91 protein-coding genes and 2 tRNA genes (2 of these 93 running past the window's edge) are annotated in these 115,343 nt (G+C 68.0%); 53 read left to right on the top strand and 40 right to left on the bottom strand.

All coding sequences use genetic code 11. The features are described from left to right. On the top strand, positions 1-815 hold the final stretch of the coding sequence (locus BBX35_RS19740; RefSeq protein WP_067223751.1) for a glycoside hydrolase family 2 protein. The gene continues 1,663 nt to the left of window position 1, outside the view; 815 of the gene's 2,478 nt are visible here — the last part of the coding sequence; the start codon falls outside the window, past its left edge; the stop codon is at positions 813-815. On the opposite strand, the gene BBX35_RS19735 is transcribed toward BBX35_RS19740, so the two are convergent. The 4 genes from BBX35_RS19735 to BBX35_RS19720 are packed head-to-tail and all read right to left on the bottom strand — an operon-like array spanning position 800 to position 6,216. Then, positions 800-2,602, bottom strand: coding sequence for a serine aminopeptidase domain-containing protein (locus BBX35_RS19735; protein ID WP_067223748.1), 1,803 nt, complete (start codon positions 2,600-2,602; stop codon positions 800-802). The genes BBX35_RS19740 and BBX35_RS19735 overlap by 16 nt on opposite strands. Further along, the gene (locus BBX35_RS19730; protein WP_067223745.1) at positions 2,599-3,651 is read right to left on the bottom strand and encodes a glycoside hydrolase family 5 protein; all 1,053 of its coding nucleotides are present in this window, start codon (positions 3,649-3,651) and stop codon (positions 2,599-2,601) included. Before BBX35_RS19730 ends, BBX35_RS19735 begins: the two co-directional genes overlap by 4 nt. After that, a complete protein-coding gene (locus BBX35_RS19725; RefSeq protein ID WP_067223744.1) occupies positions 3,638-5,026 on the bottom strand; it encodes a lipopolysaccharide biosynthesis protein in 1,389 nt (462 codons plus the stop codon). The genes BBX35_RS19730 and BBX35_RS19725 overlap by 14 nt, the downstream gene beginning before the upstream one ends. Continuing rightward, positions 5,023-6,216: a glycosyltransferase gene (locus BBX35_RS19720; RefSeq protein WP_279626394.1), complete on the bottom strand. Its 1,194-nt coding sequence runs from the start codon at positions 6,214-6,216 to the stop codon at positions 5,023-5,025. The genes BBX35_RS19725 and BBX35_RS19720 overlap by 4 nt, the downstream gene beginning before the upstream one ends. 354 nt (positions 6,217-6,570) lie before the next feature. Here BBX35_RS19720 and BBX35_RS19715 point away from each other — a divergent pair, with 354 nt between their 5' ends. Together BBX35_RS19715 and BBX35_RS19710 are read left to right on the top strand one after the other, a co-directional pair. Continuing rightward, the gene (locus BBX35_RS19715) at positions 6,571-7,680 is read left to right on the top strand and encodes a polysaccharide deacetylase family protein (protein ID WP_083206455.1); all 1,110 of its coding nucleotides are present in this window, start codon (positions 6,571-6,573) and stop codon (positions 7,678-7,680) included. After that, positions 7,677-8,822, top strand: coding sequence for a glycosyltransferase family 4 protein (locus BBX35_RS19710; protein WP_067223738.1), 1,146 nt, complete (start codon positions 7,677-7,679; stop codon positions 8,820-8,822). Before BBX35_RS19715 ends, BBX35_RS19710 begins: the two co-directional genes overlap by 4 nt. Here the strand turns inward: BBX35_RS19710 and BBX35_RS19705 are convergent. Both BBX35_RS19705 and BBX35_RS19700 read right to left on the bottom strand, forming a co-directional pair. After that, on the bottom strand, positions 8,789-10,078 hold the full coding sequence (locus BBX35_RS19705; RefSeq protein ID WP_067223736.1) for a UDP-phosphate alpha N-acetylglucosaminyltransferase: 1,290 nt from the start codon (positions 10,076-10,078) through the stop codon (positions 8,789-8,791). The two genes, BBX35_RS19710 and BBX35_RS19705, sit on opposite strands and share 34 nt — an antisense overlap. Continuing rightward, positions 10,059-12,071 carry a GumC family protein gene (locus BBX35_RS19700; protein WP_067224058.1) on the bottom strand — a complete coding sequence of 671 codons (2,013 nt, stop codon included), beginning with the start codon at positions 12,069-12,071 and terminating at the stop codon, positions 10,059-10,061. Before BBX35_RS19700 ends, BBX35_RS19705 begins: the two co-directional genes overlap by 20 nt. Before the next feature lie 271 nt (positions 12,072-12,342). Between BBX35_RS19700 and BBX35_RS19695 the strand changes: the two genes are divergently transcribed. Then, a complete protein-coding gene (locus BBX35_RS19695; protein ID WP_083206479.1) occupies positions 12,343-13,098 on the top strand; it encodes a WecB/TagA/CpsF family glycosyltransferase in 756 nt (251 codons plus the stop codon). Positions 13,099-13,102: 4 nt separating this feature from the next. On the opposite strand, the gene BBX35_RS19690 is transcribed toward BBX35_RS19695, so the two are convergent. Together BBX35_RS19690 and BBX35_RS19685 are read right to left on the bottom strand one after the other, a co-directional pair. Further along, positions 13,103-13,849: a cobalt-precorrin-6A reductase gene (locus BBX35_RS19690; RefSeq protein WP_067223731.1), complete on the bottom strand. Its 747-nt coding sequence runs from the start codon at positions 13,847-13,849 to the stop codon at positions 13,103-13,105. Next, positions 13,846-14,952: a cobalt-precorrin-5B (C(1))-methyltransferase gene (locus tag BBX35_RS19685; RefSeq protein WP_067223729.1), complete on the bottom strand. Its 1,107-nt coding sequence runs from the start codon at positions 14,950-14,952 to the stop codon at positions 13,846-13,848. Before BBX35_RS19685 ends, BBX35_RS19690 begins: the two co-directional genes overlap by 4 nt. Before the next feature lie 102 nt (positions 14,953-15,054). Between BBX35_RS19685 and cobA the strand changes: the two genes are divergently transcribed. Then, positions 15,055-15,993 (top strand): uroporphyrinogen-III C-methyltransferase, encoded by a 939-nt coding sequence (cobA, locus tag BBX35_RS19680; RefSeq protein WP_083206453.1) that lies wholly within the window; start codon positions 15,055-15,057, stop codon positions 15,991-15,993. 1 nt (position 15,994) lies between these two features. Further along, entirely contained in the window at positions 15,995-17,308 is a 1,314-nt protein-coding gene (locus BBX35_RS19675) for a cobyrinic acid a,c-diamide synthase CobB (protein ID WP_067223726.1), read from the top strand. 22 nt (positions 17,309-17,330) lie between these two features. On the opposite strand, the gene BBX35_RS19670 is transcribed toward BBX35_RS19675, so the two are convergent. The 7 genes from BBX35_RS19670 to BBX35_RS19640 all read right to left on the bottom strand — a co-directional run bounded on the left by BBX35_RS19670 (position 17,331) and on the right by BBX35_RS19640 (position 24,413). Then, entirely contained in the window at positions 17,331-17,957 is a 627-nt protein-coding gene (locus BBX35_RS19670) for a class I SAM-dependent DNA methyltransferase (protein WP_067223723.1), read from the bottom strand. 84 nt (positions 17,958-18,041) lie between these two features. Further along, positions 18,042-18,827: a precorrin-4 C(11)-methyltransferase gene (gene cobM, locus BBX35_RS19665; protein WP_067223720.1), complete on the bottom strand. Its 786-nt coding sequence runs from the start codon at positions 18,825-18,827 to the stop codon at positions 18,042-18,044. Beyond that, positions 18,824-20,644: a precorrin-3B C(17)-methyltransferase gene (gene cobJ, locus BBX35_RS19660; RefSeq protein WP_067223719.1), complete on the bottom strand. Its 1,821-nt coding sequence runs from the start codon at positions 20,642-20,644 to the stop codon at positions 18,824-18,826. Before cobJ ends, cobM begins: the two co-directional genes overlap by 4 nt. After that, positions 20,614-21,342, bottom strand: a complete 729-nt coding sequence (cobI, locus tag BBX35_RS19655) for a precorrin-2 C(20)-methyltransferase (protein ID WP_067223716.1) — start codon at positions 21,340-21,342, stop codon at positions 20,614-20,616. The genes cobJ and cobI overlap by 31 nt, the downstream gene beginning before the upstream one ends. After that, positions 21,339-22,565, bottom strand: a complete 1,227-nt coding sequence (locus tag BBX35_RS19650) for a bifunctional cobalt-precorrin-7 (C(5))-methyltransferase/cobalt-precorrin-6B (C(15))-methyltransferase (RefSeq protein WP_067223714.1) — start codon at positions 22,563-22,565, stop codon at positions 21,339-21,341. The genes cobI and BBX35_RS19650 overlap by 4 nt, the downstream gene beginning before the upstream one ends. Then, a complete protein-coding gene (locus BBX35_RS19645) occupies positions 22,562-23,215 on the bottom strand; it encodes a precorrin-8X methylmutase (protein ID WP_208979885.1) in 654 nt (217 codons plus the stop codon). The genes BBX35_RS19650 and BBX35_RS19645 overlap by 4 nt, the downstream gene beginning before the upstream one ends. Before the next feature lie 10 nt (positions 23,216-23,225). Then, positions 23,226-24,413, bottom strand: coding sequence for a sirohydrochlorin chelatase (locus tag BBX35_RS19640; RefSeq protein WP_244271671.1), 1,188 nt, complete (start codon positions 24,411-24,413; stop codon positions 23,226-23,228). Between the two features lie 449 nt (positions 24,414-24,862). On the opposite strand from BBX35_RS19640, the gene BBX35_RS19635 reads away from it, so the two are divergent. Further along, positions 24,863-25,387, top strand: coding sequence for a cupin domain-containing protein (locus BBX35_RS19635; RefSeq protein WP_067223710.1), 525 nt, complete (start codon positions 24,863-24,865; stop codon positions 25,385-25,387). An 89-nt stretch (positions 25,388-25,476) separates the two neighbouring features. Beyond that, positions 25,477-26,001 carry a glycine cleavage system transcriptional repressor gene (locus tag BBX35_RS19630; RefSeq protein ID WP_208979884.1) on the top strand — a complete coding sequence of 175 codons (525 nt, stop codon included), beginning with the start codon at positions 25,477-25,479 and terminating at the stop codon, positions 25,999-26,001. Between the two features lie 23 nt (positions 26,002-26,024). On the opposite strand, the gene BBX35_RS19625 is transcribed toward BBX35_RS19630, so the two are convergent. The 11 genes from BBX35_RS19625 to BBX35_RS19575 form a co-directional block, all read right to left on the bottom strand. Then, positions 26,025-27,167: a DUF1513 domain-containing protein gene (locus BBX35_RS19625; protein WP_067223707.1), complete on the bottom strand. Its 1,143-nt coding sequence runs from the start codon at positions 27,165-27,167 to the stop codon at positions 26,025-26,027. Then, complete coding sequence (locus BBX35_RS19620; RefSeq protein WP_067223705.1) at positions 27,148-28,176, bottom strand: imelysin family protein; 1,029 nt, start codon at positions 28,174-28,176, stop codon at positions 27,148-27,150. The genes BBX35_RS19625 and BBX35_RS19620 overlap by 20 nt, the downstream gene beginning before the upstream one ends. A 164-nt stretch (positions 28,177-28,340) precedes the next feature. Further along, a complete protein-coding gene (locus BBX35_RS19615) occupies positions 28,341-29,843 on the bottom strand; it encodes a di-heme oxidoreductase family protein (protein ID WP_067223704.1) in 1,503 nt (500 codons plus the stop codon). Positions 29,844-29,949: 106 nt separating this feature from the next. Next, complete coding sequence (locus BBX35_RS19610) at positions 29,950-31,221, bottom strand: imelysin family protein (RefSeq protein WP_067223701.1); 1,272 nt, start codon at positions 31,219-31,221, stop codon at positions 29,950-29,952. Between the two features lie 54 nt (positions 31,222-31,275). Continuing rightward, positions 31,276-31,761: a hypothetical protein gene (locus tag BBX35_RS19605; RefSeq protein ID WP_067223698.1), complete on the bottom strand. Its 486-nt coding sequence runs from the start codon at positions 31,759-31,761 to the stop codon at positions 31,276-31,278. A gap of 255 nt (positions 31,762-32,016) precedes the next feature. Beyond that, positions 32,017-34,104 carry a putative bifunctional diguanylate cyclase/phosphodiesterase gene (locus BBX35_RS19600; RefSeq protein WP_067223696.1) on the bottom strand — a complete coding sequence of 696 codons (2,088 nt, stop codon included), beginning with the start codon at positions 34,102-34,104 and terminating at the stop codon, positions 32,017-32,019. 155 nt (positions 34,105-34,259) lie between these two features. Continuing rightward, on the bottom strand, positions 34,260-34,736 hold the full coding sequence (locus BBX35_RS19595) for a MarR family winged helix-turn-helix transcriptional regulator (protein ID WP_067223693.1): 477 nt from the start codon (positions 34,734-34,736) through the stop codon (positions 34,260-34,262). Positions 34,737-34,738: 2 nt separating this feature from the next. After that, a complete protein-coding gene (locus BBX35_RS19590) occupies positions 34,739-36,007 on the bottom strand; it encodes a flavin-dependent oxidoreductase (RefSeq protein ID WP_067223691.1) in 1,269 nt (422 codons plus the stop codon). A gap of 63 nt (positions 36,008-36,070) precedes the next feature. After that, positions 36,071-37,105 (bottom strand): TRAP transporter substrate-binding protein, encoded by a 1,035-nt coding sequence (locus BBX35_RS19585; protein ID WP_067223688.1) that lies wholly within the window; start codon positions 37,103-37,105, stop codon positions 36,071-36,073. Positions 37,106-37,306: 201 nt separating this feature from the next. Further along, positions 37,307-38,053 (bottom strand): GntR family transcriptional regulator, encoded by a 747-nt coding sequence (locus BBX35_RS19580; RefSeq protein WP_083202280.1) that lies wholly within the window; start codon positions 38,051-38,053, stop codon positions 37,307-37,309. After that, a complete protein-coding gene (locus BBX35_RS19575) occupies positions 38,053-39,426 on the bottom strand; it encodes a formimidoylglutamate deiminase (protein ID WP_067223685.1) in 1,374 nt (457 codons plus the stop codon). Before BBX35_RS19575 ends, BBX35_RS19580 begins: the two co-directional genes overlap by 1 nt. A 113-nt stretch (positions 39,427-39,539) precedes the next feature. Here BBX35_RS19575 and hutI point away from each other — a divergent pair, with 113 nt between their 5' ends. The 7 genes from hutI (at position 39,540) to BBX35_RS19540 (ending at position 48,205) form a co-directional block, all read left to right on the top strand. Further along, positions 39,540-40,772, top strand: coding sequence for an imidazolonepropionase (hutI, locus tag BBX35_RS19570; RefSeq protein ID WP_083206450.1), 1,233 nt, complete (start codon positions 39,540-39,542; stop codon positions 40,770-40,772). Beyond that, positions 40,772-42,319 (top strand): histidine ammonia-lyase, encoded by a 1,548-nt coding sequence (gene hutH / locus BBX35_RS19565; RefSeq protein WP_067223682.1) that lies wholly within the window; start codon positions 40,772-40,774, stop codon positions 42,317-42,319. The genes hutI and hutH overlap by 1 nt, the downstream gene beginning before the upstream one ends. After that, the gene (hutG, locus tag BBX35_RS19560) at positions 42,316-43,134 is read left to right on the top strand and encodes an N-formylglutamate deformylase (RefSeq protein WP_067223680.1); all 819 of its coding nucleotides are present in this window, start codon (positions 42,316-42,318) and stop codon (positions 43,132-43,134) included. The genes hutH and hutG overlap by 4 nt, the downstream gene beginning before the upstream one ends. Beyond that, a complete protein-coding gene (gene hutU, locus BBX35_RS19555; protein ID WP_067223677.1) occupies positions 43,131-44,804 on the top strand; it encodes a urocanate hydratase in 1,674 nt (557 codons plus the stop codon). Before hutG ends, hutU begins: the two co-directional genes overlap by 4 nt. 82 nt (positions 44,805-44,886) lie before the next feature. Further along, positions 44,887-45,984, top strand: coding sequence for a TRAP transporter substrate-binding protein (locus tag BBX35_RS19550; RefSeq protein ID WP_067223675.1), 1,098 nt, complete (start codon positions 44,887-44,889; stop codon positions 45,982-45,984). 131 nt (positions 45,985-46,115) lie between these two features. Further along, positions 46,116-46,655 (top strand): TRAP transporter small permease subunit, encoded by a 540-nt coding sequence (locus BBX35_RS19545; RefSeq protein WP_067223672.1) that lies wholly within the window; start codon positions 46,116-46,118, stop codon positions 46,653-46,655. Next, positions 46,655-48,205 (top strand): TRAP transporter large permease, encoded by a 1,551-nt coding sequence (locus tag BBX35_RS19540; RefSeq protein ID WP_067223669.1) that lies wholly within the window; start codon positions 46,655-46,657, stop codon positions 48,203-48,205. Before BBX35_RS19545 ends, BBX35_RS19540 begins: the two co-directional genes overlap by 1 nt. Before the next feature lie 18 nt (positions 48,206-48,223). Here the strand turns inward: BBX35_RS19540 and BBX35_RS19535 are convergent, their stop codons facing one another. Then, positions 48,224-48,715 (bottom strand): ureidoglycolate lyase, encoded by a 492-nt coding sequence (locus tag BBX35_RS19535; RefSeq protein WP_067223666.1) that lies wholly within the window; start codon positions 48,713-48,715, stop codon positions 48,224-48,226. A gap of 474 nt (positions 48,716-49,189) precedes the next feature. Between BBX35_RS19535 and BBX35_RS19530 the strand changes: the two genes are divergently transcribed. The 5 genes from BBX35_RS19530 to BBX35_RS19510 all read left to right on the top strand — a co-directional run bounded on the left by BBX35_RS19530 (position 49,190) and on the right by BBX35_RS19510 (position 65,734). Further along, positions 49,190-63,196 carry an S-layer family protein gene (locus tag BBX35_RS19530; RefSeq protein WP_067223664.1) on the top strand — a complete coding sequence of 4,669 codons (14,007 nt, stop codon included), beginning with the start codon at positions 49,190-49,192 and terminating at the stop codon, positions 63,194-63,196. A gap of 321 nt (positions 63,197-63,517) precedes the next feature. After that, positions 63,518-64,018 (top strand): phage tail protein, encoded by a 501-nt coding sequence (locus tag BBX35_RS19525; RefSeq protein WP_067223661.1) that lies wholly within the window; start codon positions 63,518-63,520, stop codon positions 64,016-64,018. Between the two features lie 34 nt (positions 64,019-64,052). Then, positions 64,053-64,580 (top strand): phage tail protein, encoded by a 528-nt coding sequence (locus BBX35_RS19520; RefSeq protein ID WP_067223659.1) that lies wholly within the window; start codon positions 64,053-64,055, stop codon positions 64,578-64,580. Positions 64,581-64,590: 10 nt separating this feature from the next. After that, on the top strand, positions 64,591-65,121 hold the full coding sequence (locus BBX35_RS19515; protein WP_067223656.1) for a phage tail protein: 531 nt from the start codon (positions 64,591-64,593) through the stop codon (positions 65,119-65,121). Between the two features lie 34 nt (positions 65,122-65,155). Continuing rightward, positions 65,156-65,734 carry a GNAT family N-acetyltransferase gene (locus BBX35_RS19510; protein ID WP_083206449.1) on the top strand — a complete coding sequence of 193 codons (579 nt, stop codon included), beginning with the start codon at positions 65,156-65,158 and terminating at the stop codon, positions 65,732-65,734. Positions 65,735-65,785: 51 nt separating this feature from the next. Here the strand turns inward: BBX35_RS19510 and BBX35_RS19505 are convergent, their stop codons facing one another. Then, positions 65,786-66,109: a DUF6916 family protein gene (locus tag BBX35_RS19505; protein WP_083206448.1), complete on the bottom strand. Its 324-nt coding sequence runs from the start codon at positions 66,107-66,109 to the stop codon at positions 65,786-65,788. Next, a complete protein-coding gene (locus BBX35_RS19500; protein WP_141687898.1) occupies positions 66,106-66,525 on the bottom strand; it encodes a hypothetical protein in 420 nt (139 codons plus the stop codon). Before BBX35_RS19500 ends, BBX35_RS19505 begins: the two co-directional genes overlap by 4 nt. A 172-nt stretch (positions 66,526-66,697) precedes the next feature. On the opposite strand from BBX35_RS19500, the gene BBX35_RS19495 reads away from it, so the two are divergent. Further along, positions 66,698-67,465, top strand: a complete 768-nt coding sequence (locus tag BBX35_RS19495) for a SapC family protein (RefSeq protein ID WP_067223650.1) — start codon at positions 66,698-66,700, stop codon at positions 67,463-67,465. Between the two features lie 101 nt (positions 67,466-67,566). Here BBX35_RS19495 and BBX35_RS19490 read toward each other — a convergent pair whose 3' ends face one another. Continuing rightward, positions 67,567-68,109, bottom strand: coding sequence for an invasion associated locus B family protein (locus tag BBX35_RS19490; protein ID WP_067223648.1), 543 nt, complete (start codon positions 68,107-68,109; stop codon positions 67,567-67,569). A 423-nt stretch (positions 68,110-68,532) separates the two neighbouring features. Between BBX35_RS19490 and amt the strand changes: the two genes are divergently transcribed. From amt to BBX35_RS19465, 5 genes are all read left to right on the top strand, one after another. Then, positions 68,533-71,781, top strand: coding sequence for an ammonium transporter (amt, locus tag BBX35_RS19485; RefSeq protein WP_208979883.1), 3,249 nt, complete (start codon positions 68,533-68,535; stop codon positions 71,779-71,781). Between the two features lie 103 nt (positions 71,782-71,884). After that, positions 71,885-72,493, top strand: coding sequence for a TetR/AcrR family transcriptional regulator (locus BBX35_RS19480; protein ID WP_067223642.1), 609 nt, complete (start codon positions 71,885-71,887; stop codon positions 72,491-72,493). Continuing rightward, positions 72,490-73,656 (top strand): efflux RND transporter periplasmic adaptor subunit, encoded by a 1,167-nt coding sequence (locus BBX35_RS19475; RefSeq protein WP_067223640.1) that lies wholly within the window; start codon positions 72,490-72,492, stop codon positions 73,654-73,656. Before BBX35_RS19480 ends, BBX35_RS19475 begins: the two co-directional genes overlap by 4 nt. Before the next feature lie 118 nt (positions 73,657-73,774). Continuing rightward, positions 73,775-76,963: a multidrug efflux RND transporter permease subunit gene (locus BBX35_RS19470; RefSeq protein ID WP_083206447.1), complete on the top strand. Its 3,189-nt coding sequence runs from the start codon at positions 73,775-73,777 to the stop codon at positions 76,961-76,963. 467 nt (positions 76,964-77,430) lie between these two features. Beyond that, a complete protein-coding gene (locus BBX35_RS19465) occupies positions 77,431-78,063 on the top strand; it encodes a LysE family translocator (protein WP_067223637.1) in 633 nt (210 codons plus the stop codon). Positions 78,064-78,070: 7 nt separating this feature from the next. Here the strand turns inward: BBX35_RS19465 and BBX35_RS19460 are convergent, their stop codons facing one another. From BBX35_RS19460 to BBX35_RS19445, 4 genes are all read right to left on the bottom strand, one after another. Beyond that, positions 78,071-78,679 carry a TetR/AcrR family transcriptional regulator gene (locus BBX35_RS19460; RefSeq protein WP_067223634.1) on the bottom strand — a complete coding sequence of 203 codons (609 nt, stop codon included), beginning with the start codon at positions 78,677-78,679 and terminating at the stop codon, positions 78,071-78,073. Next, positions 78,676-79,704: a zinc-dependent alcohol dehydrogenase family protein gene (locus tag BBX35_RS19455; RefSeq protein WP_067223631.1), complete on the bottom strand. Its 1,029-nt coding sequence runs from the start codon at positions 79,702-79,704 to the stop codon at positions 78,676-78,678. The genes BBX35_RS19460 and BBX35_RS19455 overlap by 4 nt, the downstream gene beginning before the upstream one ends. A 5-nt stretch (positions 79,705-79,709) precedes the next feature. Further along, positions 79,710-80,882 carry an acyl-CoA dehydrogenase family protein gene (locus BBX35_RS19450; RefSeq protein WP_067223629.1) on the bottom strand — a complete coding sequence of 391 codons (1,173 nt, stop codon included), beginning with the start codon at positions 80,880-80,882 and terminating at the stop codon, positions 79,710-79,712. An 84-nt stretch (positions 80,883-80,966) separates the two neighbouring features. Beyond that, on the bottom strand, positions 80,967-81,842 hold the full coding sequence (locus tag BBX35_RS19445) for an enoyl-CoA hydratase-related protein (RefSeq protein WP_083206444.1): 876 nt from the start codon (positions 81,840-81,842) through the stop codon (positions 80,967-80,969). A gap of 160 nt (positions 81,843-82,002) precedes the next feature. Here BBX35_RS19445 and BBX35_RS19440 point away from each other — a divergent pair, with 160 nt between their 5' ends. From BBX35_RS19440 to BBX35_RS19430, 3 genes are all read left to right on the top strand, one after another. After that, complete coding sequence (locus tag BBX35_RS19440) at positions 82,003-83,538, top strand: acyl-CoA carboxylase subunit beta (RefSeq protein ID WP_067223623.1); 1,536 nt, start codon at positions 82,003-82,005, stop codon at positions 83,536-83,538. A gap of 8 nt (positions 83,539-83,546) precedes the next feature. Continuing rightward, positions 83,547-85,529, top strand: coding sequence for an acetyl/propionyl/methylcrotonyl-CoA carboxylase subunit alpha (locus BBX35_RS19435; RefSeq protein ID WP_067223621.1), 1,983 nt, complete (start codon positions 83,547-83,549; stop codon positions 85,527-85,529). A 256-nt stretch (positions 85,530-85,785) separates the two neighbouring features. Beyond that, a complete protein-coding gene (locus tag BBX35_RS19430) occupies positions 85,786-86,886 on the top strand; it encodes an NADH:flavin oxidoreductase/NADH oxidase (protein ID WP_067223618.1) in 1,101 nt (366 codons plus the stop codon). A gap of 45 nt (positions 86,887-86,931) precedes the next feature. Here BBX35_RS19430 and BBX35_RS19425 read toward each other — a convergent pair whose 3' ends face one another. Together BBX35_RS19425 and BBX35_RS19420 are read right to left on the bottom strand one after the other, a co-directional pair. Then, complete coding sequence (locus BBX35_RS19425; protein ID WP_067223615.1) at positions 86,932-89,346, bottom strand: bifunctional diguanylate cyclase/phosphodiesterase; 2,415 nt, start codon at positions 89,344-89,346, stop codon at positions 86,932-86,934. A 437-nt stretch (positions 89,347-89,783) separates the two neighbouring features. Further along, positions 89,784-89,873 (bottom strand) — tRNA-Ser (locus BBX35_RS19420). Positions 89,874-90,426: 553 nt separating this feature from the next. Here BBX35_RS19420 and BBX35_RS19415 point away from each other — a divergent pair. From BBX35_RS19415 to BBX35_RS19340, 16 genes are all read left to right on the top strand, one after another. Beyond that, on the top strand, positions 90,427-91,047 hold the full coding sequence (locus tag BBX35_RS19415) for a 50S ribosomal protein L21 (RefSeq protein WP_067223612.1): 621 nt from the start codon (positions 90,427-90,429) through the stop codon (positions 91,045-91,047). A 48-nt stretch (positions 91,048-91,095) separates the two neighbouring features. Beyond that, entirely contained in the window at positions 91,096-91,365 is a 270-nt protein-coding gene (gene rpmA, locus BBX35_RS19410) for a 50S ribosomal protein L27 (protein ID WP_067223610.1), read from the top strand. Positions 91,366-91,501: 136 nt separating this feature from the next. Beyond that, positions 91,502-92,122: a GNAT family N-acetyltransferase gene (locus BBX35_RS19405; RefSeq protein WP_067223607.1), complete on the top strand. Its 621-nt coding sequence runs from the start codon at positions 91,502-91,504 to the stop codon at positions 92,120-92,122. After that, positions 92,104-92,709, top strand: a complete 606-nt coding sequence (locus tag BBX35_RS19400) for a GNAT family N-acetyltransferase (protein ID WP_067223605.1) — start codon at positions 92,104-92,106, stop codon at positions 92,707-92,709. The genes BBX35_RS19405 and BBX35_RS19400 overlap by 19 nt, the downstream gene beginning before the upstream one ends. Next, the gene (locus BBX35_RS19395) at positions 92,706-93,266 is read left to right on the top strand and encodes a GNAT family N-acetyltransferase (protein WP_067223602.1); all 561 of its coding nucleotides are present in this window, start codon (positions 92,706-92,708) and stop codon (positions 93,264-93,266) included. The genes BBX35_RS19400 and BBX35_RS19395 overlap by 4 nt, the downstream gene beginning before the upstream one ends. Positions 93,267-93,302: 36 nt before the next feature. Further along, on the top strand, positions 93,303-94,346 hold the full coding sequence (gene obgE / locus BBX35_RS19390) for a GTPase ObgE (protein ID WP_067223599.1): 1,044 nt from the start codon (positions 93,303-93,305) through the stop codon (positions 94,344-94,346). 235 nt (positions 94,347-94,581) lie between these two features. Then, positions 94,582-95,787: a glutamate 5-kinase gene (gene proB, locus BBX35_RS19385; RefSeq protein ID WP_067223596.1), complete on the top strand. Its 1,206-nt coding sequence runs from the start codon at positions 94,582-94,584 to the stop codon at positions 95,785-95,787. Continuing rightward, positions 95,780-97,060 (top strand): glutamate-5-semialdehyde dehydrogenase, encoded by a 1,281-nt coding sequence (locus BBX35_RS19380; protein WP_067223595.1) that lies wholly within the window; start codon positions 95,780-95,782, stop codon positions 97,058-97,060. Before proB ends, BBX35_RS19380 begins: the two co-directional genes overlap by 8 nt. Continuing rightward, the gene (locus BBX35_RS19375; protein WP_067223592.1) at positions 97,061-97,669 is read left to right on the top strand and encodes a nicotinate-nucleotide adenylyltransferase; all 609 of its coding nucleotides are present in this window, start codon (positions 97,061-97,063) and stop codon (positions 97,667-97,669) included. 314 nt (positions 97,670-97,983) lie between these two features. Then, positions 97,984-98,322, top strand: coding sequence for a ribosome silencing factor (gene rsfS, locus BBX35_RS19370; protein WP_425274609.1), 339 nt, complete (start codon positions 97,984-97,986; stop codon positions 98,320-98,322). Positions 98,323-98,496: 174 nt separating this feature from the next. Next, complete coding sequence (rlmH, locus tag BBX35_RS19365; RefSeq protein WP_067223588.1) at positions 98,497-98,982, top strand: 23S rRNA (pseudouridine(1915)-N(3))-methyltransferase RlmH; 486 nt, start codon at positions 98,497-98,499, stop codon at positions 98,980-98,982. A 295-nt stretch (positions 98,983-99,277) separates the two neighbouring features. Then, positions 99,278-100,630, top strand: coding sequence for a murein hydrolase activator EnvC family protein (locus BBX35_RS19360; RefSeq protein WP_208979881.1), 1,353 nt, complete (start codon positions 99,278-99,280; stop codon positions 100,628-100,630). Then, complete coding sequence (locus BBX35_RS19355; RefSeq protein WP_067223586.1) at positions 100,627-101,961, top strand: S41 family peptidase; 1,335 nt, start codon at positions 100,627-100,629, stop codon at positions 101,959-101,961. Before BBX35_RS19360 ends, BBX35_RS19355 begins: the two co-directional genes overlap by 4 nt. Before the next feature lie 73 nt (positions 101,962-102,034). After that, positions 102,035-103,219, top strand: a complete 1,185-nt coding sequence (locus BBX35_RS19350; RefSeq protein WP_067223583.1) for a divergent polysaccharide deacetylase family protein — start codon at positions 102,035-102,037, stop codon at positions 103,217-103,219. Positions 103,220-103,283: 64 nt separating this feature from the next. Beyond that, positions 103,284-103,784, top strand: a complete 501-nt coding sequence (locus BBX35_RS19345) for an RNA pyrophosphohydrolase (protein ID WP_067223580.1) — start codon at positions 103,284-103,286, stop codon at positions 103,782-103,784. Between the two features lie 203 nt (positions 103,785-103,987). Continuing rightward, a complete protein-coding gene (locus tag BBX35_RS19340) occupies positions 103,988-104,752 on the top strand; it encodes an SDR family NAD(P)-dependent oxidoreductase (RefSeq protein WP_067223579.1) in 765 nt (254 codons plus the stop codon). 2 nt (positions 104,753-104,754) lie between these two features. On the opposite strand, the gene queG is transcribed toward BBX35_RS19340, so the two are convergent. Both queG and BBX35_RS19330 read right to left on the bottom strand, forming a co-directional pair. Then, complete coding sequence (gene queG, locus BBX35_RS19335; RefSeq protein WP_279626388.1) at positions 104,755-106,035, bottom strand: tRNA epoxyqueuosine(34) reductase QueG; 1,281 nt, start codon at positions 106,033-106,035, stop codon at positions 104,755-104,757. Beyond that, positions 105,933-106,625, bottom strand: a complete 693-nt coding sequence (locus BBX35_RS19330) for a glutathione S-transferase family protein (RefSeq protein ID WP_067223576.1) — start codon at positions 106,623-106,625, stop codon at positions 105,933-105,935. Before BBX35_RS19330 ends, queG begins: the two co-directional genes overlap by 103 nt. A 147-nt stretch (positions 106,626-106,772) precedes the next feature. Here BBX35_RS19330 and BBX35_RS19325 point away from each other — a divergent pair, with 147 nt between their 5' ends. Further along, entirely contained in the window at positions 106,773-107,579 is an 807-nt protein-coding gene (locus BBX35_RS19325; protein ID WP_067223573.1) for an undecaprenyl-diphosphate phosphatase, read from the top strand. Here BBX35_RS19325 and BBX35_RS19320 read toward each other — a convergent pair. Further along, positions 107,562-108,587 (bottom strand): helix-turn-helix transcriptional regulator, encoded by a 1,026-nt coding sequence (locus BBX35_RS19320; RefSeq protein WP_067223571.1) that lies wholly within the window; start codon positions 108,585-108,587, stop codon positions 107,562-107,564. The two genes, BBX35_RS19325 and BBX35_RS19320, sit on opposite strands and share 18 nt — an antisense overlap. Positions 108,588-108,753: 166 nt before the next feature. On the opposite strand from BBX35_RS19320, the gene BBX35_RS19315 reads away from it, so the two are divergent. Beyond that, positions 108,754-109,128, top strand: a complete 375-nt coding sequence (locus BBX35_RS19315; RefSeq protein ID WP_067223569.1) for a YjiS-like domain-containing protein — start codon at positions 108,754-108,756, stop codon at positions 109,126-109,128. 93 nt (positions 109,129-109,221) lie between these two features. On the opposite strand, the gene BBX35_RS19310 is transcribed toward BBX35_RS19315, so the two are convergent. Continuing rightward, entirely contained in the window at positions 109,222-110,226 is a 1,005-nt protein-coding gene (locus BBX35_RS19310; protein ID WP_067223567.1) for a complex I NDUFA9 subunit family protein, read from the bottom strand. Between the two features lie 315 nt (positions 110,227-110,541). Here BBX35_RS19310 and BBX35_RS19305 point away from each other — a divergent pair. The 6 genes from BBX35_RS19305 to rpoN form a co-directional block, all read left to right on the top strand. Next, positions 110,542-110,628, top strand: a tRNA-Leu gene (locus BBX35_RS19305). Between the two features lie 249 nt (positions 110,629-110,877). Beyond that, positions 110,878-111,513: a ribonuclease D gene (locus BBX35_RS19300; RefSeq protein ID WP_067223564.1), complete on the top strand. Its 636-nt coding sequence runs from the start codon at positions 110,878-110,880 to the stop codon at positions 111,511-111,513. A 157-nt stretch (positions 111,514-111,670) separates the two neighbouring features. Then, entirely contained in the window at positions 111,671-112,381 is a 711-nt protein-coding gene (lptC, locus tag BBX35_RS19295) for an LPS export ABC transporter periplasmic protein LptC (RefSeq protein ID WP_208979880.1), read from the top strand. After that, positions 112,378-112,959 carry a lipopolysaccharide transport periplasmic protein LptA gene (gene lptA, locus BBX35_RS19290; protein ID WP_083206441.1) on the top strand — a complete coding sequence of 194 codons (582 nt, stop codon included), beginning with the start codon at positions 112,378-112,380 and terminating at the stop codon, positions 112,957-112,959. The genes lptC and lptA overlap by 4 nt, the downstream gene beginning before the upstream one ends. Positions 112,960-113,142: 183 nt before the next feature. After that, entirely contained in the window at positions 113,143-113,946 is an 804-nt protein-coding gene (gene lptB / locus BBX35_RS19285) for an LPS export ABC transporter ATP-binding protein (protein ID WP_208979879.1), read from the top strand. A gap of 221 nt (positions 113,947-114,167) precedes the next feature. Beyond that, a protein-coding gene (gene rpoN, locus BBX35_RS19280) for an RNA polymerase factor sigma-54 (RefSeq protein ID WP_067223563.1) crosses the window boundary here: on the top strand, positions 114,168-115,343 show its 5' portion. The gene runs 414 nt beyond the window's last position; the window shows 1,176 of its 1,590 coding nt (coding positions 1-1,176); it begins with the start codon at positions 114,168-114,170; its stop codon lies beyond the right edge, outside the window.

The raw sequence follows: 115,343 nt of genomic DNA, 5'->3' as shown, positions 1-115,343 counted from the left end.
ACCTGCGCTACGGCGATCCGGCTTCCTATCTCGACCAGGGCCGGGCGGCCGTGGCCGAGGTGATGGAGACAACCTTCGCGGAATGGCGGCGCAAGGGATCGGGCTGCGGCGGCGCGCTTGTGTGGACCTTCCAGGACCTGATTCCGGGCGCCGGCTGGGGCGTGGTCGGCAGCGACGGCACGCCGAAATCCGCCTGGCACGGGTTGCGCCGGGCGTTTGCGCCGCTGCGCCTGACGGTGACCGACGAAGGCACCAACGGGCTGGATATCCACCTGCAGAACGATACGCCCGTCGCGCGGGCGCTGCGGATCGAGATCGCGTGCTTGCGCGAAGGGCAGATGCCGGTGGCGAGCGGCGCGAAGGTGATGGAGATGCCCGCCCATGGCAGCGAAAGCCTGCCGGCAACGGAGCTGATCGGCGCCTTTTTCGACACGACCTATGCCTTCCGCTTCGGCCCGCCCTCGCATGACTGCGTGCATGTGCGGGTGCTCGATCCCGAAACGGGTGCGGTGCTGGATGAGGCCTTTCATTTTCCGCTCGGGCGCAAGGCGTCGGCGCGCGGGGCGAAGATCGTCGCCGAGACGGTGCCACTGCCGGACGGAAGCTGGTGCCTGCAGCTTTCAAGCGACCGGATCGCGCAGAGCGTATCGATCCGCGACGAGGCGTTTCTGCCGCTCGACAACTGGTTCCACCTGGCGCCGGGGCATGTGAAGACAGTGACGCTGCGCCGGAGGCCGGGTGCGGCCGCCGATGCCAGGCCGCAGGGCGTCGTACTGCCGCTCGGCGGGCAGCCGGTACCTTACGCGGCGGGCTGAGCGCCCGGCGCTTCGCTCGAGGTTTCGGCGAGGGCCGCGCCGATCACCTGCTCGCGCAGCGCGAGACGAGCAGCCTCGGGCGTGAGGTTGTGGTCGGCATCGGGGATCATGACGACGTCGACATTCGGATAGGCGGCAAGGCGCTTCCAGCCTTCGCCGAAGAACGTGTCGAGCTGCGCCAGGCCCGGGTCGCCCTCGCTGAAGACCAGGACGATGGCAACGCCGCGCAGCGCCAGCGCCGCCAGATTGGCGTGCACCTGACGATAGAGCCGCGAGAACGGCGCCAGGCCGAAGAGCCAGGGCGCAAGACGCCGCTCGCCCTGCCGCCAGGCCCGCACCGCAAGGCTGCGCAGGATGCCGAACGGGTCGGACTTGCCCGCCAGAACCCGCTTCCACTTGCTGGGGTCAAACAGCTTGCGGCCGTATTCGCTCGCCGAGCTGTGGCCGAAGCGGAGCACCTCGGCAACGTCGTCGCGCGGATCCCACAGGAAGCGCTGAAGATTGACCGCGACCACATGGGCAATGCGCGTGTCGGCAAGCGCCCCGTTGAGCGCGAGATAGGCGCCGCCGCAATTGCCCGTGACCACGACGCGGCTGCCGCCGCCCATCGCCTCGCAGAGATCGATGGCGGAGGAGAGCTGCGCCGGCAGGCCCGCATGATAGTGGACCACCTCCGGCCCGTCGGGGAGTGGCCGGCTGTCGCCGATATCGGCAATGTCGAAGCGGAAGGAGGCGATGCCCGCTGCAGCAAGTGCGCGCGCAAGCTCCACGCCGCCGCGCGCCCAGCCAGCGCGCGGATTGCCGCCGGCATTGAGCAGGATCACCGGAAGCGCCTGCGGATCGGGCCGAGACGGCGCACACCAGACGCCGGCCATCGCATCCTGCGGGCCGAAGAGGCAGAGGGTTTCCGCAAAAGCGGGACCGGCGAGCCGGGCGGCAGGCAGCACTGCCGCACCATCGGCGGCAGCGGTGGCGACAGCAGCGGTGGCGGCACCAGCCTGCGGCAACAGGCGCTGCACCCAGGACAGGATGCGGGCGAAATCCGCCTCCGGCACGAGAGAGCCGGTCGGGTCGGTCATCAGTTCGTCGTAGCCGGCCATGATGCCGGCTTCCCCCCCGGTGGCGGCGGCAAGCACCTCGCACAAGGTCCCTTCCGCGGCGCGCCCCTCGCGCGCCAGTGCCAGCACCGGACAGGCGGGCATGTGATCGAGCACGGTCAGGTCGAGCGCGCGCAGCTCGGCAGCTAGCGCTTCGGACATCGGCAGGCCGGCGATGCGCAGCGCTTCGCCGGGCCCGGGCGCAGGCGCCGAGCCGGTGACTTCGCCGATCATCACGGCGCGGGCCTGCAACTCCCGCAGCCAGACGCGCCCCTTTGCCGGGGGCGCCAGCAGCACGAGGCCGGCCACGGTGTCGGGATGGGCGACCGCATGGCGCAGGCACAGGGCCGCACCGAGACCAAGGCCGACCAGCACGACGCGGGTGGCGCGGGTGCCGCGCAGCAGGGTCTCGCAGGCAGCGGCCAGCGCGGCGTCGAACGGGGCGAGCCCGCCAATATCGGCACCGGCGGCGAGTGCATCGCCCGAGCCGGGCTGGTCGTAGCGCAGCACCGGGCAGCCCAGCGCCGACAGGCGGTCGGACAAGACCCGCAGGGCACGGCGGGCGCATTGCGCCTCGTAGCCCCAGGGCTCGCAGATCACCACGCCGACATCGCCGCCGGCCAGATCCAGCAGGCCGACCGTCCCGGCGAAGGCCACCGGAATGCGCGCAGAGAGGGCCGGCCCTGTCATCGACGGCGCAGCGCCTCGCACGAGCGCTCCTCCGGTGTCTTGCGGGCGATGAACGGCTCGATCGCCACCATCTGCGGCCGGTCGAGGCCGTCTTCCAGCGGCTGGACCGAGAGCGGGTAGTCGCCCCACCAATCGCCGGCGGCCCAGATCGTCCAGCCGGTCCAGATGTCGGGGCGCGAGTTCAGCAGGCTGACGACACGGGCAAGGCCGCGGTAGCAATCCGGGCGGGCATGGCCGCCGAACTCGCCGAGGAAAGCGCGGTTGCCGGTTTCCTCCATCCAGGCGGTAACCCGCTCCAGCCCGGCAATCGCCTCGTCCACCTTGTTGCAGGCGGTCTTGGTGCCGGAATAGTCGTCGTCGAGATACTGGTGGATGTCGAAACCGTAGTGGTTCATCGGGTCGACCACGCCGCGCATCACCTCGGCGTTGGAGCCGCCTTCCTGATCCGCGTACCAGTGCACGGCGGCCGTCCAGATCGTGCCGGGCACGAGAAGGAAGTTGTCCGCGCCGGCCTTGCGCACTTCGGCGATGGCCGCATTCGCCGCCGGCAACCACTGCTGCGCCGTCACGAAGGCGGGCTCGTTCATGATCAGGTAAATGATGTCGTCGCGCCCGGCGAAGAGCGGCGCGAGCCGGCGCCAGAAGTCGGCGAAGGCCTCGATGGGCACATCCTCGCTGCCGATGTTCTTCTGGTAGTACATGGCGAAATTGCTCGGATCGAGCACCACCGTCATGCCGAGGCCGGTGGCGGTGGCGACCGTTTCCTGCAAGCGCTTGAGCTCGACCTGGTCGAACTCGGCGAACTGCTTCTTCTGCAGCCGCTCCCAGCGGAACGGCAGGCGGATGACGTTCATGCCCTTGGAGCGCAGATAGCGCAGGGTCTCGGCCGAGGGGTAGATGTAGTGGCGGCCGAACTCGCCGGGCAGGACCTCGCCGAACTCGGCGCCGGCCGCATTGGCCCCGCGCAGGCACTCGGCCGCGGCAGCCGGCGAAGACGCCAGCAGCAGCGAGGCGACCACGCCGCCGGCGATGACCCTACGACCGGCCATTGTCGCCTGCCTCCAGCGCCCGATCGCGCATCTGTGCTGCCTGCGCCCGTCTGGCGCGCCACCGCAACATGAGGAAGGAGGTTGCGGCATTGTCGACCTTCCACTGGCGCAGGACCCAGCGCCGCGAGATCAGATGCAGCGTCACCAGCTCGATCACGCCCGCCATGGCAACGCCTTCCGGCCCGAACTGGCTGGCCAGCACGAAGAGCAGGCCGAGATAGACGACGAAGACCACGCTGCGCGCCTTGAGCAGATAGGCCTCGCCGCCGCCGATCATCATCAGCCAGGTGCCGGGCCCGAAGAAGGCATGGGCGATCGCCCCGATCGACAGCAGCACCAGCACCGGGAAATGCTCGACGAAGGACGGGTCGAAGAGATGCAGCACGAAGGGGCCGATCACGAACAGCACCACGCCGCCGATGAGGGCGAGGGCGAAGCTGCCGGCCGACAGCATGGAGACGAGCTTTTGCGCGCCTTCATGATCCCGCTCCTGGAAGCGGGCCGAGATCAGCGGCACGCCGACCGTGTCGATCGCCAGCACCGGCAGAATCAACAGGGAGGCGATGCGGGTGGCGACGAAATAGAAGGCCGCCACGTCGAGGCCGATGGCGATGCCGATCAGGATGGTCTCGAAGTAGAGCGCTGCGGAGGAAAAGAACCCGTTGGCTGTAAAGGTCAGCGTCTCGCGCCGCCATTCGCGCGAGGGCACCTCGGCGCGGGCAGTGGGGGCATGCAGGAAGCCGAGCCCTTCATGGGCAACGAAACGGACGAACTGGTAGCCGACCATCAGCGCGAGCAGGCCGGTGACGATCTCGATGGCGACCGCACCCGTCTGCAGCAGGCCGGCCCAGGCCAGCAGGCCCAGAGCCGCACAGGACAGAAGGCGCCAGAGGTTTTCGCGCGGCACGAGGGCCAGCACGATCCGCGCATGCACGATGAAGTAGCTCTGCATGTATTCGCTGAGCGTGAAGATCGCGCCGAACAGCAAGGCGATGGGCAGGTGGTCGTACGGATAGGGAATCCGGTCGGACAACAGCCAGATCACAAGAGCGGCGAGCAGCTGGCCGCCGCAGCCGATGCCCAGCCACAGAGCGTTGTAATAGAGGAGCGACTGGTTGGTTTCCCCCCGCGCATGGGTCGCCAGACGGAAGTGCTTCACCAGCAGGACCTGCTGGCCGAACACCGCGATCAGGCCCAGCGAGGAGCCGACCGAAAAGAGGAAGATGTAGAGGCCGTACTCGTTCGTATCGAGCACATGGCTGGCGACGAACAGCAGGGCGAAGCTCAGCACCGTGCTGCTGCCCCGGCTGACCAGGGACCAGAAGATCTTCTGAAAGCCCTTGCCGGCGGCGATCGCGCGGATCCGCTCGATCATGAAGCCACCTGCTCCCGCACACCGCCGGCGCGCGCTGCCGCATGTTCCACTGCAGTCTCCAGAAACTGGGTATAGGCCGCCGCGATCTGCGGCCGGTAGTAAGGCTCGGCGGAGGCGAGCGCTCCTTGCGAAAGTCGTTCGAACAAGGCGCCGTCGCCAGCGACCTGCTCGATCAGCCCGGCAAGCGATGCAGCATCGCCGGCCGGGAACACGAAGCCGTTATGGTTCGGAATGACGGTTTCGGCAATGCCGCCAAGGTCGGAGCCGAGCACCGGCACCCCGTGGGCGAAAGCCTCGATGGCGACACGGCCGAACGCCTCGCGCCCGATGGACGGGAAAACGAGAAGATCGATCTGAGGAAAGAAGGCCGCCGGGTCCGTCCAGCCGAGAAACCTGGTCCTGTCCGGTGGAAAGCCCTGCGTCAGTGCGCTCGCGTCGCTGCCGTCCGGCGAGGTGCCGGCGACGACATACTCCACCGGGCAGTCGGGTGCGATCTGCGCCGCCGCGGCGGCCAGCACCTGCAGTCCCTTGAAAGGGGTGTGGACGCTGATGAAGCCGACGCGCAGCGGCCGGTCCTGCGGAAAGTGCCGCGCGGTCGCGCCGGGCACCGGATCGATGGCGCCGGGAATGCGCCGCGACACCGCGTTGGGGAAGTAGCCGGCGGAAACATGTCGCTCGATGACCTCGCGGCTTTCGCCGCACAGCCCGTCGACATAGCGGGTGAAGTGCCGCTTGCCGAGCGAAGTGAGCCAGCAACTGGTGCACTGGCCGTCGCAATTGCGCCCGTCGGCCTTCTGCATGACGCCGCGCCAGCACATGAGGAAGGCGCTGCGCAGCGTATGCGCCACCGGCACGCCGAGCGAGCGGGCTGCCGCCCAGGAGGCGACGTTGATGTTCTCGATGCTGTCGGTCAGCAGGACATCGGGGCGGAAATCCGCAATCTCGCGGCGCATGGCCGTAAAGGCGCGCGGATTGCCGTTTTCCAGCAGGTGCCAGGCGATCTTCTTCCAGGTCGGGCGGGGCCGGCGGTAGTTCCAGTAGACGTTGGGCGGGCGAATGCGCCGGACCTCGAACCCGTCGGCCTGCTCCAGCGCCTCTTCGTCCGCCACATTGACGACGCGCAGCACATGTCCCTCGCCCGCAAGCATGCGGGCCAGCATCAGGGCTGAAATGGGCCCTCCGCCGTCCATGAAAGGGGGAAAGGCGGCGCAAGCCATCAATATTCGCATCGGCCTGGGCGTTTCCGTGGGTCTGGTATCTGCCGGTGTCAACTCACCACCTGACTAGCCGAAACATGTTAATCGGCCGTGTTCGCGGCAATTTCGCCCGTCTTCCGGAGGGGTTTCCGGCCATTGGCGTTAACCGGAGCTTGCCGCAACACTAGAGGCGCCCGTCGGCGCCCGCCTTCAATTTTGCTTTACCATGGCAATCGAAACGCGAACGATCCGCGCGGGTCCGCAACCTGCCGTTCATGGTCTGCGGCTAGCCTTTAGGCAGACGGGACACGAAAGAGAAGACTTCCTGCACGACAGGATGGCCACAACATGACGGCAAGAACCCACAGCCTGCTGCAAGCCGTACCGAGCGTTACGCCGTACCTGACGACCGGGGAACGGACGCGCCGGCGGATCAAGACGTTCGGGCTGCGGATGCTGGCGAAAAGCCGCCTCACCCGGCTGATCGGGTATCGCTATGGCGGATCCGGCGTCATCCTGATGTTCCACCATTTCACCCGAAACACCCGCGCACATCTCGACCAGGGATGCCTGATCGGCGACTTCGACCGCATTCTCGCCGGGCTGCGCGACCGTGGCCGGGAAGTGGTGACGCTCGACGAAGCGACCCGGCGCATCGCCGAGAACGATCCCCGCCCCTTCGCGGTCCTCACCTTCGACGACGGTTACCGCTCCAATATCAATCTCGCCCTGCCGGTGCTGGAGAAATATGCCGCGCCGGCGACGATCTACGTGCCGACGGAGATGATGACCCGCACCATCAATGCCTGGTGGCTGGGCCTGACCGAACTGTTCCGGTCGCGCGAGCGGATCGAGATCGAACCGATGGAGCAGCGGTTCACCTGCCCGGACACAAACAGCAAGATCGCCGGGCTGCGGCGTGCCGTCGCCTGGGTCTGGGAAGACTTCCACCGGGCCGAGATGCTGGGCCCGACATTCCGAAACCACGGGATCTGCGTCGCCGACATCGTCGCCCGCCACGTGCTGGACGATGACGGGGTGAAAGCCGCGGACCGCCATCCCCTGATCGAGATCGGCGCCCATACCACGACACACCGCGCTCTTGCCCTGCTGAGCGAGGACGAGTTGCGGGCCGACATCGCCGACAACAAGGCCTATCTGGAGGCGCTGCTCGGCCGCGAGGTGCCGCATTTCGCCTATCCCTACGGCCCGCCGTCGCTCTCCGGCGAGCGCGAACCGAGGGTGGTGCGCGAGGTCGGCTTCCGCACCGCGGTGACGACGACGCCCGGCTGCCTGTTCCCGGCCCATGCCGATCACATGTTCACCCTGCCCCGGCAGAATGCCGAATTTACCGCGGATTCCGCCTCCTACACCGAATGCGGCATCGACGGGCTGTTCCGGGCGCTTGCCACGCGCGGCGGCAATCCGCTGGCCGGCGTGACGGCTCCTGCCGCATGACACGGCAGGACAGCGACCTGCATCTGGTGCATGTGGTGCGCCAGTACCGGCCAAGCATCGGCGGCCTGGAGGATTTCGTCGCGAGCCTCGCCGCCCGCCAGAAGGACCGGTTCGCCAGCGTCAGGATCGTCACCTGCGACCGCGTGTTTCGCGGGGGAACCGGCGAGACGCTGCCGGCGCGCGAGAGCATCGACGGCATCGAGGTGATCCGCCTGCCCTGGCACGGCTCGACGCGCTATCCGGTGACGCCCGGCATCTTCAAGGCGATTGCCGGCGCAGGGCTGGTGCATGTCCATGCCATCGACTTCTTCTTCGACGCGCTCGCCCTTGCCTCGCCGTTCCACCGCAGGCCGCTGGTCGCCACCACCCATGGCGGCTTCTTCCACTCCGGCACGGCCGGCGGGCTGAAGACCGTCTGGTTCAACACGCTGACGCGGCTGTCGGCGACCGCCTATCGCGGCATCGCCTGCTGCAGCCAGAGCGACTACGAGCGCTTCGCCGCCATCGCGCCCAGCAAGGTGCGCTTGATCGAGAACGGCGTCGACCTCTCCAAGCTCGGCGATGCGGGCGCCAAGGCCCCGGTGAAAGGCATCGTCAGCATCGGCCGGCTGTCGCAGAACAAGCGGATCGACCGGGTGCTCGACGCCTTCGCGGTCCTTGCCCGGCGCGATCCCGAGTGGACGCTCGACATCGTCGGTGCGCCGTTCGACTGGAGCTCCAAGGACGTCGAGGCGATGATCGCCGAACGCGGGCTCGCCGGACGGGCCCGGCTGCATGTCGGGTTGAACGATACGGCCATGCGGGACATCGCCGGCCACGCGAGCCTCTTTGCCAGCGCCTCCGTCTATGAGGGCTTCGGCATCGCCCTGATCGAGGCAATGAGCGCGGGCCTGGTGCCGGTGGTCGAACCCAATGCCGCCTTCACCGCCTTCGCGCAGCGCCATCCCGGGATCGCGCTGACGGACTTTTCCGATGCCGAGCAGGCAGCTGGCGCCCTTGCGGCGGCGCATGCCAGGCTCAGCGAAAACCCGCAAGGCCTGCGCGAGGAGGTCATGGCGGTGGCGCAGACCTATTCCTGGGAAAGCACGGCCGAGCGGTACGCGACGTTCTACCGCGAGGCGCTGGGGTCTTCGCCGCGCTGACGGCCGGCAGCAAAGCCGCGCCATACGTCGACGGCGCCGGCGCAGAACCACAGCAGGCCGGCGGTCTTGATCGAATAGAACGAGGCCGAGACCACCATCAGCAGGCAGATATAGGTCACCAAGGGCGCGCGGAAGCGCCAGGCATCGGGCGAGCGCACCGGCGCGAAGATGTAAAGCGCCCACAAGCCGGCAATGCCGATCAGGCCAAGCTGGTGGAGCGAATAGGCGTAGCCGTTGTCCTCCAGAAAGCCGCCATAGCTCGAGATCCCGAACACGCCCTGCGTGTCGAGCTTGAGCAGCAGCCAGGACGCATGCAGCCAGCGTCCCGCCAGATCGTCCTCCCAGCGCAGCGCATCGGTCGACATGCCGTAGACGGCCATCGCCAGCGTGATGAAAGCAGGGATGAGGAGCCAGATCAGCCGCGGCACGACGCGGTAGACGACCATCACCGCGATCATGGCGAAACAGACCATCATGCCGAAGCGCGCATCACCCAGGACGATGACGATACAGGCCGCGGCGAACAGCAGGCCGCGATAGGCCATGTCCTTGCGAAAGGCCGCCCACAGGACCAGGAAGGCGCCGTAATTGCCCATCGCCACCGGCTCGAGGAAAACCGACGACACGCGGTGGGTGCCGAGGAACGGCAGCAGGTTGCGGCCCTGCATGCGGGTGCCGCTGATGAAGAGCGAGGAATCCTCGATGAGGTTGTCGCCAACCTCCAGCGTGCCGCGGGAGATGTAGTATTTCAGCACGTTGACATTGGCGACGAAGAGATCGAGCAGGAAATACTCGAAGAAGCCGATGGCCACGACGATGCCGGCCGAAAGCAGCACGACGCGATCGACGCTTTCGATATCGCGGACCCGCCGGCCGAGGAAATAGAACGCGATGGGGATCAGGCCGTCGCGTATCGCCTTCAGATCGAGCTCCGGCCGCACCGCGAGGATCAGGGCGACATAGGCGAGATAGACCGCCAGCAACGCGTAGAGCCCGGCGCGCCGGTCGGCGGCCAGGATCATGGCGCCGGCGATCAGCACCAGCTCCGCCAGCATGACGATGTTCTGCGACACCCCCATCACGCGGGTGTTCAGGAAGGCCAGCACGAAGTTGAAGACGATAGCCCCGATGACCAGCAGGCCGGCGGCCCGGATCCACAGATCATAGGTGTCCGGCCGTTGGACGGCCGTCGGACGCGCGGCGGGAAGCCTGCTCCAGGCGGGGCCGCCCGTGGTTTCAGGCCGCCAGCGCGACATTGCCGATCATCCGCTCTTCCCACGGCTTCAGCAGGGCGAGCGTGCGGTCGAGATCGGAGCGGGCGGTGTCGCCGACCCGGGTGACCAGCAGGATCGCGTCGCTGTAGTCGAGAAGCATCGGGAGGTGAGGATTGGAAAGGGCCGTCCCGCCGTCGATGATCAGGAACTCGTCGCCCATCGTGTCGAACGCGTTCACACCGGACTGGCTGCCACGCCCATCGAGCCGCTCGACGGTGAAGGGACCGGCGGGCGCCGGTGCAGGTGCGGCCGCTTCCGCCTGGCGGCGGCGGGCGGACAGGCGCGAGCGACCACCGGCCTGCGCGACCTCCGTCCCTTGCGACGGAGCGGCCAGGCGCTCCGCGCCATTGCCCGGCCGGGCGAGCAGCACGTCCTCGCCCATGTCGTAGAGGCTTTCCGCAATCGCGCGCGACAGCGGCGCGATGTCGGTGCCAGTGCCGGTCGCCAGCACCAGCACATGCGCAGGGCGCTCGTTCTCGAAGGCATGGCGCAGCGCGAAGGCGATCCGGGTGACAGCGAGCTGGCGTTCCGCCGCGCCGTCATCGCCGCGCTTGCGCAGGCCACGGCGGGCAACAGGCACCGTCAGGCTGGCGATGAGCGGCACGCCGGTGATGTCGACCAGCTCGCGCTCGGAGCCGAGCTTGCCGTTGAGGATCTCCCAGCCGACGGCGCAGCCCGCCGCCATGATGGTGCCGAAGACGCCGGCGGCCAGCAGGACGATGAGGCCGGACGGTCCCATCGAGCGAAGCGGCGCCACCGCCGGCGAGATGACGCGGGAATTGCTGGTGTCGATGCTGCTCTGCTCGTCCAGCTCCTTCGCCCGGCTGAGGAAGGCGCGATAGACGGTGGCGAGCGAGTCCGCCTCGCTCTCGAGCTGGCGCAGCTGGATCTCGGCCCTGCTCTGGTCGACGCTGGTGGAGGTCACACCCTGAAGCTGGGTTTCCAGTGCAGCCACATTGGCTTCCGCGCGCTGCAGGTCGGCATTGGCAGAGCGGCGAACCCGGCTGAGCTCGTCGTCGATCATCTCGCGCGTGTTGGTCAGCTGCGAGCGCAACTCGCGCAGCTGCGGGTGGTTCGCCCCGAGCGTCGTTGCCGCCTGCGCCTCGCGCTCGGCGATACGGGCATACTGGACACGCAGGGAGCCGAGCGTCGAGGTCTGCAGGCGCACCGGCAGGGCGCCGCCCTCGATGGCATCGGCGGTGAGGCCGGCAAGAAGGTCGGCATTGGCGCGCGCGCCCTCCAGCTCCACCCGCGCCTGGGTGAGCTGCGAGTTCAGCTCCTGCAGCCGCTGCCCCACGACAAGCCCGCGCTCGCTGGTACGGATCAGGCCGTTCTCGGCGCGGAAGGCCTCGACCTTCGCCTCGGCATCCTCGACGCGCTTGCGCAAGCCGTCCGCCTGGGCCTGCAGTTCGACCGAGGCGCGCAAGGTGGACTCGGTGCGCCGGGTGCGCTGTTCGTCGAGATAGATGCGGGCCGCCTCGTTGGCGATCTCGGCCGCGCGGAAACGGTCCGGGTGCTGCATGAAGATGTTGAAGACGAAGGAATTCTCGATCCGCATCACCTGCAGGCGCTCGCGCAGCGAGCTGATCGTCGCCGCACGCCGGTCCTCCACCGAGGGCTCCTTGCCGCCGCCGAGAAGCGTCGACAGGAGGCCGCCGGACTTCGGCCCGATGGCCGGGTCGTTTTCGAGATCGAGCTTGTCGATCACCTCGTTGAGGACGCCGTTCGACAGGATGACGTAGGTCTCGCTGTCGATGGCCAGGCGCTGGACACTGTCGCCGCCCTGGCGCGACACGATCTCGTTGCCGACGATCTGCAGCGCCTGCGGCTCGATCAGCAATTCGACCACCGCCCGGTAGTTCGGGGTGCGCATGGTCAGATAGACAAGGGCAAGCGTGACGAAGAGCAATGGCAGGATGATCAGCCAGATCATGCGCTTCTTCAGAATGCCTGGGATCTGGTAGATGTCGATCATGCTCGGGAAGCCATCGCTGTTCACACGCGCCGGGGACCCGGCCTACCGCAACGCCAAACGGCGCGCATACTCGCCACTTTCGGCTCTCATGGTTAACATTTTCCCAAGGAGGCCGATGCAAACGGCGATACAAGGCGCAGGATTAACGGGCTGTTCATGCTCGGCCGAATCCTGCGGAGTATCTTCAGACTGCTGTTGATCGGCACACCCCATACCTGTGACAGTGCCGGGCGAAGGCAATGGACGGAAGCGGATGACGCGCGAGAGTGCCATGACAAACCAGGAGAGCGTGCAGATCGGCCCGGTGGCCATCGCACGCCTCGGCCGCGAGGCCGCCATCCATCGCCTGCTCGCCGTTCCCGGCTCCGGCAGCCGCCTTGCCGTTGCCTTCGCCAATGCGCATGGCCTGCTGCTGGCGATGGACGATCCGGCCTTCGCCAAAACGCTCTCCCGCTTCCTCGTGCTCAATGACGGGATCGGCGCGGAAATCGGCGCAAGGGTCCTGTCCGGTACGGGTTTCGAGGACAATCTCAACGGCACCGACTTCGTGCCGGCCCTGCTGGAGGCTGCGCCTCACGGCACGCGCGTCTTCCTGTTCGGCGCCCGGCCGGAGGTGGTGGAGAAGGCCGCCAGCATCTTCGCCGCCCGGCACCCCGCGGTCTGCATTTGCGGCTGGCGCAGCGGGTATTTCGGCGAGGACGAGATCCCGCAGATCGTTGCCGACATCAACGCCGCCCGCCCGGACATCCTGCTGGTGGCCATGGGCAATCCGCGGCAGGAGTTCCTCATCGAGCGGCTCTGGGCCGATCTGACCGTACCGCTGGCGCTCGGCGTCGGCGCGCTGTTCGACTTCACGGCCGGCGAGGTGACCCGCGCGCCCTCGGTCCTGCGGCACAACGGGCTGGAATGGGTCTATCGCCTGTGGCAGGAGCCCAGACGCCTCGGCCAGCGCTACACGACGGGCATCATCCGCTATCTGTGGAAGATCCTGTGCCTCAAGCTGTCGGGAAAGTCCGCCCGCGCCTGAGCCTTCAGCACCGTGCGTCGAGCCAGGCGAGCGCGGAGGCGACATCCGGAGCCGTCTCGCCGCCGGTAACAGCCGGCCGGCGCACCACCACCACCGGCAGGCCGAGACGACGAGCGGCAAGCAGCTTCGCCTCGCCGAAGGGACCGCCGCTGTTCTTCGTCACAACATGGGTTGCGCCGTGCTCCTGAAGCAAGGCGACTTCCGCCTCCACATCCCTGGAAGGACGGGCCAGCACCAACCGCCCCGGAGGTAGCCGGGTTCCAGCCTCCGGCGGATCGATCATCCGCATCAAACAGTCGAGATCGCGGCGCTCGGCGAAGCGCGAGATTTCCTTGCGGCCGACCGCGAGGAAGGGCCTTGCGCGCAACGGCAGAATTGCGGCCGCCTCGTCCAGATCGGCCACGTCCTGCCAGTCGTCGCCCGGCCCGGCCTGCCAGGCCGGGCGCTCCAACCGCAACAGGGGAATGCCGGCGATACGCGCGGCTGCAACGGCATTGGCCGAGATACGCGCGGCGAAAGGATGGGTGGCATCGATCACCGCGGCGATGCCCGCGCCCTGCAGCCACGCGCCCAGCCCCTCCGCCCCGCCGAAGCCGCCGATGCGAACAGGAACGGGGTAGGCCTCGGGCCGTTCGACAATGCCGGCCAGCGACGCGGTGACCGCAAAACGCGGATCGTCGGCAAGCCGGCCGGCAAGGGCCCGCGCCTCGCCGGTGCCGGCCAACAGAAGGACGGGGATCGGCACGCTCATGCGGCGCCTTCCGCATCGAACGGACGGTGCGCAACGACGGCCCCGGCCCGGTCCACCACCAGCACCTCGACATCGACCGGCGCATCGCGCAGCACGGCCCGCGCTGCAGCCTGGGCGCCGCGCGCGACCTCGGCGGCAACATCGATGCCGGCAGCCGCAGCGCGGTCGAGCACCTCCTTGGCGGTGTTAGCCTCCTGCGACGCCGCAACGATCTCCGCCGAGGCGCCGGCCCGCTCCAGCAGCAAGGCGAGCGCGGCGAAATCCACCTGGCTGCGCGCCGAATGCAGGTCCAGCGCGCCCTGCGCCAGCTTGACGAACTTGGCAAAGCCCCCGGCCAGCGTCAGCCGCGGCACGGGATGGGCCCGCAGATACTTCAGCAGGCCGCCGGCGAAATCGCCCATGTCGAGATAGGCCATCTCGGGAAGATCATAGCGGGCCTTCACCGCGTCCTCCGAGGTCGAGCCGGTGGCGCCGACCACATGCGGCAGGCCGGCTGCACGCGCCACATCGACCCCGCGATGGATCGAGGCGATCCACGCGGCGCAGGAGAACGGGCGCACGATGCCCGTGGTACCGAGGACCGAAAGGCCGCCGAGAATGCCGAGACGCGGGTTCATGGTGCGCTGCGCCAGCGCCTCGCCGCCAGGGATCGAGATCTCCACCTCGACATCGCCGGTCGCACCGAACAGGGCTGCCACCTCGGCAATGACGCCGCGGATCATGTCGCGCGGCACCGGATTGATTGCCGGCTCACCCGGCGGGATCGGCAGGCCGGCGCGCGTCACCGTGCCGACCCCCTCGCCGGCACGGAACAGGACACCGGACCCGGCCGGCGCAATGCGCACGCTGGCGATCACCGTCGCGCCGTGGGTCACGTCGGGATCGTCGCCCGCATCCTTGACGATGCCGGCACGGGCAAAGCCCTGCCCCAGTTCCTCCAGCGCAAGGGCGAAGGCAGGCCGCTCGCCCTTCGGCAGGGTCACCTCGACGGGATCGGGAAACGTGCCTGTCAGCAAGGCTTGATAGGCGGCCTTGGTTGCGGCGGTCGCGCAGGTGCCGGTGGTCCAGCCCCGGCGCAATGCGGTTGTTTCCTTGCGGTTCATGCGCCGGACTATAGGGGCGCGCATGGCAAGGTCGCAATTGCTATGGAAGCCGACGTCAACCGACCTTGGCGCGGCGGGCGGAGCGGCGTAAAAACGATCAGGATGTCAAATGAGAAGCACCAAGATCAGCCCGCCCCGACCGTGGCGCCCAATTCCTGCCCGCCGCTCGGTGACGTGCTCGACGGGCTGGCCCGGCGCGGCTTTCCGCTGCCGGACTTCCTGCCCGGCTGGGTATGGCTGGCCGGCGCAGGACCGGGCGACCCCGGCCTGTTGACGCTGCATGTCCTCAACGGGCTCACCCAGGCAGACGTCATCGTGCACGACGCGCTGGTCGATGCCTCGATCCTCGGCCTCGCCCGGCCGGACGCGATCATCGACTATGCCGGCAAGCGCGGCGGCAAGCCGAGCCCCAAGCAGCGCGACATTTCGCTGAAGCTCGTCGACTACGCACGAGCCGGAAAACGGGTGCTGCGCCTGAAGGGCGGCGATCCGTTCGTCTTCGGACGCGGCGGCGAGGAAGCCCTGACGCTGGTCTCGCACGGCGTGCCGTTCCGCATCATTCCCGGCGTCACCGCCGGCATCGGCGGCCTCGCCTATGCGGGCATTCCGGCGACCCATCGCGACACCAACCAGGCCGTCACCTTCCTGACCGGCCACGACCAGACCGGCCTGACGCCCTCGGCCATCGACTGGGACGCGGTGGCGCGCGGGTCTCCGGTGATCGTCATGTACATGGCGATGAAGCATCTCGACCTGATCGTCTCAAAGTTGCTGGCCGGCGGACGCCGGCGCGAGGAACCCGTCGCCATCGTCTGCAATGCCTCGCTGCCCGACCAGAAGGTGCTGGAGACGATGCTGGCCAGCGCCTCCACCGATGCGGAAGCCGCCGGGCTGGAACCTCCGGCCATCGTCGTCGTGGGCGAAGTGGTGCGGCTGCGTGCCGGGCTCGACTGGCTCGGCGCGTTGGCAGGACGGGAGCTCGACCCCGACCCGCTGGACCTGCGCGAGACGACCACCGCGCGGCCGGCGAGCGGCGGCTGACATGAACACCAGATCCGGGCCAGCCAGTGGCCTCGTCATTGCCGCACCTGCTTCCGGCAGCGGCAAGACCACGCTCACGCTCGCCCTGCTCAAAGCCTATCGCAAGACCGGGATCCGGGTCGCCAGCGCCAAGACCGGGCCCGACTATATCGACCCCGCCTTCCATGCGGCCGCCAGCGGCCGGCCTTGCGTCAATCTCGACCCCTTCGCCATGCGCGGCGTGCTCATCGACAGGCTGGCCTCGGCCCAGGCGGAGACTGCCGACCTGTTGCTGGTCGAAGGCGTCATGGGCCTTTTCGACGGCGCCGCCGACGGCAGCGGCTCGACCGCCGATCTTGCCGCACGTCTAAGCCTGCCGGTCGTTCTGGTGGTGGATGCGGGAAAGCAGTCGCAGTCGGTCGCCGCGCTGGTGCGGGGCTTTCGCGATCACCGCGCGGATGTGACCGTCGCAGGCGTGATCCTCAACCGGGTCGGCAGCCCCCGCCACGAGGAGATGCTGCGTGCAGCGCTTGCCGGCATCGCCATGCCGGTCCTCGGCGCGGTGCCGCGCGATGCCGGGCTCGATCTGCCCGAGCGCCATCTCGGTCTGGTGCAGGCGGGAGAACACGGCGATCTCGCAGGGTTCCTGGAGCATGCGGCCGCGCGCGTCGCCGAGAGCTGCGATCTGGATGCGCTCCGCGCACTGGCATCTCCGCTGGCGCGCAGTGGATCGACCGCGGCCGCGACGCTGCAGCCGCCCGGCCAGCATGTCGCGATTGCCCGCGATACCGCCTTCGCCTTTGCCTATCCGCATCTGCTGTCGGGCTGGCAGGCGCAGGGCGCCGAGCTGTCGTTCTTCTCGCCTCTCGCCAATGAGGCTCCCGACGCCCGGTGCGATGCTGTCTATCTGCCCGGCGGCTACCCGGAGCTGCATGCGGAACGAATCGCGGCGGCCGGCCGGTTCCGGCAGGGCATGCAGGCAGCAGAGGCGCGCGGCGCGCTGATCTACGGCGAATGCGGCGGCTACATGGTGCTCGGCGAGCATCTGACGGACGCCGAGGGGGCGCGGCACGCGATGCTCGGACTGCTGCCTTTGGAAACGAGCTTTGCGACCCGCAAGCGGCATCTCGGCTACCGGCGGCTCAAGGCCCTTCCCGGTGCGCCGTGGCAGGGCGAGCTGACGGGCCACGAATTCCACTACGCGACCATCCTGCGCGAGGGGCAGGCGGAGCGGCTGTTCCAGGCGGAAGACGCGCTTGGAGCGCCGGTCGGCGAGGTCGGACTGCGCGTCGGCCGCGTGTCGGGCTCGTTCATTCACCTGATCGACCGGGTGTGACCCCGGCCGACCAGGCGAAAAGTCAGGCGGCCTCGAGCAGGCAGAGCTTGCAGCGATAGCCTTCCTTTTCGTGATAGGCCGAATCGCGGATGGCACGGATGCGGGCGATGCCCCGGTCCTCCATCGTCTTGAGATGCGCCGGATAGCCGTCGCTCTCCCAGACCTTCTCGTGCACGGTGACGACGAGCGGCGCGCCGGGACGCGCGACACGCGCGAGTTCATCGATGGCCTGCGGCCCGACATGACCGCTGGTGAAGACGCCGACGCTCACCACTCCGTCATAGGCATTGTCGGGCAGATCCAGCGGGCGGGTCAGATCCGCCTCCGCGAGCTGCCGGTAGACGCCCTTCTCCGAGGCCTGCTCCAGCATGCCGGGACTGAGATCGACGCCGTCGATATCCGCTTTCGTACGCCGGCTCAGTTCCAGGCCGACAAGGCCGGTACCGCACCCGGCATCGAGCACGGCGCCAGCCCTCTCGCCGATCTCGCGCGCCAGCGCTTCGGCGGCAAGCGCCGGGGCGACATAGCCCATGCCGCCGACCGTGTCCGCGTCGTAGCTGCCGGCCCAATCGGCATAGAGATCGCGGATACGCTCCCTGTCGCCATCCAGGGCATAGGCACGTTGCAAGAGCGGGTTGTCCGTCTCCATGGCGGGTCTCTCCTTTGGCTATTGGGATGGCCCAAGCCTAAGGAGAGGCGCCGCGAGATGCAAATGACGGTCCGGCGCGCTGCTTCAGGCCCCGGTTTTGGCCGTTTTCTTCTTTTTCGGCCGCAGCACATGGACATGGTCGGCGTGATAAAGCGCGCTGTCGCGGAAATCCGCCTGCGGCTGCAGCGCCCGGCCGACGAAGATCAGCGCCGTGCGGGTGATCTTCGCCTCGCGCACCTTCTCGCGAATGTCGGTGAGCGTGCCGTGGATGAAGCTCTGGTCCGGCCAGCCGACCCGGTAGGCGACCACCACCGGACAGTCGGCACCGTAGAGCGGGACGAGCTGGCGCTCGATCTCGCGCAGGTTCCGGATGGACAGGTGGATCGCCAGCGTCGCGCCGCTCTTGCCGAGCGTTTCCAGGTCCTCGCCCTTCGGCATGTCGGAGGACTTCATCGTCGTACGGGTGAGAATCACCGTCTGCGCGATTTCCGGCACGGTGAGTTCCTGGCCAAGGGCGGCGGCGGCAGCGGCAAAGGCCGGCACGCCGGGCGTCACGTCGAAGGGAATGTCCTTCTCCTTCAACCGGCGGATCTGCTCGGCAATCGCGCCGTAGAGCGAAGGATCGCCGGAATGGACGCGCGCCACATCCTCGCCGCGCGCATGAGCCGCCTCGATCTCCGCCATGATCTCGTCGAGGGTCATCGGCGCGGTGTCGATGACGCGCGCGCCTTCGGGCGCCGCTGCGACAATCGCTTCGGGCACCAGCGAGCCGGCATAGAGACAGACGGGGCAAGCCTCGATCAGCTTCAGCCCGCGGACGGTGATGAGGTCGGGATCGCCGGGCCCGGCGCCGATGAAATGGACGGTCACAGCTTTTCCTCGATGCGCTTGGCGTAGCCGCGGGGGGTGTAGACGAAGGGCCGGCCCGAGCCGGTCATGACGGCGCGCGAGGCGGACGAGCCGACCAGCACGGTGGTCAGCATGTCGACATCGTCGACGCGCAGCTCGCCGAGCGTCGTCACGGTCAGCGTCTCGCCCTCGCGGCCGAGATTGTAGCCGAGCACCACCGGCGTATCGGCAGGCCGGCCGCCAAGCAGGATCTCGCGGGCGGCCGCCAGCTGGGTGCGCCGGCGCTTCGACACGGGATTGTAGAAAGCAACGACGAAATCGCCGGCGGCGGCGGCCCTCAGCCGCTGCTCGATCGCCTCCCACGGGGTCAGGAGATCCGACAGGGAGATGGTGCAGAAATCGTGGCCGAGCACCGCGCCGATGCGCGCGGACGCCGCCTGCAATGCCGAGATGCCGGGAGCGTTGACGACCTCGACGCGCTTTGCCGCATCCGAAACGCCGCCCTCGGCAGTCTCGCGGTGCAGCAGCTCGTAGACCAGCGCGCCCATGGCATAGATGCCGGCATCGCCCGAGGACACCAGCGCCACCGAACGCCCCTCGCCGGCACGTTCCAGCGCGAACCGGACGCGCTCCTCCTCCGCGCCAAGCGGGAAGGCATGACGCTGCTTGCCCTGGATCAGCGGCGCAACGATGTCGAGATAGAGCGAATAGCCGACCGCCTCGTCCGCATCGGCAAGCAGGCGCGAGGCTTCCGGCGTGCGCCAGTCGTCGCGGCCCGGGCCGATGCCGATCACCGAGAGACGGCCGCGCGGGCGGCCGACCTCGGCCGGGTCGACCGGTCCGGGCGCAAGCGCGACGGCGACGGTGGCATTGACGGTCTTGCGCTTTTCGACCAGCAGCGAACCGTCCGCTCCGGTCGCGGCAAGCGCCGCGCCTTCGGACACGCCGTGGCAACCGACCTCGGCGAAGACGACGTCCGAGGGATTGGCGAGACGCGGTGCTTCCTGCTCCAGCCGGGCGGCGGTAAAGACGCGCAGCGGCACGCCGAGCTGGCCGGCGAGCGCGTTGACCGCTGCCTCGTCCGCCTTGAGATCGAGGGTCGCGACAAGCGCCACCGCCCCTTCGGCAAGGCCGGCGCCGGCAAGCGTCTCGCGCACCAGCGCAGAGAGCTCTTCCGCCGGACAGCCGCGCGCGCAGCCGACGCCGACGACCAGGCGGCGCGGGTGATAGACGAGCCGGTCGGCACCGGGCGCGACAGCCTCGACGCTGGCGACGATTTCCATCTCCGCCTTGTCCGCAAGCGGCAGGCGCGAGCGGCTGATCCAGGGGGCATCGCCCTTGAGGCTGACGGGCTCGCCGGCCAGGAGGCGCGCCATGATGCCCTTGGCATCCTGCGGATTGGCGAGCCACCAGCCTTTGGGCGGCGAATCGAGCGCAACGCCCAGCGCGGTGTCGCCCTGCGTCGTCACCGCCGCATGGCCGTCCAGCGCGTCCGCCACCTGGCGGGCGAGCGAGTTGGCGCCGCGATGGCCGCCGAGCAGCGGCACGACGCTCGCTCCGTCCTCGGAAACGGCGAGAACCGGCGGCTCGGACCGCTTGTCCTCGATCACGGCGGCCAGCGCGCGGATCAGGATGCCGGAGGCGCAGACGCCGACGATGGGCGTGCCGGCCTGATAGAGCGCGCGGATATGGTTCAGCGTCTCGGCGAAGGACACGTCGAGGCCGGGCACCCGGTGGGCGAGCCCGTGCAGCGTGGCACCCGGCAGGGCGGCCGCGATGCGGCGCGCGACAGGCTCCGCCGCCGGCGTCAGGACGAGGATTGCGGCGGTAGCATCCACGCTTCGTCTCCCTTGTAGATCAGGATCATCGAGAAATAGGGGGCGGCGGCTTCCGTCACATCGGCAAGAGGCATGGCCTTTTCCGCTGGCAGCGTCGCCCGCTCCACATAGCCTGCATGATCGATGAGGCCCAGCCCCTCGATCAGCCGGCGCAGGCGCGGCAGGTGGCGCCCGACCTTCATGATGGCGATGGCGCCCGCCGCCTCGATCCGCGCGGCGATCTCCTCGTCCGGCAGCGGCCCGGGAATGACCGTCAGCACATCGTTGCGTGCGGTCAGCGGCCGGGCAAGCCGGGCGGCACAGGCGGTGAGCGAGGTCACACCCGGCACGATCTCGCAGGGAAAGCGGCGCGACAGCCGCTCGAACAGATACATGAAGGAGCCGTAGAAGAACGGGTCCCCCTCGCACAGCGTCACAACATCGGTGCCGGAGGCGAGGACTTCGCCGATCTCCTCGGCCGCGCGGGTATAGACGGCCTGCGCCGGAAACCGCTCGACGCGCATCGGCACGACGATCGGAATCTCGCGCGCCGCAGGCGGGATGATCGTCGCGGCGATGGAGCGGGCAAAGCTCTCGCCGTCGTCGGGCGCGGGATAGGCGACGACCTGCGCGCCCGAGATCAGCCGGTGCGCCTTCACCGTCATCAGGTCCGGGTCGCCGGGGCCGAGGCCGACGCCGTAAAGGGTTCCAGCAGTCATGGGACGATCAGGCTCCACTGGGTCACCGGCATGAGCGGACGCCATCCGGTCATGCCGCCGACGGCACCGGCCCGCGACACCGCGATACGCACCAGCTCGCCGCCGTGGCGGGCATGGGCGGCAAGAAGGATCGCCTCGCTTTCCAGCGTCACCGCATTGGCGACGAGCCGGCCGCCGGGCCGCAACGCCGCGAGTGCCGCCTCCAGCGTGCCGGGTGCGGTCAGGCCGCCGCCGAGGAAGATCGCATCGGGTGGCGGCAGGCCCTCAAGACCATCCGGCGCCGCGTCGGGGCGAAGGTCGAGATGCGGCACGCCGAGAGCCGCCGCATTCGCCCGCGCGGTGGCGCGGCGGGTGTCGTCCGGCTCCAGTGCGATGGCGCGGCTGCGAGGCGCCGCGCGCAACCACTCGATGGCAACAGCCCCCGAGCCTGCGCCGATATCCCACAGCAAGGCGCCGGGCATGGGCATCAGGCGGGCGAGCGTCACCGAGCGGACCTCGCGTTTCGTGATCTTGCCGTCATGGCGGAAGGCATCGTCCGGCAGGCCGGGCAGGCGCGGGCGCAGCGGCGTGTCGCGCACCGCGACCGCTTCAACCGCCACGACATTGAGGGCCGCGACCTCGCCGTGCCAGCCTTCGGCGCTTCCCGACAGGATCCGCTCGGCCGGTCCGCCGAGATGCTCCAGCACGGTCAGCCGGCTTGCGCCATAGCCCTCGTCGACCAGCAGGTCGGCGATCTCTTCCGCCGCCCGGGCGCCCGAGGTGAGGCAGAGGACTTTGGCTCCGGGATGAAGAACGGCGCGCAGAAGGTCAACCGGACGGCCATGCAGCGACAGGGTCTCGACATCCTGCAACGGCCAGCCGAGCCGTGCGGCGGAGAGCGACAGGGACGAGGGTGCCGGCAGCACCAGCATTTCCTCCACCGGCACGGAGCGCGCGAGCGTCGAGCCGATGCCGAACCACATGGGATCGCCGCTTGCCAGCACCGCAACGGGTTCGCCGCGCGCGGCGAGCAGCGCTTCCAGCCCCTTGTGGAACGGGCTCGGCCAGGTCTCGACCTCGATTCCGAGCGGGGCGACAAGCTCGCCATGACGGGCCCCGCCAAAGACGCGTTTCGCATCGGAAAGCGCCTGCCGGGCAATCGGGGACAGCCCGTCGACACCCTCCTCGCCGAGGCCGATCACGGTGAGCCAGGGGGCGGGTCGCGCCGTGTCGCCGGGGCTCATGCCGGGTCCTCCTCCGGCACCCCGGCAGCCAACGCATTGATCGCAGCGGCAGCGATGGCGGAGCCGCCGCGACGGCCGCGCAGCACCAGGCAGGGGATATCGAGCGGGCTCTCCAGCAGCGCCTCCTTCGATTCCGCCGCACCGACGAAGCCGACCGGGAAGCCGAGGATCGCGGCCGGGCGCGGAAAGCCCTCGCCGATCCGCTCCAGCAGATGAAACAGCGCGGTCGGGGCATTGCCGACGACCACGACAGCTCCCTCCAGCCGGTCGCGCCACAGATCGACGGCTGCGGCCGAACGGGTGGTGCCGAGGCGCCGGGCAAGACCGGGCACGGGAGGCTCGTTGAGCGTGCAGACGAGATCGTTGCAGGCCGGCAGACGGCTGCGGATCACACCTTCGCAGACCATGCGCACATCGGCGAAGACAGGAGCGCCGGCAGCCAGGGCGCTACCGACCGCCGCCGCGACATCGCCGCGCCAGGCCAGATCCGCCACCACCTCGGGCATGCCGCAGGCATGAACGATGCGGATCGCGGCCGGATGCAGCGCCTCGGGCAGGCCGGAGAGATCCGCCTCCTCGCGCACGATGGAAAAGGAGCGGCGATAGATCTGCGCGGGATCGCGCTCGTAGTCGTAACGGCCGCCGCTCACGCCCCACACCTCATGTGGACCGCTTCTTCATCGACTTCGGCCCCAGCGGATGGTCCGCATGGGGATAGGGCGGATGGTGATGATCGTGCCCATGATCGTGACTGTGGCCATGGTCATGACTGTGACCGTGGTGATGGTGCCCGTGATCATGATCGTGGTCATGAGCATGATGATGGTCGTGGTCGTGGCCGTGATGATGATGGCCGTGCGAATGGCCATGGTCATGATGGTGGTGGTGGCCCGCTGCCTGTTCCTCGCAGGCCCCGGTGCACACATCGTCGCACAGCTTGCACTCGGCGTCGGCGCCGAGGCCCTCGACATGGTGATGGTGGCTTTCCTGCGGCCGCCCGACATCCGCCTCGAAGCCGAGAACCTGCTCGCGGTACTTGCACATCTGGCAGTTCATAAGGTTGGCGCCCTGCAGGATCTCGGTGACCCGGTCCGCCATGGTGTCGATCACCTGCGGATGGTCGTTGAGATAGCCGGCCTTGACGAACTCGATGTCCGGATGGCGCTCCGCCACCTCGTCCGTGTTGTTGTAGATGCGGCTGACGAGGACGCCGGAGAACAGGAAATACGGGAAGACGACGATGCGGCGATAGCCGAGCTTGGCCGCGTGCTCAAGCCCGGGCTCGACCAGCGGGAAGGTGACGCCGGAATAGCACGTCTCGGCCCAGCCGAAGCCGAAGCCTTCCCACAGCATGCGGGTGATCTTGGCGACGTTGGAATTGGCATCGGGATCGGACGCGCCGCGTCCCACGACCATCAGCAGTGTCTCGTGCAGCGGCACGTCGCTGCCGGCCTTTTCCAGCGCTTCGCGAATGCGGTCGCCGGCGGCGCGGATCATCCTGGTGTCGACGGCAAGTTCCCGGCCATAGGTGATCGTCAGGCCTTCGTGCTGCGCCTGGTAGGTGTTCAGCACGGACGGGATGTCGTTCTTGGCGTGTCCGGCGGCAAACAGCATGCCCGGCACGGCGAGAATGCGGGTGCAGCCCTGCTCGCGCAGCCGGTCGAGACCGTCCTTGATCACCGGATTGGCAAACTCGAGATAGCCGTATTCCACAGGCCAACCGGGAAAGCGGGTCTTCAGCCGTTCGGCGAGCTGCGCGAATTCGCGGACCGCTCCGCGGTTGCGGCTGCCATGGCCGCAGATCATCAGGCCCAGCTTTTCGCCCGTCTCAGTCATCACGTCGGCCATCATGCCCCTCCCCGGTCGCAACGGACGGGACGCTCGGCCAAAACGGCGGCGAAGACAAATTCTGGTTTCATCTCAAAAGCTCCCTCTTGGCCACGCGCCCGCGTGAACAGCCGGACAGGTCCGGCGCAACGCCGCCAGGAGGGAATGAAACCGGCCGGATACAGGACAGGGTTCCCGCGAGACCATGTCGTCGCGCCGGACCGAATACCGCTCGGACAGCTCCGGACTGGACCCCCGGGTTGGGTCGGTCGCCACCGGACTCGCTTTCAGTCCCTCCAGGGACGCCGTCATTGGCCGGGCACGCTAGTGGAGCCTCGCGCCCCTCGCAAGGGCCAAATGCGGCAGCTGCTGTCCGCCACGCGGCGGGCAAATCCCACCCTTTCCGGAAACCGCTTCTTCACCGCTTGATGATAAAGCGGGAGAAACGACAAGAAGGGAGACGACCGACCATGACCGACACCGCGTCCGCCAGTGCGCTGGGAGCTGCCATGGCCGCGGCCGACCGCACGCCGGCCGGCCTGACATTGGCGCGACTGGAGGGGCTGGAACTGATGCCGGCGCCGATCAATCCGGACTGGGTGCTGGAGGGCGCCCCGCAGGCGCGAGCCGTGCAGCTGGCGAGCGGACAGGACCGCTATGCCAACATGTCGGTCTGGGACTGCACGGACGGCCGCTTCAACTGGTATTTCGGCTGCGACGAAGCGGTCTATATCCTGGAAGGATCGGTCACGGTCACCGGGCCGGACGGCGAAGTGCGCAAGCTCACGGCCGGCGACACCGCCTATTTCCCTGCCTTCACCTGGTTCGAATGGCAGGTGCACGGCTATGTCCGCAAGGTCGCCTTCTGCCATGACGTCGTGCCGCCGCTGGCGCGCCTGCCGCTGCGGATCTATGCGCGCCTGTCGCGGATCAAGGCACGGCTCTATACGGCTGCTTTCGGCTCTCCCGCAGATCGTCGCCGCCGCGCCTCCTGAGCGCGGCGAGCGGGCGCGGCGCGTGCCGGTTTCCATCGCCCCTGCTATGGTCTAGCCTGCCGGAAAACCTCCGGGAGGCACGCAAGCCCATGTCCATGATTTCGCTGGTTCTGACCGCAATCGCCGACGATCGTCCGGGCCTCGTCGAGCGGCTGTCCGATGTGATCGCCGCCCATGACGGCAACTGGATCGAAAGCTCCATGTCGCGGCTTGCCGGCACCTTTGCCGGCCTGGTGCGGGTCGAGGTACCGCAGGAGCGTGTCGAAGCGCTGGAGGCCGCGCTGTCGCAGCTGTCGGCCAACGGCATCGCCACGACGCTGAAACGCAGCGAGACGAGCCACGAAACCCATGGGCAAGTCGCCCGTATGACGGTGATCTGCCAGGACCATCCGGGCATCGTGCATGCGGTCGCAGCGGTGCTTGCGGCCAAGGGTGTCAGCATCACCGAACTGGAGACGGAGGTCGCCGCCGGCTCGATGAGCGGCGAGCGGATGTTCCGCGCCCAGGTGGACGTCGTTCTGCCTGTGGATCTGTCAGCCGGCGACCTGTCCGCTGCCCTCGAAACCCTGGCAGGCGACCTGATGGCCGATATCGACTTCAGCGACACGGTCTGAGGCGACCGGCAGCTTCGCCTCTCTCAGGCCGGGTCGACCGCCACCATGTGATTGTCCCAGGAGATGCCGGCGCTGGACGCCAGCAGCATCGGCGCGCCGGCCCGGTCGCCGCTTTCGCTGAGCGCCCCCTGCCCGTCGGAGATCAGAAAGCCGCCCTGGTCGAGCGGGGCGAGGCCGCAGGCGTCCGCGCGCTGCTGGCTCGACAGGAAGACACCGTTCGCGGCCGAGAAATAGAGGACGCGGCCGGCACGCGGGCAGGAGGCGGCGACCACCTCGCCATCACGGCTCATGGTGACCGACCCCACATAGTTCGCGAGACGACCGCGCAGATCGTCCGGCACGTCGTGCAGCAGAAGACGTCCGTCAACCGTATCGAGCGAGGCCATCAGCGGCGGCGTCTCCTCAATGCTGCCCTCGTACTGGCCGCCGATCCAGACCTTGCCGCCATCGGTCACTGCCATGTGACGCAGCGACAGCTTGTGCAGACCGGACGGCAGGTCGGCAACGCCGCGCACCGTCCCGCTCTCGCGGTCGATCACGGTCACGTTCGGCTGCATCGTCTCGATGTTCAGCTTTTCGCGGCCCTTGTCCGGATGGGTCTCGATGCCGCCATTGGCAACGACGAGGCTGCGCCCGTCGGGCAGCGGCAGGATGTCGTGCGGGCCGATGCCGCCGGACCAGAACTCGCCGACGCGCTCCGGCCGCTCGCCGCTGAGGTCGTAGACGCCGATCACGCCGCGGTTGGCGATGTAGTCGTTTTCCGTCGCATAGGCCAAGCGGCCATCGGGCGAAAAGGCGCCATGGCCGTAGAAGTGCCGCCCCGGCACTGCCTCGAACACGACCGGCGGGCGCTCACCTTTCACATCGAAGCTGACGGCGAAGGTGCCGGGGCGACGGGCAAAGGCGAGGCAGCGCCCGCTGAGCGGGCAGACCGCAACGTCATGGCCGCGGCCGGGAAGCGGGATCACCTGGCGGTCGATGCCATCGAGGCCGGTTATGACGATGCTGTGGCTGCCGTCGGCCTCGCGCCGCGCGGCGGCGAAGAGCGGGTCGTCCGAGATGCCGGTTTCGCCGGCACGCAGCCGCTCCGGCCCGAGGGCCAGTGCCGCCAGCGCGGCACCGCCGCCGACAAGCAAGGACCGCCGGTCAATCGCCGTCCAGAGCATTGAAGCCTCCGCGGAAATCGAGATAGGCGGCAAGCTCTCCGCCAAGCGTGGTGCGCAGACCCGTCAGGATCGTGAGGACATAGGCAAGACGCTCGCTTGCCTCCTTGTCGGCCAGCGCCGCTTGCAGGTCCGCCGGCACCGCCTCCAGCGCCTTCAGCGCGTTGCTGCGCTCGAAGCCCAGCGTGTTGCCGATCCATGCGGCATCTTCGGAGGCCTGCGCAAAACCGGCGGCAGAGAAGGCCTGTGAGAGCCCGTCGATCGCGCCGGACAGATAGGCCGTGCCATTGTGCGAGCGGGAGAAGGGCACGCGCGCCACGCGCGACGCCGGCGCCCCCTCGCCGACCAGCGGCGCCAGCATCTGGTCGCGGACCAACTCCAGCGACGTCATCAGCGCGTTGAAGACGAAGCCTGCCGCCTCCTTGTGCGTCTTGGCGAGCCCGTTCTCAGGTGCGGGCGACAGCAGCAACGCGGTCTGGCCGGACGGCGCGGCAAAGGCGTCGCGAATCTCCCTCGCCGTGTCGCCGAGGCGTGCGGCCAGCGCCGCCGCATAGGCGCAGCGATAGGCGCCCTCCTCGCCGCTGTCGGCGAGCAGCACCTTGCCGTCCTTGTCGAAGGCCACCCATTCGAGCGCCGTCAGCCCCTGCAGCGCGACGCTCTTGTCGCGCAGTCGGGCCGCCTCCAGAGCCGTCTGGTCGCGATCCGCGATCAGGCGCGTCACCTGCCGGCGCACGACGCCGCGCCCGTCGGGAATGAAGGCGATGCGCTCCAGCCGGTTCTCGTCGGCGAGAGCACCGACACGCAGCATGGAAAGACGCGCCACCGCACCGACGGCCTCCGTGAAGGCGGCAGCGAACGGCTCGGTCGCGCCTCCGGTGCAGGCCGTCTCGATGCCGGTGGCAAGCGGTAGAGCGGCCTCTGCGAGAGCATCGCTGGCAGGCAGTACGAAACCCGACACAGTGGCCGGCCAGAAGCGGGAATAGTCGACCTCCGCGACGGCCGGCTTCGACATGGCAACGGTTCCCGCCGCCATCAGGACACCGGCGAGAACCAGAGATTTGGCAACACGCGCCAGCCGTCGCACGGGCGGGGGCGCATCGCACCAATGTCGCTCCCGACGTCCTGCATGCATCATGGTCGTGCTCCCGTTCTCAGTTTTCGCGCCGCGCCGCCCGGTCAGAGCGACTTGAGGAAACGTAGCAACGCCTCGCGATCCGCGCGGTCGAGTGCCGCATAGCCGTCGCGGGCAGCCTGCCCCTCGCCGCCGTGCCAGAGGATCGCCTCCTCCAGCGTGCGGGCGCGGCCGTCGTGCAGATAGCTCTCCTGCCCCGACACCAGCTCCGTCAGTCCGATACCCCAAAGCGGCGCGGTGCGCCATTCCCGGCCGGATGCATTGGCCAGCGGCCGATTGTCCGCAAGCCCCTCCCCCATGTCGTGAAGCAGCATGTCGGAATAAGGCCAGATCAGCTGGAAACGGTGAGCCTCCAGCTCCGCCTTGCGCGAGGTCACGAATTTCGGACGATGACAGCTGGCGCAGCCGAGTTCGTGAAACTGCTCCTTGCCGGCAAGCACCTGAGGGTCATCGACATCCCGTCGGCGCGGAACCGCAAGGTTGCGCGAGTAGAAATCGACGAGTTCCAGCACCGGATCGGGCGCCTCCGTCGGCCCGAGATTGGCCTGCTCGCCCGTCGGCATGGCAAGGCATGCGGTCTGCGCCGGCATGCAGTCGCCCCACGGATGCGGTTCGTCCGGCGTCGAAATGCCGATATCGCCGGCAAAGGCGCCGGCCGACTGCGCACGCACGGTTGGCGCCTCGCCCTTCCAGCCAAACCGGCCGAGCACCTTGCCGCCGGTGACAGGATCGGGAAGCCAGCTCGGACGCCCGGAGATGCCATCGCCGTCGCTGTCGTCCGGGTCGGCGCCGGCAAGGATGTCACCGGCGTGGATCGCCTCGAGCAGGCCGAGGCCGATCATCTGCGGCGCAACGCGGGGCGAGGTTAGGACATCCGGCGCCATGGGACCGTAGCCGAGATCGGTCATCCGGTAGTCCGGCACGCGCAGGCTGACAACCGTGCCGTCGCCCATGGTCACAGGGGTCTCGCTGTAGCGAACCTCCAGCCGGCCTTCCGACTGCAGGCCGGGAACGGCGTAATTCTGGAACTGGGTACCGTAGGTCGGCTCCGGACGCAGGATCTTGCCGGCTTCAGGCTCGCCAGGCACCGACAGGCGCAAGAACAAGGCAACCGGCTCCTCGCCCTCGCGCGGCGGATGGCCGCGCCCGTCCTTCAGATGGCAGCCCTGGCAGGAGCGGGCGTTGAACAGCGGGCCGAGCCCGTCGGACGCATTGGTCGAGGACGGCGAGGACACCCACAGCTTGCGGAACAAACCGTTGCCGAGCGCGAAGCGCTGCTGGTCCTCGAAGGAGATGTTGGCGGAGGGGAAGGAAAACGCGTTGACGTTGATGCGCTTGATGTAGGTCGCAGCTCCGCCGGGCATCGCCTCGAAGGCCTCCGCTGCGGAAAAATCCGTGGGATCGGCGACCACCTTGGCGACCCTGGCGCGATCGCGCGGACTGAGGTCGTCCCGGTGCGGAAGCGCGGCCTCGCCAGCGGCGGCGGGCAAGGCAAGGCTCGCAGCCATGCACAGGCTGGCGGCGGCGGAAAGATAGGCTGACGGCATGAAACGATCGCATTGCCTGAGTGCCCGGCGCCCCGGCCGCCGGCACATGGGTGGAGGCAGCGGCGGGCCCGTGTCCCCCGCCGCTGCCGGTTCGTCTGGTCGGTGCTTACTGGAACACGGCGCCCGGATTGTCGAGGCTGTCCGAGCCCTCGAAGGCGATCTGGTCGAGACCGAGCGTCGCAACCGCGCGCTCGATCGAGCGGGTCTGGTCGATGAGCGTATCGATGGCGGCCTGGACCACCGCATTGCCCTCGTCGTTGCCCTCGCCGATCATCTGGTCGTAGGCCTCGACCGTCTCGGCGCGCTCGCGCAGCGCCTCGAAGGCCGCCAGCGTCGCGTCGAGCTTGGCCGTCACCTCCTCGGCGACTGCCGCATCCTTGGCGGCGACGAGATCTCGCAGCGATGCCCCCTCGACCGACTTGCCGGCAAAGCCCTCATAGCGGCCGAACCACACGTTGCGGATGCCCATCACGTCGTCGTAGTGCGACATGTGGGTGTTGTCGGAGAAGCAGTCGTGCTCTTCCTCCGGATCGTGCAGCATGAGGCCGAGCTTCATGCGCTCGCCCGCCAGTTCGCCGTAGGACAGCGAGCCCATGCCGGTCAGGATCGTGGCAAGACCGCCGGCCTCGCCCTTCTCCGCCAGCTCGGCGCGGGCGGCGCCGCCGTCCTTCCAGGCATCCGCCATTTCCTTCAGGTCCGACAGCAGCAGCTCGGTCGCGGCCTTCAGATAGGCGGCGCGACGCTCGCAGTTCCCGCCGGTGCAATTGGCCGTGTCGAAGTCGGTCGCCGGACGGTTGCCCGCGCCCTTGTCCGTACCGTTGAGGTCCTGTCCCCAGAGCAGGAACTCGACCGCATGGTAGCCGGTCGCCACATTGGCCTCGATCTCGCCGGCTTCCTGCAGCTCTTCCGACAGAAGCGCGGGAGTGATCTCCGTCGCGTCGATCTCGCGGCCGCCGGCCATGATCTTCGGATTGGCGATGACGTTGGCGGTGTAGAAGGCGTTCTCCGGGTTGTCGCTGCCATAGCCGGCGTCGACATAGTCGATGAGCCCCTCGTCCAGCGGCCAGGCGTTCACCTTGCCTTCCCAGTCGTCGACGATGGCATTGCCGAAGCGGTAGACCTCGGTCTGCTGGTAAGGCCGGCGAGCGGCGAGCCACGCCTTGCGGGCAGCGGCCAGCGTCTCGTCGGACGGCTTTGCGATCAGCGCGTCGACGGCAGCGGAGAGGTCTTCTGCGGTCGCCACGGATTCGGCAAAGGCAGCCTCGGCAATGTCGCCATAGGTATCGAGAACGGCGGCAGCATCGGCCGCCCGTGCCAGGCCGGCGGGCAGCAGGGCGATGCCAGCCAGCGTCGTCGCCAGCAACAGGGTCTTCTTCATCTCGGGAAACTCCTTCCTTGTCGTTCGATATTCGCGCGGAGCGCGCAGCTGAAGTCAGTGCCGGGTCTCGGCTGCCGCATGCGTTGCGACCGGAACGGACCGGCGGCAGGCAAGGCACGCGGCATCCGGCAGGACCAGATCGAGGCGGCGGAGCGTGTCGGCGAAGTTTGCGGCCGCCTCCAGGGTGAAGGGCAAGCCGCCGGAAATCACCAGTTCCTCGGCGATATTGGCGGCAGCCTCCCGGTCGCCGCGCTGCCAGGACGCCACCAGCGCAACGGCGAGGCATTCATGGGCGCAGCGATGCGGGCAGTCGTAGGGGAGAAGGGACAGGCCGCACTTGGCCCAGCCGTTGAGCGCCCGGGCAAAGCAGGACAATCCGGTGACCGCATGGCGCGCCCGGTTGACGCCCAGCCGCCCCGTATAGAGCGTCCAGGCCATTTCCCAACATTCGATGCTGCCCGTCTGATATCCGGCGAGCCAGCGCCGCAGCCCCTCGACGACAAGCGTCTCGACCTCGTCGCCGGGCGCAGAGGCCGGCAAGCGGTCTTGCAATCTTCCAGTCACGTCAGCCCCCAATCGCCGGGGGTAAAGGCCCCGGCATCAAAGGTCCCGGCCAGCCGGGCATGGCAGAACTAACGCTATTCTGAGTTTTACAGTCAAGATAATATTCCAATAAAATCAATATATTAGAAAAATTCTAAACTGAATCCAGCAGCCATCCGCGCCGCACCTGGCAGCGCGCAGCGGGGATTCTTCCTTGCAAAACAGGGATGTCGGGTACGCTGGAGGCGTGCCTCAGCCGTTGACGACCTGCGGCAAATTCACAGGTACGGCGCGGCGGGGAACTCCGAGCAGGCCTGAGGCGGGCGGAGCGAGCATGACGCGCTGCAACTCGCCGGCAGGAACCGGGCGCGAATAGAGGAAGCCCTGGATCGCGCGGCAGCCTGCAGCACGCAGGAATGCCAGTTGCTCGTCCGTCTCCACACCCTCCGCCAGCACGGGCGTGCCCAGCGACTGGCCCAGCATCAGCACCGAGTGCACGATGGCGCGCGCTTCGTCGGACACGGCAAGATCGGACGTGAACCCGCGGTCGAGCTTGATCTGGTTGAACGGAAAGACCCGCAGGCTGGCGAGAGCCGAATAGCCGGTACCGAAATCGTCCAGCGCCACCGATACGCCGAGCGCCTGGATCTCGCGCAGCATCTGCAGGCTGAGGTCGAGATCCGCCATGAACGAGGATTCGGTGACTTCGATCTCCAGGCGGGCCGGATCGAGGCCGGTCTCGCGCAGGATCTCGCCGATGCGCTCCGCCAGACCGCGCTGGCGCAACTGGATGGCAGAGAGGTTGACCGCGACCTTTACGGGTCGGACCCAGGTCACGGCCTGGCGGCAGGACTGCTCCAGCACCCAGTCGCCGATGGTGATGATCTGGCCGTTTTCTTCCGCGATCGGAATGAAGACTGCCGGCGACACCGACCCGTATTCGGGGTGGCTCCAGCGCACCAGCGCTTCGGCACCCGAGAAGGCTCCCGTCTCCAGATCCATCTGCGGCTGGAAGTAGAGCGAGAACTCGCCGCGTTCGACAGCGCCGCGCAGGGCGAAAGAGAGCTCCCGGCGCCGACGCTCCGCCTGATCCATGACGCTGTCGCAAAAGCAGGTGCGCTCGATGGTGTCGACCTTGGCGCGTGCAAGCGCCAAACCGGCATTGGCGAGCAGATCGGAGGCGGACAACCCGTGATCGGGATAGATGGCGACACCCATGCCGGAGGCACAGGGCAGGACCATGCCCGACGCCTTCAACGGGCGGCGGAACAAGGCATCCAGACGCTCCAGGAACCCGTCGACAGTTTCGGACGGAGACAGCCGGCGCATCACCGCGAACTCGTCGCCGCCGATGCGCATGGCGACTTCCCCACCCTTCAGCCCCTGCGCGATGCGGGCGCCCAGCGCCGCCAGCATGGCATCGCCGGCCGAATGGCCGCGCAGGTCGTTCACGGAACGGAAATCGTCGAGGTTCACCAGCACCAGGCACAGGCGGCTGTCGTTGCTGTCGGCCCACACGCATTCCTCGTCGAGACGACGCGAGAACAGCGACCGATTGCCCAGACCGGTCAGCGGGTCGAAGTCGGAGATCCGCTGCAGGTCGGCATCGGCGACCGCGCGCGTGTTGCGGTCCAGCAGGGCCGTGACCACGCCCATGCCGATCACCATCGAGCCGACGCCCGCAATGGCCAGGGCGAGCGCCCAGAACTGGTCGACATTCGGCGAGAAAAGCGGACGCAGCGGCGTCACGGTCATGGCCGTCATGCCGGTGAAGTGGAGCAGGACGATGCCCAGCACCAGCGACGTGGCTGCGCCGTGCCGGCACCAGCGGGTGGTCGGGCGCATGAACCGGTTCAAAGCCAAGCCGCCGAAGACGAGGCTCGCGATCACCGAGGCGACCACATAGTTCTGGTTCCAGTGGATGAGCCCGTCGACGCGGTAACCCGCCATGCCGAGATAATGCATCGTGGCGACCGCCGCGCCGATGACGATGCCGCCCGCCTCGGGCGCGAAGCGGAACAACCCGCTGCAGGCGAGCGCAAAGCCCAGCGCCGTACCGACGATGGCCAGAAACAGGGAAAGGATCGTCAGCGTCGCGTTGAAATAGACCGCAGTCTGCGTCTCGTAGGCGAGCATGGCGATGAAATGGGTGCACCAGATCGACGAGCCGGTGGCCATGCCATTGAGGAACAGCCAGCCCGTGCGCGTCCAGCCCTCGGTATCACGGGCGCGCTGAAACAGGCGGAAGCTGATCCACGCACCGACCACACACATCCCCGCCGCCAGCGCGACCAGGGCCAGGTTGTGATCTACCGTGATGCAGGCGATGACATCGAGCACGAACGGCTCACCTCATGGGACGTGCCGGCCATCCCCCAACGGACTGCAGGCACGGTAGCGGGGACCAGACACGATCCCCCTCCCAGGGCGCTCGTACCTGCAACTAGTTGCAATATCGGTGAAAGACCTTAACGGATCCCTATCCGGCTTTTCCCTTATGCGGGGAACCGCCCGGTTATCCGCCGCAGAAACCCTCTCAGAGCCTCCGCCTCATCGGGCTCCAGACCGGAGAGAAGACGTCGCTCGGCCTCGGCGATCCGCGGTCGCACAGCGCGAAAATGCGCTCGCCCCTCGCTGCTGAGGCGATAGGCAACACGGCGCCCATCCTCGGCAACGCGGACCTGCTCCAGCAGGCCGGCGGTCACGAGCGGCTTGAGAGCCGTCGTCAGCACCGAAGGCGCGCTGGACATGGCCGCCGCCACGTCGCGATGGGTGATGCCGGGATTGCGGTCGACCAGTTCCAGGACCATGAACTGGAGCGGCGTCAAAGCTTCGCCGGCAAAGACTTCGCCGAAGACCTGATGGCCGCGCAGGAAGGCATGACGCAGGAGGTGGCCGACCAACTCGTTGAGGAGGCCGTAGTCGAGGGACGCAACCGGCGGCTCTGCGCCCTGGTCCGCGCCGGTCGCCATGATCACACCGCCGGCACGATCGGCGGGCGCTGGTTCAGCGCCTCCACATCGAACCCGGCGATGCGCTTGTAGCCGGCTGCCGTTTCAAGAAGCTCCTCGCGCGACAGCACGTCCTCGATCCGGCCGAAGCCGTCCGGCGCCCGCTCCTCGACCACGTCCAGAACCTTGTCCGGACCATCGGCGCGGTTGGCGAGAACGATGCGCGCCGTCGCCGGGCGCCGCTCTTCCTCATAGGCGGCGAGCGCTGCCGGTACCGCGCCATGGCGCAGGATCTCGCGGGTCAGCACCCGGGCATCGAGGATCGCCTGGCTCGCTCCGTTGGAGCCGATCGGATACATCGGATGCGCGGCATCGCCCATCAGCGTCATGGCGCCATGGGTCCAGCGCGGGAGAGGATCCCTGTCGACCATCGGATATTCGAAGATGTGCTCGGCGTTGCGGATCAGCGCGGGAATGTCGAGCCAGTCGAACTTCCAGGCCTCGAACCGCGGCAGGAAGTCGTCGGGATTGCCCGGCCGATTCCAGTCCTCGCGCCGCCAGATGTGATCCGCCGGCATCCTGAGGTCGGCGATCCAGTTGATCACCGCGCCGGGCCGGCCGTCGTCGAGCGTGATGTCCTCGATGGGGTAGCAGACGAACTTGCGCGGCTTGCAGCCGGTCATCGCCATCGAACGACGGGTGAGGAAATGCGGCGCGCGGGTCACGCCGCGCCACATGACGATGCCGCCCCACACGGGCAGGCCCTCGTCCGGATACAGCCCCGCACGGGCGGCGGAGTGAATGCCGTCGGCGGCGATATAGAGGGAGCCCTTCGCGCTGCCGGCGGGAGCGCCGGTCTCCCGGTCGAGGAGATCGATCTCGACCCCGCCGTCGATGTCGCGCCATCCTGCAACCGAGACGCCGCAGATGACCGCATCGGGACCGAGCCGCTCGCGCACCGCATCGAGCAGCAGCATCTGCAGGCGGCCGCGATGGATGGAGAATTGCGGCCAGCCGTAGCCGGCGGACATCCCGCGCGGCTCCGACCAGATCGGCTGGCCGTGGCTGGAGAAATAGGCGACTTCCTGCGTCCTCAGGCCGATGGCATCCAGCCTGTCGAGCAGACCGAGTTCATCGAGTTCACGAACCGCATGGGGCTGCAGGTTGATGCCGACGCCGAGCGGACGGATCTCGCGCACCGCCTCGAAAACGCGAACGGGCACGCCGATTCGGTGCAGGCTGAGGGCGAGCGTCAGGCCGGCGATGCCAGCGCCGGCAACGAGAACGGTCATGACGGAAATCCTTGCGCCGGAAAGACGCCCCGCCGGCCGGTGCCGGTCGGCGGGGACGACCGGTTATTCGCCGGCGTATTTGGTGATCAAGGCCCGAGCGTCCTCGACCATGGCGGCGCCGTCATAGCCCTTGCCGGAGACTTCCTCGACCCAGGCAGCGACGACCGGCTCGGCCGCGGCCTTCCAGCGGTCCACCTCTTCCGGCGGCAGCTTGCGGATCGTGTTGCCGGCCTTCTCGGCGGCAGCGATGCCCGGCAGATCGCCCTCGTCCATGACGCGGCCGACCCACTTGGACACTTCGCGTCCGCTGTTGGCGTCGATGATCGCCTTCAGGTCGGCGGGCAGGCTGTCGTATTTCGCCTTGTTCATGGCGAAGATGAAGGTGGCCGTATAGAGCCCGCGCGAGCCTTCGAAGTCGGTATGGCTGTTGACGAGTTCGGCCACCTTCAGCGGCGTGGTCACTTCCCACGGCACGACGGTGCCGTCGATCACGCCCTTGGACAGCGCCTCGGGCATGGCCGGGACCGGCATGCCGACAGGGGTCGCGCCGAGCGCGCCGAGCAGCGCGTTGGTCTGGCGGGTCGGACCGCGCAGCTTGAGGCCGTTCATGTCCTCCAGCTTGGTGACGCCCTCGCCCTTGACGTGCAGCAGGCCGGGGCCGTGCACATGCACCGCGATCGGATGAACGTCCTTGAACTCATCCTTCAGGTACTTCTCGTAGAAGTCCCAGAAGGCTTGGCTGGTCGGCTCGGCCTTGCCGGCCATGAAGGGCAGCTCGAACGCCTCGGTACCCGGGAAGCGGCCCGGCGTGTAGCCCGGCAGGGTCCAGACGATGTCGACGACGCCATCGCGCGCCTGATCGTAGAGCGAGGGCGGTGTGCCGCCGAGTTGCATGGCCGGGAAGACCTCGACCTTGATGCGGCCGTTGGACTCGGCCATCACCTTCTCGGCCCAGGGCGTGATGAAATTCTTGGGGACCGGCGCGGGCGCCGGCAGGAAGTGGTGCACGCGCAGGGTCACGTCCTGCGCCAGCGCCGGAGAAATGCCGGCACAGGCCAGCGCCGTCGCGGCAACGGCGAGCGTTTTCAGTCGAAGCATTCGGTGTCCTCCCAGGTTACCTCGCACGGCTCCGGCGCGTTGCACCGGCCGCCCCTGCCCTGCCGACTGTCGCCGGTCCGGGCCAAGCCCTTGCGGACGCGACCACCCCGGCTCCTCCCGGCGGACCGCATCCAGATCGTTTATTATGTAAACGATTATGCCCGTCAACGGGCCGACGATCAATCGTCTAAGCGGCGGCCGTCAGAACCGCGAGACCATCCGGTAGGACTGGGGATGCAGCATCCGCACATGGGTGATCGGCTGGTCGATCAGCCAGGTCGTGCGCTCGAACACGAAGACCGGCGCGCCCGGCTCGATGGCGAGCAGGGTCGCTTCCTCGCGGCTGGCGGCGGCGGCGCTGAGGCCGATCTCCATTTCCGAAAACGGCGCGAACTTCACCAGCCATTCGTTCGGGCTCATCCGCTCGAACGGCTCTTCAGCGATATCGGGAACGGCGGCGATGTGGATCCAGCGATCCTCGTATTGCCACGGCCGATTGTCGGCGAAATGCAGGCAGCGGACATGCAGCATCGGCGTGCCGGCCGGCAGGTCGAGCCGGGCCCGCATCGCCTCGGGCGCCTCCAGCCGCTCGCGGCTGAGAACCGAGAAGCGATACTGCGCGCCCCTGGCCTCGACCTCGCTGCGCACCACCGGAATCTCCAGCCGCGCCTCACGCAAGGGATGCTCGGCGATGCGGGTTCCGGCGCGGCGCTTGCGCTCCACCAGGCCGATCTCGGCAAGCTCCCGTAGCGCGCGGTTGACGGTGACGCGGGCGCAGCCGAACTCGCGCGCCAGGTCCTCTTCGCCCGGGATCAGTTCGCCGGGCAACCAGACCCGCTCGCTGATGCGCTTGAGGATCTCCGCCTTGATGGCCCGGAAGGAATTGGGCACCCGAATGCCGGCCGGCACCGGGTCGCCATCCTTCGCAGGCACGACGGGTCGTGACATCACATGCTCCGCTTCAGGGTCCGCATCGCGTTCCGGTAGCCGGCCTCGATCCGCGCACGGTCGACATGGCTGCCGTCGCGCACCATATGGCGCCCCGCCGCCCATACGTCACGCACCAGCCGGTCGTCGCCGGCGAAGATCCATGCATCGAGCAATGTGTCCCCGGCAAGGCCCTCCAGATGCAGCGAGGCCGCATCGAGGGCAACGAGATCCGCCCATGCGCCCGTGCGGATCGAGCCGCTGTCGCGGCCGAGCGCCCGTGCCCCGCCTTTCAGCGCCTCGTCGTAGAGCCTGCGGCCGCACGACCGGTCGCTCGTCGCCAGCACCGCCCGGTGCCGGTCGCGCAGGCGCTGGGAATATTCCAGCGTGCGCAGTTCCTCGGACAGCGCAATGCGGATGTTGGAATCCGAGCCGACGCCCAGCGTGCCGCCATCGGCGAGATAGCGCGCGCCGTCGAAGATGCCGTCGCCGAGGCTCGATTCGGTGATCGGGCAAAGACCGGCCACCGCGCCGCTCGTCGCGATCGCCTTGCGCTCGCCGTCCGTCAGATGGGTGCAGTGGATCAGGCACCAGCGCTCATCGACCGCGTGAGTGTCGAACAGCCATTCGACCGGACGGCGGCCATGGGCGGCCAGCACCTCCTCCACTTCGCCGGTCTGCTCGGCAATATGCATGTGCAGCGGATCGGCGGGCCGCATCGCGGCGACCGTCGCAAGGTCCTCCGCCGGCACCGCGCGCAGCGAATGCGGCGCAATGCCGAGCCGCGCATCGGGGGCAAGCGCGGCCACCGCATTTTCCGCCCCTTCGACGATCCGCGAAAAACCATCCAGATCGGAGCCGAAGCGACGCTGCCCACCTGCCAGCGGGCGGCGGTCGAGCCCGCCGGTCGTGTAATAGACCGGCAGCAGCGTCAGGCCGATGCCCGAGGCCTGCGAGGCGGCGGCGATGCGGCGGGAGAGCTCCGCCCGGTCGTCATAGGGCGTGCCGTCGGCCTGGTTGTGGACGTAATGGAACTCGGCGGAGGCGGCATAGCCGGCCTCCAGCATCTCCATCTGTACGAAGGCCGCCACGGCCTCCACCGTCTCGGGCGTGAAAGCGCCGAGGAAGCGGTACATGATCTCGCGCCAGGTCCAGAACGTGTCGTGCTCGGCAGCGCCACGGAATTCGCTCAGGCCCGCCATCGCCCGCTGGAAGGCATGGCTATGAAGGTTGGCCGGAGCCGGCAACAGGATCCCGACAGCGCGTTCCGCGCTAGCGTCGGCCCGGTCAACTCCTTGCCTGATCTCGCCGATCCGTCCGTCCGCGGCGATGTCCACCACCACGTCGCGTGCCCACCCCGTGGCCAGCAAGGCCGTCTCCGCCCAGATCCGCATCCTGTCCGCCTCATTTTTACGATTGACAATTATGTACATACATATCGTAATTAAACAAACACATATTGCAGCACTCCGGAAGAGCCTGACGACCGGAAACCCTGGGAGGGGTCATGCCACAAACTGCGACCGGATCCGCCGTCGGCGAGGTCCTGACCGCATTGCGTCTTGCGACCATGGTCGCGGGCACCGCCCCCTATGGTCTCGTCGAAAACGGCGCGCTCGCAATCGGCCCCGATGGCCGCATCGCCTGGTGCGGCCATGCCGCCGACCTGCCGGCGGATTACGCATCCTGGCCATCCCGGTCCCTGGGCGAACGCCTCGTCACTCCCGGCCTCGTCGACTGCCACACCCATATCGTCCATGGCGGCAACCGGGCGCGCGAGTTCGAGCTGCGCCTCGAAGGGGCGAGCTATGAGGAGATCGCCCGCGCCGGCGGCGGCATCGTCTCTACCGTCGCGGCGACGCGGGCCGCGAGCGAGGACGACCTCGTCGCCTCCGCCCTGCCCCGGCTGGACACGCTGATCAACGAAGGCGTCACCACCATCGAGATCAAGTCGGGCTACGGCCTGACCATTGCCGACGAAATCCGCATGCTTACGGCCGCCCGGCGCCTCGGGCGCGAACGCGGTGTGCGCGTCGTCACGTCCTGGCTCGCCGCCCACGCGGTGCCGGTCGAATACAAGGGCCGCTCGCAGGCCTATCTCGACGACGTGGTGCTGCCGGGCCTCGATGCGGCGCATGCGGCTGGTCTTGTCGACGCCGTCGACGGTTTCTGCGAGGGCATCGCCTTTTCCCCGTCCGAGATGGCGCAGGTCTTCGAGCGGGCAAAGGCTCTCGGCTTGCCGATCAAGCTGCATGCCGAACAGCTGTCGGATCTCGGCGGGGCGAAGCTTGCCGCGCAATACGGCGCCCTGTCCGCCGATCACCTGGAATATCTCGGCCAGGACGGTGTGGATGCGATGGCGGCCTCCGGCACGGTCGCCGTGCTGCTGCCCGGTGCCTTCTACACCTTGCGCGAGCCGCAGGCCCCGCCGGTCGCAGCGCTGCGCGCGGCCTGCGTGCCGATCGCCCTTGCCACCGACTGCAATCCCGGCTCCTCGCCGCTTACCTCGCTGCTGCTCGCGATGAACATGGGCGCCACCCTGTTCCGCCTTACGCCGGAAGAGTGCCTTGCCGGTGCGACCCGCGAGGCGGCACGGGCGCTCGGCCTTGCCGGCGAGATCGGCACCATCGAGACCGGCAAGCGCGCCGACCTCGCCGTCTGGAACGTCGCGGAGCCGGCCGAGCTGACCTATCGCATCGGCTTCAACCCGCTGCACGAACGCATCTTTGGAGGCGCATAATGAGCGTCATGACTCTCACGCCGGGCAGCGTCACGCTGGCCCAGCTCGAACGCATCCACCGCGAGAGCCTGCCCGCGCGCATCGACCGCAGCGCACAAGCCGACATCGAGCGCGCGGCCGAGCGGGTCGCCGCGGCCGCCATGGGCGAGGAAGCAGTCTACGGCGTCAACACCGGCTTCGGCAAGCTCGCCAGCGTCAAGATCGCGGGAGCCGACACGGCGACGCTCCAGCGCAACCTGATCCTGTCCCATTGCTGCGGCGTCGGCGAACTGCTCGACGGCGCGACGACGCGGCTGATGATGGTGCTGAAGCTGCTCTCGCTCGGGCGCGGCGCCTCGGGCGTGCGCTTCGAGGTATTGAAGCTGATCGAGGACTGCCTTGCCGCCGGCATCACCCCTTGCGTTCCCTCGCAGGGGTCGGTCGGCGCCTCGGGCGACCTTGCCCCCCTCGCCCACATGACCGCCGTGCTGATCGGCGAGGGCGAGGTGGACTACGAGGGCACGCGCATGCCCGGCCGCGCCGCGCTGGAAAAGGCGGGGCTCACGCCGGTCGTGCTCGGCCCGAAGGAGGGTCTCGGCCTCATCAACGGCACCCAGTTCTCCACCGCCTGCGCGCTTGCCGGACTGTTCACCGCATGGCGGCTGGCGGAAGCCACCGTGCTCACCGCGAGCCTGTCCACCGACGCCATCATGGGCTCGACCGCCCCGCTGCTGCCGGAGATCCACGCGCTTCGCGGCCATCGCGGCCAGATCGAGGTCGCGGCCGCCATGCGTTCCCTGATGGAGGGATCGCAGATCCGCGAAAGCCACCGCACCGGCGACAGCCGCGTGCAGGACCCCTATTGCATCCGCTGCCAGCCGCAGGTGGCCGGCGCCTGCGTCGACCTGCTGCGCATGGCCGGCCGCACGCTGGAGATCGAGGCGAATGCGGCGACCGACAACCCGCTCGTGCTGATCGACGAGGATCGCATCGTCTCGGGCGGCAATTTCCACGCCGAGCCGGTCGCCTTCGCCGCCGACCAGATCGCGCTGGCGATTGCCGAGCTCGGCGCCATCGCCCAGCGCCGCGTGGCGCTGATGGTCGACCCGACCCTGTCCTTCGACCTGCCGCCCTTCCTTGCCCGCGACCCCGGCCTCAACTCCGGCATGATGATCGCCGAGGTAACGACGGCAGCCTTGATGAGCGAGAACAAGCACCTCGCCCATCCCTGCTCCATCGATTCCACCCCGACCAGCGCCAACCAGGAAGACCATGTCTCCATGGCCGCTCACGGGGCGCGGCGGCTGGAGCGGATGAACGCCAATCTCGCGGTCATTCTCGGTGTCGAGATGCTGTGCGCGGCCGAAGGCATCGAGCATCGCGCCCCGCTCGCCACAAGCGCGCCGCTGGCTGCCGCCGTCGCCCGGCTGCGCCAGCACGTAACCCCGCTGGAGGCCGACCGCTACATGGCGCCCGACCTCCAGGTCGCAGCCCGCCTCGTCACCAGCCGCGAAGTCGTCGCGGCCGCGAGCGAAGCCGCCCTGCTGTCGCTGGGAGAGGCCGCATGACCCCCGTCGAGATCCGCAAGGGCACGAGCCCGATCGTCCTCGGCCTGCCGCACACGGGCACTCATGTGCCGCAAGAGATCGCCGACCGGCTCAACGGCCGCGGCCTGGAGCTGGCCGACACGGACTGGCACATCCACCTGCTCTATGACGGGCTGCTGGACGATGCCACCACGGTACGCGCGACCTTCCATCGCTATGTCGTCGACGCCAACCGGGACCCGGCCGGCGCGAGCCTTTACCCGGGCCAGAACACCACCGGCCTCGTGCCGGAGACGGATTTCGACGGCGTGCCGATCTGGAAGGACGGCGAGGCTCCGACCGAAGCCGATGTCGCTGCCCGGCGCAAAGCCTTCCACGCGCCCTATCATGCCGCGCTTGCCGCCGAGATCGAGCGGGTGAAAGCCATCCACGGCGTCGCCATCCTCTACGACTGCCACTCGATCCGCTCGCACATCCCCTTCCTGTTCGAAGGCACGTTGCCGGATTTCAACATCGGTACCAATGGCGGGGAGACCTGCCATCGCCTGATCGAGCAGGCCGCCGTGGAAGTCTGCGGCGCGGCGGACGGCTACACCAGCATCCTCAACGGCCGCTTCAAGGGCGGCTGGACCACCCGCCACTACGGCCGGCCGGCCGACAATGTCCACGCCATCCAGATGGAGCTCGCCCAGTCGACCCATCTGGCGAGCGAGAGCGCACCCTTCGCCTATGACGAGGCGAAGGCGAGCGCCCTGCGCGTCCATCTCAAGACCCTTCTCACCCGTCTGGAACGCCTCGCGCTCGACGGGTCGCTTGCCTCCGGAGGAAACACATGAACAATCCGCGCCACAACACCCGCACCGTGCGGGCGGCCACCGGCACCGAGATCACCGCGAAGTCCTGGCTGACCGAAGCTCCCTTGCGGATGCTGATGAACAACCTCGATCCCGACGTGGCGGAGAAGCCGAACGAGCTCGTCGTCTATGGCGGCATCGGCCGGGCGGCCCGCACCTGGGACGATTTCGACCGCATCGTCGCGACCCTGCGCGACCTTGAGGAAAACGAGACGCTGGTCGTCCAGTCGGGCAAGCCGGTCGGCGTGTTCCGCACCCACAAGGACGCGCCGCGGGTGCTGATCGCCAACTCCAACCTGGTGCCGCACTGGGCCAACTGGGACCACTTCAACAAGCTCGATAAGGCCGGGCTGATGATGTACGGCCAGATGACCGCCGGCTCGTGGATCTATATCGGCAGCCAGGGCATCGTGCAGGGCACTTACGAGACCTTCGTCGAAGCCGGCCGCCAGCACTACGGCGGCTCGCTCAAGGGCAAGTGGATCCTGACCGGCGGCCTCGGCGGTATGGGCGGCGCCCAGCCGCTCGCCGCGGTGATGGCCGGCGCCTGCTGCCTTGCGGTCGAGTGCAATCCCGAATCCATCGATTTCCGCCTGCGCACGCGATATGTCGACGAGAAAGCGGAAACGCTGGACGAGGCGCTGGAGATGATCGAGCGCTGGACCAAGGCGGGCGAAGCCAAGTCCGTCGGCCTTCTGGGCAATGCGGCGGAGATCTTCCCCGAGCTGGTGCGCCGCGGGGTGAAGCCGGACATCGTCACCGACCAGACCTCGGCCCACGACCCGATCAACGGCTACCTGCCGAAGGGCTGGACCATGGCCGAATGGGCAGCCAAGCGCGAGAGCGACCCGAAGGCCGTCGAGAAGGCCGCACGCGCCTCCATGCGCGAGCATGTCGCCGCCATGGTCGACTTCTGGAACATGGGCGTTCCGACACTGGATTACGGCAACAACATCCGCCAGGTCGCGCTGGAGGAAGGGCTGGAAAACGCCTTCGCCTTCCCCGGCTTCGTGCCCGCCTATATCCGCCCGCTGTTCTGCCGTGGCGTCGGCCCGTTCCGCTGGGCGGCGCTGTCCGGCGATCCCGAGGACATCTACAAGACCGACGCCAAGGTGCGCGAGTTGCTGCCCGACAACACCCATCTGCATCGCTGGCTCGACATGGCGCGCGAGCGCATCTCGTTCCAGGGCCTGCCGGCGCGCATCTGCTGGGTGGGCCTGGGCGACCGCCACCGGCTGGGTCTCGCCTTCAACGAGATGGTGCGCAACGGCGAGCTCAAGGCGCCGATCGTCATCGGCCGCGACCACCTCGATTCCGGCTCCGTCGCCTCGCCCAACCGCGAGACGGAGGCCATGCAGGACGGCTCGGACGCCGTGTCCGACTGGCCGCTGCTCAATGCGCTTCTCAATTGCGCGAGCGGGGCGACCTGGGTCAGCCTGCACCATGGCGGCGGCGTCGGCATGGGCTTCTCGCAGCATTCGGGCATGGTGATCTGCTGCGACGGCAGCGAAGATGCCGACCGCCGCATCGAGCGGGTGCTGTGGAACGATCCGGCGACCGGCGTGATGCGCCATGCCGATGCCGGCTATGACATTGCGCTCGACTGCGCCAGGGAACACGGCCTGCGCCTGCCCGCCATCCTCGGCAACTGAGGGGCGGGTCCGCAGGACGTTCAAAGGGCCGGAAAGGCCCCGTGATGCTGTGAAGGAAAACCAACCAGAGGACTGTGCTGCCATGAAGAGACGTGATTTCCTCAAGACCGCCGCCGTCGGCGGCCTCGCCACCGCCGCTGCCGGCGGCCTTGCCGCTCCCGCCATCGCCCAGGACGTGCGGCGCTGGAAGATGGTCACCGCCTGGCCGAAGAACCTGCCGGGTCCGGGCGTCGCCGCGCAGATGCTCGCCGACCGCATCACCGCCCTGTCGGGCGGCCGCATCGAGGTGCAGCTTTACGCCGCCGGCGAGCTGGTGCCGGGCAACGGCGTGTTCGACGCCGTGTCGGAAGGCACCGCCGAGCTCTATCATGCGGTCCCCTCCTACTGGGGCTCCAAGTCCAAGGGCATCCTGCTGTTCGGCTCGCAGCCCTTCGGCCTGCGCGCGGACGAGCAGTTCGGCTGGCTGGCCCATGGCGGCGGCCAGGCGCTCTACGACGAGATCTACGGCCGTTTCGGCCTGAAGCCGTTCCTGTGCGGCAATTCCGGTCCGCAGTGGGCCGGCTGGTTCCGCAACGAGATCAACTCGGTCGACGACCTGAAGGGTCTGCGCTTCCGCACCACCGGCCTCGCCTCGGAAATGTGCGCCAAACTCGGCATGGCCGTTCAGGCCATGGGCGGACGCGACATGTTCCAGGCGCTGCAGTCCGGCGCGCTCGATGCGGGCGAGTTCATCGGCCCCTGGTCGGACTCCGCCCTCGGCTTCCAGCAGGTCGCCAAGAACTACTACTGGCCGGGCGTCGGCGAGCCGTCCTCCGCAGAGGAATGCGCGGTCAACAAGGCTGCCTATGACGCGCTGCCCGAGGACCTGCAGCAGGCCGTCGCGCTGGCGTGCGAGTCGCTCTACAACCCGGTCTGGACCGAGTACACGACCAAGCATGCGATGGCGCTGCAGCAGCTCGTCGCCGAGCAGGGCGTGCAGGTCAAGAAGCTGCCGGACGACGTCATCATCGCCATGGGCAATGCGGCCGGCGAGGTCATCGGCGAGCTGCGCGAGAACGACGACGAGCTGGTGCGCCGGATCGTCGAGAGCTTCCTCGCCTATCGCGCGTCGGTCGCCGACTACATGGTCTATGCCGACAACGGGCAGATGAACGCCCGCGCGATGGACTACAAGTACTGAGCAAGCCTCGGTAAAACCTGCTAGGGTCCGGACGCGGTTCCGGGCCCTGGCACCGCTCATCTGACGGGACGCGGGCCGTTTTCCGGACCTGCGTCCTTCTCCCCGACCGCCCGCACGAGAGGACAAGGCCCGTGCTCGCCCGCCTTGCAGACAGGCTCGACCTGATCAACCGCTCCGTCGGCGCCCTGGTGCGCTGGCTGGCGCTCTTCATGGTGCTGCTGCAGTTCGGCGTGGTGGTGCTGCGCTACGTCTATGGCATCAGCTTCATCTTCCTGAACGAGGGCGTGCTCTACATGCATGCCGCGCTGTTCATGCTGGGTGCCGGCTACACGCTGCTGGTCGACGGTCATGTGCGCGTCGACATCTTCTACGCGAAGTTCGCGACACGTGGCCGCGCGGTGATCGACGCCCTCGGCGCCGTGATCTTCCTGCTGCCCTCGCTTGCCATCCTTGCCTGGTGGTCCTGGCCATCCGTCCGCAATTCCTGGGCCGTGATGGAGGGCGCCATCTCCGTCGGCGGCATTCCGGCTTCCTTCCTGCTGAAATCGCTGGTGCCCGCATTCTGCGTGCTGCTGGCCATCCAGGGCATCGCCTGCCTGCTGCGCGACCTCTCCCGCATCGCGGCGCCGCAGGACGCCGACACCGCCACCGAAAACGGGACCCGCGCCTGATGCTGCCGCTCGACCTCCTGATGTTCGCCGCGCTGATCATCGCGATCCTGATCGGCTATCCGGTCTCGTTCATTCTCGCGGGCATCGCGACGCTCTTCGCCATTCTCGGCCATTTCACCGGCCAGTTCGACATGAGCCTGCTGGGCGCGCTCGGGCAGCGCGTCTTCGGCGTGATGACCAACGACGTGTTGATCGCCATCCCGCTCTTCGTCTTCATGGGCGTAGTGCTGGAAAAGAGCCGCATCGCCGAGGATCTGCTGGAGACCGCAGGCCGGCTGTTCGGCACGCTGCGCGGCGGGCTCGGGATCTCCGTCGTGCTGGTCGGCGCCTTGCTTGCCGCCTCCACCGGCATCGTCGGCGCCACTGTCGTGGCGATGGGCCTGATCGCGCTGCCGACCATGCTGCGCAACGGCTACGATGCGCGCCTCGCCTCCGGCATCGTCTGCACGTCCGGCACGCTCGGCCAGATCATTCCGCCCTCCACCTTGCTGATCATCCTGTCCGACGTGATGTCGAATGCCTATCAGCAGGCGCAGTTCCGGCAGGGCAAGTTTACCATCGAGACGATCTCGGTCGGCCAGATCTTCGCGGCCGCCCTGTTGCCGGGCCTGATGCTGGTGGCGATCTACATCATCTACCTGCTGGTCAAGGCATGGCTGTCGCCCGCTTCCGCCCCGGCCATGCAGCACGACGGCGCGCGTCCCTCAGCAGGGGAGATTTCCGGAGCCATCCTGCCGCCGGTGCTGCTGATCATCGCCGTGCTGGGCTCGATCCTCGGCGGCATCGCGACCCCCGGTGAGGCCGCGGCCGTCGGCGCCATCGGCGCGCTGCTGATGGCCTCCGCCCGCTTCGGCAACGGCAAGCGCAAGCTGGTGATCGCCGGTGCGGCGAGCCTCGCCCTGCTCGCCGTGCTGATCTCGCTGCATCCCGTTCGCCTGCAGCGCAGCGATGTCGGCCCGCTCGACTGGGCGGCCGGTGCGCTCGCCACGCTCCTCGTCGTCGTTGCGGCAGCCTCGATCCTGCAGGCGCTGGCCCGCACCTTCCGCGCAGACGTCCTCAAGCCGGTGATGAACTCGACCCTGTCGGTGACGGCGATGATCTTCGCCACCATCCTCACCGCCAGCATCTTCTCGCTGGTGTTCCGCGGGCTTGGCGGCGATCACCGGATCGAAGAGTTCCTGACCAACATGCCGGGCGGCCCGGACGCCGCGCTGCTGTTCGTCATGGCGCTCGTGTTCCTGCTCGGCTTCTTCCTCGACTTCGTCGAGATCTCGGTCATCCTGCTGCCGCTGGTTGCGCCGGTGCTGATCCTGATGGGCCATGACCCGGTCTGGCTGTCGATCCTGATCGCGATCAACCTGCAGACCTCGTTCCTGACCCCGCCCTTCGGATTCTCGTTGTTCTACCTGCGCGGGGCAGCCCCGCCCGAGGTGACCACGGGACAGATCTATCAGGGCGTCATACCCTTCATCGCCCTGCAGATCGCCGGCATCGGCCTGATCTGGCTGCTGCCGCAGATCGCGACCACCCTGCCCGGCCTGATCTTCTGAGCGAGGCCCCTCGCAGGCTCAGACGGGAGCGATGACCACGCCCTCGCCCTCGGGGAAGAACACTTCCTCGAGGTTGACGCCCGGCCCGCTGCGATCGACGACAAGGAAGTCCTGCATGGGCTGCAAGACCAGCAAAGGGTGATGCCAGACGCCGCGCGCGATCTGGACGCCCTGGTCGCCGCGCGCGAGAAAGCAGCGACAGTCCTGCGGCCGCGCATCGTCGGCGACGACCACCAGCCATGCATGGTCCTGCATCGGCACGAAAGCCTGGCTACCGAGCGGATGGCGCTCCAGCATGCGCACCGTCAGCGGGCTCGGCCAGGGCGTTCCCCGAAAGATCGAGAGAATCGGCTTGCCGTCGGGACCGGGTTCCGCTTCGGCGAGGGCATGAAACCTGCGGGTGCGCCCCTCGTTGATGAGATGGCTCGCCTCATGGCGGGCTTCGATGACCTCGCCGAACGGGGCGAAGGCCTCCCTCGTCAGAGGTTCGGGCGTCAACACGTGGCTCAAGCTTCTCTCCTGCCAGAAAGTGACGCTAGGGAACCCGAGGCTCGTCCGCGAACACCAACAAACACAAGGCCATAACGCCGCGGTAACGACGCTTGTTGCAAGTGTCACCTAGGGGCAACAGCCCTTAATGATTCCTTGCAAAACCGACTCTTTCAGGCCTGAAGCGATTGCAAGTGGCGTCAGCTTCGTGAAAGTACGTGCCAGCACGCTACCACTTTTGCGCGTGTGGAATTTGTTTGCAGATGTTCATGCACACCTTGGGAGGGTGTCATTTCTTACCGTTTCCCCCATAGCCGCTTCCGCGCGGTCTCCGGTCGCGAGCTGCTGTCCACCTCGTGCGTGGCAGCTCTCATTGCAGGTACCGGCTCTGCCGCTGCACAGGATGCAACCTCTCAGGTCGAGCGCTATTGGGGCGCTTGGGGCGAAATCGGCGCCCAGGCCGGAACGGAAGCCGCTGCCTTCCTCGAAGGGTTTATGCCCGTCGGACAGGATGGGGACAGCCTGGTCTTCCTCGACCTGCGCCTCGACTACGGCGAGAATGCCCGCGGCTCCATGTCGGTCGGCTTCGGCGCACGCGAGCTGGTGTCCGACAATCTGGTGATCGGTGCCAATGCCTTCGTCGATGTCGTGCGCACCGAAAACAGCGAATACCACCTCGGTGCCACCATCGGCCTCGAAGCCTTCACGTCCATTTTCGACCTGCGCCTGAACGCCCATATCCCGCTGGGCGGCAAGAAGGTGCTCGACAGCCGGGCCGTGACCACAGGCGTCAACGTCGTCGGCAACCAGCTGGTGGAGCAGCGCGCGCAGATCGAGCGTACGGAAGGCCTTCTCTACGGCCTGACCGGCGAGCTCGGCGCCCTCTTCGATTCGCCCTTCTCCGACAGCCAGAAACTGCGCACCTATGTCGGCGGCTACGTCTACGACCGCGGCGGCTACAAGATGGAGACCGGTGCGCGCCTTGGTCTGGAGTACCAGATCAACGACGCCCTCGGCCTGTCCGGCTCGCGTCTGACGCTGGGTGCCGAACTCGTCTACGACAAGGACGACGAACTCGACGCGATCGCCTCCGCGCGCTTCCGCATGCCCCTCTATGCCGGCCAGACAGCCGACGGCGAGGAGACCCGCTCGCGCCTGTCGCCGATCCGCGAGCGCATGGGCGAGGGAATCCGTCGCGACAAGGGCATCCGCTCCGCGACCCGCGCAAGGTCCAACGCTCTCGCCAATATTCCGGTCGTGAACCCGACGACCGGCCGCGTCTACGGCGGCATCTACTACGCCGACCGGACCGGCGGCGGCACGGGCAGCTTCATCGACCCGACCAGCCTTTCCGCGGCCATCACCAGTGCCGGCACCGACGGCATCGTCGTGGTGCTGGGCGATGACGGCACGGTCACCACGACCGGCATCACCATGCAGTCGGGCCAGCTGCTGCTGGGCGGCGGCGAAAGCGTTGCCGTGCGGCTGTCGAGCGGCCTGACCACCAATTTCCTGACATCGGGTACCGCCGGCACCATCGACGGCGATCCGGGCATCACCACCGTGACGCTGGCCGACGAGGTCGTCGTCCGCGGGCTGACCCTGCAGGGCGGCGCCACCGTGATCGGCGGCAACAACGTCTCCGACGTGACGCTGTCGAACCTGTCGATCCAGAACGCCACCGACGGCGTCAGCATCACCGGTGCGACCAACGCCTCGCTGAGCGGCCTCACCTTCAGCGGCATCACCGGCACCTCCATCTTCCTGAACAACGAAGCCGCGACCCTGTCGAACATCACCATCGACGGCGGCACCAACGGCATCTCCATCGCCAACAACACCGGCACGACCCGGCTGTCGACGATCAACATCTCCAACGTCACCGGGGATGCGCTGTCCTTCGACAACAATGGCGGCATCATCAACGTCGCCAACCTGACGGCCACGAACACCGGCGACGATGCGGTCGTCATCACTGGCGGCGGCACGTTCAACTTTACCGGCTCGACGACGATCGACGGCCTCGGCGCGGGTGCGTCCAGCGACGGCTTCGACCTGTCCGGCACCACCGGCGCGACCATCACCACCAGCCATGTCGACGTCACCGGTCTGGGCGGCGGCACCGGCCTCAACCTTGCCGGCGGCGACGCGACGGTCACCATGGCGAGCCTCGACGTCACCGGCACCAACGTCGCCGGCTCGCGCGGCATCGACCTTTCCGGCACCCAGAACGGCCGGACGGTGACCATCACCACCGGCGGCAACATTTCCGGCGTCGATACAGGCATCGTGCTGGGCACCAACGGCGCGGCGGGCACCGCAGCCGACGCCATCTTCACCTTCGGCGGCGGCATGGTCGCCGGCAACGTGTTCGCGCTGGACGGCATCGGCGTCCTGTCGGGCACCGGCAGCTACGGTTTCGGCACGACGGGCTTTACCGGTGCCTTCAACTTCGACATCAGCAGCACGCAGAACTTCTACGTCTCCGCCAGCGGCACGGGCGACGGCTCGTCCACCAGCAATGCCGCCTCGATCGCGACGGCCATCGCTCAGGCCGGCAGCCTCGGCGCCGTCAACTTCATCCTGATCAACGACGGCTCGGCCATCGACACGTCGGGCCTGACCTTCACCCTCGCCAACGGGCAGAGCATCGACACTTTCGGCGACGGGCGTACCTTCACCGAGGCCGGCTATCTCATCCCGCTGAACATCACCGGCGACAACCTGCCGACCGGCGGCGTCACCATCACCGATCCGACGGGCCTGGGCGCGGCAACGCTGACCAACTCGTCCGGCGGTGTCGCGACTCTGTCGCTCGCCAACGGAAACGCGGTCCGCAACATCACGGTCGGCAATGCGGCCGGAAACGCCATTTCGGGCTCCGGCATTGCCGGCGTCACCCTCAGCGGCGTCACCTCGACGGCCGGAATCTCGCTCGCCAACACGTCCGGTTCGGTCATCCTCACCGACGTTTCCGTGAACAACGGCAGCGGCACCGGCCTCTCCCTGTCGGGCAATGCCGGCACCGTCACCGGCACCAATGTCGACATCACGGGCGTGAATTCTCTCGCGGTGTCCGGCGGCAATGCCGCCGTCACCTTCGACGCCGACAGTTCGATCGCCAATACCGGCGGCACCGCCGTCGCGATCACCGGCCGCATCGGCGGCAGCTTCAGCCATTTCGGCTCGATCTCGTCGAATGGCGGCACCGCCTCCGGCATCACCATCGCCGGTGCGACGGGCGCCAGCAACGTCACGTTCGGCGGCCAGGTCTCGCTCGGCACGACGACCGCGCTCGGCGGCGGAAGCGGCCTCAGCCTCGACAACAACGGCCAGTCGTCGGTCGTTGCCTTCTCCGGCGGGCTCGACATCATCACCGCCGGCTTCGACGCACTTGCGGCGACCGGCGGCGGCTCGCTCAACATCTCCGGCGGCTCGATCTCCGCAACCGGCGGCAGCGCGGCTACCATCGGCGGCGGCATCGCCACCGATATCACGTTCTCCAGCGTCACCAGCAGCGGTGCTGCGGGCGACGCCCTGTCGCTGGCGCTCGGCACCGGCAGCAGCTTCACCGTCACCGGCGCCACGACTCTGTCCGCAATGGGCGGCGACGGCATCGACCTGTCCGGATCGACCGGCGGCAACTTCAGTTTCGGCGACGTCGACATCACCGATCTCGGCGCAGGCACCGGCCTCAACCTTGCCGGCGGCGATGCGACGCTCACCATGTCGAGCCTCGACGTCACCGGCACCGGTACCGCCGGTTCGCGCGGCATCGACATTTCCGGCACGCAGAACGGCCGGACGATCACCATCACCAATGGCGGCAACATCTCCGCTGTCGCCACCGGCGTCGTGCTCGGCACCAATGGCGCGGCAGGTGCGGCCCCAAGCGCCAACTTCACGTTCGGCGGCGGCAGCATCTCGGGCAGCAACTATGCCCTCGATGGCATCGGCGTAAATGCGGGCGACGGCACCTATGCCTTCGGCTCGACCGCCTTCACGGGCGGGTTCAACTTCGCCGTCAACCTCTCGAACAACTACTATGTCGCCGCGACGGCGACCGGCACCGGCGACGGCTCCTCCACCGACAACCGCGCCTCCATCGCCACCGCCATCGCGATGGCCTCGACGCTCGGCACGGTCAATTTCGTGCTGATCAACGACGGCTCGGCCATCGACACCTCGGGCTTGACCTTCACGCTGGACGACGGCCAGACCGTCGACACGTTCGGCGGCGGGCGCAGCTTCACCGAATCCGGCTTCATCATTCCGGCCAACATCACCGGCACCAACCTGCCGGCCCCGGGCACGAGCGTGTCCGACCCGACCGGGTTCGGCGCGGCGACGCTGACCAATACGGGCGGCGGCGGCGCAACGCTCGCACTCGCCAATGGCAATGCGATCCGCAACATCATCATCGGCAGCTCGGCCGGCAACGCGGTCTCGGGCTCCGGCATCGCCGGCGTCACCATCAGCGGCGTCACCTCGACCGCCGGCATCGACCTCACCAGCACCACCGGCGCGGTCACGCTGACCAACCTGGCGATCTCCAACACAAGCGGGTCGGCGTTGTCGCTGGCCGGCATTGCCGGCACTGTCACCGGCACCAATGTCGACATCACCGGCGTGAACTCCCTTGCCGTGTCCGGCGGCAACGGCGCGATCAGCTTCGACGCCGGCAGCTCGGTCATCAACAGCTCGGGCGCCGCAGTCGCCATCACGGGACGTGTCGGCGGCAGCTTCAGCCATTTCGGATCGATCTCGTCGAACGGCGGGACCGCGTCCGGCATCACGATCTCGGGCGCAACCGGTGCCAACAGTGTCACCTTCGGCGGCCAGGTCTCGCTCGGCACGACGACCGCGCTCACCAGCGTCGGCGTGAGTGTCGACAACGGCGGGACTGCGTCCACCATCGCATTCGACGGCGGTCTCCAGGTCGTGACCTCCACGGCTGCCGCGCTTGCCGGCACGGGTGGCGGCACCTTGCGGATTTCCGATGCGGGCACGGAAACGCTGTCCACGACGGACGCGATGGCACTCAGCCTCTCCGGCATGGCCGTGGACATCACGCTGGACGAAGTCAACGCGATCAACGCGAACATGACCTCGGTTCTGGCGCAGAACCTCGACGGGTCGTTCGCCGTCAACGGGGGCGCGCTTTCCACCGTTGCCAGCGGCAGCTCGTTCAACAGCTTCAACGTCATTCAGAACGATGCCGGCGCAACCCGCGCATTGTCGCTTGCCATCGACAATCTGACCATCATCCACGAAGCGTCCGGTGCGACGTCCCTCCCCAGCGAGCATGGCATCGTCGTCACCACCAGCGGTGATGACAGCGCCGTCGTCGCGATTTCCAACTCGACGTTCCAGACCGAGGACAGCGGCGTCCGCATCATCGGCAACAACGGGCTGATCACCGTCACCGACTTCGCCAACAACACGCTGCTGGGTTCGGCCACGGCCTTCGATCCGAACCTTTTTGCCAATGGTGTGAACTTCCAGGGCGTCACGTTCGATTCCGACCTGTCCACCGCAGGCCTGCAGGCCGTCAACGGCGGGACATTCACCGCCGGCGCTCCGGGCCTTGCCGTCAATCACGGCATTTTCTTCGACAGCACGGCTGGCGCGAATATCGGCCGGATCGACTTCACCAACTACAACGTGAACGCGGTGAACCAGGCACTCTCGCTGGGATCGGGCAACCCCGGCCTGACGGTCGGGATCGCCGACGGCGAGGTCACGGCCGGCCAGATCCGTCTCGGCACGGGCTTCGGCGTTGCAAACGGCGACATCACCCTGTCGAGCCTGACGATCAACAACCAGTTGTTCGCAAACCAGTTCGCTGGCTCGTTCACCGTTACCGGCACCACCACGATCAATGCCCCGGAGACGTCGACAGATGCCGGCGGCGGTTTCGTGATCCGCACGGCCACGACCGGCATCTCGGTGACGAATTCTGCCGCCGCCTTCAACTTCAACACGTTGACTGTCACGTCGGTACCCGGCGCCAACACCACAACCGGCGGCGCCACGGTCGGCATCAACCTTGCCGGCAATAGCGGCACGTTCACCGTCACGGGCACGACGACCATCTCCGACACGGTGGAAGATGCGATCCGCATCACCGATACGAGCGGAGCGATTTCCTTCGGCCGGACGGTGATCAGCAACCCGCATGCCACCCCGATCTTGGCAGGCACCCCCGTCCCGGCAATCGAGGCGCGCAGCGCCGCCATCGACATTTCCGGCACGATCACCGGCGACATCTCGTTCGACGAACTCGACATCACGCTGAATTCACCGGAGTCCACCGGTGTCGAGCTGACCGGCGCGACGATCAACGCCACCGTGAGCGCCGACACATTCACCGTCTCCGGCAATGGGTCCACCGGAACCGTCGCGGTCGATCTGCGCGGGGCGCTCGGAGGCGGCACCGTCCGTCTCGGCGACAGCGCGGCCGGCGGCAGCTCGAGCTCGATTTCCGGCGTCCACACCGGCGTCTTCCTCAACAGCGCGACCAATCTCGACTTCACCTATGGTGACGGCGAGGATGCCGTCGACACGGGCTCGACGATCTCCGCGACGGTCGCCATCGATGCCGGCAGCGCACCGGTTGCCGGCACCTACAATTTCCGCGACGTCGCCTTCTCGACCAGCCCGGGCAACGGCTTCAGCCTCGGCCGGATCTACTTCGTGGATTCCGATGGTGCGGTCGGCGGCGGCGACGGCTCCGGCTCCGACGCCTCCAACCCGATGACGCTGGCGGCCGCCGAGGCGGCCATTGCCGCGGGCGACATCATCGTCCTGATCGACAATGGCAGCGTGATCACTGCTGCGGGCAGCAATGCCAACGATACGCTCAACCTGCTGGACAACGTGCAGCTGCTGAGCTTCGGCGACGGCGCCGGCGGCAGCCAGGCGCTGGCGGTCAACATCACCGCGCCCCCGACCATCCTGTTGTCCGCGGCCGGCATCAACATCGCCGACCCGACGGGCAACGGCGCTGCGACGCTGACCACCACCGCCGGCAACAATGTCGTCACGCTCGGTTCCACCGGCAACCGCCTCTCCGGTCTCATTCTCGAAGGCAACGGCACCGCCACGCGCGGCATCTATGGCGCCGGCACCACCAGCAACACCGTGATCGAGCGCTCGCTGGTCAGAAACTTCGACTTCTACAGCGTCGATATCGCGACCTCGGCCAACACCACGATCGACGGTGTCACGTTCTCCGGCAATTTGGGCGACCTGTTCCTCGGCGGCAGCAATGCGACGCTGCGCAACATCACGGCTACCGGTGGTTCAGGATTGGGCGTGAACGCACCGATCCACCTCATGAACCTCACCGGCACCACCACGCTGGAGAACATTTCTCTCACTTCGGGTGCCGGAGGACTGAGGTTCTCCACTGCCGGCGGCACCATCAACGCCACCAATGTCGATATCGCCGGGTCCATTTCCGGCGCCGCGATAGAGATCTCGGGCAGCAGCACCGGCAATTTCAACTTCGATGCCACCAGTTCGATCAATATCACGTCGGGCAATGTGCTCTCGATGAACGATATGAGCGGGGGCAGCTTTACGCATGCCGGCACCGTGGTCGCCAATGGCGCAAGCACCAGCGGCATCACGTCCGCCAATGCGAACGGTGCCCATTCCGTATCCTTCACAGGAACGGTGGATCTCGGCTCGACCACGTCGATCGGCGGCTCCGGCCTGTTCATCAACAACAACGGCCAGGCGGGCACGTTCAACTTCGCCAACCTGGTTCTCAATGTCGACGGCGGTGCCGGCATCGTCATGCAGGGCGGCGGCTCGCTCGGCATCGCTTCGGGCAGCATCAACGTAGAGGACGGCGTGGCGCTCAATCTCGCCGGCACCGGTATCGCCGCCAGCGGTATCAACCTCTCCTCCATCACCAACACCAACAGCGGCGGCGTGGGCATCGGGTTGACCAACGTCTCCGGCGGCGCCCTCACCGTCTCCGGCACCACGACGGTCAGCGGCACCTCCTCCTCGGCCATCTCGCTGGCCGGCACGTCGTCGAATGTCAGCCTCGGCGCGGTCGACCTGACGCTCGCCAGCGGCAACGGCCTGCTGCTCGACAACAATTCCGGCACGCTGACCACCGGCGACATGACCATCGCCATGGGCACCGGCGGCAACGGCATCCGCGCCACCGGTACCAACGGTGCCATGACCTTCGGCAATGTCGACATCACCGGTGTCGGCGCCTCGGCGACGGGCCTCAACCTGTCGGGCGGCACGTTCGACGGCGAGATCACCTTTGCGACGCTCGATATCACCGGCACCGGCCAGGCCGGGTCGCGGGGCATCGATCTCACCGACTACACCAACAGCCAGGACGTGGTGACCACGGGGTCCGGCACGATCCAGGGCGTGCAGTTCGGCGTCGACCTGACCAATGCCAATATCGCCGACGGCGTGCGGTTCCAGTACGGCGACGGCTCGGCGCCAGTGGCCAGCACCATCGACACCTCGGCGGTCGCCGGCAACATCGCCATCGTCACCACCGGCGTCACCGCGACCGGCGAGTACGATTTCGAGGACGTCGGCTTTGCCACGAGCAACGTCACGAACCTCCAGGGCGCCAACTACTTCGTCGTCGACACGAACGGCACGTCCGGCAACGGTACGTTCTCCGATCCCGGTACGATATTCCAGGCGATGTCCTCCGGCGCCGATGTGATCGTGCTGGTTGATGCGACGACCGGCGGCGTGCAGCAGACCATCGATCTCAGCACTGCATCCCTTACTCTTTCGGACGGCCGGGCACTGCTCGGCATGGCTGGCGGCGACAGCGTCGACCTCACGACGCTGGGCATTGCCGCCGGTGGCGCACCGGCGAGCGTCCTACTTACCGGTATCGCGTCCAATTCGACGATCACCGCCCCGGGCAGCTTCGACACGGTGGTTCCGATCCTGACGTCGGCGGCAACCGGCGCCACGGTGCTGATTTCGGGATCGGTAACAGTCCAGAATGTCTCCATCGCCAATACCAGCGTCAGCGGCCATGGCATTGGAGTGGGCTTGAACGCGGCATCGAACGTCAACATCCGTTCCAGCTCGATCTCGACAGCCAGCTTCTTCTCCCGCGCCATCTACGCGTCCACTTCCGCCGGTGCATCGGAGCTAAACCTGTCGGATGTGACGCTGACGGGCGGCCTGCTCCTGGATGGCTCGGGCGGAGGCTCGCTGACGGCGACGGCTACCGGCACCAACACGATCACCACTTCGGGAGCCAGGGCGCTGGATCTCACCTCGGTCGCCATCGGTGCCGGAAATTTCACGTTCGACCAGATCACCTCGACCGGCAATCTGGCGGGCATCGCACTCGACACGGTGTCGGGTGCCGGCGGCATCACCATCCAGAACGCGAGCTTCAACCGGTCGGGCACCACCACGACGGACGTGGTCTCGCTTACCGACCTGACCATGGCGGGCGCTTTCACGCTCGCCAATCTGGACATCGATTCCACCAGTCTCGAGAACATCGCCGGTGTGCGCACCAGCGGCACCAGTACCTCGACGATCAATATCGGCACCGGTGCGAACGGCGTGACCATCGACGACACCCAGTTCGGTTTTCTGTTCAACGGCTCGCACGGCGCAGTGAACATCGGCACCGCGGGAACGGGCGTGCAGATCTCCAGCCGCGGCTCGGCGATCTCGTTCAACAACAACAGCACCGGCACGTTCGAGGTCGGCCATGCGGGGGCGACATCCACGATTGCCGTCAATGCAGGCAGTTCGCAGGCCTACGGCATCGGTTACCAGACCTCCGATGCCACGGTCACGGTCACGAACATCGACATCAACGGCACCGGCACGGACACGCTCTCCAACGGCATCCAACTCGTCGACAATGATGCGGTCGGCTCGTTCACGCTGGCCGGCACCAACACGATCGATGCGACCGGCGGCAACGGCGTCTTGATCCAGAACGCGAACGCCTCGATCTCCGGCCTGACGCTCGGCGCGTCCGCGACCGGCGCGGTGGACGACATCAGCGGCTCCGGTATCCTCATCAATCAGACCGGCGCAATCTCGAACACCGTGACGCTGTCCGACATCGTGATGGGCGCAGGCGGAAACGGCGACACCGGAGATATCTCCGGCGCCGGCATCCGCATTGCGTCGATCGGTACCGGCGTCCTGACCTTCAACCTCACCGGCACCAACACCATCCGCTCGACCGGCCAGGCGCTCGATGTCGAGGAATTCGGAGCTGGGACCGCCAACAACCTGCTGCTCTCCATCGACAACACGACCTTCGAGAGCGCGGCGTCCGGCGTACCCACCGTTCAGATCATCGGCCAGAACGTCTCGACCACCGAAAGCTCGCTCGGCATCCGCTCCTTCTCGGGCAATACCGTAATCGGCAACGGCACCGGCGGCGGGATCCTGTTCCAAGGGGTCGACTTCGACGGCGACGGCGCAGGCGGCGCCGTCGCCGGCGGCACGCTCGATGTCGGCCAGGGCACCGGCAATCGCGTGGCTGGCGACGGTGTTTCGTTCATCGACACGACTGGCGAACTCGGCTTCACCACGCTGAACATCTTCAACAATGGCGGCACCGGTCTCGAGGTCGATACCAAGACCAACGGCTTCAATACCGTCTTCACGCTTAACGGCGGCGGGTCCGGCACGATCGATACCACCAACGGCACGGCGCTGTTCCTCGATCCGCTGACGATGAACCTCAGCTTCGGCACGGTGAACTCGACCAACGCGACCGGTTCGGGTGTCTATGTCGAGGGCGGCAACGCGACCGCGGCCGGCAACAACGCGCTGACCATCGGTACGCTGAACGTTACCGGCGCGAGCACTGCCGGCCTCCTGATCACCAACTCCGTCGGCACGTTCACCTTCGGCAACACGGTGATCAACAATGCCGGCACGACGGCCGGCGGCATCGACATCGATGTCACCAATGGCGACACGCTGAACGTCAATTTCACCGGTAATCTCGACATCGACACGGCGTCCGGCACCGGTCTCGACGTGCAGAGCTCGGGCGGTTCGACGGTGACGATGCAGACGGCAGCCGCAGGCACCGCATCGGTCAATACGACGACCGGCCGGATCATCAACACGAGCAATCTTCTGGCCGGCGCGAGCGGCATCAACTTCGATACGCTCGCAGCCTCCGGCACAGTCACGGGCACCGCAGTGTCGCTGGATCTCGATGCCGGCGCGTTCTCGGGCGGCTCCTTGTCGGTGGCCGGCACAACCGGCGGCCATGGCGCACTCGTTAGCGGCAACGGCGGAAGCATCAGCTTCGACAGCGCCACCATTTCCAACGTCGCGAGCGGCTTTGCAGGTATCGTCGACCAGCATCTTGGGTCCGTTACCTTCACAACGGTCGACATCTCCAACAGCGAGACCGGCGTCTTCACCACCGGCATCGGCACTCTCAACATCCTGGGCGGCACGATCAGCGTCACCGGCCTTGACGGCAACGACCGCGGTGTGTGGATCGGCGGCGGCAACGGCACCACCAACATCGCTGCAGACATCACCCAGAATGGCGTCGGCCAGGCCGTCTATGTTCACAATGTCTTCGGCGGCACGACCACCTTCTCCGGCGACATCACCTTCTCGGGCGGCGGCGCGAACGGTATCACCGCCGAAAACAACACCGGCGGCACCGTCACCTTCTCCGGCCTGAGCACGCTTGCCACCGGCGCGAATACGGCCGTTCAGCTCATCGACAACACCGGCTCGACGATCAACTTCACCGGCGGGCTCGACATCGACACCACGTCCGGCACCGGCTTCTCGGCCACCGGCGGAGGCACAGTGAGCGTTTCCGGCGGCACCCGGACCATCAACACGGCGACCGGCCGCGGCATCGTGATGAACTCCGTCGCGGTCGGCGCGAGCGACGTCTTCTTCAACACCGTCGCTGTGTCCGGCACGTCCAACGGCAACTTCATCGACCTGCAGAATGTCTCCGGCGGCACTTTCCGTGTCGCGGACACGAGTGTGTTCGATGTCAACGGGACCGGCGTGCGGATCGCCAATTCCTCGGCGGACTTCATTTTCAACGGCCTCGTCCTCGGCAACACCGGCACGCCGGGTTCGATGACCTACGGCATCGATCTCGACGGCAACTCGGGTTCGTTCACCACGACCGCTTCGAGCATCATCTACTACGCCCAGGATGCCGGCATCCGGATCACCAACGCCCAGTCGACATTCGTCGCCGATTTCCAGGCGCAGATGGAGACCTCCAACCGCAACGATCCGACCTATACGGCAGGGGGCGGCGGCCTTCTCCTGCAGAACAACAACGCGGCCTCCCAAACCACATTCACCAGGTTCGTCCATACGGACTTCCAGCGGAACACCGGAGGGGGTACCACCACCGCCAGCGGCCAGGGCATCGATGCCGATAGCGGCGGCATCCTTACCATCCTCGGCGGCAGCGTGAGCACCAACAACGCGCTCGGTGCAGGTGTCGCCTCGATCGACATCCGCAACACCGCGACAAACGTCACGCTCAACTCCGTGGCCGTCGACAATGACGACTTGGGCGAGAGCGGCGGCGGCATTTATCTCGAAAACAACACCGGCAGTTTCACGCTCGAGGCGGCGTCCCAATTCGGGGTAAGCAATTCGACCGCTCTCTATGCCAACGATGCCGGCACCGTAACGCTCGGCAACGTCTCCGCCTTCAACATCTCGTCTTTCGGCGGCGGCCGCGCGCTCGACATCCGCAATACCGAGATGAACATAACGCTCGGCACCATCAACAATCCCGGCAGCCCGGGTTCGGCGATCAGGCTCAGCGACGGCACATCGGGCTCTCTGACGACCGGCAACCTGAGCCTGAGCAACGCGGCCGGTACGGGGCCGACGATCCTCATCTCGGACCTGGTCGCAGGGAGCTCCGTGACGTTCGGCGGCAGCGCTGCCGTCACCAGCGGTGCCAACACCGCCGTGTCGCTCGCCAACAATGCGGGGTCGACGATCAACTTCAGCAATGGCGGGCTCGTCATCAACACGACGTCGGGAACCGGCTTCCTGGCCACCGGCGGCGGCACCGTGACGGTCACGGGCACCGGCAACACCGTGGATACCGGAACGGGCACCGCCGTCCAGTTCGTGAACACCCAGTTCGGCGCGGCCGGCGTGACCTTCCAGTCGATCAACACCAACGGCGCCGTCAACGGCATCGTTCTGGACAGCACGGGGAACACCGGAGGCTTCGCGGTCACCGGATCGGGCTCGACTCTGGGCAGCGGCGGCACGATCCAGAACTCCACCGGCAGCGGCATCATGCTGACCAACACCTACAACGTGGCGCTGACCAACCTCGACATCACCACGACCGGGGTCCACGGCATCTTCGGGTCCATCGTCACCAATCTCGACCTGACGCGCGTCCGTATCACCGATGCCGGCAACGCGGCAGACGAGAACGGCATCTTCCTGCAGAACCTCCGCGGAACAGCAGCAGAAGGCCTGGATAGCCGCTTCGACAGCGTCACCATCACCGGCGCCGCAGATGCAGGTATCGATATCGCCAACAGCACGGCAACGGCCTCGGGCGACACGTCCAATCCGGACCTTCTGACCATCGTCAATTCGACGATCTCCAACTCGGGCGTCCTCGGCTTGCTCGCCCAAACGAGTAACACAGCGGGCAACCTGCGCATCGACATGTCCGGCTCGACGCTGACCAACAACGCCTCGCGCGGCGTCGCTGCAAACGCCAACAACGGCAACCTGCAGCTCAACCTCACCGGCGGCAACCAGCTTGTCCCGGGCGGTGGCGGCACGCAATTCGTCGGCGTGGCGGGCACGGCGACCGGCAACGGCCAGTTGTTCTTCAACATCACCGGCAACACCATCACCCAGGCCGGCACCGCCGGCACGGGCCCGGCGATCATCGCGCTCAACGCCAACGACACCGGTCGCCTGCAGGGCACGATCAGCGGCAACACGCTGACGACGACGACAGCGGCAGGAACGCCGATCGACGGCATCGTCGTCACCAACTCGGGCAGCGGCAACAATGCCGTCACCATCCAGAACAACAACATCACCATCAATGACGGCTTCGGCATCTTCGCCAGCGGGCGCGATGCAGGCACCGGCCGCCTCGATGTCCAGGTCCTGAACAACACGATCAACGTGAACGGCACCGACGTCGCCAATACCGGTATCGACCTGCGCAACCAGGGCACGGTCGGCCAGACGGTCTGCTTCCAGGTCCAGAACAACACGATCTCGACAGCCCCCGCCGGCAATGGCGACATCGTTATCGAGAACTCTGCCTCCGGCACGTTCCTGATCCAGGGTCTCGGCGGCACCTTCAACGAGGCGGCGGACTTCAATCCGGACACGCAGACGGTGGAGATCTTCCTTACCGGCCAGCAGTCTTCGGTGACGACAGGCAGCTTCATCAACCCGTTCTCGGCGTCCACGACCTTCGGCACCGGGACCTGCAACACGCCGACCGCTCCGTAGGCATCGATCGTATCACCGCCGCTCCGAAAGGGGCGGCGGTTTGCCTTTCCCGGAGCACTCGCCCCGCCTAACGTCGGGTTTCCACTGTGGCACCCGCCTCCCCGCTTTCCGGAAGCGCAATCCCAAAGCACATTTTATTAATTAAAGGTTGTATAATTCGCGATTAGGTAAATACTTTTCGCAATATAGTCGTGCTCTTTGCCCTTGATATCGACTGGAAATTGTCACAGGATCCGAGCGCAATCATTTTGGCCGGGCTTTTTCAAGACTAGTTTTTCCCGGTCACGGCTCGCGACGCACGAAAGCGCCTGGGAGGGCGGAATGTCAGAACCGTTTCTTGCGGAAATCAGGATCATGAGTTTCAACTTCCCGCCAAAGGGATGGGCCTTCTGCAACGGTCAGCTTCTGCCGATCAACCAGAACCAGGCTCTGTTCGCCCTGCTCGGGACGACCTATGGCGGCAACGGGACGACCAATTTTGCTCTACCCGATCTTCGCAGCAGGGTACCGGTGCATGTGGGAAGCGGGTTCACCCTCGGCCAGCGCGCCGGCGAGACAAGCCATACGCTGACGACACCCGAGATGCCCGAGCACAACCACCTGCCGATGGCTTCGGCAACGGCGGTCGACACCAACACTCCGACCAACAACTATCTCGGCAACAATCTCGGTCTGCTCTATGGGCCGCTTGCCAACTCGGTCACGATGTCGCCGAGCAGCCTCTCGAATGTCGGAGGCAGCCAGCCGCACCAGAACATGCAGCCGTTCCTGACGCTGAATTTCTGCATTGCGCTGCAGGGAATCTTCCCGTCGCCCAATTGAGCTTCACCTTTTCCCAAAAGCGAGGGAGGCCCTCATGTCCACGCCCTATATCGGCGAAATCCGCATGTTCGCCGGCAATTTCGCGCCACTCGGCTGGGAGTTCTGCAATGGCCAGTTGCTGTCCATCGCCGAGAACGAAACGCTCTTCAATCTGATCGGCACCACCTATGGCGGCGACGGGCAGAACACGTTCGCACTGCCCGACCTGCGCGGCCGTCTGCCGCTGCATTTCGGACAAGGCCCCGGCCAGCCGGCCTATGTGATGTCGGAATCAGGAGGATCCGAAGAGGTCACATTGACCCAGCAGCAGATCCCGAGCCACTCGCACATGCTGGTCGCCAACAAGGCGACGGGCACGGAAGCGTCGCCGCAGAACCACGTGCTGGCCTCGGCGGCTGCCGGAGATCCCTACTTCGCCTCGCAGACACCGCCGCCCTTCACCGAGTTGGGCCCGAATGCGATGCAGGTTACCGGCGGCAGCCAACCACACAACAACATGGCGCCCTATCTCGCCGTCAGCTTCATCATCTCGCTTTACGGCATCTATCCTTCGCCGACCTGAGAGGTTCACAATGTCCGATCCTTTCGTTGCGGAAATCCGCATATTCGCTGGCAATTTCGCCCCCAAGGGATGGGCGTATTGCGATGGTCAGCTGATGCCGATCTCGCAGAATACCGCCTTGTTCTCACTGCTGGGCACCACCTATGGCGGCGACGGCAAGTCGACCTTCGCGCTGCCAGACCTGCAGGGCCGCTCGCCCATGCAGCATGGCCAAGGGCCCGGCTTGAGCTTCCGACATCTCGGCGAGTCGAGCGGCAGCGAGACCGTGACGCTGCTCCAGATGGAAATGCCGCAGCATACGCACCGGGTTCAGGCCGTGGCGCGTAGCCAGTTCACTGTCGGCAACACCAACGCCGTCGAAGGCAACTTGCTGGCCTCTCCGCGTACCGGCAACCAGTACACGGCCGGGCCGGCAGGCGAGATGATGTCGCCCCAGTCGGTCGGCATGAACGGCGGCAGCCAGCCGCATAACAACATGCAGCCGTATCTAACTCTGACGTTCATCATCGCTCTGCAGGGCATCTTCCCGCCGCGCCCGTGACAACGCGCAGCATGCCGATGCCGGAGCGCAGGCCATGAGCGAACAAACCCGGGATTCGGACGGTTTCGACCGCCCGGATCCCGTCATATCGGCAGGCGATCCGCTGCCGGTCCTGCCACGCGCCGCCGCACTGGGGCTGGTCTTTCGGCGCATGAGGCCGGAAGCCGATCTGCTGTTTCTCTCTCGCCTCTACGCCTCGACCCGCGAGGACGAACTCGCGCCGGTGCCCTGGAGCGCAGAGCAGAAGGCCGCCTTCCTGGCGCAGCAGTTCCAGGCGCAGCACAGCCACTACATGCAGCACATGCCGCAGGCGGACTGGATGGTCATCGAACTGGCTGGCGAGCCTGTCGGGCGGCTTTATCTCGACACGCGCGAGAGCGAGCTGCGGATCGTCGACGTCGCGCTCATGCCGGCGCAGCGCGGCCGGGGCCTGGGTGGCGCGATCCTGACGGATGTTCTGGAACTGGCCGAGCGCGGCGGGCGCGGCGTCGGCATCCATGTGGAGCAGTTCAATCCGGCTATGCGCCTCTATCAGCGCCTCGGCTTCGTCAAATGCGGCGAGACGGGCGTCTATCACCTGATGCGCTGGGATCCGCCTGCGGCAGCCGGGTAGGCGCGCCGGCACTGCCTGCAGCGCACGCGACAGTGCCGGCAGCAGGCCGCGTCAGGTGAAGACAGCCTCGTAGAGGCAACCCTCCGCATCCTTGCCGACGGGCACCAGAAACAGCTCCAGCTCGGTCCGGTTCCCGGCGTCTCCCGCACCGATTTCCAGCCGATACATCCCCTGCTCGACGAAGGGGGCTTGCGGACCGCGAAAGACGACCGAGAAGGCGCCGCCGTCGCGCACGCCGGCGCCGCTGCCCATCTGCCGGATCTCATCGATGGACAATGCCAGCGACCCGTTGGCGGCCACCAGCAGCACCGGCTCGTTCCGCACCGTCTCGAAATCCGCCAGCGTCACCCTTGCAAGATCGCTCAAGCCGCTCATGCCTCTCCCTCGTGTTTGTCGGTCACGCTCCTGCGCGGCTGACGGCGCAGGCGCGGTATGGGGAAACGACCGAAGCCGAGGTCGATGACCCGTGCTCCCGGCGCTCGCGCCGGCCCTTCGGCCGGCTGCGCCAGCACGCTGCCGTTGCGAATGGCGTCCAGCGTCGCCTCGACCAGCGGCGCCAGGCCGCCCTGGTTCAGCGCACCGAGCATCAGCAGGGTGTTGGCCGCGGCCCCGTCGAAGTTCCAGCCGCAATCGATGAACTGGCAGCCTTCCAGGACCGGTAGCGGGCCGCCCTGATACAGCATCCGGCAGCCGCGGAAGATGCAGGCCCGATAGACCGCACCGTCCAGGCGAATGTCCTCGCCGCTGAAGCTGATGCCCGTATGGCTTTCGCCATCTGCTGCCATGCCCACCCCGTTTCGCTCCGGTCGCACGTCGTTTGAAGGACAATCTACCGTTGCCCAACCTTATTGAAGCCAGGATGGTCTAGGCAACCAGCCGTTGGACTTGTACAAGAAATTCGCTGCCCGGTCGTTGCGGGGCGGATACCATTCAACACAAATGCATAATCGAGGACGGACCAGCATGACCAGCACTCAGGCCGACACGGACACCCCGCGCCCGGCGCCGGGAGGGCCGTCCACCTTGCCGCTGTTCTACAGCCGGCCGGAAGCACTGCGCGCCGATCGCCACTGCGAACTCGGCATCGACCTCTCGCCGGACTACCGCTTCGCCGCCAAGACCCACGCGGTGCCGCTCAACGCCATCGAGTTCGGCATTGCGGCGCGCCACTATCCGATCGTCTTTGCCGCCGGCACAAATCCGCCGGCCGCCGTTGCCGTGCTCGGCCTTCGCCAGGACCGCAACCTGTTCGTGGATGCGGACGGCGCCTGGGCCGCCGACACCTATGTGCCGTCCTATATCCGGCGCTACCCCTTCATCCTGGCGCGCAACGACGAGGCGAGCGAATTCGCGCTCTGCGTCGACCGGGCCAGCGACAAGGTGCGAGCGGACGGCGAGACGCGCTTCTTCGACGGCGTGGAGCCGACCGATGCCGTGCGCAAGGCGCTCGACTTCTGCGCTGCGTTCCAACGCGAGACCCGCGAGAGCGAGGCCCTGATGCGCAAGATCGCCGAGCACGACCTGTTCGCGCCGAATGTGGGACGTTTCACCCTGCCGGATGGCGAAGTGCTCAACGTCAACGACTTCAGCATCATCGACGAGGCGCGCGTCAACGCGCTGTCCGACGAGGCCTTCCTCGACCTGCGCAAGGCCGGTGCACTGCCGGTGATCTACGCTCATCTGTGGTCGATGCGGAACTGGGCCGATCTCGTCCGCCGCACGGCGGGCTGAGACGGCATACGCCGCATTGCCGCTTTTCCATGAAAAAGGGCAGGCCCGCGAGGACCTGCCCTTTTGATTTTGCGATCGCTCAGGTGCCCGAGCTTCGCCGATCAGTTGCCGAGCTGGCCGTAAGCGGAGGTAAAGCCGATCAGCGTCACCGGGATCGCGAGATCCTGCTGCTGCGCGGTCTTGAAGGCGACGATCAGGCGCTGGCCCTTCTTCATCGAGGCGAGCAGTTCGTCGCTGATCGCCGTGCCGGCATAGGCGCCGTTGGCATCGCTGGTCTGGATCGCCATGGCGACCGGCTCGCCCTCGTCGATGCGGATCTGGGTGCCGGCCGGCAGGAAGACACCGTGCGGCAGGGCCAGCACGAGGGCATGGTTCGGCGCGCCTTCGCGCGGCTCGACCACGACCGTCAGCAGCCGCTGGCCGCCTTCCTGCATGACGATGTTCTGCAGCGCCCGGCAACGCTTGGGCGCCTTGTCCGTTGCCTCCGAGCACTGGACAATCCAGTTGGGCGCCGCAGCTCCGCCTTCCGCAGGCTTGGGGGCCGCATCCTGCGCGGCGGCCAGGCCGAGGCTTCCGGTGATAAACAGGACAGCAAGTGCGGCTTGGCGGGATGCGGAAAGGGCAAGTCGAAGATCAAAGCGCATGTGCGGATTATCCGTGAACTGGAGCGGCCCGTCGAACGAGCGGTTGCAATCGGTGCGCGATCCTAAAGCATCGCGAGCGAAAGTGAAGCCCGCTCTATCGGATCGTCCCGCCGGGACGCAGGGGCACGCGCGGGCGATGCCGCCTCGGCGGATCACCGCCCGGGCGCTGGTTCGCGAAACTGCCGTTAAGGCATTTTTACGCTGCAATGCAGCACACCAGAACAGATCTTCGCGCGACAAAAACCCGACGACAAAAAGAACAATCGCCACAGAGATTTGGCGAGCATGACGCTTCAATCAGTTTTTAACTGCTGGTTCCTAAGCTTCGGCAAACAAAGGGCAGACGGGAGCCTGGCGGGGGTTATGGCGGCACAAGATTCATCGGTTCGGCATCTGAGAACGATCGGTTTTGCCGCCGCGGTCGTGCTTGTTGCGACACCCGTCGCCGCGTCGACGCAAGATGCAACGGGCCTTGCTTCGCTGCACCGCACCCTGGATTTCGTCTGGGTCCTGCTGGCCGCTGGACTGGTGCTGCTGATGCAAGTCGGCTTCCTGCTGCTCGAAGCGGGCATGGTCCGCTCGAAGAACTCCATCAACGTCGCCCAAAAGAACCTCCTGGACTTCACCTTCTCGGTTCTGGTCTTCGCCGGCATCGGCTTTATGTTCGCCTTCGGTCCCGGAACCGGCCTCGGGATCGGCTACGACCCGGCGCTCCTCATGCTCGGTGGTGTGGATTCCTGGGGCCTTGCCTTTTTCGTCTTTCAGGTGATGTTCTGCGGCACCGCGGCAACCATCGTTTCGGGTGCAGTGGCCGAGCGGATGCCGCTCGCCGCCTATGTCGCCTGTTCCGTCTTCATCGCCGGGCTGGTCTACCCGGTCTTCGTGCACTGGGCCTGGGGCAACGCCCTTGGCGAGAACAGCGGTGCCTTCCTCGCCAATGCAGGCTTCGTCGACTTCGCAGGTTCCACCGTCGTGCACGGCACCGGCGCTTGGATCGCGCTGGCCGCCTGCCTCGTCATCGGCCCGCGCATCGGCCGCTTCGATGCACAAGGAAAGCCGGTGCGCTTCCAGGGCCACAGCCCTGTCCTGGCGACCGCCGGCGCGCTGCTGCTGTTCGTCGGCTGGATCGGCTTCAACGGCGGGTCGACGCTGAAGGCCTCGCCCGACATCGCCCACGTCATCGCCAACACCGTTCTGGCGGCGGCTGCCGGCACCTGCGGCGGCTATCTCGTCGCCTGGGCGCGCGAGGGTGTGCTGCTGCCGGAGAAGGCGTTCTCCGGCATGCTGGGCGGGTTGGTTGCGGTGACGGCCGGCTGCATGGTGCTCGAGGCACCGGGAGCGCTGGCCATCGGACTGGCCGGCGGGCTGGCCGCCGTTGTCGGCATTTCGGTGCTGGAGAAGCAGTTGCGCATCGACGATGCGGTCGGCGCCATCGGCGTGCACGGCGTTGCCGGCGTCGTCGGCACGCTGGGCCTTGCCCTGCTGGCGCCGGTCGCGAACCTGCCGGCCGGCAACCGCCTCTCGCAGCTCGCGGTGCAGGCGGGCGGTGCGGCCCTCAACTTCGTCTTCGCCTTCGGACTCGGGCTTGTCTTCTTCCTCGTCTTGAAGCGCGTCATTGCGCTGCGGGTCGACCGGGAGGGCGAGATCCGCGGGCTCAACGAGGCCGAGCACGGCACGCGGCTGGGCATCGGCCATGTGGAGGATGCCTTCGGCCGGCTGGTCGAAGGGCGCGCCGATCTCAGCATGCGCCTGCCCGTGGAACCGGGCGACGAGGCGGAGCGGATGACGCAGCTGTTCAACCGGCTGATGGACTCGATCCAGAACGAGGAGCTCGCCCGCGGACGCAAGGCGGACCTGCTGCGGGCCGAGGAGGAGGCAGAACGGCTCACCGCGCTCGCCAACGCGACATTCGAGGCGATCGTCATCTCGGTGCGGGGACGCATCATCGACGGCAACCACGCGCTGGAACAGCTGATGGGCTGCTCGCTCGACGAGCTGAAGGGCACCGACATGCTCGGCCATCTTGCCGAGGAAGACCGCGAAAGGGTGCGCGAACAGTTGTCCCAGAAGGAAAGCGGTCCCTACGAGCTGCACGTCATCCATGCCGACGGGACCCGCATTCCGGTGGAGGTGCGTGCCCGCGAGGTGCTGTATCGCGGCGAGCGGACCCGGGTGTCGGCGATGGTCGACCTGCGCGACCGCAAGAAGGCCGAGCAGCATATCCGTCACCTTGCCGAGCACGACCCGCTGACCGACCTGCCGAACCGCACGGTGTTCTCGAACCGGCTGGCCGCGGTGCTCGCCGATGCCCGCCGGCGCGGCGGCTCGGCGGCGGTGCTGATGATCGACCTCGACCGGTTCAAGGAGATCAACGACGTCCACGGCCATCTGGCCGGCGACCAGGTGATACGCGCGACCGCCGACCGGCTGCGCGCACTCGTCCCGGCGAGTGACACGATCTCCCGGCTGGGCGGGGATGAGTTCGCGATCATCCAGCACCAGATCGCCTTCGCCAATCAGGCGGCCGACCTCGCGCATCGGCTGGTGCATGCCCTGTCGCAGCCCATCGACTGCGGCAACGGTCTGACGCTGCGCGCCGGCGCCAGCATCGGCATCGCCGTCAGCCCGCTGCATGGCGAAGACACGGAAATCATCGTCTCGCGCGCCGACACGGCCCTCTACAAGGCCAAGAATTTGGGGCGGAATACCTACTGTTTGTTCGAGGAAGGCATGGATGCTGCGCTGCGCAAGCGCCGGCTTCTGGAAGCCGACCTGGTGCAGGCGATCGAGCAGGAAGAGTTCGAACTTTACCTGCAGCCGCGGCTTGATCTGCGCAGCAGCGGGATAGGGAGTTATGAGGCGCTGATCCGCTGGCATCATCCGGAAAAGGGGATGATCAGCCCGAGCGACTTCATCCCGGTGGCCGAGCAGTCGGGGAGGATTATCGCCATCGGCGAATGGGTGCTGCGACGCGCCTGCGCCATCATCCAGGCGCATCCGGACATCCCGTGCATAAGCGTCAATGTCAGCCCGCTGCAATTCCGCGACAAGCACTTCATCGAGACCGTCCGCGATGTGCTGGAGACGACGGGCCTTGCCGCCGGACGTCTGGAGCTGGAAGTGACCGAGAACGTGCTGATCGACGACGACCGGCGCGCCCTGCAGATCCTCACCGCGCTCAAGGCGCTCGGCGTGCGCATCGCGCTCGACGACTTCGGCACCGGCTACTCCTCGCTCGGCTACCTGGCCCGCTTCCCCTTCGACGTGATCAAGATCGACCGCTCCTTCATCCGCGCCATGCGCAAGACGCCGAGCGCGCGCTCCATCGTGGAGACCATCGTCCGGCTGGGCGACGCACTCGGCATGAGCGTGGTGGCCGAGGGCGTCGAAGAGGCCGACGAGCTGCGGGTGCTGGCCGAAGAGGGCTGCAACGAGGTGCAGGGCTACCTGATCGGCCGGCCGGCCCCGCTGTCCGAACTGCAGACGCGGCTCGATCCCTCGACCATCGCCCTGCTCGTCGCCATGCGCTGCGCGGCGCCCGGCGCGGATGCCGACGAGAAGACCGCCGTCCCTGCCCTGCGCAGCACGGCCGGACGCATGCGCGACACGCTGACCTCGCGCGCACCGCATCCTTCCCGGCGCCGCTCGGTTCAGGTCCGCGGCGGCGACTGACGCGGTCCGGCACCGTTTCAAAACTTTGTGTTGCGCTGCAAAAAAGCTGTTGCATCCGCCCCTGTAGAATATATATCCATCCGGTTGGAAAAACGGGATCGGCATGGGACGCAAGCGGACAATCAAGCGCGACACGGTACTGGACGCGGCCGAACAGGTCGTGATGCGGGACGGTGCTGCGCGCCTGACGCTGGATGCGGTGGCCTGCGAGGCCGGCATCAGCAAGGCCAGCGTCCTTTACGACTACAAGACCAAGCAGGCCCTGATCAAAGCCGTCGTCGAGCGGCGGCTGGCCGCACATGCCACCTGCGAGCAGGAGGTTGCGGCGAGTTTCTCGGGCGACCCGGACGCGGCGATCCGCACCCGCATAGAGGTCGCCTCGCACCTGCTGACCGAGGAGGATCGGGCGGTGGCGCTCGGCCTGCTCGCCTCGCTCGCCCAGGATGCCGACCTGCGCGAGCCGATCGCCCGGACCTATGGCGAGCGAATCGCCCAGGTCACCGGACGTTCGCGCAGCCCCCGCGGCGCGCTGCTCGCCTTTCTCGCCATCGAGGGGCTGATGTCCCTCGAATGGCTCGGACTGCACGACTGGGCGCCGGAAGAGCGCGCCCGGATCATTGCCGAAATCGGCTGGCTCGTCGACCAGGTGCCCGCACCGGTATCCGCGCCCGCTTCCGTACTTTCCTCTTCCCCCGAGAGGTCGACCCGATGAAATCCAGACTGACCGCCGTGATCCTCGCCGCCGCGCTGCTCGCCGGCTGCAACGAGGTCGCCAGCAAGAACGAGGCGGGCGGCGCGCCCGCCATGCCGCCGACCGGCGTGAGCTTCGTCGAGCTCAAGGCCGAGACCCTGCCGATCACCAACGAGCTGCCGGGCCGCATCGCCCCGACGCGGATCGCCGAGGTGCGCCCGCGCGTCTCCGGCATCCTGGTCGAGCGCGTGTTCGAGCAGGGCAGCATCGTCCAGGAGGGCGACGTCCTCTACCGCCTCGACCCGGCGCCGTTCCGCGTCCAGGTGGCGAGCGCCCGCGCGACGCTGCAGCGCGCCCAGGCCGTGCAGCTGCAGGCCCGCCAGGAGGCGGACCGGCAGAAGGAGCTGCACGAGCGCCGGGTGACCAGCGTCCAGGCACGCGACAACGCCATCGCCTCGCTCGCCCAGGCCGATGCCGATGTCGCCATCGCCCAGGCGGGTCTCGACGCGGCCGAGCTGAACCTGCATTTCTCGGAGGTGCGGGCACCGATCTCCGGCCGCATCGGCCGTGCCCTGCTGACCGAGGGCGCGCTGGTGGATTCCTCCAGCGGCGTGCTGGCGACGATCCAGCAGCTCGATCCGGTCTATGCCGACTTCACCCAGTCCGCCAACCAGCTGCTGAGCCTGCGCCGCTCGCTGGAAGTCGGGTCGCTGACCGGCCCTCGCCCCGGCGAGGCTTCGGTCCGGCTGAAGCTGGATGACGGGCAGGAGTATCCGCAAAAGGGACGGCTGCTGTTCTCCGAAGCTGCGGTCGATACGACCACCGGCCAGATCACTCTGCGCGGCGAGTTCCCCAATCCGGATGGCGACCTGCTGCCGGGCATGTATGTCCGCGTGCTGATCGAGCAGGGCATCGAGCAGAACGCTCTCGCCGTGCCGCAGCAGGCGGTGCAGCGCAATGCCGGCGGCCAGGCGCAGGTCTATGTGGTCGGCGCCGACGACAAGGCGGAGCTGCGCTCCGTCGAAACCGGCCGCATCGTCGACACCCGCTGGGTGATCACCAAGGGACTGTCCGCCGGCGACAAGGTGATCGTCGAGGGCTTCCAGAAGCTGCGCCCCGGCGCGCCGGTCGCGGCGACGCCCTGGGAGGGCGCGCGCAAGACGGCCGAAGTCGCGGCCAACTAACCTGTCGGGACGGGCGGTTTCCCAAGACCGCCCCGCCCCGTCCTGACGCAACGGCCCGCCCGCGGCCGCCGGCGCCTTCCCGCGCCGCCTGCGGACCGGTCTCACAGGATCCGATCTGATGCCGTCCTTTTTCATCAACCGGCCGGTCTTCGCATGGGTCATCGCCATCTTCATCACGCTTGCCGGCGTGATCGCGATCCCCTTCATGCCGGTTGCCCAGTATCCGAACGTCGCCCCGCCGCAGATCTCCATCTCGACCAACTATCCCGGCGTGGCGCCCGAGGACGCCTATCTCAGCGTCACCCGGCCCATCGAGGAAGAGCTGAACGGCGTCGAAGGCCTGATCTATTTCGAATCCACCTCCGAAAGCTCGGGCCGGATCTCGATCACCGCCACCTTCCAGCCCGGCACCGACGTGTCGCAGGCCTCGGTCGACGTGCAGAATGCGGTGCGCCGCGTCGAGCCGCGACTGCCCGGCATCGTCACCCAGCAGGGTATCCGCATCGAGCAGGCCGGCGCCGGCTTCCTGATGGTGGTCTCGGCCACCTCGACCGACGGCTCCTACAATGTCGTCGATCTCGGCGACTATCTGAGCCGCAACGTGCTCGGCGAAATCCGCCGTATCGACGGCGTCGGCAGCGCCCAGCTGTTCGCCACCCAGCGCTCGATGCGTATCTGGATGGACCCGGACAAGATGCTGGGCCTGAACCTGACCTCGCAGGACATCATCAACGCGATCCGGGCGCAGAACGCGCAGGTCGCGGCCGGCCGCATCGGCGCCCAGCCGAACCCGATCACCCAGCAGATCTCGGCCAGCGTGCTGGTCAAGGGCCAGCTCTCCTCCATCGAGGAGTTCGGCCAGGTGGTGCTGCGGGCCAATCCCGACGGCTCGACCGTGCGTCTGTCCGACGTCGCGCGCATCGAGATCGGCGGCGAGAGCTACAACTTCTCGACCCGTCTGAACGGCCAGCCGAGCGCGGCCATCGGCGTACAGCTGTCGCCGACCGGCAACGCCATGGCGACATCGGAGGCGGTGCGCGCCAAGATGGAGGAGCTCGCGCAGTTCTTCCCGCCGGGCATCACCTACGAGATCCCCTACGACACCTCGCCCTTTGTCGAGGCGTCGATCGAGAAGGTGATCCACACGCTGCTGGAGGCCGTCGCCCTCGTCTTCGTGGTGATGTTCCTGTTCCTGCAGAGCTTCCGCTACACCGTCATTCCGACGCTGGTGGTGCCGGTGGCGCTGCTGGGCACCTGCGCCGTCATGCTGGCGGCCGGATTCTCGATCAACGTGCTGACCATGTTCGCCATGGTGCTGGCCATCGGCATTCTCGTCGATGACGCCATCGTCGTGGTGGAGAACGTCGAACGCATCATGGCCGAGGAAGGCCTGTCGCCGCGGGCCGCGACCCGCAAGGCGATGACCCAGATCACCGGCGCCATCATCGGCATCACGCTGGTGCTGACGGCCGTGTTCGTGCCGATGGCCTTCTTCCCGGGCGCGGTCGGCGTCATCTACCAGCAGTTCAGCCTGACCATGGTCGTGTCGATCCTGTTCTCGGGCTTCCTGGCGCTGTCCTTCACGCCGGCGCTCTGCGCCAGCATGCTGAAGCCGATTCCGAAGGGGCATCACGAAGAGAAGAAGGGCTTCTTCGGCTGGTTCAACCGCGGCTTCGGCCGCACGACCAACGGCTACAGCTCCGTCGTCTCGTGGATCTCGCGCCGCGCCGGACGGATGATGATCATCTATCTGGCCCTGCTCGTCGGCCTCGGCTGGGGCTTCATGCGCCTGCCCTCCTCGTTCCTGCCGAACGAGGACCAGGGCTTCCTGCTGGTCAACATCCAGGCCCCGCCGGAGGCGAGCGCCAACCGGACGCTGGAAGTGATGGAGCAGGTCGAGGCGATCTTCGGCAAGGAAAGCGCCGTGTCGCGGATCGTCGGCATTCTCGGCTTCAGCTTCTCCGGTGCCGGCCAGAACGCGGCCCTCGCCTTCGTGACGCTGAAGGACTGGTCGGAGCGCGGTCCCGAAGATGCGGCCGGCGCCATTGCCGGGCGTGCCAACGGCCAGCTCTTCGGCATCAAGGACGCGATCTCCTTCGCCCTGTCGCCGCCGGCGATCCAAGGCCTGGGCACCTCGAACGGCTTCACCTTCCGCCTGCAGGACCGCGGCGGACGCGGCACCGAGGCGCTGGCGGCCGCGCGCGACCAGATGATGGGAGCGGCCTCGCAAAGCCCGATCCTGGCCGGCCTGCGCGTCGACGGCCTGCCCGACGCGGCGCAGGTCGATCTCATGATCGACCGCGAGAAGGCCAATGCGTTCGGCGTCGCCTTTGCCGACATCAACGCCACCATCTCGGCCAATCTCGGCTCGTCCTATGTCAACGACTTCCCGAATTCGGGACGCATGCAGCGCGTGACGGTACAGGCGGACCAGGACGCGCGCATGGAGACGAACGACCTGCTGCGGCTCAACGTCCGCAACAACAACGGCGGAATGGTGCCGCTTTCGGCCTTCGCCGATGTGGTGTGGAGCAAGGGTCCGTCGCAGATCGTCGGCTATAACGGCTATCCGTCGATCCGCATCTCCGGCGAGGCGGCGCCCGGCTATTCGTCGGGCGAGGCGATCGCCGAGATGGAGCGGCTTGCCGGCCAACTGCCGGCCGGCTTCGGCTACGAATGGACGGGCCAGTCGCTGCAGGAGATCCAGTCGGGAACGCAGGCGCCGTTCCTGATCGGCCTCAGCATCCTGTTCGTGTTCCTGCTGCTGGCCGCGCTCTACGAAAGCTGGTCGATCCCCTTCGCGGTGATGCTGGTGGTGCCGCTGGGCGTGATCGGCGCGGTGGCGGCGGTGACGCTGCGCGGCATGCCGAACGACGTCTACTTCACCGTCGGCCTGATCGCGATCGTCGGCCTGTCGGCGAAAAACGCCATTCTGATCATCGAGTTCGCCAAGGACCTGATGGCGGAGGGGCGCTCGCTGATCGACGCGACCATCGAGGCGGCGCATCTGCGCTTCCGGCCGATCCTGATGACGTCGCTGGCCTTCACCCTGGGCGTGACGCCGCTGGCCATCGCCTCCGGCGCCAGCGCCGGCAGCCAGAACGCCATCGGCACCGGCGTGATGGGCGGCATGATCTCGGGCACGATCCTGGCGATCTTCTTCGTGCCGGTTTTCTTCGTCTTCGTGATGCGGATGTTCCGCCGCATCCCGATCGACGGCCACCTGCCCAAGCACGAGGACGACGAGCATCCGGCGCCGGCGGCCGGGGACAAGTCCCCCGCCGCGGAGCGGACGCCGGCCGAATAACGGCCCGCCGAACCGACATCGCGCGCTGCGGGGATAATCCGCAGCGCGCGGCACCTGCCGAAGCCCATCGCACGCCGGCCCCGCCACGGGGACAAGTGCCGCGAGGCGGTTCGATCACCCTTCCCGAAATTTCGCTGCAATCGGCCCGTTTCGGGCGACCCGAACGGGGACAGATCGGGTGGCCCCGGGCAGTCGGTCTTGCGTGAGGCGCCCGGATCGGCGCTTTACTGCGCTTTTCCGGGTGCCCGTGCCAGAGGCCTGCGGGGATAAGCAGCGCTGCAAATTTCGAGACGAATTTTGCAAAATTCCGTCTCGAAATCGGCTGATCCCGTCTCAATCGTCGCAAAATCGCCAAGCCGCACGCAGGCCCTTTCCAACGGCGCGGCGCATGTTAGAGTTCGCCGCTCGGCCCCCGACATTTTACGCCGGCCGCGCCCTGTCCCCGCCCGCCCCTGTGGAGTGCCGGCATGAGCCTCGATCTGTGGTTGGTCTACCTGCTGGCCTCGCTCGCCCTGTCGCTGACGCCGGGGCCGAACGGCCTCCTCTGCCTCAATCACGGGGTCCGCTACGGGCTCGGCCGCACCGTGTTCACCGCGCTCGGCTGCATCACCGGAATGGCGCTGCTGATCGGCGCCTCGCTCGCCGGCCTCGGCGCGTTGATGCTGACCTCCGAGATGCTGTTCAGCGTTGTGAAGTGGGTGGGCGCTGCCTATCTCATCTGGCTGGGCATCCGGCTGTGGCGGGCACCGGCCTTCACCGCCGGCATCCAGGCGGCGAGCGAGGGCGGCCCGGCGGCACGCCCGATCAGCCGCCGCCGCGCCTTCACGCAAGGCCTGCTGGTGGCGCTGTCGAACCCCAAGGCGCTGATCTTTTTTTCGACCTTCCTGCCGCAGTTCATGCAGCCGGGCACCTCGCTCCTGCTGCAGTTCGCGATCTTCGCAGGCACCTACGCGGCGGTGGAGTTCGCCTACGAGGTGGTGCTGGCGGGCGCGGCCGGACGGCTGGCGCCCTGGCTGACGCGCTGGGGACAGGTGTTCAACCGGGTGACGGGCGGTGCCTTCATCGGCGTCGGCGCGATGGTCGCCGCCTCGCAGCGCTGAGAGCGTCTCAGGCTTTGGTTTCGGGTGGCAGCAGCCGCTCGAGCGCGGCGACGTAGCCCGGCACGGCGTCGCGGGCGGGGTCGAACCATTCCAGCGACCAGTTGAGCGCGCCGATCAGGGCGTGGCGCAGGTAGCGGACGCGCAGGCCGTCGGCCTCCGGCCCCAGATAATCGCGGATGATCGCGCTCCAGACCTTGTCGTAGTTGCGGCGCGTCGCCAGCAGTTCCTGTTGCACCGCTTCGGGCACGAAGGGGTAGCAGCGGATATGGGCCGAGGCGAAATCGCTCGCCGAGAGCAGCGTCTCCAGATGAACCTTGAGGGCGATGACGATCCGCTCGCGCGGGCTTGCGTCCGGCCGCTTCGCCAACGCCTCGTCGACTGCATCGCAGACAAGCTGCACGCCGAGCCGCATGACCTCGATGGCCAGCTCGTCCTTGGAGGCGAAATGGTAGTAGAGACTGCCGGCCTTCATGCCGACCTCGGCCGCCAGATCGCGCAAGGAGGTATCGGCATAGCCGCGCTCGCGCATCATCCGGGCGGCGGCGGCCATGATGACCTGCCGCGCCTCGAGCGCCTTCTTCGTCTTTTTCTGCGGCCTGGGAAGGGAGGCGGTCACCGGGCTGTGTCCTGCGAGAGCGAGAGGCATATGTTTCCGAAGTGCTCTCCCTTTTCAAGGGTGCGGAAGGCCTCGTGCGCCTCTTCGAAGGGGAAGACCCGGTCGACCACCGGGCGGATGCCGCCCGCCGCCAGCGCGTCCATCAGCGCCTGAAAGGCCTGGCGCGAGCCGCAGGACACCGAATGCAGGGTGATGCGGCGGGTCAGGACCAGCGGCAGGAAGAGCTCGGCCATCGAGCCGGTGACATTGCCGATCAGGAGGATGGTGCCGCCCGTGCGCACCGCCTTGACCGACTCGTTCAGCGTCGCCGCCCCGCCGAGCTCCAGCACCCGCTCGCAGCCGCGACCGCCCGTCGCCTCGCGCACCGCGCGGGCCCAGTCGGGCGTCGCATTGCGGTCGATGACGAGATCGGCGCCGAGCCCGGCAAGGCGCGCGGCCTTGATCGGCGAGGACGTGGTGACGATGGTGCGGGCGCCGGCACGGCGGGCGAGCGCCAGCGCCATCAGGGCAACGCCGCCCGTGCCCTGGATCAGCACGCTCTCCCCCGGGCGCAGCGGCCAAGGCTCGGACAGGGCGCTCCAGGCGGTGACACCGGCGCAGGGAAGCGTTGCCGCCTCCGCATTGGAGAGGGTCTCGGCGATCTTGACGAGGCCGCTTTCGGGAAAGACGCAATGGGAGGCGAGCACGCCATCCAGCGGCCCGCCGAGACGGCCGGCCTCCAGATCGTCGGGTGGGGCCCCGCCCTGCCAGTGCTGGTAGAAGGCCGGCGCCACCCGGTCGCCGACGGCGAGGTCGCGCACCCCCGGCCCGGTCTCCACGACGATGCCGACGCCGTCGGACAGCGGCACCAGCGGCGGGCGCACGGCGCGGCCATGGCCGCCGGCCACCACCACGAGATCGCGGTAGTTGAGCGAGGCGGTGCGCATTTCCAGCAGCACCTGGCCCGGCCCCGGCATCGGCGTTTCCAGCTCCCGCAGCACCAGGTTGTCGAGGCCGAAGCCGGTTTCCAGCACGAAGGCGCGCATTGCGGTCACATGCGCTTGGCGACTTCTTCGAGCATCACCTCGGTCGCCCCGCCGCCGATCGCCTGGACGCGGGCATCGCGCGACATGCGCTCGATGGTGCTCTCGCGCATGAAGCCCATGCCGCCGTGGAACTGGACGCAGGCATACATGACCTCGTTGACCAGCTCGCCGCAGAGCGCCTTGATCATCGAGACCTCGCGCACCAGCTGCTCGCCGCGCGCCGACCGGGCGGCGGTGGCGTAGACCATCTGCCGCGCCGCCTCGACCCGCGACGACAGCATGGCGAGACGCTGGCGGATCGCCTGCTTTTCCCAGAGCGGGGCGCCGAAGGCCTTGCGGTCGCGGACATAGGCGACCGTCAGCTCGATGGCAGCCTGGGCCTCGCCCATGGCCATGGCGCCGAGCACGAGGCGCTCGTTCTGGAAGTTCTTCATGATCTCGTAGAAGCCGCGCCCTTCCTCGCCGAGCACGTTCTCGGCCGGGACGCGGACATCGACGAAGGAGAGCTCGGCCGTGTCCGAGCTGCGCCAGCCGTGCTTGTCGAGGGCGCGCGAGACGGTGAAACCCTCCATGCCCTTCTCGACGATGAACATGGTCACCGCCTTGCTGGCCGGCCCGTCGCCGCCGGTCTTGGCGGCGATGCAGTAGACATCGGCCAGCACGCCGTTGGTGATGAAGGTCTTGGTGCCGTTCAGCACGTAGTGGTCGCCCTCGCGGCGGGCGGTGGTGCGGATGCCCTTGACGTCGGAGCCGGCGTCCGGCTCCGTGACGCCGACGGCGGTGATGGTCTCGCCGCTGATGATGCCGGGCATGTATTTCGCCTTCTGGGCGTCGTTGCCGGCATTGAAGAGATGGACCGAGGCCATGTCCGTGTGGACCAGCGCGGTGATGGCAACGCCCGCATAGGTGCAGCGGCCGAGCTCTTCCGACAGGACGACGGTGGCGCGCTCGTCCATGGCGCTGCCGCCATAGGCTTCCGGATAGCGGATGCCGAAGAAGCCGAGCGCCCCCATCTTGCGCAGCAGCTCGCGCGGGGTGGCGCCGTCGCGCTCCCACTGGTCGGCATGCGGTTTGATCTCCTCCTCGACGAAGCGGCGCACCTGGTCGCGCAGCATCTTGTGCTCTTCCTCGAAGAAGAAGTCGCTGGCGCTGGTCACATCGAAACCGGAAGCTGTCATTCGGTCCATCCCGTGTTGCGTGCCGGCCGGCCTTGCTGCCGTCGGCGAAAACTTGATCCTGGTCTTGTCAGGATCCTGGACTTGTCAGGCGCAGCCGAAGCGGGGCTCGCGCTTTTCGACGAAGGCCGCCGTGCCCTCGGCAAAGTCGGGTCCGCCGGCAAGGCGGGCATTGACGTCGCGCTCCAGGTCGAGCGCGGCATCGAGGGTCGAGGCAAGGCCGTGCGCGACCGCCTCGCGGATCTCGGCGAAGGCCGCAACGGGCCCGCGCGCCAGCCGCCCGGCAAGGGCAAGGGCCTCATCCATCAGCTCGCCATCCTCGACACAGCCGGCAATCAGCCCCCAGTCGGCGGCGGTCTCGGCCTTCAGCGGATCGCCGGTCAGCATCAGATGCAGCGCGCGGGCGCGGCCCAGCGCCTGCGGCAGGAACCAGGTGCTGCCGACATCCGGCACGACGCCGAGGCGCGGGCCGAAGACCTGGATGAAGCTGGCGGAACGGGCGGCAAGCACGATGTCGCAGGCGAGCGCCAGACCGACACCGCCGCCGGCGGCAATGCCGTTGACCGCCGCGACAACCGGCTTTCGCAGGGCGCGGATCCGGCGCACCGCGCGGTTCCAGCCCTCGTCGAGAAGCCGGCCGACGGCCGGGCCCTTGTCGGAAAACCCCGCCATCTCGCCGACATGGGCGCCGGCGCAAAAGCCCCGCCCCTCGCCGGTCAGCACCAGCGCGCGGATGGCGTCATCGCCCGCGACCTCGGCCAGCCGGGCGTGAAGCTGGCGCATCATCGGGGCGTGGATGCCGTTGAGCTGCTCCGGCGCGGCCAGAACGAGGACGGCGACCGGCCCGTGCCGGTCGAGCCGCACCCAGCCGCGGGCGCTCCCGTCCGGTTCGCTGCCGGTTCCCGTATCGGGCTGCGTGCCGGATTTCGTGTCTGGTTTCGTTTCTGATTTCGTTTCTGGCATTGCGCGATCTCCTCCCCGAGCCTCGTCGCATGCGGCTGGAGTGCCAGCCTGTTGACAGTTTTTCTAACGGCCGTTAGGTAGATTGTCAATCACCCGACCGGACCCGAGGGTCTCGAACCGGGCGACGCGATGCAAACGGGAGGAGCAGCTCGTGGCAGGCATGGACGACCTGGTGGCCGCACTGAGACAGGTGCAGGCGGCTGCAGCGCAAGGCGGCGGCGAGAAGTTTCGCGCCCGCCACGCGGAGCGCGGCAAGATCTTCGTGCGCGAGCGCATCGAGCTGGCGCTCGATCCCGGCACCGCCTTTCTGGAGCTGTCGCCGCTGGCCGCGCACGGGCTCTATGGCGGCGAGGTGCCGGGGGCCGGCATCGTCACCGGCATCGGCCTGATCCACGACCGGCCCTGCATGCTGATCGCCAACGATGCCACGGTGAAGGGCGGCTCGTTCTTCGCCGAGACGGTGCGCAAGCATTCGCGCGCCCAGGAAGTGGCGGAGGAGCACGGCCTTCCCTGCATCTATCTGGTCGATTGCGGCGGCGCCTTCCTGCCCGAACAGGACCGGGTGTTTCCCGACAAGGACCATTTCGGCGGGGCGTTCTGGCGCCAGTGCCAGATGTCGGCGGCCGGCCTGCCGCAGATCTCCGTCGTCTTCGGCGGCTGCACCGCGGGCGGCGCCTATATCCCGGCGCTCAGCGACCAGGTGATCATGGTGCGCGGCACGGGCCGCATCCATCTCGGCGGACCGCCCATCGTCAAGGCGGCGATCAACGAGATCGTCGACGGCGAAACGCTGGGCGGTGCCGACATGCACACCACCGTCTCCGGCGTCAGCGACCACGTCGCGCCCGACGAGGAAAGCGCCATGCGCATGCTGCGCGAGATCGTCGCCAATCTGGGCGAGGGCCGCAAGGTGACGCCGCCGCCGCGCGAGGCCCTGGCGCCGCTCGTTGCCGCCGGGCGCCCGTCCGAGCATGCGCCAGTGGACCTGAAGCGCCCGGCCGACATGCGCGCGCTGATCCGCTCGATGGTCGACGGGTCGCAGCTCGCCGAGTTCAAGCCGGACTACGGCGCGACGCTGATCGCCGGCTTTGCCCATATCCATGGCTACCCGGTCGGGATCCTGGCCAATGACGGGGCGCTGTTTTCCGAAAGCGCGCTGAAGGGGGCGCATTTCATCGAGCTGTGCGACCAGCGCCAGATCCCGCTGCTGTTCCTGCAGAACATCACCGGCTTCATGGTCGGCACCGACGCCGAGCGCGGCGGCATCGCCAAGCATTCGGCCAAGCTGGTCTATGCCGTCTCCAATGCGCGCGTGCCGAAATACACGGTGATCGTCGGCGGCTCGTACGGCGCCGGCAATTACGGCATGTGCGGGCGCGGCTTCCGCCCGCGCTTCCTGTTCTCCTGGCCCAATGCCCGCATCGCGACGATGAGCCCCGATGTCGCCGCGACCGTGGTGACGGAGCTGCGCCGGGCCAGCCTGAAATCGCAGGCGAACGAGGAAGAGATCGCCGAGCTCGACCGGCGCACCCGCGCCCAGTTCGAGGAGCAGAGCGATCCCTACTACGCCACCGCGCGGCTGTGGGACGACGGGTTGATCGAGCCCGACCAGACCCGCGACGTGCTGGGCCTGTGCCTGGCGCTGGGCGCGGGCGGCGACAAGGACACCGGCCCGCGGCCGGTCTACAGGATGTGAGGCGCACCATGTTCGACAGCCTGCTGATTGCCAATCGCGGCGAGATCGCCTGCCGCATCATCCGCACCGCACGCCGCATGGGGCTCGCCACCATCGCCGTGCATTCCGAGGCCGACCGGGACGCGCTGCATGTGAGGATGGCCGACCGGGCAATCGCCATCGGCGGGGCGGCGGCGAGCGACAGCTACCTGCGCCTCGACCGGATCATGGCCGCGGCCAAAGCGAGCGGGGCCGGCGCGATCCACCCCGGCTACGGCTTCCTGTCCGAGCGGCCGGAACTGGCGCGGGCCTGCGAGGAAAACGGCATCGCCTTCGTCGGCCCGAACGCACGGGCCATCGCGGCGATGGGCGCCAAGATCGAGGCGAAGCGCCTGGCCGAAGAAGCGGGCGTGCCCTGCATTCCCGGCTATAGCGGCGAGGACCAGTCGACAGGCAATCTGGCGCGGGCCGCGCGCGAGATCGGCCTGCCGGTGATGGTCAAGGCCTCGGCCGGCGGCGGCGGCAAGGGCATGCGCGCCGTCCACGACGAGGCGGACCTCACAGCTGCCATCGATGCAGCCCGCACGGAGGCCGAGCGGGCCTTCGGCGACGGACGGCTGCTCATCGAGAAGCTGGTGCGCAATCCGCGCCATGTGGAAGTGCAGCTGATCGGCGACAGGCACGGCACCCTGCTGCACCTGTTCGAGCGCGACTGCTCGGTGCAGCGCAACCACCAGAAGCTGATCGAGGAAGCCCCTGCCCCCGGCCTGCGCCCCGAAACCCGCGAGCGGCTGTTCGAGGCGGCGCTCAGGCTCGGCCGGGCCATCGGCTACGACAGCGCCGGCACGGTCGAGTTCGTGATGGATGCGGTGACGCAGGAGGTCCACTTCCTGGAGATGAACACGCGGCTGCAGGTGGAGCATACGGTGACCGAGGAGATCACCGGGCTCGACCTTGTGGAGCTGCAACTGCGCGCGGCGGCCGGCGAGAAGCTGGCCCTGACGCAGGACGACATCACCTGCAACGGCCACGCGATCCAGGCGCGGCTGACGGCGGAGGACGCCAGCGCCGGCTTTCGCCCGGACACCGGCAAGGTGCTGCTGTGGTCGCCGCCTGCGGAGCTGCGCTGCGATGCCGGCATCGAGCCGGGGGCGGAGATCGGTGCGGCTTACGATTCGATGATCGCCAAGCTGATCGCCTACGGGCCCGACCGGGACGCGGCGCGGCGCAAGCTGCTCTCCGGCCTTGACCGGCTGGAGGTGGCGGGACTGGCCACCACGCGGCTGTTCCTGCGCGATGCGCTCGCCTCGCCGGATTTCGCCAGCGGCAAGGTCACAACGGATTTCATTGCCCGCAACTGGCCGGGCGGATGGAGGGTGCCGGAGGCGGACGGCCTCGCCCTTGCGGCGGCGGCGCTAGCAAGCCGCCCGCGCGCGGCGGCAACGCCCTGGCAGTCGCTTTCCGGGTTTCGCCTGCTGGCGCAGGCCGGCTGCCCGGCGCGGGTGACCTATGTGGATGCGGCCGCGCCCGACAGCCGCGTCGTTCTGGAAGCACGCGGGCCCGGATGCTGGCAAACCATCGGCACGGACGGCGAGACGCAGGAGATCGCCGCGCAGTGGACGGGGCCGGACCGGGTGCGCATCACCCGCGATGGCGTGGCGGAGAGCTTCGCCGCCGCCCACCATGACGGGCGGATGTGGCTGTGCGGGCCGGGCACGGAGATCGCCTGCGCGGTGCTGCCGCTCGGCGATCTTGGCCAGGACAGGGCGGCAGGCGACGGCGCCTCGCCGGAGCGGATCGCCGCGCCGATGCCGGGCCTCGTCGTCGAGATCCGCGTTGCGGCGGGCGATACGGTTGCCAAGGGCGACACGCTGGTGGTGATGGAATCGATGAAGCTCCTGATGGAGCTGAAGGCGGCGGCCGACGGCACGGTGGCCGAGATCGCAGCAAGCGAACGCGACACGGTGGAGGCCGGCCGCCTCTTGGTGCGGCTGGAGCCGGCGGAGGGCTGAGCCGGCGGGCGCGCCCTCCGGCCGACGGGAGCCCTGCAACCGCTGCCCACTGGACAAGCGGGGGCCGGACGTCATCTACTTGATCCGAAACCCATACGAGACCCCGATCCGCCGACCCGCCAGCCCTCTTCCCCGCCAGCCCTCGTCCCCGCATGGCATTGCCCGTTTCGCAGGACGGGCCGCCGAAGGCCCGGCCACGCCGCCCGGCGCGGCGGGTGAAGGCTTGCTCCGGCCGGATCGCCAGGAAGGACATTCGATGACCGATCTCTTGTCGCCCCTCCCCTTGCGCGGGCTGAGCCTGCCCAACCGCTTCGTCGTCTCGCCGATGTGCCAGTATTCGGCGCGCGGCGGCGTGGTCGGCGACTATCACCTCGTCCATCTCGGCCGCTTCGCGCTGGGCGGCTTCGGCACCGTGATCGTCGAGGCGACGGCGGTGACGGCCGAGGGGCGCATCACCTATGGCTGCCCCGGCCTGTGGGACGATGGCCAGATCGCCGGCATGGCGCGGATCACCGCGCTGCTGCGCGCGCAAGGGGCGGTCGCCGGCATCCAGCTGGCCCATGCCGGCCGCAAGGCCTCCTCGATCCCGCCCTGGCTGATGGGCACGGACGAGCGCGAAGCCGATGCCGAGCACTGGGAGCCGGTGGCGCCCTCCGCCCTGCCCCATGCCGAGGACGCGCCGATGCCGCGCGCCCTGAGCGAGGCCGACATCGAGGCGGAGGTGGCGGCCTGGGCCGCAGCGACGAAACGGGCGGTCGAGGCCGGTTTCCAGCTGATCGAGATCCACGGCGCGCACGGCTATCTGCTGAACCAGTTCCTGTCGCCGCTGTCCAACCGGCGCGAGGACGCCTATGGCGGCAGCGCCGAGAACCGCATGCGCTTCCCGCTCCAGGTGGTGGAGGCGGTGCGCGCGGCGATGCCGGAGGACATGCCGCTGTTCCTGCGCCTGTCGGCGGTCGACGGGCTGGACGGCGGGCGCACCATCGAGGACAGCGTCGCCTTCGCCCGGGCGGCGCGCGACCGCGGCGTCGACGTGATCGACGTGTCGGCCGGCGGCTTCACCGGTTCGCGTTTCGAGATCGGGCCGGGCATGTACCTGCCCTGGGCGGCGCAGATCCGCGAGGATGCCGGCCTGCCGGTGATGGCGGTGGGGCTGATGGGCGAGACGGAACTGGCGGCAGACGCGCTTTCCGACGGCCGGGCCGACCTCATCGGCCTCGGCCGGGCGGCGCTGGACGACCCGAACTGGCCGCTGCACGCGGCGCGGCAGCTCGGCACGGAAACGCGGGCGCTGTGGCCGAAGCAGGCGGGCTATGCCATCGAGCGCTGGCCGGGCCGCAACACCGCCAAGGGCTGAGCAACGCGCAGCAGCTCCAACGCCGAACGACACCCAGCCGACGGTTCACTCGCCGGTGCGGGTGCCCTTCGTCGGCGCATTGCGGAACAGCGGGAGCTCGTCGACCGTCAAGGGCAGCTGGTCGACGTCGGCGGATGTCCCGCCTTCGCCGGCCTCCTCCTCGGGATAGCCGACGAGATAGCCCTGAATCTGGGTGCAGCCCTCCTGGGCGAGGAAGTCGAGCTGGGCCTTGGTCTCCACCCCTTCGGCGAGGATCGGGATGTCGAGGCTCTCGCCGAGCGCGAGCACGGCACGGATCACCGCCGCCGCCTGGGGCCCGCGGTCGAGATCGTCCATGAAGGACTTGTCGAGCTTGATCTTGTCGAAGGGGAACGAGCGCAGGGTCGACAGCGACGAGTAGCCGATGCCGAAATCGTCCATCGAGATCGATACGCCCATCGCCTTGATCCGCCGCAGGATATGCAGGGTGCGCTCGGCGTCCTGGATCAGCGAGGTCTCGGTGATCTCCACCTCCAGCCGCTGCGGCGACAGGCCGGTCTCCATCAGGATGCCGTGGATGATGTCGGGCATGTCGATGCTGCCGACCTGCAGCGCCGAGACGTTCACCGCGATCTTCAGCGGGGTGTCCCAGGACGCGGCGGCGCGGCAGGCGGCACGCAGCACCCATTCGCCGATCGGCAGAATCAGGCCGGTGTCCTCGGCGATGGGAATGAAATCCATCGGCTGGACCACCCCGCGCACCGGATGGCGCCAGCGCAACAGGGCCTCGTAGCCGGTCACCTCGTTGTCGCGAACCGAGACCTGCGGCTGGAAGACGAGGAAGAACTGGTCCTCGGCCAACGCCGCACGCAGCTGCAGGGCCATGGCGCGGCGCTCGCGCACGCGCTCGTCCATCTCCTCCTCGTAGAAGCAGATCGCCTCTCCGTGGGATCCCTTGGCGCGGTACATGGCAAGGTCGGCATTGTTCATCAGGGTCGCCGGGCTCGTCGCATCGTCGGGGAAGATCGAGATGCCGATGGAGGCGCCGCAGATCAGGTCGACATGATCGTAAGGCACGGTGGCGAAGAGCTCGCGCTCGAGCCGCGAGGCGATGCCGAGCGCCTGCTCGCGGTCCTGCACCAGGGCCGTGGCGACGAACTCGTCGCCGCCGAGCCGGGCGACGAAGGCCTCCCGCCCGACGGCCGTGCGCATGCGCTCGGACAGGACGCGCAGCACATGGTCGCCGGCCGCGTGGCCGTGCACGTCGTTGACCTCCTTGAAGCGGTCGAGATCGATGGCGAAGAGCGCGATGCGGGAGCTGGCCGGACGCGTCTCGATCTGGGCATCGAGATGCTCCAGGAAACAGGACCGGTTTGGCAGGCCCGTCAGATTGTCGAAGCTGGCGAGATAGGTGATCTTCTCTTCCTGCGCGAGACGCTGGCGCAGGTCGCGCACCGAGTAGAAGCGGGTGCCGGCGAATTCGTCGCGGTCGTAGCGGTCGTCGCGGGCGGCGACCTCGACGGGAACGGTGGCGCCGGAGGCCGTGACCAGCATCGCGCGGACCAGCTGATCGACGGCCGCGGGCGCGCGCGGCACCAGCTCGGCGAAGGTGCGCCCGACCACCGCCTCGCGCTCCATGCCGCTGAGCTGGATGAAGGCCTCATTGCAGTCGACGATGCGCCCGGCGGTCTCGATGACGATGCCGTCGACGGAACTTTCCAGGATATGCTTGGTGCGGGCCCGGGCGCGGACGGTCGCCTGGCGGTCCAGCAGCTGGCTGGCGAGGCCGGTGCCGAGCACCAGCAGCCCGACGCCCGCCACCGCCACGGCGAGCGCGCCGTAGGCATCCTCGCTGGTGGCGCCGCCCGGAACCGGCACGGCCGGAACGATGCCCACCGCCGCCATGCCGCTGAAATGCAGCGCGACGATGGAGGCCGCCAGCAGCGCGGTGCCGATCAGCTCGCGGGTTTGCGGGTCGGCATGCTCGCGGGTGACGGCGGAAAAGGCCGCCGCCCCCAGCGCCAGCGACAGCACGAGCGAGACGACCACATAGGTCGCGTCCCAGACGATCGCGCCGTCGATGCTGAAGGCGGCCATGCCGGTGTAGTGCATGACGGCGACGCCGGCGCCGAACAGGCCGCCGCCGAGCAGCGGCGCGAACCGGCCCCGGCCGGAGGCGACCACCAGGGCGAGCGCGGCGGAGACGACGGCGATCAGCAGCGAGACGCCGGTGAGCTCAGGATCATAGGAAACGGGCACGCCCGGCCGATAGGCCAGCATGGCGACGAAATGGGTGCACCAGATGGTGGAGCCGGCGGCGACGGCGCCGAGAAAGATCCAGAAGGGACGGGCCTCGCGCTCTGCCGCGCGGGTGCGCACGAACAGGCGAACGGAGATCCATGCGCCGAGAACACAGATGACCGCTGCCAAGGCAACCAGCCGGAGATCGTGCTCCGTGAAAAGGCAGACGAAAAAGCGCACGCGACAATCCTCGAAAACCGGGAGAAAGGATCGCTGAAAACACCTTCGCTTTCCTTAATCCGCCCACGCGAATGCCATGGCATCCTAGCACCTTCCGCTACGTTTTTGTGCACCAGACGCAAGACAAGACGTTTCGGCAGCGCAGCAGGACGCAGGAAGCGCCCGGAGCGGGCGGGATTTGCCCGACGAGGTGAGGAAAGCGGGGTGGCCCGCAAGGCGGCACCAGAATGGACGCGCGAGCAGCAAGCGGGTGCGGCACCGGACTTGAGCGACTCAATGCACGGACGAGCGAGGGAGATGACGGCAGGGGAAGCGCGGAGGAATTTCGAACCCGCAGGGTTCGCAAGGCCAAGGGCCGTCCGAGCTTGCGCGAGGCCCCGACTGAAGCGAAGCCCGAAGGGCGACAGCTCGAAGGGCGACAGCTCGAAGTCAGGAAATGGCGGAGAGAGAGGGATTCGAACCCTCGGAACGCTTGCGCGCTCAACGGTTTTCGAGACCGCCCCGTTCAACCACTCCGGCACCTCTCCGCTAGATGAGATGACGTGGTCTCAAAGTGTGACGGTACATAGCGAAGTGCGGCGGGCCGCACAAGGGGCGTCTTGCAACTTTTCCCCGGTCCAGCAAAGTGGCGGGGCAGGACGGGCCGATGCGGCACGAAGGCGGCGGCCAAAGCACGCGAAAGATCGAGGGGTGGCGCGCGTGTCACAAAAGCGCCGGCACGCGCGGCAAAGCGCACAAAACCGCCCTTGCAAGCGTTGACTTTGCATCGCCGATCCGTATAGTCGCGCTGCTTCGCAAAGGGTCTGCAAGGGCCCGTCCGTTGCCCGAGGCTCTCCGCCGTTCCCCGCAACCCACAGCCAACGCCCTTGAAAACGGGGCCTGACTGCGGCTTTTCCGGTGACCGGCAGACCATCTCGCCAGGCTTTCGAGGGCTTTGCCCGACCAGCCGGCAGGACGGTTTCACGAGAGGCAATGTCCTCGACAAGTTCCCGCAAGGGACGCCGAAGGGCAGGAAGGCGAAGCCCGGCAGACCAAAGACGGCCTGCCGGCGAGCAAAACGAAAAGAAGGACGTGCGAGACATGTTCGCAGTGATCAAGACGGGCGGCAAGCAGTACCGCGTCGCCCAGGACGACCTGCTCAAGGTCGAGAAGATCTCGGCCGAAGCGGGCGAGACCGTGACTTTCGCAGAGGTGCTGATGGTGGGCGGCGAGACCGACACCATGATCGGCTCTCCGCTGGTCGAGGGTGCGAGCGTCGTCGGCGAGGTCGTCGACCAGGGCCGCCACCGCAAGATCATCATCTTCAAGAAGCGCCGTCGGCAGAACTCGCGTCGCCGCAACGGCCACCGCCAGAGCTTCACGCTGGTCAAGATCACCGACATCCTGACCGGTGGCGCCAAGCCGGCGACCAAGAAGAAGGCCGCTGCCCCGAAGGCGGAGAAGGCCGAAGACGCAGGCGCCGAGGGCGAGCTCCCGGTCCTGTTCACCGCACCGGATGCGCCCGCCGACGATCTGAAGAAGATCTCCGGTGTCGGCCCCGTGCTGGAGAAGAAGCTGAACGCGATGGGCATCACGACCTACGCCCAGGTCGCAGCCTTCACCGCGGAAGACATCGCCCGCGTCGACGAGGCCCTTTCCTTCAAGGGCCGCATCGAGCGCGACAACTGGGTCCAGCAGGCTTCGGATCTGGCCGGCAAGTGATTGCCGCCATTCAAGTCTGACTGAAGGTTTTCGACGAGGAGTTTCGTCATGGCACACAAAAAGGCAGGTGGCTCGTCCCGTAACGGCCGCGATTCCGCGGGCCGACGTCTGGGCATCAAGAAGTTCGGCGGCGAGGCAGTCGTTCCGGGCAATATCATCGCGCGCCAGCGCGGCACGAAGTGGCATCCGGGTACGGGTGTTGGCATGGGCAAGGATCACACGATCTTTGCCGTCGTCGAGGGCACGGTGACGTTCCAGGCGAAGGCCAACAAACGCACGTATATCAACGTGACGCCACTTGTAGACGCAGCAGAGTAAAGCCGACGTGTTTGGTTCGAACCGCCGGCGTCCCATCGACCCGGCGGTTTGAACAAAACCGGCATGATCGCGACGGATCAGGGGAGATGGGCCGCCATCTCCCTTTTTTCTTTTCGTCGCACTGCCGGAGGACACCATGGTTGCGGATCTCGAAGAGAGCCTGGAAGAAGATAGTCTGGCCGCGGTTGTCGGCCCACAGGAAACCGAGCGGCTGAGGCTGGACGCGCTGCGTCACGACGACCTCGCCGACATCGTGTTCCTCGCCAACAACCGCCGCATCGCAACGATGGTGGCCTCGATGCCCCATCCCTTCACGGTCGTCGACGGGCGAAATCTCATCGCGCTTTCGGCGAACCCGACGGCCACGCGGGCGAAATACGCCATCCGCCTGAAGTCGACGGGCCGCGTCATCGGCGCCATCGGCTACGGCGCGCCGGACGAGGGCGAGCCGCTGCATCTGGGCTACTGGGTCGGCGAGCCGTTCTGGGGCCAGGGCTATGCGACCGAGGCGGCGCACTCGGTGGTCGATCATGTCTTCGCGGTGCAGGGCGCCGACCGGCTGACCGCGGCGGCCCGCGTCACCAACCCCGCCTCGCGGCGGGTGCTGGTCAAGTGCGGCTTCCAGTTCGTCGAGCAGGGGATGATCCATTCCCGCGGCGCGGGCGGCGCGGTCTCCGTCGACCGCTTCGCCATCGACCGCAGCACCTGGCGCGCCCTCAAGCAGTGGGGGCGGATGACATGCCTGAGCTCCGCCTGAATGAGCGCCTGAACGAGCGGATCGCCACCCGGCGGCTGGTTCTGCGCCCGCTGGAGCCGGCGGACGCGGACGCCATCGACACGCTGTGCAGCCGCGACCGGGAGATCGTGCGCTGGCTGACCGGCATGCCCTGGCCGCCGGAGGACGGCGCGGCGGCGGACTTCGTCGCCGCCGCCATCAACGAGGATCCGCTGACCGGCGAGGCGGGCTTCGCCGTCACGCTGGGCGGTATCCTGATCGGTCTCGTCGCCATCAAGGCACCGGGAGAGCTTGCCGAGCATCCCGACTGCCCCTCGATCGGCTACTGGATCGGCCGCCCGTTCCAGGGCTTCGGCTATGCCGGCGAGGCGGCAGCGGCCGCGCTCGACTGGGGCTTTTCTGCCCATCGCTGCGAGGCGATGGCGGCGCGGGCCTTCGCCGACAATGCTGCCTCGCTCAAGGTGCTGACCCGCCTTGGGTTTCGCGAGACGGGGCGGATGATGCGAAAGTCGCTGGCGCTGGGGCACGAGGTGGAGAACATCGTGCTGCGGCTGGAACGCGGGGACAGGAGCGGTTCCGACGCGCGCCATGCGGAGGCCGCGGTATGAGCACGCTCGCCCATCCCTTGCTGAAGAGCGCAAGGCTGAGCTTGCGCGCTCCGATGCCGGCGGATCTCGACCGGCTTGCAAAGCTGGCGAACGATGCCGATATCGCGCAGATGCTGGAGCGCATGCCGCATCCCTATTCTCGCGCGGACGGCGAGACGTGGCTTGCCGGCATCGGCCGCGATTCGGCAACATTCGAATTCGCCGTCGACGACGGCAGCGGCTTCATCGGCGGGGTGTCGCTGCGCGGATTGGACGAAACGCCGGTGATCGGCTATTGGCTTGGCCGGCCCTATTGGGGGCACGGCTACATGAGCGAGGCTGCCGGCACCGCGCTTGCCTGGGTTTTCGGGACAAGAGATGCGGCGACTGTGGAAGCCCGCGTGATGACAGAGAATACCGCATCGCGGAACGTGCTGACAAAGCTCGGCTTCCGCGATATCGGCGAGACGGACTGCGCGAGCCTGGCCTGCGGCACCAGCCGGCCGGCGCGGCGCTACCGGCTCGACCGCACCACATACGAGAACCGGAACCGGGGCGACGCCCCGGGCAAGGCCTGACGACCGGCCCGACGGGCCAGCAGAAAGACGCGACGCATGAAGTTCCTCGACCAGGCCAAGATCTATGTCCGTTCCGGCGACGGGGGCGCGGGCGCCGTCTCGTTCCGCCGCGAGAAGTATATCGAGTTCGGCGGTCCCGACGGCGGCGACGGCGGGCGCGGCGGCGATGTCTTCATCGAATGCGTCGATGGGCTGAACACGCTGATCGACTTCCGCTTCGCCCAGCACTTCAAGGCCAAGACCGGCATGCACGGCATGGGCCGCAACCGCACCGGCGCCAAGGGCGACGACGTGGTGCTGCGGGTGCCGGTGGGCACGGAGATCCTGGAAGAGGACAACGAGACGGTGCTGGCCGACATGACCCGCGTCGGCGAGCGGCTGCTGCTGCTCAAGGGCGGCAATGGCGGCTTCGGCAACGCGCATTTCAAGTCGTCCACCAACCAGGCGCCGCGCCACGCCAATCCCGGCCTCGAAGGCGAGGAGAAGTGGATCTGGCTGCGGCTGAAGCTGATCGCCGATGCCGGCCTCGTCGGCATGCCGAATGCCGGCAAGTCGACCTTCCTTGCCGCCGTCTCGGCGGCCCGGCCGAAGATCGCCGACTATCCCTTCACCACGCTGCATCCCAATCTCGGCGTCGTCGAGATCGACGGCAACGGCTTCGTGCTCGCCGACATTCCCGGCCTGATCGAGGGCGCGCACGAGGGCATCGGCCTCGGCGACCGGTTCCTCGGCCATGTGGAGCGTACCCGTGCGCTGCTGCATCTGGTCGACGGCACCCAGGAAGACCCGGGCGAGGCTTACCGCGTGGTGCGCGGGGAGCTGGCCGCCTATGGCGCCGGGCTCGACGAGAAGCCGGAAGTGGTGGCACTGTCGAAGGTCGACGCGCTGGACGAGGAAACCCGTGCGGAGCGGGCCGCGAACCTGGAGGAAGCCTGCGGGCAGAAGCCGCTGCTCTTGTCCTCGGCGAGCGGCGAGAATGTCGACCGGGGCCTGCGGATGATCCGCCGCGCCATCGACCGCGACCGCGAGCAGGAAGCCAACTCCGTGCCGCAGATGCCGAGCGAGCCCTGGCGCCCGTAAGGCGCCGGGCACGGGAAGCAGGCACGACGCGACAGGACGAACGGCGACGGCGACAGCCCGCCGAAGACAGGAAACCAGGCCCGCGACGAAGACGGGCCGCAACGGAGGGGCCGTGATGGGCCGACCATGACCGGGAGCGCCTTGGCGGGCGCGCGAGGGCGCCCCGCCCCACCCTCCCCTGTCTTGCGCGCGCGCCCGAAACGGGCCGCGCAGCCGAACTGACGGACCACATCCGATGTCCACCCCCCTCTCCGATTCGCTCATCCACAGCGAAGCCGGCACCGCAAAAGCTGCCGGCCGCCTCTCCTTCCACCGCCGCCTCGTCGTCAAGATCGGCTCGGCCCTCCTCGTCGAGGACGGAAAGCTCAAGCGCGACTGGCTCGACGCCATGGCCGACGATCTCGCCATGCTGGCGCGGGCCGGCACGGAGCTCATCGTCGTCTCCTCCGGCGCCATCGCGCTGGGGCGCGGCGTTCTGAAGCTGCCGCGCGGACCGCTCAAGCTCGAACAGGCGCAGGCCGCCGCCTCGGTCGGCCAGGTGGCGCTGGCCCAGGCCTATGCCGAAGCGCTCGGCGCGCGCGGGCTGACCGCCGGGCAGGTGCTGCTGACGCTCGGCGACACCGAGGAGCGGCGGCGCTACCTCAACGCCCGCGAGACGCTGGGCACGCTGCTGAAGCTCGGCGCCGTACCCATCGTCAACGAGAACGACACGGTCGCCACCTCCGAGATCCGCTACGGCGACAACGACCGGCTGGCGGCGCGCGTCGCTACCATGGCCAGCGCCGACTGCCTGGTGCTCTTGTCGGATGTGGACGGGCTCTACACCGCGCCGCCCGCCAGCAATCCGGATGCGGTGTTCCTGCCCGAGGTCGCGGCGATCACCGGCGAGATCGAGTCCATGGCGGGCGCTGCCGGCTCCGAACTGTCGCGCGGCGGCATGCGCACCAAGATCGACGCGGCCAAGATCGCCACCTCCGCCGGCACCACCATGGCGATTGCCAGCGGCAAGCGGATGAACCCGCTGGCGCATCTGGAAGCGGGCGGCCGGGCGACCTGGTTTCTCGCAAGGTCGACGCCCGCCACCGCCCGCAAGGCGTGGATCGGCGGCCATCTGGAGCCGCGCGGCGCGCTGCACCTGGACGCGGGCGCGATCCGCGCGGTGGAATCGGGCCGCAGCCTGCTGCCGGCCGGCATCCGCCGGGTGGAAGGCGACTTCAACCGCGGCGACGCGGTGCGGCTGGTGGCGCCGGACGGGCGCGACATCGGCCGCGGGCTGGTCGCCTACGACCACCCGGAGGCGGGACTGATCCTCGGGCGCAACAGCCGCGAGATCGAGACGATCCTCGGCTATGCGGGCCGGGCGGAGATGGTGCACCGGGACGATCTCGTGCTAAGCGGGCAGACCGGAGAGACGGCGACGGGAGGCGGCAGCGATGCTTGAACGGGTGGCGAACACCGATATCGCGGGACTGATGCGGCAGATGGGCCGCGAGGCCCGCGCGGCGTCGCGCCGGCTGGCAACGGCCGATGCGGCAACGAAGAACGCAGCCCTTGCGGCGATGGCCGAAGAGGTGCGCGCTGCGACCGCCGAGATCCTGGCCGCGAATGCGCAGGACATCGCCGCGATGACGGAAGGCGGCCAGACCGCCGCCTATCTCGACCGCGGCACGCTGACAGAGGACCGCGTCGAGGCGATTGCCGCCGGCATCGAGGCGGTGGCGGCGCTGGACGATCCGGTGGGCGCGGTGATCGCCGCCTGGGACCGGCCGAACGGGCTGCATATCGAGCGCGTGCGTACCCCGCTCGGCGTCATCGGTGTGATCTACGAGAGCCGGCCCAACGTGACGGCGGATGCCGGCGCGCTGTGCCTGAAGGCCGGCAATGCGGTGATCCTGCGCGGCGGCTCCGACACGATCCGCTCGAACCTTGCCATCCATGCCGCGCTGGCGCGCGGGCTGGTGCGTGCCGGCCTGCCGGAAGCGGCGATCCAGGTGGTGCCGGTGACCGACCGGGCCGCCGTCGGCGAGATGCTGGCGGGTCTGGAGGGCACCGTCGACGTGATCGTGCCGCGCGGCGGCAAGAGCCTCGTCGCCCGCGTGCAGCAGGAAGCGCGCGTGCCGGTCTTCGCCCATCTGGAAGGGCTGTGCCACATCTTCATCGACCGCAGCGCCGATCCCGAGATGGCGCTGAAGGTGGCGGTCAACGCCAAGATGCGCCGCACCGGCATCTGCGGGGCGATGGAAACGCTGCTGATCGACCGGGCCGTGGCCGACACGCTGCTGGTGCCGGTCTGCACCGCGCTGATCGAGGCGGGCTGCGAGATCCGGGGCGACGCGGACGTGTGCGCGGCCGTGCCGCAGGCCCGCGCGGCGACCGAGGACGACTGGCGCACCGAGTATCTCGACGCGATCCTGTCGGTGCGTATCGTCGATGGGCTGGACGCGGCGATCGAGCATATCGAGACCTACGGCTCGCACCACACCGACGGCATCATCGCCGAGGACCCGCAGGCGGTCGCCCGCTTCTTCGCCGAGGTGGATTCGGCGATCCTGACGCACAACGCCTCGACCCAGTTCGCCGATGGCGGCGAGTTCGGCATGGGCGGGGAGATCGGCATCGCCACCGGACGCATGCATGCGCGCGGGCCGGTGGGCGTCGAGCAGCTGACGAGCTTCAAGTACCGGGTCCACGGCACCGGGCAGGTGCGCCCCTGAATGGACCCTCGGCTCGCCATTCCGCATGCCGAGCCGGGCAATCGCATCGGCCTGTTCGGCGGCTCGTTCAACCCGCCGCATTCCGGCCACCGGCTGGTCGCCGACATCGCGCTGGCGCGGCTCGGGCTCGACCGGCTGTGGTGGCTGGTGACGCCGGGCAACCCGCTGAAGGACCATTCGGAGCTGGCGCCGCTGGCCCGGCGGCTGGATGCGGTGGAGGCGATTGCCCGCCATCCGCGCATGGTGGTGACCGCGCTGGAGACGCAGCTCGGCACCGCATACAGCGCGCGCACGCTGGCGCGGCTGACCCAGCTGCGGCCGCGGCTGAACTTCGTCTGGGTGATGGGAGCGGACAATCTCGCCGGCTTCCACCGCTGGCAGGACTGGCGCGGCATCTTCGCGCGCGTGCCCATCGCGGTGGTCGACCGGCCGGGCGCGACGCTGCCCGCGCTCGCCTCGCCGGCGGCGCAGCGGTTTGCCGGCTATCGGCTGGACGAGGCGGATGCGCAGCTGCTGCCGGGGATGGCGCCGCCCGCCTGGACGTTCCTGACCGGGCCGCGCGATGCCTCCTCCTCCACCCGGATCCGAGCGCTCGCGCAGGACCGGTGAAAGGATCCGTTCGGCACGTTGCAGGCGATGTCTTGAAAACGCCACCAACCAGGGCCACTCTTTTACTTGCGCCGGAAGAGTCGCGCCGTACCGCGTTTCGGCGTACAAGGCCGGATAACGGACGAGCTGCCCCCTGGCAGACGTCCCTATCCATCAGGCCGCAGCCCCAGCGGATGCACCTTGCGGTGCAGCCATGGCACGCGGCCGGACGAACCGGATGAAAGGCAATCCGTCTGAGTATGACCTTCGAAACCGAGGCGTCGGCTTCCACCGCCCCTCGTCCCGCAGCATCCGGCACGCAGCAGCGTGCAGGCTTGCTCGATAGCGTCCTCGCCTCGCTGGCCGATTCCAAGGCCGAGGACATCGTCACCATCGACATCACCGGCAAGTCGCCGATGGCCGACCAGGTCGTCGTCGCCTCGGGCCGTTCGCACAGGCATGTCGGCGCCATCGCCGATCACCTGCTGCGCGACCTGAAAGAAGCCGGCCACGGCAATGCCCAGATCGAGGGCGCTCCCCAGTGCGACTGGGTGCTCATCGATGCGGGCGACGTGATCGTTCATGTGTTCCGCCCCGAGGTCCGCGCCTTCTACAATATCGAGAAGCTGTGGTCCGTGGACGACGTGAGCGCTCCGGTGCACTACGCCGGCTGACGCCGGCGACAGGTGACGGGACGACAAGGACCGGATCCCGCCAGGCCATGCGCCGGCGGGACAGGGACCGTCTGCCGCCTGCCGCACCCAGCACGTCGCCCCGACGCGGCCTGCCACGCCGCCGCGAATGCGGCCCCCGACACCGATCCGAACTCGGAAAGCCTTCACTCGCCCATGCGCCTTCACATCGCCTGCATCGGACGCATGAAGGCCGGCCCCGAGCGCGAATTGTTCGACCGCTACGGCTCGCGCATCGACAAGGCCGGACGGGGCGTCTCGCTCGGCCCGCTGACGGTGACGGAGCTGCCCGAATCGCGCAGCCCCCGCGCCCAGGACCGCAAGGCGGAAGAGGCGCGCGCGCTGCTGGCCGCGCTGCCGGCGGGCGCGGCGATTCTCTGCCTCGACGAGACCGGACGCGACATGACCAGCGAGGCCTTCGCCGCCGAGCTGGAGAAGATCCGCGACGCGGGAACCGCCGACCTGGCGCTGGCCATCGGCGGCCCGGACGGCCACGGCGAGGCGCTGCTGGAGGCCGCGCGGGCAAAGCTCGCCTTCGGCCGGATGACCTGGCCGCACCAGATCGTGCGGGCGCTCGCCGCCGAGCAGCTCTACCGGGCCGTGACCATCCTGTCGGGCCATCCCTATCACAGGGGTGCTTGATAAGGGGGGCGCCTGAAAGGGGCGCTTGAACGGGAGGGGCCGTGACGCAGCGGACTGCCCGTATTCCGCCCTATTTCTCGTCTAGGGCTTCTTTCCGAAGGCAGGAGTGAGGGGTTTACCATTCGTTAGGGTTGACGTTTCTTTAACGTCCCTGGGGCAAGCTGGTCATCCTTAGTCAGCCCCTCCCGGGCTCCCCGTGTCCGACGGATCGCAACCGGCAACGCCGCAGGCGGTCCCCAGGACGGAACGGTGAACGCACGACCAACTGCCGAGAGCCATGCGGACAGGTCATCTGTTGATCCTTCCTCTCGCCGTCGCGCTTGCGGCAGGCGTCTTGCCGCAGGGGCCCCGACCGGGCCTGGCAAGCGAGGAACAGATCGAGACGGCGCAGGAGCCGTCTTCGGCCGCTGCCGAGACGGCCTCCGAACCGGAGAGCCTGGCCGATCGCAAGGCTCGCCGCGAAGAAGAACTGTCGACGCTGACACGCGACCTGTCGCTGTCGGCCGACCGGCAGGCAGCGCTGGCACGGGAAATCCGCGCCATCGAGCGCGACCGGGAAGCGCTCAATGCCGACCTGCTGCGCACGGCGCAAAGGGTCACCCGGCTCGAGGAGCAACTGGCGTCGACGGAGTCCCGTCTGCGGCGCCTGGGAGAGAACGAGGACGCAGTGCGCGCATCCCTTGTCAAACGACAGGACGTGCTGGCCGAGGTGCTCTCGGCCCTGCAGCGCATCGGCCGGCATCCACCGCCGCCGCTCGCGGTGCGCCCGCGCGATGCGCTGGGTGCCGTGCGCAGCGCCTTGCTGCTCAACGCGGTGATGCCGGAGCTGCATGTGGAAGCGCAGGCGCTGGCAAGCGACCTCGCCTCGCTGCGCCAGCTCAAGGTGTCGAGCGCCGCCGAGCGCGACCGGCTGGTCGCCGACGGGCAGCGCCTCGCCGAGGAACGCACCCGGGTGGAACTGCTGGTCGCCTCGAGGAAGCGCGACTACGAGAGAAGCGAATCCGAACTGGCGCAGGAGCGCGACCGCTCGCGCCAGCTCGCCGAGGAGGCAGGCACTCTCAAGGAATTGATCGCGACGCTGGAGCGGGACATCGCCAGCGCGCGGGACGCGGCGGAAGCCGCCCGCAAGGCAGACGAGGCAAGGCGCAACGCCCCGCCCCCGTCCGATCCGTTCAGCGATCCGGGACGGCTGGCACCGGCCATCGCCTTTGCCGACGCAAAGGGCCGCATCGGCTCGCCCGTGGCCGGTACGGTGCTGCGGGATTTCGGGGCGCAGGACAGCTTCGGCGGTACCACCCAGGGCCGCTCGATCGCCGCCCGCGCCAATGCACAGGTGGTCGCCCCGGTCGACGGCTGGGTGGTCTATGCCGGACCGTTCCGTTCCTACGGCCAGGTCTTGATCCTGAACGCCGGCGATGGATATCATATCCTTCTTGCCGGCATGGACCGGACGAATGTCGAGCAGGGGCAGTTCGTGCTGGCAGGGGAGCCCGTCGCGACGATGGGGGAGACGCGCGTCGCAAGCGCCGCAACCCTTGACCTCGCTGCACCGCAACCCGTGCTCTATGTAGAATTTAGGAAAGACGGCGTTTCGATCGATCCCACACCTTGGTGGGGTCGGCCCGAAGAAGAAAAGGCTCGCGGATGATTCGGAAAGCTTCCCTGTTGCTGGTCGGTGCGCTCATCGGTGGCGCGACAATCACCGCCCTCTCGCAGATGCCCTTGCGTGTCAGCGGCGTGGCGAATGCCGCCGCCTCCGACACCTATCGGCAGCTCAACCTCTTCGGCGACGTGTTCGAGCGGGTCCGCTCCGACTATGTCGAGGTTCCCGACGATGCGGCGCTGATCGAGTCGGCCATCAACGGCATGCTGAGCTCGCTCGACCCGCATTCGAGCTACCTGTCGCCCAAGCACTTCCGCGACATGCAGGTGCAGACGCGCGGCGAGTTCGGCGGCCTCGGCATCGAGGTCACCATGGAGGACGGCCTGGTCAAGGTCGTCACCCCGATCGACGACACGCCCGCCTACAAGGCCGGCGTGCTGCCGGGCGACCTGATCACCCATCTCGACGGCGAGCAGATCCAGGGCCTGACCCTGTCCGAGGCGGTCGACAAGATGCGCGGCCCGATCAACACGGGCATCGAGCTGACCATCCGCCGCGAAAACGTGGCCGAGCCGGTCAAGCTGACGATCACCCGCGACATCATCCGCATCAAGTCTGTGCGCTCCCGCGAGGAAGGCGATGTCGGCTACCTGCGCGTGACCCAGTTCAACGAGCAGACCTATGACGGCCTCAAGGACGGCATGGACGAGATCGCCAAGAAGATCGGCTCGGACAAGCTGAAGGGCTTCGTCCTCGACCTGCGCAACAATCCCGGCGGCCTGCTCGACCAGGCGATCGCCGTCTCCGACGCCTTCCTGCAGCGCGGCGAGATCGTCTCGACGCGCGGCCGCAACGCAGACGAGACCCAGCGCTACAACGCCCGCTCGGGCGACCTGGCCAACGGCAAGCCGGTGATCGTGCTGATCAACGGCGGCTCGGCCTCGGCCTCCGAGATCGTTGCCGGCGCCCTGCAGGACCACCGCCGCGCCACCGTGCTCGGCACCCGGTCCTTCGGCAAGGGCTCGGTGCAGACCATCGTCCCGCTCGGCGCCAACGGCGCGATCCGGCTGACGACGGCGCGCTACTACACCCCGTCGGGCGTGTCGATCCAGGCCAAGGGCATCACCCCGGACATCGAGGTGCTGCAGGAGCTGCCCGAGGAGCTGCGCGCCAGCGGCGCGGAGACCAAGGGCGAGGCGGGCCTGCGCGGCCACCTGCAGGGCGAGGGCGAAGAGCAGTCCGGCAGCCAGGCCTACGTGCCGCCGGACCCCAAGGACGATGCCCAGCTGAAGCTGGCGCTCGACCTGCTCAACGGCGTCCAGGCCAACAGCGCCTTCCCGCCGGTCGGCGACCAGAAGGCCGCCGTCCCGAACTGACCAACGACCGGATGCGGGCGCACCCTGGGGAGGGGAGCCCGCATCCGCCCGTCTTGAAAGCGGATGAGGCACCATGGCGGGAAATGACCTCTCGACTCCCCTCGGGCTGAGCAAGAAGAAATATCTCAACCTGCCGCTCGGGCTGATCGGCGCCGGCATGATGACCCTGCTGGGCCTAACCGTGCTGGTGTGGATCGGCGTGGTCGACGACCCGCTCGGCGGCGAGCCCACCGCCTCCATCCCGCTGGAACGTTCCCTCGACGGACTGACCGCCCGCGACTTCGGCGTGGTGGAAATCCGCCCGAGCCTGCCCGACAAGGGCGAGAACGGCGCGCAGGCCCTGGCCGGCAAGGAGGAAACGCTCGGACCGCGTTTCGAGCCGAAGCCGGACGGCCAGCAGGACGCCGCCTCGATGCCGGACCAGGACATGCCCTCGCTGGCGAGCGGCCAGGGCCTGTCCGAACGCCCCGATTCGCGGGTGAGCGAAAGCGGGCCGCACGGCCGGCTGCCGACGGTCTCCGACAACGGCTTGCGGCCGCTCGACATCTACGCCCGGCCGGTCAGCAGCTCCTTCGCCTCGGTTCCCAAGATCGCGATCATCGTCGGCGGGCTCGGCCTGTCGCAAACCAGCACCCAGGCGGCGATCGACCGGCTGCCACCGGACATCACCCTCGCCTTCGCGCCCTACGGCTCCAGCATCGACCGCTGGATGCAGCAAGCGCGCCGCTCCGGCCACGAGCTGCTGCTGCAGCTGCCGATGGAGCCGTTCGACTATCCCGACAACGACCCGGGCCCGCACACGCTCTTGGTCAGCAACACGCCGGACGAGATGCAGGACCGGCTGTCGTGGCTGCTCAGCCGCATCACCAACTATGTCGGCGTGATGAACTACATGGGCGCCCGCTTCACCGCCTCGGAAGGGCCGCTGCAGCAGCTGCTCGGCGAAGTGACGCGGCGCGGGCTGATGTATGTGGACGACGGTTCGTCCTCGCGCAGCATGGCGACGGCAGCGGCGAACGGGCTGCGCACGCCGTTCTCGCATGCGGATCTCGTCATCGACGACGTGCCGCGGCCGAAGGACATCACCGCAAGGCTGCTGCAGCTGGAAGGCACGGCGCGGGCGCGCGGCATCGCCGTCGGCGTCGCCAGCGCGCTGCCCGTCACCATCGACGAGCTGGAGCGGTGGGCGCGCGACCTGGAAGAGCGCGGCTTGCAGCTCATTCCGATCAGCGCCTCGATCGACCGCGCCGGCCAGTAGCATCCTGCCGGCCGCGGCCGACCCTCTCGTTCCTCCCGTCCACGATCCTCAGGAGACCTGCCGCGTGCTCAGCCCCGCCGCCCTGCCCGACTACCGCCCCTGCGTGGGCGTGATGCTGCTCAATGCCGACGGCCTGGTGTGGGCCGGCAAGCGCACGCCGGAGGGCGGGGTCGATCCCGACTATTGCTGGCAGATGCCGCAAGGGGGCATCGATGCGGGCGAGGACCCGCTGGCGGCGGCGCGGCGCGAGCTCTACGAGGAGACGGCGATCCGCTCGATCACGCTGATCGCCGAGGCGCCGTCCTGGTTCTCCTACGACTATCCGGCCGACATCGTGCCGCTGCGCCACAAGGCCCGCTACAAGGGCCAGACGCAGAAGTGGTTCGCCTTCCGCTTCGAGGGCGAGGAGAGCGAGATCGACATCCTGACGCCGCCGGACGGCCACAAGCCGGAATTCAGCGAGTGGCGCTGGCAGCGGGCGGAGGAACTGCCGGGCCTCGTCATCCCGTTCAAGCGCCCCGTCTACGAGGGCGTGGTGCAGGCCTTCTCCGCCTTCACCCGATAGGCTGCAAGCTGCTGCGGCCCGCTCCGCAGGCCAGCGGCTTCCCGCAGACCGGGCAATCGGTCATGGCGTCCGGCGCCCCCGCCTGCCATGATCGCGCAACCGCGCCGGCGGGCCGCACCCTTGCGGCCCCGCGCGATCCAGCCCGAGCGGCGCCTCCCCTGAGGCTCGTCCCGCTCCGGCGCAACATGCTCACGGGGGACACCATGACACTTTCAGCGGACCTGTCCGGCAAACGGATGCTGATCACCGGCGCATCGAGCGGGCTCGGCTCGCATTTCGCGCGGGTCGCGGCCCGGGCCGGCGCCTCCATCGTCGTGGCCGCACGGCGCCAGGACCGGCTCGAGGCGCTGGTGAGCGAGCTGCGCGAGCTCGGCGCGCCGCACGCGGCGGCGCTGGCGCTCGATGTCGGCGACGGGGCGGCGATCCACGCCTGCCTTGCCGATGCGGTCTCGGCGCTCGGCGGGCTCGACATTCTCGTCAATAATGCCGGGATCGCCCGGGCCGGACTTGCGGTCGACCAGACGGCGGAGGATTTCGACGCGGTGATGTCGGTCAACCTGCGCGGCGTCTGGCTGATGGCGATCTCCGCCGCTCGCCACTGGCGCGAGACGGAAACGCCCGGCAACATCGTCAACATCGCCTCGATCCTGGGCGAGCGGGTGAGCATGGGCACCGCCTGCTATGCGGTCTCCAAGGCCGGCGTCGTGCAGATGACGCGGGCGCTGGCGCTGGAATTCGCAAGGCTGAACGTGCGGGTGAACGCGCTGGAGCCGGGCTATTTCGAGACGGAAATCAACCAGGGCTATTTCGACACGGATGCCGGCAAGGCGATGATCCGTCAGGTGCCGATGCGCCGCATCGGCCATTACGAGGATCTCGACGGGCCGTTCCTGCTGCTGGCGAGCGATGCCTCGCGCTTCATGACCGGCGCGGCGATCCCGGTCGACGGCGGACACATGCTGGCCTGAGATCAGCCCGGCCCGGCCGCCCCCTCCTCGGCGGCGGCAAGGGCCGCCTGCCACTCCCCGCGCACCTCCGCGTCCTGTTCGCTCTCCAGCGCGGCAGAAGCAAGGGCGGCAAAGCGCGCCGGCGGCAGCAGGCGCGAGGCCGCCCACACGGCCGCGCCGCGCACCAGCGGGCTGGCGTCGGCGAGCAACGGCTCGACCCTTGTGCCAAGCGCGGGCGAGCCGGAATTGCCGGCGGCGACCAGCACATTGCGCAGGAAGCGGTCGCGGCCGATGCGCTTGATCGGCGAACCGGAAAAGAGGGTGCGGAACGCCGCATCGTCCAGCTGCAGCAAATCGGCGAGCGCGGGCGCGCGCAGCTCGTCGCGAGCGACGAGGCGGGCCTCGCGCGCCTCGACCGCGAACTTGTTCCAGGGACAGGCGGCGAGGCAATCGTCGCAGCCATAGATGCGGTTGCCCATGGCAGCGCGGAAGGCGCGCGGGATCGGTCCCTTGTTCTCGATGGTCAGATAGGAGATGCAGCGGCGCGCATCGAGCCGGTAGGGCGCGGGAAATGCGTCCGTCGGGCAGACGTCCAGACAGGCGCGGCAGGAGCCGCAATGGTCGACCTCGGCCTCGTCCACCGGCAGCTCGAGATCGGTGAAGATCTCGGCGAGGAAGAACCAGGAGCCGAGGCGGCGCGAAACCAGATTGGTGTGCTTGCCCTGCCAGCCGAGGCCGGCCTGCTGGGCCAGCGGCTTTTCCATCACCGGGGCGGTGTCGACGAAGACCTTCACCTCCCCCTCGCCGAGCCCCATGCGCCGGGCCTGCGCCAGAAGGTGCTGCGCCAGCTCCTTGAGCCGGCCCTTGATGATGTCGTGATAGTCGCGGTTGCGGGCATAGACGGAGATGGTCGCCTGCTCGCGCGCGGAAAGCGTCGCCAGCGGGTCGCCATCGGGGGCGTAGCTGAGCGCCAGGCTGATCACCCGGCGTGCGTCCGGCCACAGGGCCTGGGGCGCTGCACGGCGCTCCGCCGTCTCGGCCATCCACTCCATCGAGCCGTGATGGCCCTCGGCGATGAACCTTGCGAGGTTTTCGGAAGTTCGGGGCGGTGCATCGGCGGCAGCGATGCGCATGTCGTCGAAGCCGAGCGCCCGCGCCTTTTCGGAGAGCGAGGCCTTCAGCCGGGCCGCCTGCTGCGGGCTCAGAAGTCCAGGTCGGCGTAGACCGGCGCCGGCGGCATGCCCAGCATCTTCTCCGCCAGCAGCGGACGGAAGCTCGGACGCGACTTCATCCGGGCGTACCACGCCTTGACGTTTTCCTCCTCCGCCCATGGCACCTCACCCAGGTAGTCGGCGCAGGACAGCTCCGCTGCCACGGCGAAATCGGCGAAGGTCAGCCGCTCGCCCGCCAGCCAGTTGCGCGAGGCGGCAAGATAACCGAAATAGCGCAGATGGTGGCCGATATTGGAGCGCGCGGCGCGCAGGATGGCCGAATCCGGCGATCCCCCACCCTGCGAGGACGGCATGTCCTGCTTGTAGATGCGCTCGCGCACGAAGGGGCCGATCACCTCGTTGTCGAGCTTGTTCACAGCCCAGTCGACCAGCCGCCGGGTCTCGGCCCGCGCATCCGGATGGTCGGGCATGAGCCGGCGGTCGCCGACCGCATAGCCGCGCGTCTCGTCGAGATATTCCATGATGGCGAAGGCCCCGCACACGGGCGGACCGTCGTTTTCCCGCAGCACCGGCAGGGATCCTGCCGGATTGAGCATCAGGAACTCGCGACGGCGCTCCCAAGGGCGCTCGGTGACGAACTCCACCTTGGCGCCATATTCGGCCAGCACAAGCTGCACGAAACGCGACTGGGGCGAGAACGGATGGCGATACAACGTCAGCATAAGAGGATCGTAACCGGTTACGGTTAATCAAACGGTGCAGAGCGAGCGGCACCCTTTGCCAGGGGCCCCGTATACGCCGCACCACGCCGTCGTACAACGCGGCAATTCCCGCAAGGAACCCCTGCAAGGAACCGGAGAGTCCAGCCCATGCAATCGGAGACGCTCGTCGGAGCGCTGATCCTCGGCCTTGTCGAGGGCCTGACCGAGTTCATTCCCGTGTCCTCCACCGGACACATCCTGCTGCTCGGACATTTCATCGGATTCGAGAGCACCGGCAAGACCTTCGAGGTTTTGATCCAGCTCGGCGCCATCCTCGCCATCCTGTCCGTCTATTTCCACCGCCTGTGGACCATCGCGATGGCGCTGCCGCATCAGGCGGAGGCGCGACGCTTCGTCGCCGGCATCCTGCTCGCCTTCCTGCCGGCGGCGGTGATCGGCGTGTTCGCCCACAGTTTCATCAAGGAAGTGCTGTTCGAATCGCCGGCGCTGATCTGCACCACGCTGGTGCTGGGCGGCATCGCGCTGCTGGCCGTCGACCGGATGAAGCGGGTGCCGCGCTACGACAACGTGATGAACTATCCGCTGTGGCTGTGCCTGGCGATCGGCTTCTTCCAGACGCTGGCCATGGTGCCGGGCGTCTCGCGCTCCGGCTCGACCATCGCCGGCGCGCTGCTGCTGGGCACGGACAAGCGCTCGGCGGCGGAGTTCTCGTTCTTCCTGGCGATGCCGACGATGGCCGGCGCCTTCGTCTACGACCTCTACAAGAACCGCAACATCCTGTCGGTCGACGACGTGACCATCATCGCGGTCGGTTTCGTCGCCGCCTTCGTCACCGCCGTCTTCGTGGTGCGCGGGCTGCTCGACTTCGTCAGCCGGCACGGTTTCGCGCCCTTCGCCTGGTGGCGCATCGGCGTCGGCCTTGCCGGATTCGCCGGCCTATATCTCTTCGGCTGAAGCCTCGGCCGCCATTGCCGCCAGCTCCTGCGCGAGTTGGCGGCGCAGCTCGTCCGGCGCGAGCAGGCGCGCGCCCGGCCCCAGCCACCGCACCAGCGGCAGGATCACCTGCGCGTCCGTGCTGGGAATGCGCACCTCCAAGAGGCCTTGCCCTGCGTCCTCCCCGTGCTGCGCCCCAAAGATCGCGTGGCGATAGTACCAGTCGCGCTGCAGGCGCTCGGCCTGTTCGCGCGTGACGAGAAGGCGGCTCAACCGCCCCTCGCCCTCCCAGCGGCGCATGGCGCGCGACAGCCAGGCGCGGCCGATCTGGCTCTGCACCGAGAGCTCGGCACGCGGACGGAAGGCGAAGCCGCCGACCTCGATCTCCCGCACCCGGTCGGCGCGGATCAGCCGCTCCGAGCCCAGGTCGACATCGTGGCCGAACAGGTACCAGCGATCGCGGTCGAACAGGATGCCGTGCGGCTCCATGTCGTAGTCGGCGCTGCGGCCGCGATAGGGGTTCTCGTGGGTCAGGCGCACGCGCTTTGACGCGAGAAGCCCCTGCATGAAACGGTCGACGGCAAGCTGGGTGTCGCCCTCGCCGGTGCCGTCCGGCTCGGGATGGAAGATGTCGGCGGGCGGGCACTCGATGCCGACGATGCGCTCGCCCTGCGCGAAGAGTTCGCGCGCGGCGCGCGGCAGCGAGGCCAGAAGCTTCGCCTCGGCCGCATCCAGCTCCGACAGGAGCGGCGTCGCCCGCAAGCCGCGCACCAGGGCCAGAGCCACCAGGAGCGCCGCCGTCTCGCCGCGGGTCAGCGCCACCGGCGGCTGCAGGTAGTCGCGCGCCAGCCGGTAGCCGCCCTCCGCCCCGCGCTCTGCCTCCACCGGAATGCCCAGCGCCAGCAGCCGGTCGACATCGCGATAGATGGTGCGCACGGAGACACCGAATCGCTCCGCCAGCTCGACCGCGCTGCGCTGGCCGCCGGTCAGCAGCAGCAGGATGCCGAGCGCCCGTTCGATGGCGTTCATCGCTCTTGTCTCCGGAAAAAATCACCTGGCCCAACACTGCCCGAACATACCTGACGCGCTGGTGTCAGGTATGGACCGCCATCCTGCTTCGCATCGCCGCTTTCCACAACGCAGCGCCCTTGAGGGGCCTCACGGGAAACGCGGCCCGACAACAGGAGAGCCAGCCATGACCGACATGCGCGTGAACAGAATGGGGGCCACCAGGACCGCTTCGCTCAAGTCCTGCCCCGACGCGGCGGCAACGCCGAAGACCGGCCGCACGGCGGCAGACCCGTACGATTTCCCCGCGCCGCCGCGCTTCCTGCCGGCCCTGCTGCTGGCGCGGGCAGCGCAAGCCCTCGCCGCCGGCTGGCGGCGCTGGCGCTCGGCGCGGCGCACCCGGGCGGCGCTGGAGCGGCTGGACGAGGCGGGTTTGCGCGATATCGGCCTGTCGCGCGGCTACTACGGCTATGAGCCCGACGACGAGCTGGGCCGCCGCGAACGGCAGCGGATCCGCCGGCTCGGCTCGGATTTCGGCCTGTGGCGGCACGGTCTCGACTGAGGCAAGCCTCGATGCGACGTCCGGCAGAAACACGACGAGCCGGAGCGGCGGTCTGCCGCTCCGGCTCGCGAGCGTTTTGTGAGAGTGCCGCGATCAGACTTCCGGGCCGGCCGTCATGCGGTTGGCGTCGTACTGGCCGTGCTCGCGGTAGCGCTCCAGATAGGTCGGCAGGATCGCCGCCAGGGTGCGCGGCTCGATGCCCAGCGCCTTGAGTGTGCGCCCGTCGGCCTCGGCCTGCTCGGAGACCACGTTGTCGACCTTCAGCATCTCGACCTGGTCGACCGTCAGCAGGGGCTTGGGCAGCATCTGCAGGAAACGCGCCTGGATGCGGGCAAGGCCGAAGGGCAGCGGCACCAGCACGCGGTTGCGGCGAATCACCTTGAGCATGGTCTCCAGGCACTCGCGGAAGGACAGAACCTCCGGTCCGCCGAGCTCGTAGACGGTGCCCGGCGACAGCTCGCCGTCGACCGCGCGCGCCACCATCTCGGCGACATCGCCGACGAAGACCGGCTGGAACTTGGTCACGCCGCCGCCGACCAGCGGCACCACCGGCGACATGCGCGCCATGGAGGCGAAGCGGTTGAAGAAATCGTCCTCCGGACCGAAGACGATGGAGGGACGCAGGATCACCGCCTGCGGCGACGTCTCCAGCACCGCCTGCTCGCCGGCCGCCTTGGAACGGGCATAGGCCGCGGGCGAATCAGCATCGGCGCCGATGGCCGACAGATGCACCACACGGTCGATGCCGGCGGCACGCGCCGCCTCGGCGACCGCACGCGGACCGAAGGACTGCACCGCGTCGAAGGTCTGGGCGCCGGCCTCGTAGAGGATGCCGACGAGATTGACCACCGCGTCGGCGCCGACCACCGCCCGGTCGACCGACCAGCGATGGCGCAGGTTGGCCTGCACCGGCATGATCTGGCCGACGGCGCCGAGCGGCTGCACATGTTCGGCAAGATCGGGACGGCGCACCGCCACGCGAACGCGGTAGCCGCGCCGGGCCAGCGCCCGGACCACATGGCGGCCGACGAAGCCGGACCCGCCGAACACGGTGACGAGCTTGCCGTTCAGGGCCTTCGAACCAGATGCCGCGGACATGACGTCGCTCCCTCTGTGACCATCTGTGTATCGGTGGGCGCGAGCCCCCCGATGTCGGTTGGGTGCCTTGCCTCGTTCAGCGTCTACGCTGTCCGTCGCACCACCGGATTGCGAATCTTTCGAGACGGGGCCGCTTCCTGCCGATGACGGGCCGATTCGCGGCGCCGGACGACAAGAGGTTTGCGAAAAACCCGCCTGCCCGGTCTCAATAGCCCTTGCACCGGCGTCTGTGAAGGCCGGTTTTGCACATACGCGAGCGCTTTGAAAAACCATCGTTGACAAGCCCGCACACGTTCCTTACAAGCCCGCCTCACAGCCCAGGTGGCGGAATTGGTAGACGCACTAGCTTCAGGTGCTAGCGCTCGAAAGGGCGTGGAGGTTCGAGTCCTCTCCTGGGCACCAAATTCGTCTCGGACATGCCAATAGGTCCGAGGCACACGAAAAAGGTCCGGTTCGCCGGGCCTTTTTTCGTTTTGGCGGGCCTTGCGATGCCCGACCTTGCAGACGCGGCGTCAGACTGCGCGCGTTTTCGGCGCAAAACCGCAGGCCGCATCGCCTTTCGCGAGATGGACGCGGCCGGAAAACGCCGATATCAAGAGCGTCACTTTCGACAAGGCACTGAACACGCATCCCGCCCGGAGGCACGCTTTCATGACCATTCGCCTGCATCGCGGCGACCTGCCCGACCTCGCCTCGCCCGACATGGCCGCCTACCGGACGGCGGATGCCGTGGCGATCGACACCGAGACGCTCGGCCTCAAGCCGCATCGCGACCGGCTCTGCGTGGTGCAGCTCTCGGCCGGAGACGGCAGCGCCGACGTGGTGCAGATCGCAAACGGCCAGACCAGCGCGCCGAATCTCGCAAAGCTGCTGGGCGATCCCGCCAAGACCAAGCTGTTCCACTTCGCCCGCTTCGACGTCGCCGTGCTGTCGCACGGGCTCGGCATCGACTGCGCGCCGGTCTGGTGCACCAAGATCGCCTCGCGGCTGGTGCGCACCTATACCGACCGGCACGGGCTCAAGGATCTGGCCCGCGAGCTGATCGGCGTGGAGATTTCCAAGCAGCAGCAGAGCTCGGACTGGGCGGCGGAGACGCTGACCGACGCGCAGCTCGCCTATGCCGCCTCCGACGTGCTCTACCTGCATGCCCTGAAGGACAAGCTGGCCGAGCGGCTGGAGCGCGAGGGGCGCACCCAGATCGCCGAGGCGTGCTTCCGGTTCTTGCCGACCCGCGCCGCGCTCGATCTCGCCGGCTGGGACGACACGGATATCTTCGCCCACAGCTGACGCCACGCCCCCAGCGGGCAGCGCGAACGGCGCCCTGCCGTTTCGGCAGGAGGAAGACAGCACGCACCGGCGTGCCTATATAGGGGCTGAACGAAAGGCGCGGCGCGCACAATTGGCGCGTGCGTGCCGGCAAGACCCGACGGACGGACAGGACGGCTTGGACCAGGAGGCCTACAGACTGCAGCCCGCCTTCGACGGGCAGGATTTCGGCGGGCCCGAGGATGCGGGCGCGTACGATCCCGCACGCGAGGCAGCCCGCCGCGATGCCGCCCGCAAGGCGTCGCGCCGGCACAGCCGCCGGGTGCGCGGCCTGCGCCTGCTGGTGCCAGGGCTCGGTGCCCTGATGTTGCTGGCCATCGTCGCGATGATCGCCGTCAGCAGCTACCTTTCCGGCCTCGGCTTCGGCACGGTGACGATCACCGCCGACGGGCTGGTGATGGACAGCCCGGAACTGTCGGGCCACGACGGCGAGCGCTCCTACAAGGTCTCGGCGAGCCGCGCGATCCAGCGCATCAGCGATCCGCGCATCATCGACCTGGAACGGATCGTCGCCGATCTTCGCCTTTCGGCGGACCAGCAGGTCCGCATTGTCGCCGCACGCGGCACCTATAACAGCGCCGAGGAAACCCTGAAGCTCGCCGATGGCGTCGACGTCACCACCAATGGCGGCGAGACGGCGCGCTTCGGCACGCTCGACGCCAATTTGAAGACCGGACATCTGCGCAGCGAGGAAAAGACGCTGCTCACCTCCTCCTTCGGCTCGCTGACCGCCGGACAGATGCGTTTCGACCAGGACGCGGGTACACTGACCTTCACCGACGGCATCTCCATGACGGTGATGCCGCCGAACGCGGAGAAAGCTCCATGATCCCATCGCGGCACAGCCTGCCCGCCCTTTCCGCCCGCCTCGCGGCCGCCGCGGGGGCCGCCTTTCTCGGCCTCGCGCTCGCCGCCGGCAGCGCCGGGGCGCAGACCTTTTCCGACGCCTTCGCCGGCTTCGGCTCGAACGAACGCGAACCGATCCAGATCGAGGCGCGCGAGTTGCAGGTGCAGGACAAGAGCCAGAGCGCGGTGTTCAGCGGCGACGTGGTCGTCACCCAGGGCGATGCGATGCTGAAGACCCAGCGCCTCGTCGTGCATTACGACGGCTCGGCCGCCGGCGGCGTCAACCAGCGCATCTCCAAGCTGGAGGCGAGCGGGCGCGTCTACATCTCCTCCAAGGACCAGACGGCGACCGGCGAGCGCGCCACCTTCGACATGAACCAGCAGCTGATGGTGATGACCGGCGGCGAGGTGGTGCTGTCGCAGGGGCCGAACGTGGTGGTCGGCAACAAGCTGACGGTCAACCTGAAAACCGGCAAGGCGGACCTGGAGGCCAAGAACACCGGCCGGGTGAAGGTGCTGATCCAGCCGAACACGGTGCGCCAGGGCACGCCGCAGAACTGAGGCGGATCCGTCCGCCGGCCGCGCAGGCGGGGCCCTCGCCCCGCGCCGCGCCTTCTCCGGCGCGCGCTCTGGCGACGGTGCCGGATTGAACGGCGGCCGGCTTTCATGCAATGAAGCTGCAGCAAGACGAGAATGACGAGGCGGTCCGCGAGGGTCCGCGCCGCGAAGATCTGGACCGACCCCTTGAAAATCCTCTCCATCTTCCGACAGGGCACCCAGGACCGGGCCGGCGAGGCCGCACAGCCCTACGATCCGGCGAGCGAGGACGGGCTGCTCGTCGTCGACGGTATCGGCAAGAGCTACAAGCGGCGCCAGGTCGTGCGCCATGTCAGCCTGATGGTCCAGCGCGGCGAGGCGGTCGGCCTGCTCGGCCCCAACGGCGCGGGCAAGACCACCTGCTTCTACATGATCACCGGGCTGATCCAGCCCGACCACGGCACCATCCGCCTCGACGGCTTCGACATCACCCGCCTGCCGATGTACCGGCGCGCCAGGCTCGGCATCGGCTATCTGCCGCAGGAGGCCTCGATCTTCCGCGGCCTGTCGGTGGAGGACAATATCCGCGCCGTGCTGGAAGTGGTGGAGCCGGACCGCAAGCAGCGCCAGCACGACCTGGAATCGCTGCTGGAGGAATTCGGCGTCACGCATCTGCGCGATTCGCCCGCCATCGCCCTGTCCGGCGGCGAGCGGCGGCGCGTGGAGATCGCCCGGGCGCTGGCCAGCCGCCCGACCTTCATGCTGCTGGACGAGCCGTTCGCCGGCATCGACCCGATCGCCGTCGGCGACATCCAGCAGCTGGTGCGCCATCTCACCCATCGCGGCATCGGCGTGCTGATCACCGATCACAACGTGCGCGAGACGCTCGGCCTCATCGACCGGGCCTATATCATCGCCGCCGGCGAAGTGCTGACGGAAGGCTCGCCCTTCGAGATCGTCGCCAACCCGGACGTGCGCCGGCTCTATCTCGGCGAGCAGTTTACGCTTTGATGCGAAAACTCCCTTAGGGTACAAAGCAAGAAGCGGACCACTCGCGCCGGGGGCAGGTGCGGCGCGTTTTCGCATGCGCGGCGGGCGCCGCGCGCGGCAAGGCGGGTCCGGGGAACCGGCGGACGACGGGGCATGTCCGCCGCCGCATCCGTGCAGACATGCGCCTGCCACGGCCGGTGATCCCTTGCATCGAAACGCCCCGCAGCAGTCCGGGAGCCTTCATGGCGCTGTCGCCGAAGCTCGAGATCCGCCAGGGCCAGACCCTGATCATGACGCCGCAGCTGATGCAGGCGATCAAGCTGCTGCAGATGTCGTCGCTCGACCTGACGAGCTATGTCGAGGCGGAAATGGAGCGCAACCCGCTGCTGGAGCGCGCCGACGGCGAGGGCAGCGAGGGTGCGGGGGACCGCGAAGGGGGCGATCGGGATGGCGGCGAACGCGAGGCGGGCGAGGCCCCGTCCTCAGGCAACGAGGGCAGCGGCGAAGGCGACGGCGACGTCTGGCTGAGCTCGGAGCTCTCCGACAGTTCGCGCGACATCGCCCAGCGCCTCGACACCGATCTCAGCAACATCTATCCCGACGACCCCGGCACCGGCCGCTCGGAGGCGGGAGCGGGCGCGGGCGACGCACAGCAGCGCGATCCCTGGCAGACCGGCCTGACGACGCGCACCGGCTCGGGCGGCGTCTCGGAGGACTACAACCTGGAGGCCTTCGTCGCCTCCGACGTGTCGCTGCAACAGCATCTCGGCGACCAGATGGTTCTGGCCATCGCCGACCCGGTGGAGCGTCTCGTCGCCCAGGTGCTGATCGACAATCTGGACGATGCCGGCTACCTGCGCCTCGATCTCGACGACACGGCCGCGAGGATGGGCATCGACCGCGCGCATCTCGAGCGCATCCTCGCCGTGATGCAGACGCTGGAGCCGACGGGCGTCTTCGCCCGCTCGCTCGCCGAATGCCTGAAGCTGCAGCTGATCGAGAAGAACCGCTTCGACCCGGCGATGGAAAAGCTGATCGAGAACATCGACCTGCTGGCGCGTCACGACTATGCGGCATTGCGCCAGGTCTGCGGCGTCGACGACGAGGACCTGAAGGAGATGATCGCAGAGCTGAAGGCGCTCGACCCCAAGCCGGGCAGCTCCTTCGGCGAGACGCTGATCCAGCCGGTGGTGCCGGACGTGATCGTGCGCCCGGCGCGCGACGGCGGCTGGGCGGTGGAGCTGAACACCGACACGCTGCCCAAGGTGCTGGTCAACCAGACCTATTACGCGCATATCAGCCGGCAGGCGCGCGACGATGCGGAAAAGAGCTTCCTCACTGAATGCCTGCAGACCGCCAACTGGCTGGCCAAGAGCCTCGACCAGCGGGCACGCACGATCCTCAAGGTGGCGAGCGAG

This window comes from Stappia indica, assembly GCF_001696535.1.
Lineage (GTDB): Bacteria > Pseudomonadota > Alphaproteobacteria > Rhizobiales > Stappiaceae > Stappia > Stappia indica.
Note: the sequence above shows the minus strand (reverse complement) of the source record. Positions and strands in the feature narration are given on the sequence as shown.

Coding starts and splice junctions, on each gene's coding strand:
- BBX35_RS19735 (WP_067223748.1), bottom strand. CDS start 2,602: ATGACAGGGCCGGCCCTCTCTGCGCGCATTCCGGTGGCCTTCGCCGGG.
- BBX35_RS19730 (WP_067223745.1), bottom strand. CDS start 3,651: ATGGCCGGTCGTAGGGTCATCGCCGGCGGCGTGGTCGCCTCGCTGCTG.
- BBX35_RS19725 (WP_067223744.1), bottom strand. CDS start 5,026: ATGATCGAGCGGATCCGCGCGATCGCCGCCGGCAAGGGCTTTCAGAAG.
- BBX35_RS19720 (WP_279626394.1), bottom strand. CDS start 6,216: ATGGACGGCGGAGGGCCCATTTCAGCCCTGATGCTGGCCCGCATGCTT.
- BBX35_RS19715 (WP_083206455.1), top strand. CDS start 6,571: ATGACGGCAAGAACCCACAGCCTGCTGCAAGCCGTACCGAGCGTTACG.
- BBX35_RS19710 (WP_067223738.1), top strand. CDS start 7,677: ATGACACGGCAGGACAGCGACCTGCATCTGGTGCATGTGGTGCGCCAG.
- BBX35_RS19705 (WP_067223736.1), bottom strand. CDS start 10,078: ATGTCGCGCTGGCGGCCTGAAACCACGGGCGGCCCCGCCTGGAGCAGG.
- BBX35_RS19700 (WP_067224058.1), bottom strand. CDS start 12,071: ATGATCGACATCTACCAGATCCCAGGCATTCTGAAGAAGCGCATGATC.
- BBX35_RS19695 (WP_083206479.1), top strand. CDS start 12,343: ATGACAAACCAGGAGAGCGTGCAGATCGGCCCGGTGGCCATCGCACGC.
- BBX35_RS19690 (WP_067223731.1), bottom strand. CDS start 13,849: ATGAGCGTGCCGATCCCCGTCCTTCTGTTGGCCGGCACCGGCGAGGCG.
- BBX35_RS19685 (WP_067223729.1), bottom strand. CDS start 14,952: ATGAACCGCAAGGAAACAACCGCATTGCGCCGGGGCTGGACCACCGGC.
- cobA (WP_083206453.1), top strand. CDS start 15,055: ATGTCAAATGAGAAGCACCAAGATCAGCCCGCCCCGACCGTGGCGCCC.
- BBX35_RS19675 (WP_067223726.1), top strand. CDS start 15,995: ATGAACACCAGATCCGGGCCAGCCAGTGGCCTCGTCATTGCCGCACCT.
- BBX35_RS19670 (WP_067223723.1), bottom strand. CDS start 17,957: ATGGAGACGGACAACCCGCTCTTGCAACGTGCCTATGCCCTGGATGGC.
- cobI (WP_067223716.1), bottom strand. CDS start 21,342: ATGACTGCTGGAACCCTTTACGGCGTCGGCCTCGGCCCCGGCGACCCG.
- BBX35_RS19650 (WP_067223714.1), bottom strand. CDS start 22,565: ATGAGCCCCGGCGACACGGCGCGACCCGCCCCCTGGCTCACCGTGATC.
- BBX35_RS19640 (WP_244271671.1), bottom strand. CDS start 24,413: ATGGCCGACGTGATGACTGAGACGGGCGAAAAGCTGGGCCTGATGATC.
- BBX35_RS19635 (WP_067223710.1), top strand. CDS start 24,863: ATGACCGACACCGCGTCCGCCAGTGCGCTGGGAGCTGCCATGGCCGCG.
- BBX35_RS19630 (WP_208979884.1), top strand. CDS start 25,477: ATGTCCATGATTTCGCTGGTTCTGACCGCAATCGCCGACGATCGTCCG.
- BBX35_RS19625 (WP_067223707.1), bottom strand. CDS start 27,167: ATGCTCTGGACGGCGATTGACCGGCGGTCCTTGCTTGTCGGCGGCGGT.
- BBX35_RS19620 (WP_067223705.1), bottom strand. CDS start 28,176: ATGTCGAAGCCGGCCGTCGCGGAGGTCGACTATTCCCGCTTCTGGCCG.
- BBX35_RS19615 (WP_067223704.1), bottom strand. CDS start 29,843: ATGCCGTCAGCCTATCTTTCCGCCGCCGCCAGCCTGTGCATGGCTGCG.
- BBX35_RS19610 (WP_067223701.1), bottom strand. CDS start 31,221: ATGAAGAAGACCCTGTTGCTGGCGACGACGCTGGCTGGCATCGCCCTG.
- BBX35_RS19595 (WP_067223693.1), bottom strand. CDS start 34,736: ATGGCGACCGGCGCGGACCAGGGCGCAGAGCCGCCGGTTGCGTCCCTC.
- BBX35_RS19590 (WP_067223691.1), bottom strand. CDS start 36,007: ATGACCGTTCTCGTTGCCGGCGCTGGCATCGCCGGCCTGACGCTCGCC.
- BBX35_RS19585 (WP_067223688.1), bottom strand. CDS start 37,105: ATGCTTCGACTGAAAACGCTCGCCGTTGCCGCGACGGCGCTGGCCTGT.
- BBX35_RS19580 (WP_083202280.1), bottom strand. CDS start 38,053: ATGTCACGACCCGTCGTGCCTGCGAAGGATGGCGACCCGGTGCCGGCC.
- BBX35_RS19575 (WP_067223685.1), bottom strand. CDS start 39,426: ATGCGGATCTGGGCGGAGACGGCCTTGCTGGCCACGGGGTGGGCACGC.
- hutI (WP_083206450.1), top strand. CDS start 39,540: ATGCCACAAACTGCGACCGGATCCGCCGTCGGCGAGGTCCTGACCGCA.
- hutH (WP_067223682.1), top strand. CDS start 40,772: ATGAGCGTCATGACTCTCACGCCGGGCAGCGTCACGCTGGCCCAGCTC.
- hutG (WP_067223680.1), top strand. CDS start 42,316: ATGACCCCCGTCGAGATCCGCAAGGGCACGAGCCCGATCGTCCTCGGC.
- hutU (WP_067223677.1), top strand. CDS start 43,131: ATGAACAATCCGCGCCACAACACCCGCACCGTGCGGGCGGCCACCGGC.
- BBX35_RS19550 (WP_067223675.1), top strand. CDS start 44,887: ATGAAGAGACGTGATTTCCTCAAGACCGCCGCCGTCGGCGGCCTCGCC.
- BBX35_RS19540 (WP_067223669.1), top strand. CDS start 46,655: ATGCTGCCGCTCGACCTCCTGATGTTCGCCGCGCTGATCATCGCGATC.
- BBX35_RS19530 (WP_067223664.1), top strand. CDS start 49,190: ATGCCCGTCGGACAGGATGGGGACAGCCTGGTCTTCCTCGACCTGCGC.
- BBX35_RS19525 (WP_067223661.1), top strand. CDS start 63,518: ATGTCAGAACCGTTTCTTGCGGAAATCAGGATCATGAGTTTCAACTTC.
- BBX35_RS19520 (WP_067223659.1), top strand. CDS start 64,053: ATGTCCACGCCCTATATCGGCGAAATCCGCATGTTCGCCGGCAATTTC.
- BBX35_RS19515 (WP_067223656.1), top strand. CDS start 64,591: ATGTCCGATCCTTTCGTTGCGGAAATCCGCATATTCGCTGGCAATTTC.
- BBX35_RS19510 (WP_083206449.1), top strand. CDS start 65,156: ATGAGCGAACAAACCCGGGATTCGGACGGTTTCGACCGCCCGGATCCC.
- BBX35_RS19505 (WP_083206448.1), bottom strand. CDS start 66,109: ATGAGCGGCTTGAGCGATCTTGCAAGGGTGACGCTGGCGGATTTCGAG.
- BBX35_RS19495 (WP_067223650.1), top strand. CDS start 66,698: ATGACCAGCACTCAGGCCGACACGGACACCCCGCGCCCGGCGCCGGGA.
- BBX35_RS19490 (WP_067223648.1), bottom strand. CDS start 68,109: ATGCGCTTTGATCTTCGACTTGCCCTTTCCGCATCCCGCCAAGCCGCA.
- BBX35_RS19480 (WP_067223642.1), top strand. CDS start 71,885: ATGGGACGCAAGCGGACAATCAAGCGCGACACGGTACTGGACGCGGCC.
- BBX35_RS19475 (WP_067223640.1), top strand. CDS start 72,490: ATGAAATCCAGACTGACCGCCGTGATCCTCGCCGCCGCGCTGCTCGCC.
- BBX35_RS19470 (WP_083206447.1), top strand. CDS start 73,775: ATGCCGTCCTTTTTCATCAACCGGCCGGTCTTCGCATGGGTCATCGCC.
- BBX35_RS19465 (WP_067223637.1), top strand. CDS start 77,431: ATGAGCCTCGATCTGTGGTTGGTCTACCTGCTGGCCTCGCTCGCCCTG.
- BBX35_RS19455 (WP_067223631.1), bottom strand. CDS start 79,704: ATGCGCGCCTTCGTGCTGGAAACCGGCTTCGGCCTCGACAACCTGGTG.
- BBX35_RS19450 (WP_067223629.1), bottom strand. CDS start 80,882: ATGACAGCTTCCGGTTTCGATGTGACCAGCGCCAGCGACTTCTTCTTC.
- BBX35_RS19445 (WP_083206444.1), bottom strand. CDS start 81,842: ATGCCAGAAACGAAATCAGAAACGAAACCAGACACGAAATCCGGCACG.
- BBX35_RS19440 (WP_067223623.1), top strand. CDS start 82,003: ATGGACGACCTGGTGGCCGCACTGAGACAGGTGCAGGCGGCTGCAGCG.
- BBX35_RS19435 (WP_067223621.1), top strand. CDS start 83,547: ATGTTCGACAGCCTGCTGATTGCCAATCGCGGCGAGATCGCCTGCCGC.
- BBX35_RS19430 (WP_067223618.1), top strand. CDS start 85,786: ATGACCGATCTCTTGTCGCCCCTCCCCTTGCGCGGGCTGAGCCTGCCC.
- BBX35_RS19415 (WP_067223612.1), top strand. CDS start 90,427: ATGTTCGCAGTGATCAAGACGGGCGGCAAGCAGTACCGCGTCGCCCAG.
- rpmA (WP_067223610.1), top strand. CDS start 91,096: ATGGCACACAAAAAGGCAGGTGGCTCGTCCCGTAACGGCCGCGATTCC.
- BBX35_RS19405 (WP_067223607.1), top strand. CDS start 91,502: ATGGTTGCGGATCTCGAAGAGAGCCTGGAAGAAGATAGTCTGGCCGCG.
- BBX35_RS19400 (WP_067223605.1), top strand. CDS start 92,104: ATGCCTGAGCTCCGCCTGAATGAGCGCCTGAACGAGCGGATCGCCACC.
- BBX35_RS19395 (WP_067223602.1), top strand. CDS start 92,706: ATGAGCACGCTCGCCCATCCCTTGCTGAAGAGCGCAAGGCTGAGCTTG.
- obgE (WP_067223599.1), top strand. CDS start 93,303: ATGAAGTTCCTCGACCAGGCCAAGATCTATGTCCGTTCCGGCGACGGG.
- proB (WP_067223596.1), top strand. CDS start 94,582: ATGTCCACCCCCCTCTCCGATTCGCTCATCCACAGCGAAGCCGGCACC.
- BBX35_RS19380 (WP_067223595.1), top strand. CDS start 95,780: ATGCTTGAACGGGTGGCGAACACCGATATCGCGGGACTGATGCGGCAG.
- BBX35_RS19375 (WP_067223592.1), top strand. CDS start 97,061: ATGGACCCTCGGCTCGCCATTCCGCATGCCGAGCCGGGCAATCGCATC.
- rlmH (WP_067223588.1), top strand. CDS start 98,497: ATGCGCCTTCACATCGCCTGCATCGGACGCATGAAGGCCGGCCCCGAG.
- BBX35_RS19355 (WP_067223586.1), top strand. CDS start 100,627: ATGATTCGGAAAGCTTCCCTGTTGCTGGTCGGTGCGCTCATCGGTGGC.
- BBX35_RS19350 (WP_067223583.1), top strand. CDS start 102,035: ATGGCGGGAAATGACCTCTCGACTCCCCTCGGGCTGAGCAAGAAGAAA.
- BBX35_RS19340 (WP_067223579.1), top strand. CDS start 103,988: ATGACACTTTCAGCGGACCTGTCCGGCAAACGGATGCTGATCACCGGC.
- BBX35_RS19330 (WP_067223576.1), bottom strand. CDS start 106,625: ATGCTGACGTTGTATCGCCATCCGTTCTCGCCCCAGTCGCGTTTCGTG.
- BBX35_RS19325 (WP_067223573.1), top strand. CDS start 106,773: ATGCAATCGGAGACGCTCGTCGGAGCGCTGATCCTCGGCCTTGTCGAG.
- BBX35_RS19320 (WP_067223571.1), bottom strand. CDS start 108,587: ATGAACGCCATCGAACGGGCGCTCGGCATCCTGCTGCTGCTGACCGGC.
- BBX35_RS19315 (WP_067223569.1), top strand. CDS start 108,754: ATGACCGACATGCGCGTGAACAGAATGGGGGCCACCAGGACCGCTTCG.
- BBX35_RS19310 (WP_067223567.1), bottom strand. CDS start 110,226: ATGTCCGCGGCATCTGGTTCGAAGGCCCTGAACGGCAAGCTCGTCACC.
- BBX35_RS19300 (WP_067223564.1), top strand. CDS start 110,878: ATGACCATTCGCCTGCATCGCGGCGACCTGCCCGACCTCGCCTCGCCC.
- lptA (WP_083206441.1), top strand. CDS start 112,378: ATGATCCCATCGCGGCACAGCCTGCCCGCCCTTTCCGCCCGCCTCGCG.